This window comes from Mesorhizobium sp. M0862, assembly GCF_040319795.1.
Lineage (GTDB): Bacteria > Pseudomonadota > Alphaproteobacteria > Rhizobiales > Rhizobiaceae > Mesorhizobium.
The window spans coordinates 1-110,929 of sequence record NZ_JAMYOJ010000007.1 but is presented as its reverse complement, the minus strand read 5'-3'; the positions used below and the strand labels follow the sequence as shown (position 1 = coordinate 110,929).

Genomic DNA, 110,929 nt, shown 5'->3' with positions numbered 1-110,929 from the left:
AGACGGAGGCGTCCGACGCCACTGCCGACGATCTTTCCGACGATGACGATGCGGACGCCGAAACGCCGGGCGAGGCGCGCCGTAACGACAACCCCTTCGCCAACCTGCCGAAAGAGATCGACTACAAGGTTTTCACCACCGCCTTCGACGAGACGGTCGGTGCGGAAGAGCTGTGCGAGGAAGAAGAACTCGACCGGCTGCGCGCCTTCCTCGACAAGCAGTTGGCCAATCTCTCCGGCGTCGTCGGCCGGCTCGCCAACCGGCTGCAGCGCCGCCTGATGGCGCAGCAGAACCGTTCCTGGGATTTCGACCTCGAAGAGGGTTATCTCGATCCGGCACGCCTGGTTCGTGTCGTCATCGACCCGATGCAGCCGTTGTCGTTCAAGCAGGAGCGCGACACCAAATTCCGCGACACGGTGGTGACGCTGGTGCTCGACAATTCGGGGTCGATGCGCGGTCGGCCGATCACGGTTGCCGCCACCTGTGCCGACATTCTGGCGCGCACGCTGGAGCGCTGCGGCGTCTCGGTCGAGATCCTCGGCTTCACCACGCGGGCGTGGAAGGGCGGACAGGCTCGCGAGAAGTGGCTGAAGGACGGCAAGCCGCCGAACCCCGGCCGGCTCAACGATCTGCGCCACATCATCTACAAATCCGCCGATCATCCGTGGCGTCGCGCCCGGCGCAATCTCGGCCTGATGATGCGCGAGGGCCTGCTCAAGGAAAACATCGACGGCGAGGCGTTGTTATGGGCGCACAACCGGCTGATCGCCCGGCCCGAACAGCGCAAGATCCTGATGATGATCTCGGACGGCGCGCCGGTGGACGATTCGACGCTGTCGGTCAATCCTGGCAACTATCTCGAGCGGCATCTGCGCGCCGTCATCGAACTGATCGAGACGCGCTCGCCGGTCGAGCTGCTGGCCATCGGCATCGGCCACGACGTTACCCGCTATTACAGGCGCGCCGTCACCATCGTCGATGCCGAGGAACTGGCCGGCGCCATGACCGAGCAGCTGGCCTCGCTGTTTGCCGAGGAAAACGTGCGCGATACACGCCGCGGCGGCTACCGGCGCGCCGGATGATTTTTTTGCGCGGCGGGTTTCGGCAGATGCTCTTCGCGGTCACTGCCTTGTTCGGCATGGCGTTTGCGCCGGCCATCGCCGCCGGCCCAAGCGCGGTCGAGCCGGTCGAAGTCTCGGCGCGGCCGATCACCACCTTCCGTATCGGCAGCGCCGACAAGCAGTTTGGGCTGCTGGAATTGGTCGGCGGTCTTGAGATGAACTCGACGACGCGCGATTTCGGCGCGCTGTCGGCATTTCGGTTCGTCAAACCCGGCAGCGATTTCATCGGCGTCGCCGATACGGGCTTCTGGTTCTTCGGCTCGATCACCCATGATGCCGACAAGCGGCCGTCCGGCATCCAGAATTTCCGCATGCAGCAGATGGTCGATGAGAAGGGCCGGCCGATCGACAAGAAATGGGAAGTCGATGCCGAGGGCCTTGCAGTCAACGACGGCATTGCAACCGTCGGCTTCGAGCGCGATCACCGCGTCGCCCAGTTCAAGATCGACCCCAGCAACATGACTGCGCCGTTCAAGCAACTGAACTTCCTGGTTCCAGCCCGGGAACTGCGGCAGAACCGCGGTTTCGAGACCGTCACCCACGCCAATCCCAACGGCCAGCACGCGGGCGGCCTCGTCGTGGTCTCGGAAAAGAGCTTGGACAAGGCTGGCAACATCTATGCCGCCATCATCGAAGGGCCGCACAAGGGCGTCTTCACGGTCAAGCGCAACGGTGATTTCGACATCACTGACGGCGCCTTCCTGCCGGATGGCGACCTGCTGCTTTTGGAGCGCAGTTTCTCGATGGCCGGCGGTGTCAGGATGCGGCTAAGGCGCATCTATGGCGAAAGCGTCGAGAAGGGCGCGGTTGCCGACGGGCCGGTGCTGATGGAAGCCGACATGGGCTACCAGATCGACAATATGGAAGGACTCGACGTCTGGACCCGCGATGACGGAGCGCTGATGGTGTCGCTGATCTCGGACGACAACCATTCGATCCTGCAGCGCAACCTCTATCTGGAATTCATCCTGCACCAGGATTGAGAGAGCCCTAAGGCTTGGTGGCGATCCAGATGACGTGGCGCGCGCCGCGCTTGCCATTGGCGCGCGTCTTCACCTCGTCCACGACAAAGCCCGCCTGCTTGAGCCTAAGTGTGAAGCCGGCATCGGGGCCTTGCGACCAAACAGCCAGCACGCCCCCGGGCCTGAGCGCTGCACGCGCCGCGCCGAGGCCGGCAGCGCCATAGAGGGCGTCGTTGCCCCTGTAGACGATACCTTTGGGGCCATTGTCGACATCGAGCAGGATGGCGTCCCAGGCTGCCTTGTCGGATCTTATGATGTGCCCGACGTCGGCTTCGCGAACCGTCACACGGGGATCGTCGAGACAGCCGGCGAAGACCGCCTCCATGGGGCCGCGCGCCCAGGCGATGACGGCGGGGACAAGCTCGGCAACCGTGATGCCTGCGTCGGCGCCCAATTGGGCAAGCGCAGCGCGCAGCGTAAAACCCATGCCGAGGCCGCCGATCAGGATTTTCGGTTGGGCGCGGCCGCCGATCTTTTCACAGGAGAGCTTGGCCAGCGCTTCTTCGGAGCCGCTGAGGCGGCTGTTCATCAGCTCATTGGTGCCGAGCATGATCGAGAATTCGCTGCCGCGCTGCTTGAGGCGCAGTTCCTGTCCGCCGTCAGGCGTTTTGGCCGAGCCGAGCTGGACCCAAGGGATCACGGCCTAGACAGCCACGGTCGGCTGGCTCCAGTGGGCGGCGAGCAGCCGGTAGGGGATCAGGGCCACAACAGCGATGATCAGCTTCACCGAGAGGTCGCCCAGCGCCCAGGAGACCCAGCGCATGGTCTCGACCGGCAGCACGCCCATCAGCGGCGCCGTCTCCAGCGCAAAGCTGTCGTTCGGGCCGGCAAAAGCGAAGGCGGCCGAAAAGGCGATGCTGAAGAATACCAGGGTGTCGAACACCGAGCCGACCAGCGTGCCGACGATCGGCGCGCGCCACCAGCTCTGCCGGCGCAACCGGTTGAACACGGTGACGTCGAGCAATTGCGCGCAAAGGAAAGCCGCGCCGGAAGCTGCGGCGATGCGCACCAGCCGGTCGGCTGATGTCTCGAACTCGATCAGGCCGTGGCGAAACAGGAAGGGCGGGACGAGGATCGAGCAGACCACAGCGGTCATGAAGCCGACAAGGACGATGCGGCGCGCCACGGTCGGCCCGTAGCGGCGGTTGGCAAGGTCGGTGACCAGGAAGGAGAAGGGATAGGTGAAGGCGCCCCAGGTCAGGATGTCGCCCAGCGACAGACCGCCGGCCTGGCCCTGCATCGGGAACTGCACGAGGATGTTCGATGCCACGACGACAAGCGCCATGGCGGCCACAAAGGGCAGATATCGCGAGAAGGAAGTCATTTTTTTATCCTGGGTAATGGAACCAGCCAGGCGCTAGCCGAAGTTCGGGTCGCGCTGCCTTGCAAGTTTTGAGCATCGGATTGCTCCGATGCTGCTGCCTTAGAAGTTTTGAGCATCGGATTGCTCCGATGCTCAGGGCGGTCGTCCCCCGCCTTGATATCGTTAAGCGGCGGGCTGGTCGGCCAGCTTCTTGGCGATCTGCTTCTTCAACAGGCGCGCGCGCTGCGACAATTCCTTGGCGTCGGCCTTGGCCAGGAAGGCGTCGAGGCCGCCGCGATGCTCGACCGAACGCAGCGCGTTTGCCGAAATGCGCAGGCGCACATTCTGGTTCAGCGCTTCCGAAATCAGCGTCACATTGACGAGGTTCGGCAGGAAGCGGCGCTTGGTCTTGTTGTTGGCGTGGCTCACATTGTTGCCGGTCTGGACTGCCTTGGCAGTGAGTTCGCAGGTGCGGGACATGGTTCTAACCTTCAGTTCTGTCTAAGCCTGCCAAACCTTGTTCGCCCGCGCCGGGTGGCGCGCGGTTTCAGTCAGGCGGCCTTATGGAAAAGTTGGCGTTCCATAGTTGCATTTCGCCAATGCGTCAAGCTCCGGCTTACCCACGACTGTGACGAGCGTTTCACATAAAGGCCGGAATTCAGCCTATAAGCGGTCGGACAGGGACATCTCAAGCCGGAGTCGCCCGCCTCCAGTTAAAAAAAAATCAAGGACCGAGCCCGCCATGCTTCGCCCGTCACATGCCGTTGTCGCCATATTTGTCGCCGCCTTGCCAACATCAACCATTGACGCCGCGCCCGCAGCCACCGCACAGTCCTTCAAGGGCGAATACACGGTGTCGTTCCTCGGTCTTTCCGTGGCCAAGGCGACATTTTCCAGCCACTACGAAGGCGATAGCTATTCCATAGACGGCACCGTCTCCAGCGCGGGTCTCGCCACCTTGTTCGACCACACGAGCGGCACGATCTCGTCAAAGGGCAAGATCCTGGGCAAGCAGATGCAGCCGCAGGTATTTCGCGCCGATTATAAGTCCGGCAAGAAGGCTTCCATGGTCGATATCCGCTTTGCCAATGGCGCGGTGACCGCCACCCAGGTCATTCCCGAGCCGAAAAAGCGCAATCCCAAAAACTGGATACCGCTGGGCAGCAACGATCTGGCATCGGTGCTCGATCCGATGGCGGCTACCGTCATCCATGCTGACAGCCTCGACCAGGTCTGTGGGCGCAAGGTGAAATTCTATGACGGCGAGATGCGCGCCGACCTGACGCTGACCTACGCCTCGAAAGGATCGATCTCGGTCAAGGGCTACAAGGGCGACACCGTTACCTGCAAGATGAGCTTCGAGCCGGTGGCAGGCTACCGCAAGGGCCGCAAGGCGCTGAATTACCTGAAGAAGAAGAGCCAGATGATGGTGACGTTTGCACCGCTCGGCCAAACCGGCATATATGCGCCGATCCACGCCACGGTCGGGACGCAGATCGGCACCTTGACTGTCAGCGCGGGGCGGTTCGAAGCAACTGAATAGATGCGCCCACCCGAATAGAAATGGGGCGCGTCGCCGGAGACGGGCATGGAGCGCGCAACACTGATCGGTTTCTCGGCGGTCGCCATGTGGGCGCTGCTGGCGTTGCTCACCGATGCGTCGGGCGCCGTGCCGCCATTCTTGCTCTCGGCCATCACCTTCACCATCGGCACCGCGGTCGGGCTGGTTGCCCGGCTGTTCATGCCGGCGGCCGATAAAAGCCTGAAGATCCCACGCCAGGTCTGGGTGATCGGCATTGCCGGACTGTTCGGCTACCATTTCTTCTATTTCACCGCGCTGCGCAACGCGCCGGCGGTGGAGGCAAGCCTGATCGCCTATCTGTGGCCGCTGCTGATCGTGCTGGGATCAGCGCTGATGCCGGGCGAGAAGCTGGCCTGGAACCACGTCGTCGGCGCGCTGCTCGGGCTCGCCGGGACCGTGCTGATCGTCACCAAGGGTGGCGGCCTCGCCTTCGATGCCCGCTACACCTTCGGCTATGCGATGGCGGCCGTCTGTGCGCTACTGTGGTCGTCCTATTCGCTGCTGTCGCGGCGCTTTCCGGCGGTGCCGACCTCGATCGTCACCTGGTTCTGCGCCGCCACGGCAGCCCTGTCCCTCATCTGCCATCTTCTGCTGGAAAAGACGGTGCTGCCCGATCGCCCCGGCCAGTGGCTGGCGGTGGTTGGTTTGGGGTTGATGCCGGTGGGTGCCGCCTTCTACGCCTGGGATATCGGCGTCAAACGAGGCAACATCCAGGTGCTCGGCGCGGCAAGCTATGCGGCGCCACTGCTGTCGACATTGGTGCTGATCGCGGCGGGCGTTGCCGAGCCGTCGCTGCGTATCCTGGCGGCCTGCGTACTGATCACCGGCGGCGCGGCGCTGGCGGCGAAATCGCTGTTCGTGCGGAAGCCGGCGACGGGTAGAGCAAGCGCATGACGATGCCGTTTGCCGGCGGCATCGACGCCAATGCCAACGCCACATTGATTTTTTCGCTGGTGGCAGCGGTGATCTACACCTTCACCCTGGATATGCGGCCGACGCTGGCCCGCTCGGCGGCAAAGACGCTGGCCGTGGCCATGCTTGCGGCGCTGGCCTTCATGCAAGGTGGGCAGCTGTTGCTCGTCGCGGCGCTGGCGCTCAGCGCCGTCGGCGACGCCTTCCTGTCGCGTGACGGCGAAAAGGCCTTCCTCGGCGGGCTGGCCAGCTTCCTTGCGGCGCATGTCCTCTATGTGCCGCTCTTCCTGCGCGGCGGCGGCGGGCTGGATGTGCTCAGCACCGAGACATGGCGCGGCGCCATCGCGCTTGCCATGGCGGCCTTCGCAGTCGTCATGCTGGCGGCGCTCTGGCGCCGTGTCAGTCCCGGCCTGCGGGTGCCGATCGCCGTCTATATCGCGGCCATTCTGGCGATGGGCATCTCGGCGTTGACGCTCGACAATCCGTGGGTCATCGGCGGCGCTGTTATGTTCATGGCATCGGACGGGCTGCTTGCCGCGGAGAAATTCCTGGTTCCGGCAATAGCACCCTATCGCGCCGGCATCCGTTATGCGGTCTGGGTGCTGTACTATGCCGCCCAGCTCTGCATAACTCTTGGTTTTCTTCTGGCCTAAGGCTGCCAGCCCGGCTCGGCCATTTCAAACGCGGCGAAGTCGAAGCCCGGCGCCACGGTGCAGCCGACCAACGTCCATTCGCCGAGGCTGCGCGCTGATTGCCACCAGCCGGCCGGCACTACGATCTGCGGCCGCTCGCCCGCCGCAAGTTCAATGCCGAGCACCTGCTCGATCACCTGGTTAACCTTTGGACTGCCTTCCTCGCACATCGACAGCGCCAGCGGCGCCCCGGCATGGAAATGCCAGACCTCGGCCGCGTCCTTGACCCGGTGCCAGGCCGAATTCTGGTCCTGTTCAAGGAGGAAATAGATCGCCGTCGAATGGCCACGCGCGCCACCGGCGCCGTCGCGAAAGGTCTCGGCATACCAGCCGCCTTCCGGATGCGGCTTGAGGCCAAGCATGGCGATGATTTCAGCGGCGCTGGTCATGGCTGATCCCGGAACGATGCTCAGAAATTGTCCTTGCGCTTGCGGATTTCCGCGAACACTTCGGCGTCGGAGGCCTCCTCCATACCGAGATGCTTGCGGATCGCCGGGTCGTGCCAGCGCAGGAACGGATTGGTCGACAATTCCTCGCCGATCGTGGTCGGCAGCGTCGCCTTGTTGTCGGCGCGCAGGGTCTCGATCTTGGCGGCGCGTTCCCTGAGCGCCGAATTGGTCGGGTCGACGGTCAACGCAAAGCGGGCGTTCGAAAGCGTATACTCATGGCCGCAATAGATGACTGTGTCCGCCGGGAGTGCGGCGAGCTTCTTCAGCGACTCATACATCACCGGCGGCTTGCATTCGAACAGCCGGCCGCAGCCGAGCGCGAACAAAGTGTCGGCGGTGAACGCCACTTTCGAGGCCGGAAAATGATAGGAGACATGGCCCGCAGTGTGGCCGGGCGTGGCGATGACATCGATCCGCTCGCCGCCGAGATGGACGACCGAGCCTTGCCCGACGGTCTCGTCGATGCCGGGGATCTTTTCCCTTTCAGCCTCCGGTCCGACGATGCGCAGCTTGAAGCGCTCCTTCAGTGCCAGATTGGCCTCGACATGGTCGACATGGTGGTGGGTGGTCAGGATCATCGTCGGCTTCCAGCCGGTACGCTCGATAGCGGCAATGATCGGCGCTTCTTCGGGAGCGTCGATAATGGCGGTCTCGCCGCTTTTCGGGTCATGCACCAGCACACCGAAATTGTCGCTGCGGCACATGAACTGTTCGATTTCGACGGGCATTGGCATCTCTCCATCTGTTGGCGCAGACATAGGGCGCTTGGCCGCCGATGTCACTCTAGCTTTGCAGAACGTGGCGGCTTTGTTGAACTTGGGCGGCATCGCAGCTACCGTCCCGCGCATGCATTCCGATATCGTCGATCTCCGCTCCTTCTATTCGACCACGCTCGGCCGCCTGGCAGAACGCTCGATCACCATGGCGCTGTCGTCGATATGGGCAACAGTGCCCAACGAGCGGCTGGTCGGGCTCGGCTACACTCTGCCGTGGCTGGAGCGGTTTGGCACCGATGCCGAGCGGGTGTTTGCCTTCATGCCTGCCACGCAAGGGGCCGTCGTCTGGCCGGCGAACGGACCGACGGCGACGGCGCTGGTCTTCGACGAGGAACTGCCGCTGGTCGATTCCTGCATCGACCGCATGCTGCTCGTGCATTCGCTCGAACATGTCGAAAACCCGCGCGAGACGCTGAACGAGATCTGGCGGGTGCTGTCGCCGGCAGGGCGCGTCGTCATCGTCGTGCCCAACCGGCGCGGTGTCTGGGCAAGGTTCGAGCACACGCCGTTCGGCAGCGGCCGGCCGTTCTCGCGCGGCCAGCTGACAGAATTGCTGCGCGAGGCGAATTTCACACCGGCTGCCTGGTCCGACGCGCTGTTCTTCCCGCCATCGCCGCGGCGCTTCATGATGCGGTTCCACAATGTGCTGGAGCGCGCCGGCCGGCGGTTCTGGCCGATCTTTTCCGGCGTCATCGTGGTCGAGGCGCAGAAGCGGCTCTATCAGGGCGTGCCGGTCGCGCAGCGCGCTTCGCGCCGTGTCTTCGTGCCGGTGCTGTCGCCGCACGGCGCCACCCGGCTTGGCCGCCGGGCGGAAGGGGTGACATCGACGACGCGTCAGGTGACACCTTCGTGATCATCATGAAAACTGGTGTTGCCTGGGTTTTTCCCACCTATCTGTCGCAGATGCATTCGCGGTCCGTTTGAGCGGCGGATGCCTTCAAGTCTCTCCATCTGGTTTCAGCAACGCTTCTGAACGCAAGGACCTCGTGCATGGCTGATCAACCGGACAAGTCCGCCACCGCTCAGCCGGTAACCGTCGAAGCCAGCAGCCTGCGCGATCAGGTGGCGACGATAAAACGGGCGCTGATAGGCTCACCGGTGCGCAAGTGGCTGGTCTGGACGTCGGTCGGCATTATGGCGGTCATCGTCGCGACGTCGATCGGCCAGGTTCTGCTCAACCGCTGGAACCAGCCTTTCTACGATGCGCTGGCGCGTCGCGACATGGCGGCCTTCCTGCATCAGCTGATGATCTTTGCCGTGATTGCCGGCACGCTGCTCCTGCTCAACATCGCTCAGACCTGGCTCAACCAGATGATCCGGCTGAAGCTGCGCGAGGCGCTGACGCTCGACCTGATCGACCAATGGATGCGGCCGGCGCGGGCCTTCCGGCTCGCCAATGCCGGCGCCATCGGCGTCAATCCCGACCAGCGCATGCAGCAGGATGCCGCGCATCTGTCCGATCTGTCGACGGACCTCGGCGTCGGCCTGCTGCAATCCTTCATCCTGCTGGTGTCGTTCGTCGGCGTGCTTTGGCAACTCTCGTCGGGCTTCGTCTTCCACATCAACGGCTGGTCGCTGGCGATACCGGGCTACATGGTCTGGGCCGCGTTCCTCTATGCCGGCATCGCCTCCTGGCTGAGCTGGCTGGTCGGGCGGCCGCTGATCCGCCTCAACAGCGACCGCTACACCCGCGAGGCCGAACTGCGTTCCGGGATGGTGCGCGTCAACGAGAATGTCGACGCCATCGCGCTCTATCACGGCGAAGCCGATGCCAAGAGACGGCTCGAAATCGACCTTGGCACGGTGCTGGGCGCGATGCGAAACATCTACAAAGCGCAGATCAACCTTTCCTGGGTGACCGATACCTATGGCTGGATCACCGTGGTGGCGCCGATCCTTGTGGCATCGCCGGTCTATTTTTCAGGCGATATCAGCTTTGGCGGGTTGATGATGGCGGTCGGCGCCTTCAACCAGGTGCACTCGTCGCTGCGCTGGTTCATCAACAATATCGGCGGCATCGCCGACTGGCGCGCCACGCTGATGCGCGTTGCCGACTTCCGCATTGCGCTCGATGAAACCGATGTGCTGCACGACAAGGAAAAGCGCATCGAGTTCGGCGATAACGCCAATGGCAGCCTGACCTTCGAGAAGCTCCAAGTGGCCTCGCCGGAGGGCTGCACCAAACTTTCAGACAGCCATGTCGAGATCCATCCCGGTGAGCGCGTCATGATCACCGGCGACCCAGGCGCCGGCAAGACATTGTTCTTCCGCGCCATTGCCGGCCTTTGGCCCTGGGGCAGCGGGCGGATCGGCTTGCCGGCCGGAGAAACGCCGATTTTCGTGCCGCGTGTTCCGTATTTTCCTGCCGGCACGTTACGCGAAGTGCTGCATCCGAATGGCTCGGCGCCGGCTGGCGATGCTGATTTTGGGGCGGTGCTGGCCGAGGTCGGCCTCGAGCGGCTGTCATCCTCGCTCGACCGTTCCGCACGCTGGGAGCGTGAACTCAACGATGACGAACAGCGGTCGCTGGCCTTCGCCAGGCTGGCCTTGCGGCAGCCGAAATGGGTGATCATCGACGAAGCGATGGACGCGTTCGATGGTCCTTCGCTGCGAAGGGTACTGTCCATGCTGGAGAAACGCCTGCCGGAAACCGCGATCCTCAACATCGGGCGCGGACTGCACAATGGTCATTTCTTTCCACGCGCATTGAACATCGTGAAGGATACGGGTGCTGCGCCACTGAAACCCGCCCGAGTCAGGACCGGCGCCATCGACCCGCCGCCGAAAGCGGCCGTGCGGCGAAAGAAGTAGAAGGGGCTTTATTTCGCCGCGATCGCGGCGAAGATTCACGGGTCGAAACATCCGTGGTGCGGCCATGCTCGATGCGCTCAGCCTGCTTGCCTGCCTTGCCTGCACCACGCCCGTGGCTGCCCCGGCCGTTGCCGTGGATGTCGAACTGGTGCTGGCCGTCGACATCTCACAGTCGATGGACGAGAGGGAGTTCGCGCTGCAGCGCGCTGGCTATGTCGAGGCGCTCAGGCATCCCGATTTCATCAAGGCCGTGCGCTCGGGAACCACCGGGCGCATCGCGCTTGCCTATTTCGAATGGGCGGGCGTCGTGCGCGAGGATGGCGTCATCGCCTGGCAGGTGATCGACAGCGCAGAGAGCGCCAGCGCCTTCGCCGACAGAATAGAAGCGCGGCCGTTCCGCAGCTTTCGCGGCACCTCGATTTCCGGTGCGCTTGCCTTCGGCGCCGGGCTGTTCGAGGGCACGGGGTTCGATGCGCCACGCAGCGTCATCGACATTTCCGGCGACGGTCCCAACAACACCGGGCTGCCCGTCGCCACGACACGCGATGCCGCTGTAGCCAAGGGTATTGTCATCAACGGCCTGCCGATCCTGATCAGCCCGTCGCCGACCTTCAGCCATCTCGACCAGTATTATGACGACTGCGTCACCGGTGGGCCCGGCTCCTTCGTGTTGCCGATCTATGCGGCCTCGGAATTCGCCACCGCCATACGCCGCAAGTTGATCCTGGAGGTGAGCGGCATCGCCGATGCGACTGTGGTCCCGATCGATGCCGCCGCACCCATGGACTGCCTGCAGGGCGAACGCGACCGGCGGCTATATTCCGACCCATATCTGCCGGAACTCGACAAATGAGGTTTGAGGCAGTTCGGAGGGGAAAGCCGCTGCGCGGCTTGTCGGCAAACTTCAGGCCGGCCGTGCACCGTATTTGTCGCGAAATTCGGCATAGAGATCGCGGCGCCAGCGCCGGCCGCCGACATAGCCACGCAACAGCTGCGGCAGCGAATAGCCAAGCGCCTTCGACGACCGGTTGGCCATATAGCCGGAGAACGCCTGCGAAACCCTGCCCTTGAGTGCATCGGCGATGAGCTGCCGGGCGATCATGTAAGGCGGAATGTAGGGGTAGCGGTCGGCAATATAGGGGTGCTTGTCGATCAAGCTCGCATAGGCTTCGACATAGCCGTCCCGGCGACCGGAGATCGAATTCTCCGAGTTGTACTTTTTCCAGTCGATCACTTCGGACAGCTGCGCGCCGCTGCGACGGGCAAAGCGCAGCAACAATTCGCGATCCTGCATGCGCGTGACGTCACTGTCGTAGCCGCCGATGGCCAGCAGCGACTCGCGCCGGGCGGTGATTGCCGACCCGGCAATGAAGATGGTCTGCGCGACAAGGGCCCGCTCCAGCGAGTCGCGGCTCAGCAGCGCCTCGCGGTTGACGCAGTTGGTGCGGCGATTGCCCTTCAGCGACACGAAGGAACTGATCAGCACTTCGAGCGAGGGATTGTTGTCGAACTGCTCCAGCGTCCGCGCTAGGCGATCCGGCAAATAGACGTCATCTGAATCGAGGAATGTCACCACCGGCGCCTGCGCCCGCTCGATGCCGGCATTGCGGGCGGCATTGGCGCCGCGCCATTTCGAGCCAACATAGATCAGCCGTGGATCGCGGATTTCGGCAAGTGCGGCTGCCGTACCGTCGGTCGAGCCGTCATCGACGACAATGTGTTCGAACCGGGGAAAATTCTGCGCCAGCACGCTCTCCACGGCGCGCACCACCTTGCTGCGGCGATTGTGCGTCGGTGTGATCACCGAGATCAGCGGAGCGAGGTCGGTTGCCTTGGACATGTTGCTTCGATTGTGCCCCGAAATGCCTGGAGGCCGGAGGTTTTGATGGTCGCCGTCCAAGCCTTACCCCGGGATGGCATTCGATTCGACGCTACAAAAAACCAGCGGCAATGTCATCACAAACTGTTGAGCCAGGACGCCGGTAAGCCGGCCGATTACCCCAGACGTAATCGACCGATGGCCATCATGTCTGCAGATTGCGCCAACGAAGCCGGTCGTCGGGCTTCGATCTCACAGGGAGTTCAGCCATGGCCGCCTACGCCGTCGCCCATATGCGTCAAGTCACAATGGGCCCGCAGATTGTCGAGTATCTGCAGAGGATCGACGCCACATTGGAGCCGTTCGGCGGCCGCTTCCTTGTCCACGGCGGCGACATGGACGTGGTCGAAAACGAATGGCCCGGGCATCTGATCGTCATCGAGTTTCCGGACAGGGCGCATGCGTGGGGCTGGTACGATTCATCAGCCTATCGGGAGATTCTGGCCTTGCGCACCGACAACTCCCACGCCGATGTGATCATCGCCGATGGCGTTCAGCACCCGCACAAGGCGACGGACGTGCTGGAATAGGGGCAAACTACCGCTTCAGCAAGAACACCGCTTGCTGGCCGAAGAAATTCCAGAACCACCATGGCATCGACAGGCCGATCTTCTGGCCGTTGCCGTCGAGCGCGGTGGCTTTCTCGACCGAAGCGCCGAGTTCCTCGACCAGATTGACGAAGTCGCGGATGGTGCAGAAATGGATGTTGGGCGTGTCGTACCAGGAATAGGGCAGGTCCGCGGTCACCGGCATCCGGCCCTTGACGAACAGCGACAGCCGCACCCGCCAGTGGCCGAAATTGGGGAAGGAGACGATGGCGCGGTTGCCGATTCGCAGCAGCTCGTCGAGCACCAGCTTCGGGTTGCGGGTCGCCTGCAGCGTCTGAGACAGGACGACGAAGTCAAAACCCTTGTCCGGATAGAATTCGAGGTCGGTATCGGCATCGCCCTGGATGACCGAGAGACCGCGCGCCACGCATTCATTGACGCCGCGCTGTGACAGCTCCAGCCCGCGGCCGTCGACCTGCTTGGTCTCCTGCAGGAGTTCGAGCAGCAGGCCGTCGCCGGAGCCGACATCGAGCACCCGCGACTGCGGCGGTATCAGGTTGGCCACGACTTCGAGGTCGACGCGCTGGCTGCCATTGACGCTCATGAGGCGAGCCCCCTTGCGCGGGCCGCCGAGCCGATGAAGCCCTTGATGGCGGCAAACAGTTCGGGTTCATCGAGCAGGAAGGCATCATGGCCGCGGTCGGTGTCGATCTCGACGAAGGAGACGGAGGCGCCGGCGGCGTTGAGCGCATGCACGATCGAGCGGCTCTCCTCGGTCGGGAACAGCCAGTCCGAGGTGAAGGACACCAGGCAGAAGCGGGTCTTGGTCCCGGCAAAGGCATCTGCCAACCGGCCGCCATGGTCGGCGGCGAGGTCGAAATAATCCATCGAACGGGTCATGTAGAGGTAGGAGTTGGCGTCGAAGCGGTCGACGAATGTCATGCCCTGGTGGCGCAGATAGCTTTCGATCTGGAAATCTGCGTCGAAACCGAAGGTCAGCGCTTCGCGGTCCTGCAGATTGCGGCCGAATTTCCGATGCAGGGCGGCTTCCGACAGATAGGTGATGTGGGCGGCCATGCGCGCCACGGCGAGCCCCTTTTCCGGGCGCTTGCCGTGCTCGAAATATTTGCCGCCATGCCAGTCCGGATCAGCCATGACAGCCTGGCGGCCGACCTCGTGGAAGGCGATGTTCTGCGAGGAATGGCGTGCGCCTGTGGCGATCGGCAGGGCCGAGAAGACGCGCTCGGAATAGCATGACGCCCATTCCAGCACCTGCATGCCGCCCATCGAGCCGCCGAGCACGCAAAACAGCTTTTCGATGCCGAAATGGTCGACCAGCATCAGTTGCGCCCGCACCATGTCGCGGATGGTGATGATTGGCAGGTCGAGGCCGTAGGGCTTGCCGGTGGCGGGATTGGTCGAGGCCGGACCGGTGGAGCCGAGGCAGCCGCCGATGACGTTGGAGCAAATGACGAAGAAGCGGTTGGTGTCGATGATCTTGCCGGGACCGATCAGCACTTCCCACCAGCCGGGCTTGCCGGTCACCGGATTGGTGCTGGCGACATGCTGGTCGCCGGTCAGCGCGTGGCAGACCAGGATGGCGTTGGTGCGGGCATCGTTGAGGGCGCCATATGTCTGGTAGGCGATCTGGAACGGCGACAAAAGCGTGCCGGCGTCGAGCTTCAGCGGCTTGTCAGGGCCAAAACGCAACACAGGGCTCGACGGGTTGTCGGCCTCGTTGTTGGTTTTTGTAGCGCGGAGCGCGGCCATGTGACTCTCCTTGCCCGCCGTCAGGCAATAAAAAACCGGCAATGCGATCGCAAAGCCGGTTACGTCACGCAAACGGCCCTTTAGCGAGTTGTTTAACGTGGCTGCAAGCCGACCGGCCAAATCACCACGGAACTGTTGCGTTCTTCTAGAACTCGTGCGGCCCGGCGTCAACGGCCAGCTATTGCCCGCCTCTCGACATTCGCGGCTACGGCTTGTATTTCCGCTGCGGCCTCCGGACGGAGGCATTCTCGATGGATTTGCGACATGGACAAGACAGCGGACAAGGCACGGCCGACGCCCCGCGCGGGCATTATGGACATCGACGCCTATGTGCCGGGCAAGAGCACGGCACCGGCCGGCGTCGCCAAGGTCCATAAATTGTCGTCGAACGAGAACCCGCTCGGCCCGTCGCCGAAGGCGATCGAGGCCGCGCGCGAAGTGGCCAGCAAGCTCGATGTCTATCCCGACGGCACCGCCCGCCGGCTGCGCGAGGCGATCGCCGAGGTGCATGGCCTCAACCCGGCAAACATCATCTGCTCCAACGGTTCCGACGAGATACTTGGCCTGCTGGCGCAGACCTATCTTGCGCCAGGCGATGAGGCGATTTTTACCGAACATGCCTTCATGGTCTACAAGATCTACATTCAGTCGGCGGGGGCCAAGCCGGTTGCTGTGAAGGAAACTGAGGAGCGCGCCGACGTCGACGCGATCCTGGCCGCGGTGACGCCGCGGACCAAAATCATCTTCCTCGCCAATCCCAACAACCCGACCGGCACCTATCTGCCGTTCCAGGAGGTCCGCCGCCTGCATTCCGCGCTCCCGGGCAACGTGCTTCTGGTGTTGGACGCGGCCTATGCCGAATATGTCAGGCGCAATGACTATGAGGCCGGCATCGAGCTGGCGGGCAGCGCACAGAATGTGGTCATGACCCGCACCTTGTCCAAGCTCGGCCTTGGCGGCGCGCGCATCGGCTGGATGTATGGCCCACTGCACATCGTCGATGCCATCAACCGTGTCCGCGGCCCTTTCAACGTCAACGCAACAGCGATCGAGGCCGGCATTGCCGCCATCCGCGACCGCGCCCATGTCGAGCGCAGTTCGTTGCACAACGAGACCTGGCTTACCTGGTTGAATGAAGAACTGACGAAGCTTGGGCTGCGCGTGACGCCCAGCGTCGGCAATTTCGTCCTCATCCACTTTCCCGACGACAAGAAGCATTCGGCTGAGGCGGCGGACGACTACCTCACCCAGCGCGGCTATATATTGCGGCGCGTTACCGGCTATGGCTTTCCCAATGCGCTGCGCATGAGCGTCGGCACCGAAGAAGCCAATCGCGGCGTCATCGATGCCCTCACGACATTCCTGAAAAGCTGAAACAATGACATCACCGATGTTTGAAAAGATCGCGCTGGTCGGCATCGGCCTGATCGGCTCGTCGCTGGCCCGAATCATCCGCCGCGAGGGCCTGGCCCGCCATGTCGCCATCGCGACGCGCAGCCCGGCCACGTTGGCACGGGCGAAGGAGCTCGGTCTTGGCGAGAGCTACACCACCGACGCCAGGGAAGCGGTCCGCGACGCCGACCTGATCATCGTCTCGGTGCCGGTGGGATCGTCGGGCGAGGTGGCGCAAGAGATCGCAGCGGCGCTGAAAAAAGGCGCCATCCTCACCGATGTCGGTTCGACCAAGGCCTCCGTCATTGCGCAAATGCAGCCCTATGTGCCGGACGGCGTGCACTTCATTCCGGGACACCCGCTGGCGGGTACGGAGAAATCGGGCCCGGATGCGGGTTTCGCCGAGCTGTTCGAAAACCGCTGGTGCATCTTCACGCCGCTGCCGGGAACCGATCCGGCCGCGCTGGAAAAGCTGTCGGAATTCTGGCGGCGCTGCGGCTCCAACATCGACACGATGGACCCGCAGCATCATGACATGACGCTGGCCATCGTCTCGCATCTGCCGCACATCATCGCCTACAACATCGTCGGCACCGCTGACGATCTGGAATCGGTGACCAAGTCGGAAGTGATCAAATATTCGGCTTCCGGTTTCCGCGACTTCACCCGTCTGGCCGCCTCCGACCCGACCATGTGGCGCGACGTGTGCCTGCACAACAAGGATGCCATCCTGGAAATGCTGGCGCGCTTTTCGGAGGACCTCGCCTCGCTGCAGCGGGCGATCCGCTGGGGCGACGGCGACAAGCTGTTCGACCTGTTCACCCGCACCCGGGCCGTTCGCCGTTCGATCATCGAGGCCGGCCAGGATATCGACGTGCCGGATTTCGGCCGGCAGGCGGTCGAGCACCCGGTGAAAAGTTAAATCTGTTTCAGACGGGCCAGGTCGCCGCGACCATGGCCATTGTCTCGGCCCGGTCCGGCGCGCCCAGCCGGCCGCCGAAGCGCTGGCATTTGAGCGCGGCCGCCGCGCTGGCAAAGCGCAACGCGTGCTCGACCGACATGGCCTCAGCAAGTCCAACGGCAAAGGCGCCGTGGAAAACGTCGCCGGCGGCCAGCGTGTCGACCGCCTTGACCTTCGGCGCCGCGATGTGGCGCACGCATCCGGCGGACCGGTCATGCCACCAGCTTCCCGAGGCGCCGCCGGTCACTGCCACGAAGGCGTCTGTGCGGCTGGCGAGGTCGGCGCAGGCGGTTTCGGGATCCAGCGCGTGGCCGCAGACAATGCGTGCAGCCGTCTCCGAAGCGACGATGTGCGACGCCAGCGGCAACAGATGCTCCAGCACCTCCAGCGGCGCCGTGTCGGCGTCGAGGATTGCCGGGCAACCGGCGTCGCGCGCGGCGGTCAAGGCAAGAGCGGCGGCGCCCGGCCAGCGCACATCGACCAGCACGGCATCGAAGCCGGAAAGATCGGCGACAGGCACCGCCTCGGGGTCGGCCTGCGCCTTTGGGTCGTAGAAGGGCACGATGATGCGCTCGCCATGAGCGTCGACCAGGATCGCGGCCAGCGCCGAGCGGGCGCCTTCGACGCGGCGGACAAAGCCGCAATCGACGCCCTCGGCCTCGATGCCGGCCAGCAATTGGTCGCCGACGGCATCGTCACCTGCACTTGCCCACAGGAACACCTCGGCGCCGAGACGGCGGGCGGCGCAGGCAGCACTTGTCGCCATGCCCGAGGCGATCTGGATGCCGTCCGAGGCGATGAACTTGCCCTGATGCGTGGGCAGGGTTTCGACGCGCAGGATGGTATCCAGCGTCAGCGCGCCAACGCTCAGCAGTTTCACCGGTCGGTTCATGCGTCGGCTTGCTCGAGCATGATCTCTCCCCAAAAGCCGTTCCCGCTCTTTGCGATCATGCTCTATCTCTTTGTTTTAACGGAATTCCGGACGGAAAACCGCTCACACTTTTCTTGGAATTGCTCTAATCGAGCGGCTTGATCTTGCCCAGCGGAATGAAGCCGAGCGAGACCTTGCCCTTCACCACCTTGAGCGGCATCGACGGTTCGTTGCCGAGCAGCGCCAGACCGGCAAAGCCTTGCTCGATCTGGCTCTTCTGCTCGGGGATTGCGGTGGCGAGGATTGCCGCCACGGCTTTGGGATCCTGCAGCTTGATCGTCAGGTCGGCATTGACCAGGCCGTTGGCGTCGACCGACACCGGGCCGGAGACGGTGATGCGCGCGGTTCCCGACGACAGATCGAGCTTGTGGATGTCGGCCGCCTGGCCGCGCAGGCTCCTGGCCTGCGTCTTCATCAGCGCGACGCCGTTCTTCAGCGTCGCGTCGCCGCTGCCGTCGAGCGGCGGCAGCACGCGCCCGCCGATCGCGTCGGCGTCGATCTCAAGATCGGTGAAGCTGCCGACGTAGCCGATGTCCTGGCCGTCGGGCCGCAACTCGCCCGCCGCGGTTCCGGCGCTGAACAGTGAAACCGGATCAGTGTCGTCGGCCGGATCCGTCTGGCCGGACAAGCTCTCCGCCTGCAGCGAAATGCTCCGGGGCAGGGGCCAGAAGAGCTTGGCATTGGCCTGCAGATTGTCCCAGTCGATCCATAGCGGCGCCATCCCCGGCACCGAGGTGCGCAGCGGCCCACGCAACTCGGCGGCAGGCGACAAAGGCCGGATGAGCTCTGCAACGAAGTTGAAGCTGCCTGCCGAGGCGGCAACGTTCCTGGCGTCGTCCTCGTAAGCCAGATTGTCACAGGAGATGGCAAAACTCAGGGGGTAGCCGCTGACGGTGAGGTTGGCGCAGCCGGCCTCGATGCCTTTGTCCTTGAGCGAGGCCACCGCCTTGTCGGCTTCGCTGCTGACGCGACCGGCGACATAGAACCAGACTGCGCTGTAGACGCCGAACAGCATAACGAGCAAGGCAGCGAGCCACATCAGCCGGCGGCGAAACTTCGACGGACGCTCGTCACTTGACGTCATGCTGCGGCTTTCATTAACGCGGGCGTGTTGCGGGTGGACTGTGGCTTACGCAAAAGCAAAAAGAACAGAAGAGCACCGATTCCGATGCGGCGGCGTCACTCTCGTACAATCAGGCTTGGCGATATGGGCGATTTTTGGGTTTTTGGCTACGGCTCGCTGATCTGGCGACCGGGATTCGCCCATGTCGAGACACGGCGCGCGCGGCTTTACGGCTACCGCCGGTCGCTCTGCGTCTATTCCTTCGTGCATCGCGGCACGCGCCAGCGGCCGGGCCTGGTGCTAGGCCTCGACCGTGGCGGCTCCTGCATCGGGCTGGCCTTTCGCGTGCCCGGCGAGCTGCGCGATGAGGTGCTGACCTATCTGCGCGAGCGCGAATTGGTGACCAGCGTCTACCTCGAGCGTGTGCTCGATATCAGCCTCGACGGGAATGGGGCGGCCGCGGGAGAGAGAGTGAAAGCGGTTGCCTATATCGTCGACCGCCAGCATGAGCAGTATGCCGGCGGGCTCGACCCCGCGCATGCGGCAGGTGTTATCCGTGGCGCCGTCGGCCAGTCCGGAAACAACGAGGACTATGTGCTCAACACGCTGCAGCATCTCGCGGCGCTGGGTATCAGCGACCACTGGCTGGAAGAGGTGGCGAAGCGGATCGCCTCGTGAGCCAGTGGACCACGGCGAGCCTGCAGGCGAAGCGCTCGCGCCTTTGTGAAGCGCTGGCCCGCTGGAAAATTGGCTGAGGCCTTTGACCTCGGCGCGGCGAGACCTAGCTTAGCTGCGGCCCGAAGCATTCGGGTCGCCCGCCGCCAGCCCACGGAGCCCCGTCTTGCAAAAACGCCGTCTCGGTCAAACCGACCTTTCCATCGCGCCGCTGGTCCTGGGCGGCAATGTCTTCGGCTGGACCGCGGACGAGAAGACCTCCTTCGACCTGCTCGACCGGTTCGGCGGCGCCGGCCTCAACGCTATCGATACGGCCGATGCCTATTCGCGCTGGGTGCCCGGCCACGCGGGCGGCGAGTCCGAGACCATCATCGGCAAATGGATGAAAAGCCGCGGCAACCGTGACAAGATCATCGTCATCACCAAAGTCGGCTCGGATATGGGACAAGGCAAGAAGGATCTGTCCGCTGCCCATATCGAAAGGGCAGTCGAGGCGTCGCTCAAGCGACTGCAGACCGATGTCATCGACCTCTATTTGTCGCACTGGCCGGACCCGACCACGCCTTATGAAGAGACGCTCGGCGCCTACCAGAAGCTGCTCGCTGCCGGCAAGGTCCGCCATATCGGCGCCTCGAATCTCGACGCCGGCCAGCTGCGCGCCGCGCTCGATGTTGCCAGCCTGCGCGGGCTGCCGCGCTACAGCGTGCTGCAGCCGGAATACAATCTCTACGATCGCTCATCCTTCGACGGGCCGCTGCATGATGTGTGCGTGGCCGAGGATATCGGCGTCATCACCTATTTCAGTCTCGCCAAGGGGTTTTTGAGCGGCAAATACCGTAGCGAGGCCGATCTCGGCAAAAGTGAACGCGGCGGCGGCGTGAAGGCTTATCTCAATGCGCGCGGCATGCGCATTCTGGCCGCACTCGACACTGTGGCGGCGCGCCATTCGGCCAAGCAGGCGGAAGTAGCACTCGCATGGGTGATGGCGCAGCCCGGCATCACTGCGCCGATCGCCAGCGCCACGACGCTGGACCAGGTCGACAGCCTGGTGCGCGCCGCATCGCTGAAGCTCAGCGCGGAGGATCTCGTGGCGCTGGACAAGGCCAGCGCCTAGCCGCGCAGGTTCGGCACGATCGTTCAAGACGACGGCTGTCCGCCTTGCCACACTGTTCTCCATTATTGTGGAGAAGAGGCAGCATGGCCGCAGACATTCTTTCGCAGGCGCAGCCCTGGCAGCAATTGCTGGCGCTGGTGCTGGCGGCAACCGTCGTCATGGGCAGTCCTGGCCCGGCGACGATCAGCGTCACGGCGATAGGGGCCGCCTTCGGCCTGCGCAATTCGCTTCACTACACATCGGGGATCATTTTAGGCACGGTCGCGGTGCTGCTGGTCGTGGCCACCGGCATCAAGGCTATCCTCACCTCGATGCCGGGCGTAGCGCCAGTGCTGGCGGTCGCTTCAGCCGCCTATATTCTCTACCTCGCCTACAGAATAGCGACAGCGCCGCCGCTGGCCGCGCGTGACAGCAGCGCGGTTCTGCCGACCTTCCTCGGCGGCTTCCTGCTCGCCGTTGCCAACCCGAAAGCCTATCTGGCGATTGCTGCGGTCCTTGCTGGCTCCGCGACCGCAGCTCTCGGCATCCCGGCCAGGCTGGCGGTTCTCACCCTGATGATCGTAGCCATCCATGTGCTGTGGCTGCTGGCCGGCGCGGCCTTCGCCCGCACCCTGCGCCAGCCGCTGACGTCGCGGATCATCAATCTGGCCTTCGCGGCGACGCTGGTGCTGACCACGGCGCTGGCGGCGTGGCCTTGAGCCGGCCCGCAGAAGAGATCAAGCTTTGGTCTTTTTTGTTTTGGCGCGATTCAGGACGGAAAAAACCGCTCACACTTTTCCTGGAATTGCTTTGGCGGCCGCGGCGAGTTCGGCCAGCCGCTTGACCGCCGTCGGCGGCATTTGCGGCGGGTTAGGAGCCTGCGATGCCTCGATCAGCAGCTGGTCGCAGGCGGCTTCCGTATCGCCGATCAGCCGGTCCATGAATTCGTCCTTGCCGAGCCCGGGCGGGATCGGCGGCAGGAAGCGGGCCTTGATGGTGCCGGGAAAGCGCAAAAATTTGCGGCGAGGCCAATAGAGGCCGGCGACATGGGCGACCGGTACCACCGGGACGCCAAGCTGCGTATAGAGCTCGACAATGCCGTATTTGTAAGCCGGCTCGTCGCCTGGCGCTCGGCGCGTGCCTTCGGGGTAGATAATCAGCTGGCGCGGATTGCGCCCCATCTCCTGCTTTGTCGATGCAACGACCTGCTTCAACGCCTTGGAGCGGCTGCCGCGGTGAACCGGGATCATCCGCATCTTCAGGATGTACCAGCCGAAGAAGGGGATCCAGGTCAGCTCGCGCTTCAGGATATAAAGCGGATCGTGGAGGAAGGGAAAGAAAGCGATCGCGTCCCAAAACGACTGGTGTTTCGGCGCCAGGATGAAAGAGCCCTCCGGCAGGTTCTCGACGCCGGTGATGTCGCTCCTGGTGCCGGCGATCTTGTCGTAGAGCCACAGGCTGGTGCGCGACCAGAATTTCGGCACGAACCAGGCGCGATGGCGTGGCGAGAGGAAGTAGTAAGGGGTCCAGAGGACCATCTGGACGATCAGATTGACATAGAAGACGAAGTTGAACGCCAGCGAGCGGATATAGAGCATGCGGGGAAGGGCCCGTTGAGGAGGTGTGCGTTGGTTACACCAAGCGCGGGCAAAAAGGAAACGCCGCAATGGCCTGACATAGGCCGGCTCGCCACTGACTCAAGCCAGTCTCAACTCACCACGTCGCCTGCAACAGCCGCTGCTTCAGCCGCGGAGCGGCGAAATCGAGGAACGCCCTTAGTTTCACCGCCAGCAGGCCTTGGCCGGCATGGACGAGGCTCACCGGCCACGGCTGCGGCTCGAAGGGTCGCAAGACCGGGACGAGCACGCCGGAACGTACTGCGTCCGCGATCTGGTAGGAGAGCACCCGCGTCATCCCGGCGCCTGCAATCGCGGCATCGATTGCAGCTTCCGCCGTGTTGACGCGCAGCCGTGAGTGGATCGGCACGATCAGTTCGCCCTTGTCGCCGGCAAAGCTCCAGCTGGCGAGCGCTGCAGGCCCTTCGAAACTGATGCATTCATGCGCGGCCAGATCGTCCGGCGTCCGCGGCATGCCATGCGCGGCGATATAGGCGGGGCTGGCGCACACGACGCGACGGATCGCGCCGACGCGGATGGCAATGAGGCTCGAAGGCGCAAGCTCGCCGATGCGGATGGCAAGGTCGAGATGTTCCTCCGCCAGTTGGGTTATCCGGTCAGCCAGCGTCAGGCGAATGTTGACTTGAGGATAAGCCGCCAGGAATTCGGTGACGACAGGCAGCACGTGCAGGCGACCAAAAACGACCGGCGCGGTGATGAACAGGTCGCCGGTCGGCGTGCTGTATTCGCCGGCAGCGGTGCGTTCGGCTTCGCCGACCTCGCCGAGGATGCGGCGGCAGGCGGCGAGATAGGCCTGGCCGGCATCGGTCAGCGTGAGCTGCCGGGTCGAACGGTTCAGCAGGCGCGCCTGAAGGTGCTTTTCGAGGTCGGAAACCTTGCGGCTGACCGTTGCCAGTGGAATGCCGAAATGGCGGCCGGCAGCGGAAAGGCTGCCCGCTTCCACCGCGGCGACGAACAGCGACATGGCTTCGAGACGATCCATACTTTCTTCCGGAAATTGGAAGGATAGCTTGCAACTATGCCATCTACATCCAAAACATGGAAGGATCTACCTCTTCGCGTACAATGGCCGTGTTTCGGCCTCGCGGAGGCTTCCATGAATGCTCACACTTTCACCAGCGATGTCGCCTTCACGCCGACGGTCAAGGCGATCCAGACCCGCAAAGGTTCGCGCAAGGGCTATGCCAGCGCCGAGGAGCGCGGCGGATGGCGCGCCCATATGACGCCCGACCTCGCCGACTTCATCGCGGCGCAGACCAGCGTCTTCCTGTCGACGGCAAATGGCGAGGGTCAGCCCTACATCCAGCATCGCGGCGGGCCAGCCGGCTTCCTCAAGGTGCTGGACGAGAAGACCATCGGCTTTGCCGATTTCTCCGGGAACAGGCAGTTCATCACGCAGGGGAATCTCGCCGACAACAACCAGGCATTCCTGTTCCTGATCGACTATGCGCATCGCCAGCGCGTCAAGATCTGGGGCACGGCGCGCGTCGTCGAGGACGATGCCGAGCTTCTGGCAAGGCTGATGCCGCAGGACTACAAGGCGCGCCCCGAGCAGGTCATCTTGTTCACCGTCTCGGCCTGGGATGCCAATTGCCCGCAACACATTCCGCAGCGATTCGAGGCCGCCGATGTCGCGGCCGCACTCGCCGAACGCGACAAGCGGATTGAAAGCCTCGAACAGGAGATTGCGCGGCTGCGTGGCGCGGAAGACGGCACGGCCAAGGGGTAATCGAGCGCCGTCAGAGTCGTCTGTCTGGACGCAATTCCCAAGGGAAAGCGTACGTGCTTTTCCCGGGGAAACCGCTACACACTTTTCCTGGAATTGCTTTAGTCCTTGGCGGTCGAAACCTCGGCCAGTGCGACGCTGTCGGCAGTCTGGCGGACCGGGACGACGCCGCGCGCAAGCGCCAGCAGGTATTTGCTGTATTCGGTCAGAAGCACGCGTAGCGCTTCCGGCTTGGTCAGCCAGTCGCCATTGTCCAGATTGGTGTTGACCACCGGATAGGGTTCAAGCCTGGCGCCATGCAGCAGGCGGCCCATCTCGAGCAGGCTGCGCGGCATGTGGTAATTGTTGGTGACGAGGATGACGCTGCCATAGGCGTGGCTCTCCACCCATTTAGCGCTTTCCTCGGCATTGCCGATCGTGTCGAGCGCGGCGCGGTCGATGTCGACACAGCAGGAAAACAGCGCCTTGTCGCCGCCGGTAGCAGCCTGCAATTGGCGGCGGCTGGCAGAGGGATGCACGCCTGAGATCAGCAGCCGCTCGCCCTTGCCGGAGGCAAGCAGATCGAGTGCTGCGTCGAGGCGGGCCTGACCGCCGGTCAAGACGATGATCGCATCGGCCTTGGCTGGGTTGGTCGGGGTCGTCATGTGGCTGACCTTGCTGGCGAACCAGCCGAAGCCACCGGCAAACAGGGCCACCAGCAGCAGTAGACAGAGGGAGGCGAGACGCAGGGCGGTGCGCAAACGGCCCAGCCCGGTACGCACACGCAAACGCACCACTGGCATCTGTCCAGCCGTTCCGGTCGACTCCCGCGCGTTCATCATCCTATGGTTAATCCTGAAATGCCTTTTTGGTAAGGAAAAAAGCGCACATTGCGTTACGTCGGTTTTCGATCCGTGATCGTCCCTTCCATTCCTGTCCTTGCCCCCGAACTGTTTTCGCTTCTGCCCTCACGGTTCACCCCGCATCCGGCTGGCGGACATCGATGTCGCTGAGATAGGCGACGACGGTGGCGTGCGAGGTCGCCGCCGTCAGTCCGCCGATCACCAGCACCATCAGGCCGACGCCGAGATAGCCTGCCGATCCGATGGCGAAATTGCCGAACAAAGCGGTGGCCTGGTCGGCCTGCGGCGTTGCCATGTTGCGCGACGACCACCAGGAAAAGACGATGAAAACCAGGATCGCGGCTGCGCCGCCGGTGGCCGCGCCCTTCATGCCGGTGACCAGGAAATGCCAGCGGAATTCGCGCGCGATGAAGCGCGCCTCGGCGCCGACGAAATGCAGCACTTCGATGATATGGCCGTTACCCGCCATAGCGCCGCGCGTCGCAAACACTACGGTCAGCACCGTCGCCGACAGCATCAGGACCAGCACGGCGATGCCGATGGTGACCGTGGTGCGGGCCATGGCGACCAGCCGGTCGACCCATGTACGGTGATCGTCGAGCGAAGCACTCGGCAGCTTGGGCGTGAGTGCCGCACGGATGGCGCTAAAGTCGGGCGGACTGGTCTCGTCGATGGTGACGATGATCAGGCGCGGCACCGGCAATTCGTCGATATTCAGGCCCGAGCCCAGCCATGGCTCCAACAGACGCGCGGTGGCGTCGCGATCGATGATCCGGGTTTCCTTCACGCCGGGGAATTCGCCGACGATCTGCGAGGCCTGGGCAAGGGCTGCCTCCATGTCGAGGCCGTCGACCGGTTTGATCTGAATCGTCGCCTCGCGCGAGATCTGGTTTTCCCAGACCGAGGCAGTGTCGCGCACCAGCGTGACGGCGCCGAAAGTCAGGCAGGACAGGAAGGTCATGATGGCGATGACCAGCACCAAGGCGCGGCCGGCAATATTCTGCGCCGGCACGATCGGCGCCATGCGGCGGTGGACGCGCTGCGTCGTCGTCGCGGGCTCGGCGGCGTCTTCATGCAGCTGTTCGGCCGATAGCTCAGTCATAAATATCCAGCCTTCCGCCGGCCAGGATCATGCGGCGCGCGTCGACCTGCTCCATCAGGCCGAGATCGTGAGTGGCGATCACCACCGCGGTGCCGAGCCGGTTGAGCTCAATGAACAGCCTGAGCAACCGGCGCGCCAGCGGCGGGTCGACATTGCCGGTCGGCTCGTCGGCAAGCAGGATTTCGGGCTGTTCGATCAAGGCCCGGGCGATTGCCGCGCGCTGCTTTTCGCCACCCGAAAGGACCGGCGGCAGCACATGCATGCGCTCGCCCAGGCCAACCCATTTCAAAAGTTCGGTGACGTCGGTGCGGTAGCTCGCTTCCTCGCGGCCGCGCACGCGCAGCGGCAGAGCGACATTCTCATAGGTGGTCATGTGGTCGAGCAGGCGGAAATCCTGGAACACCACGCCGATGCGGCGCCTGAGATGCGGCAGTTCAGCGCGCGAGATGCGCGAGCGGTCCTTGCCGAAGATGGTGATCAGCCCGCGTGTCGGCTTCAGCGACATGAACAGAAGGCGCAGCAGCGTCGTCTTGCCGGCGCCGGAGGGCCCGCTCAGGAACTGGAAGGAGCTCTCCGGAATGTGCAGGGAGATGTCGCGGAGGATTTCCGGACCCATGCCATAGCGGAGGCCGACATTTTCGAAGCGGATCACGTGCGACGACCTGAGGTGTGTGGCGGCGGCGTGCCAGCCCTTTCTGTCCAACGACCATCGGCCGCCATGGTTAACCGTCGGTTAATTTTCGCTGTTTTTGAGTGCGTCACAAGGGTTCCGGTGGGGAAGCGTTAACCATTTCCATTTACGCAAAAGAAACGAAGAGGCAACAGCGGGGCCATGATGGCTGAGCAACGAACCGCGCGCCCGGTTTCCGGCGAAATCATGACCGGGACAAGTGTCGCACCGGAATCGCGGCCTGTGGCGACCGACATCGTCGATGCGGATTATGAGGTGCTGCCGCAGCTGATCCCACTGATAGAAGCCATGCCGACGCCGGCGCGCGACATCGCGACGCCGTCGATGGAAGGCATGGAGATGCTGCGCAAATCAGATGCGTCAGCCGGGCGGCCGGCATCGCGTGGCGGGCCGATCTTCTGGATTGCCGGCATCGGTGCGGCGCTTGCCGCCTTCTGGGTCTCGGGTGGCCACGCGCTGGTGCGCCAGACGCCGTTCTGGTCAGTCGAACAGCCGGAGGGCGCCGTACTCAGCATTGCCGGCGTCACGTCGCGTGTCGACGCCTCAGGACCCGCCCCGGTGCTGTTCGTGGATGGCGAGGCCGTCAATGACGGTTTGAAGGCGGGACAATTGCCGCCGCTGGAGATACGTGTCACCGGCAATGACAGCCGCATCACCCGTTATACTCTGGGGACATCCAACCGTTCTCTGGCGCCCGGCGAAAGATTCGGCTTTTCCAGCCGCCTCGATGTGCCTAGAAACGGCGTCAAGGCCGTGGCGGTCACCTTCGCCGGCTAGTCGGTTCTCTGGAAAGGTTGTTGATGCCAGTTGTGCGCGGCAAGGACATCGAGGTCCTGTTTTCGGCGTCCGCGATCGCGCGGCGCAATCTCGAACTCGCCAAGGAGATCGCCGAGCACGACTATCACGACCTGCTGGTGATTTCGGTGCTGAAGGGCTCGTTCATCTTCGCCGCCGATCTGATCCGCGCCATGCACGATGTCGGGCTGTCGCCGGAGGTCGAGTTCATCTTCATTTCCAGCTATGGCGCCGGCACCACCAGCGGCGAGGTGAGGGTGCTGCGCGACATCGACAATGAGGTCGCCGGCCGCGACGTGCTGCTGATCGACGATATCCTGGAGTCGGGCAAGACGCTCTCCTTCACCCGCAACCTGATGCTGTCGCGCGGCGCCAAAAGCTGCGCCATCGCGGTGCTGTTGGACAAGCGCATGCGCCGCCAGACGGAGCTGAACGCCGACTATGTCGGCTTCGACTGTCCCGATTACTTCGTCGTCGGCTACGGCATGGACGTCGCTCACGCTTTTCGCGAACTGCCGTTTGTCGGTGTGGTCAAAGGCGATGCCTGAGAAAAGGGCCCGACGCTTCAAATTTTCAGAAAAAGTCAACTTTTGCCCGCCAAATTCCGGCCCATGGCAAAGCTTCTGATCGTCGAGGACGATGAGTCCGTCCGCACCCTCGCCGCCCGCGCGCTCGAACGCGCCGGGCACTCGATCGATATCGCCGCCGACGGCGCGCAGGGGCTGGCGATGGTCAGTGCTGCAGGCGGCGGTTACGACCTCGTCGTCTCCGATATCCGCATGCCGGAAATGGATGGCATCGAGATGGCGATCGCCGCAGCCAGGCTTTTCCCTGACATGAAGATCCTGCTGATGACCGGCTATGCCGACCAGCGCGAGCGCGCCGAGGAATTGAACGGCATCATTATCGACGTCGTGCAAAAGCCTTTCACGCTGGCCGAAATCCGCTCGCGGGTCGACCAGGCGCTCGCCTGCTTCGCCTGACACGCTTCAGGCGGCATCCTGAGACGCGGCGAGGACAGGCGCAGCGCTCCGGCGCCGTTCGGTGTTGAGCGCCAGCAGACCGGCGCCGATGATCAGCGCCGCACCGATGGCGGTGGTCGAGCGCGGCACCTCGTCGAAGAACAGGAAGCCCCACAGCGGCGACCAGATAATCCCGGTGTATTCGAAGGTGGCGACGCGGTTGGCGGGCGCCAGCCTGTAGGCCTGCGACAGCAGAATCATGCCGGCCGAAGCGACGAAGCCGCAGGCCGCCATCTTGAGGAAATCCGGGGTCGTCGGCCAGACCCACGGCCGCACCAGGAATTCGAGGCTGGGGTGGACAGCATGGGTTATGCCGGCAAGCCAGAATGTGCCGGCAACCGCAGCGGCGCCGACCAGATAGGCGCCGTTCTGGTAGAAGGCCATGACGGTGGAGGATTCGGTGTCGCCGATCTTGCGCGCCATCAGCTGTGAAAAGCCGTAGAGCAAAGCCGAGCCCAACGAAAGCAGCGCCGCCCAGTCGAACAGGCCGGCGCCCGGGCGCAGCATCACGACCACGCCCAGCATGCCGATCAGCACGGTGGCGAGAGCCTGCCAGGATACCCGCTCGCCGAGATAGGGCCCGGCTATCGCCATGATGAACAGGGGCGCCATGAAATAGAGCGCCACCGCGTCGGCGAGCGGCAAGGCAGCGATCGCCAGATAGTAGACCGTATAGGAGGAGAACTGGATGAAGGCGCGTATCGTCAGCAGGCCGAACCGCTTCGAGGCGATGGCCCGCAGGCCGACATCGGCGCGAACGAGAACGACCAGGATCGGCAAAGCGACGATCGAGCGGATCCACATCACCTCGGTCACGGGATAGCCGGCTGACACCGCCTTGACCAGCGGGTCCTGGAGCGAGAACACCAGCACGCCAAGGCACAGGCTGATGATGCCGAGAACGATCCGGTTGCGCATATTGTTCTGCCGGCCCTTGCCTTAACTGCCCGCAGCCGCCCGGCCATGGGGTAAAAAGAACCCGCCACCGTTTTGGGCAGCGGGTATGAGTGAGGACTCTTTGATTGGTCCGCAGCCGGTTTCGCGGCGGCATATCCAATGGGTGAGCGGACTATGCTGCGGCGTTTGACATGTTGCAAACGAATTGGAATGATACCAGAGATCAAATTTGCTTATGACGGATTCGATGCGGCCGACTCTCGACAGCGATCTCCTGCGCACCTTCGTCGCCATTGCCGAAGCGGGCAATTTCACCCGGGCGGCGGAGCAGGCCGGGCGCACCCAGTCGGCGGTGTCGATGCAGATGAAGAAGCTCGAGGAGCTGGTCGGCGACAGCCTGTTCGAACGCGGCTCGCGCGGCGTGGCGCTGACGCGCCGTGGCGGCGAGCTGATCGTCAATGCCCGCCGCATCGTCTCGCTGCTCGACGAGACGGCGGCATCGATGGCGGCGGCACCGCTTGGCGGGCCGGTGCGCATCGGCATTCCCGAGGAATATGGTCACGCCATCCTGTCGCGCGCGCTCGGCGCCTTCTCGAAGCGTCACACCAAGGTCGAGGTCACCGTGCGCTATGCACATTCCGGCGCCCAGCTGGCGGCGCTAGCCGCCGGTGAACTCGACCTCGCCGTGGTGTTCGAATGGCAGGATCCTTCCGGCGGCGAGGTGCTGATGCACGATCCGACAGTGTGGGTGACATCGAGCCTGCATCACATGCATGAGGAGCGGCCGGTGCCGATCGCGCTCTACAACAGAGCCGGCTGGTGCAAGGACTTCGCCATCAAATCGCTGGAGCAGCGTGGGCTGGCCTACCGTGTCGCCTATACCAGCGACACCACCGGCGGCCTGAAGCTCGCCGTCACCTCTGGCCTGGCGATCGCGCCGATCTCGCACAGCAATATTCCGGATGGCTGTCGTGAACTCACCGCCGCTGACGGGTTCGGCCATATCGATTCCTCGAATGTGGTGATGCACCGCAGCCCAAATGCCTCAGGCGAAGCTATCGACGGCATGCAGGAGGCGATCCGCGAGGCGTTCGTCAACCGGCCGGCTTAGTCTGTTGCATCCTCGTAGAAATGCAGGCGATTGCCGAAGGGGTCGCCGACCGACACTTCACGGGTCTGCCACGACGTGGTTTCGAGGCCCGGCCGGGCGTAGCGGTATCTCTTGCCGATCAGTTCGCGGTGCAATGCCGCGATGTCCTCGACCTTGATGCGCATGGCTATACCCGGCGCGCCGTCGCCATGATGTTCGCTCAGATGCAGGACACAGCCGTCGCGGATTACACCCATGTAGAGCGGCGCATTGTGGTCGAAGCGGTGCTCGAACTCGACCTTGAAGCCGAGAAAGTCGACATAGAATTCGCGTGCCTTGGCGATGTCGAAGATGCGCAGGATGGGCGTGACGGCACCGAGTTTCGGCATGGCGCTGATACCATTCAGTTCGACGGATGTTGCCTTGGAGGCTACTTCAGCTCCAGCAGCCGCTCGAGGTAGCTGCGCTCGATGTCGGGGCTGAGCGCGTTGCCGAGCCGCTTGCGAATCGCCTCGAGAATCTGGCGGGCGCGCTGCACGTCGATCTCGTCGGGCACCTTCACCGAATCGCCGAAATCGGGTCCGCGGCTGGCGCGCGGTCGGCCCAGCGGATCGCGGCCGGCGTCCTGTTGGCGGCCGCCTTCCTGGCTGCCGCCCTGGTCGCCCTGCATCGCCTGCAGCTGCTTCATCATCTCCTTGGCGCCCTTGCGCAGCGCTTCCAGCGCGCGACCCTGGTGGCCGACTGCCTGGTCGCCTTCGCCTTCGCCAAGCGACTTTTCGGCATTGCCCATGGATTTGCCAGCGTCGCCAAACCCCTCATTGGGTTGCATGCCCATGCCTTCCAGGCCCTTCTTCAGCTTGTCGAGTTCGCTCTGCAACTGGCCCTGGCCTTCCTGCAACTGCTTCATCGCATCGGCGAATTCCTGCGGTGTCATCGACTTCGGCCGGGCGAGAGGATCGCGATCCTTGCCGACGCCCGGCTGGTCCGGGTCGTCGCCATTGCCTTCGCCGGGCTGCTGATTATCTCCGCGCTGCATCTGGTCCATGCGGTAGGTGTCGTTCATCATCTCCTGCTGGCGGCGCATGATCTCGCCCAGCTTGTCCATCTGCTGGCGCATCTCGCTGTCCTGCTCGCCGCCCTGCTGCTGACGGCCGGCCTGCAGGTTGTTCATCATGTTTTCCAGCTGCGACAGCAGCTCCTGCGCCTTGTCGCGGTCGCCCGACTTCGCCAGGTTCTCGATCTGGTCCATCATGCGGTCGATATCACTCTGACGCAGCTCGCGACCATTCTGCTGCATCTGCGGCGCGTTCGGGTTCTGCTTGGCGCGCTCGGCGAATTCCTGCAGGAATTCGTTCATCGCCTCGCGCAGTTCCTTCATCGCCTTTTCGATCTCTTCGTCGCTGGCGCCGCGCTTGATGGCGTCCTGCAGCGCCTGCTGGGCCTGGTGGAGCCGCTTTTCGGCGGACGAGAGATTGCCTTCCTCGATGCCGAGCGCGATTTCCCAGAGATAGGCAACCTCGTTGCGCAACTGATCGTCGCTGTCCGACATCTTCAGCCGGCTGCGGGCGCTCATGATGGCGAGGTAATGCGACATGTTGTCGAACGTGTCCTCGGGCCGCAACGTGATGGCGTCCATCAGGTCGAGCACGCGCGGCTTGGCATTGGCGTCGAGCGCCAGCAGGCGGCGCTGCTCGACCACCGCCCGCGCCAGCGGGTTGGCGAAGGGCCGCTCCGGCATCACAATAGTCTTGGTTTCGCTGGTCGCGGTGTGTCCGGCATCGTCGGTGGCGACAAGCGACAGCTTGATGCTGGCGCCGGCCCAGACGTGCTCGGTGAGGTCCTTGGTGGTCTTGGCGGCGTTCGCCTTGCCGCCGCGGCGCGGCAGCGCCAGCGGCAGGTCAGGCGGACCGTAGAGCGGATGCGCATCGGGCGCCGCCGGATCGGCCAGCGCGAAAACCGCCTTGGCGGTGGCCGCGCCATAGTCGTCGTCGATCTGGTAGTTGAGCTCGAAGGCGCCGTTGACGGCGCGCTTGGGCTCGCCGACGAAGCGGATCGTCGGCGGCTTGTCGGGGATCACCGCGAAGGCCCAGCGACCGAGATCGGCTTCGCCCGACTTCAGCGTCAGCGTCCCGTCGGCGGTCAGCTTGCCGGTGAACTGGCGCAGCTTGGGGGTCGCGGGGTTGACCGCCGCTGCCTTGACGGCCGCCACCTGTGGTCCCGACGGGTCGATGGCGCGAGCATTGCCGCCCTTGTCGGCAAAGCTTAGCGTTTCCTCGCCGGAGCCGCCGGTCACGCGCAGCGAGACGTCGCTGCCTTGCGGCACGGTGAAGGTGGCAACCGCCTGCTTGGCGTTGCCATCGATGACTGGCGCGGTCAAGAAGATGGGCGGCTTGCCGGTATAGGCCGGCGGGGTCACCCAGGCATCGATGCGCGGCGGTACGATGTCGCGCGCCGCATGGGCACTGAAACCATCGGACAGCCTGCCGCCGGACGGTCCGAAGGAGAAGGCAAAAGCGGTGACCAACAGCAGCGCCGCCACGGCACGCAATGCCCACGGATCGCGCTCCGGCACGCGGGTACGCGGCAGGTCGGCGCCAAGGCTGCCGAGCTTGTCGGCCATGCGCTTTTGGTGTTCGCGCCACAACGCCTGGGAAAAGATGCTTTCCTTGCCGCTGGGACGGTCGGTCTGCACCAGCACCGGGCTGTGCTGCAGCTGGTTGGCGGCCTCGATACGGCGGTCGATTTCAGCGGCGGATGGAAGCTTGAAGAAACGCAGCGGATAGAGCGCCGCCAGCGTGGCAATACCGAACGCCGTGACCAGGATAATACGCGCAATGTCAGGCAGCCGGGGGAAAAGGCCGAGCCAGGAGAGGCTGAGAAACAGGCTGGCGACAATGAGCAGCGGCAGAAGCAGCGGCCAGCCGCGCTCGACGGTCATCGAGACCCGTGTCGCCAGCCGGCTCAGGGCAAGCCGCCCAGCCAGGCTGCGATCGCCACTGGAAATGGGGCGTTCCGTCATTGGCCCTTCCTGCCCGGGCGGGATAGCCCGGACTCAACAAGCAGAAGTTTACCAGCAAACACGGCAAAGGCGAGGCGGTTCCGGAAAACTTGAAAAGCTTTGGCGGGTTTGCGTCCCACTCAGTCGAAGCAAGGTTTAGAATTTCGCCGGATCGGTATTCGAGCCGCAGACAAGGACGGCGATCCGCTCGCCCGGCGCCGGTGTGTAGCGGCCGGACAAGAGAGCCGCAAAGGCCGCTGCGCCGCCCGGCTCGGCGATGATCCGCACCCGCTCCCACAGGGCCTTTTGCGCGGCGATGATGGCGTCGTCGGTGACCAGGATGGAGCGCTCGACGAAGGCCTCGGCGATCGGGAACATCATCTCGCCGACGCGTTTGGGCGCCAGCGAATCGGCGGCAACGCCTTCGGCCGGCGCATCGACGGGGTGGCCGGCCTCGAAGGCGCGATGCAGCGTCGGCGCGCCTTCGGGCTCGATGGCGATGATCCTGATGCGGCCGGCAAACCAGGCGGCGATGCCGCCGATCAGGCCGCCGCCGCCGACAGCGACCAGCAGCGTGTCGATGTCGGGCAGAGCGTTTTCGATTTCGAGGCCGAGCGTGCCTTGGCCGACCAATGTTTCCTCCTGGTTGAAGGCATGGATCTGCAGCGCGCCGGTTTTTTCGGCAAAAGCCTCGCTGGCGGCCAGCGCCTCGGCATAGCGGGCGCCGCCGACGATCAGTTCGGCGCCGTAGCCGCGGATGCGCTGCAGCTTGGCCGGTGGGCTGACTTCGGGAACGAAGATCGTCGCCTTGTGGCCAAGCCGCATGGCGGCATAGGCTACCGCAGCACCATGATTGCCGCCCGAAGCCGCAACCACGCCGGCCGCAGGCACCGGCCGTTCGAGCAGATTGGTGAAGGCGCCGCGCGCCTTGAACGAGCCGGAATGCTGCAGGCATTCGAGCTTGAGGTCGACCGCCTGCGGCGGCCGGTCGAAATCGGCCATGTCGACGCGCAGCACCGGCGTGTGCCTGATATAGGGGCGGATGCGCGGTTCCATCGCGGCGATGCGTTCGCGCGTGACGGTGTTGCCGTTCGTCATGACCATCTCCTTGGGATTGACAGCAATTAGTAACTTGGCAAAATGGCTAAATGCAAGAGGTTGAAGTCTTCAAGGCAATCGCCAACGAACGCAGGCTGCAGATCCTCGACTGGCTGAAGGATCCGCAGGCGCATTTCCCGGCCCAGGCAGATGGCGATCTGGTCGAGGACGGCGTTTGCGCGCTGCTGATCGCGGAGAAGCTCGGCATTACACAGGCGACGCTCTCCGAACATATGCGCGTGCTTACCCAGGCCGGCCTGCTGCGTCCCAAGCGCATCAAGCAATGGACGTTCTACCGCCGCGACGAGGACAGGATCGCCGACACAAGGATGCTCGTCCAGAACCGGCTGTAGCGCAGCCGGCGTGGCAGCTCCTATGCAAGCCAGTCGGGCACCGAATCCAGGCCGATCAGCTCGTCATAGGTCTGGCGCCGGCGTACGACATGGAAACGGTCGCCGTCGACCAGAACCTCGGACACCAGAAGGCGGGTGTTGTAGGTGCCGGATTGCACCGCGCCATAGGCGCCGGCGGTGGTGACGGCAATGAGGTCGCCAGACTTGAGCCGGGGCAGGTCACGGTCGAGGCCGAGATAGTCGCCGGTCTCGCAGACCGGGCCGACGACGTCGACCGCCATGCGCGGCGTGTCGGCCGGTGGCTGCACCACCGGCTTGATGTCGTGGAAGGCATCGTAGAGCGTCGGCCGGATCAGATCGTTCATGGCGGCGTCGACGACGAGGAAGTTCTTGGCGTCGCCTTCCTTCACGAAGATCACTTCCGAGACCAGGATGCCGGCATTGCCGACGATCAGCCGGCCCGGCTCGAACATCACCTTCACTCCAAGCTTTGTCAGATGCTTCCTGACGATCTCGGCATAGGCATCGGGCAAAGGCGGCGGGCTGTTGTCGGTGCGGTAGGGGATGCCGAGGCCGCCGCCGAGATCGACATGCTCGACGGCGTGGCCATCGGCGCGCAGCGCGCCGACCAGTTCCGCCAGAAGCGCGAAAGCATCGTCAAAGGGCTGCAACTCGGTGATCTGGCTGCCGATATGGGTATCGATGCCGATGGGCTTGGTGCCCGGCAGCCCGGCCGCGCGGGCATAGACCTGGCGCGCCCGTTGCCATGGAATGCCGAACTTGTTCTCGGCCTTGCCGGTGGAGATCTTCCTGTGCGTCCTGGCGTCGACATCCGGGTTGATGCGCAGCGAGACCGGCGCCACCTTGCCGAGCGCGGTGGCGCGGGCCGACAGCAACTCCAGCTCCGGCTCGGATTCGACATTGAAGCAGAGAATGCCGGCCTCGAGCGCAAAATCCATTTCGCGCGCGGTCTTGCCGACGCCCGAGAATACGATCTTGCTGGCCGGGATTCCGGCGGCGAGCGCGCGGCGCATTTCGCCTTCCGAGACGGTATCGGCGCCGGCGCCGAGCTTTGCCAGCGTCCGCAGCACCGCCTGGTTGGAATTCGCCTTCAAGGCGTAACAGACCAGCGTGTCGAGACCGGCAAAAGCCCCGGCGAACACCCGGTAGTGCCTCGTCAAGGTTGCCGTCGAATAACAATAGAACGGCGTGCCGACGCTTGCGGCGATGTCTGGTATCGCCACGTCCTCGGCATGGAGCACGCCGTCGCGGTAGTCGAAATGGTTCACGAGAGTGTTTCCGGAAGTTGGAGCACGAGACCTGGCCAGAAAGACCAAGCCGGTCTCATCGGCTCTAGATCAGCGGGTCCAGGATGAACTTCTTGTCCACGACCGGTTTTTCCGGCTCCGGCGGCACCGGCTGTTTGGCGCGCTCGGCGTCCTTGCGGGCCTGGACGGCCGCTTCATAGGGCGTGTCGAGACCGGCCTTACGGCCGCAAGCGGTCACGGCAGCCATCGCCGTCAGCAGCGTCAGCGTCACCAAAATCCTGCTTGCGGTCATCGATCCATCCGTCCGAAACTTTATGTGCTGCGCTTTTAACCGAGTTTTAGGCGCATTGCACCCCGGCATCATGCCTTGGCGATGCGCTTTTTCCAGCTGCGGATCTGCTTCCTGACCTCCGACGGCGCCGTGCCGCCGAAACTGGTGCGGCTCTTCACCGAATTCTGCACCGCCAGAACCGAGAAGATGTCTGCCGTGATGCCGGGGTTGATCGACTGCAGATCTTCCAGCGACAGCTTTTCAAGGCTCACCTTCTTCTCTTCGGCCACCGACACCGCGCGGCCGGTGACATGGTGTGCCTCACGGAAGGGCAGGCCCAGCGTGCGCACCAGCCAGTCGGCGAGGTCGGTCGCGGTCGCGTGGCCCGAGCCGGCGGCCTTCTTCATGGCGGCGGCATTGACCGTCATGTCGCGCACCATGCCGGTCATCGCCGCCAGCATCAGATCGAGCGTCTCGGCGGCGTCGAAGACCGATTCCTTGTCTTCCTGCATGTCCTTGCCGTAGGTCAGCGGCATGCCCTTCATCACCGTCAGCAGCCCGACCAGATGGCCGGTGACGCGGCCGGTCTTGCCGCGCACCAGTTCGGCGGCGTCCGGGTTCTTCTTCTGCGGCATGATCGAGGAGCCGGTGGAGAAGGAATCCGACAGCCTGACAAAGCCGAATTGCGGCGTCGACCAGATGATGATTTCTTCGGCGAGCCGTGACAGATGCGTGGCGCAGATCGCGGCCAGGCTCAAGAACTCCAGCGCGAAATCGCGGTCGGAGACGCTGTCGAGCGAATTGCGCATCGGCTCGCGAAAGCCGAGCGCCTTCGCGGTCTTGTGGCGGTCGATCGGAAAACTGGTGCCGGCAAGCGCTGCCGCGCCGAGCGGGCTTTCATCCATCCGCTCGATGGCATCGCGGGTCCGCGACAGGTCGCGCGAAAACATCTCGACATAGGCCATGCAATGATGGCCGAAGGTCACCGGCTGCGCCGCCTGCATGTGGGTGAAGCCGGGCATCACGGTCGCCGCATGCTCCTCGGCGCGGTCGAGCAAGGCTGAGATCAGCCCCTTCAGCGCCTCGGCGACGCGAAAGCACTCGTCCTTGACCCAAAGCCGGAGATCCACCGCCACCTGGTCGTTGCGTGACCGCGCCGTGTGCAGGCGGCCGGCGGCCGGGCCGATCAGGTCGGCAAGGCGGGCCTCGACGTTCATGTGAATGTCTTCCAGCCGGGTCGAGAACTCGAACGTGCCGGCCTCGATCTCTTTCAGGATCGTGTTCAGCCCGTGAGCGATTTTTTCTTGATCGGCCGCCGAAATAATGCCCGTTTCAGCCAACATCTCGCTGTGGGCGACCGAACCTCTTATGTCTTGGGCATAGAGTTTGCGGTCGAACGAAATCGATGCGTTGATCGCTTCCATGATCGCGGCCGGACCCGAGGCAAAACGTCCGCCCCACATCTGGTTGCTGGCCTTCTTGTCGCTCATCGCTATAACCCGTGCTCCGGAGCAGTCTTAGAAAAATGGCAGACGGTAACAGATACTTCCCGGCCCCGCGCCTGATCCTCGCCGCTTTGCTGGCGGGCGTGCTGGCCGGCGCGGTCGCGGTATATGTCAGCGAGAGCGGGTCTGGCAACAACGCAGCCACCGGCAGCGCACCTGCGGCCGGCGCGGGCAACAGCAAGGACGACATCGCCTGCGCCGCCAAGAGCGACCGCGCCAAAAAAGTTGCCGCCGCGGCCACCGGCCAGGTTGCGGCATTGCTGCCCGCCGATCCGCCGCAATCGCTGGAAAGTCTCGCCTTCAACGGTCCCGACGGCAAGCCGATGACGCTCGCCGATCATGCCGGCAAGACCGTGCTGCTCAATCTGTGGGCAACGTGGTGCGCGCCCTGCCGCGCCGAAATGCCGGCGCTCGACGCCTTGCAGAAGGAAAAGGGCAGCGATGCCTTCGAAGTGGTCGCGGTCAATGTCGATGCCGGCGACGATGTGAAGCCCAAGAAGTTCCTCGCCGATATCGGCATCGGGTCGCTCGGCTACTACCGCGATTCGACGCTGGCGCTGTTCAACGACGTCAAGACGCGTGGCTTGGCGCTAGGCCTCCCCGTCACCATGCTGATCGATGGCGAAGGCTGCCTGATCGCGCATATGAACGGACCGGCCGAATGGTCAGGACCGGATGCCAAGCGCCTGGTCGAGGCCGCACTCGCCCCTTAGAGCGGTTCACCGTTTCGTCGAAACGGCCCGCGCTAACTTTTTTGTTTCGACGCAATTTCGGACGGAAAACCGTTTCACACTTTTCCTGAAATTGCTCTAGGCTGAGCGCAGGGCCGCCGCCGGCGGCAGCATCAAGATGCTGCCGCCGCGTTGTTTGACGCCGGCGTCGTCTTGTGCCGCCGGTGCCGCTACGCCGGTCAATTCGCTGAACGCCTCGATCGGGCTGGGCCGGCCTAGATAGTAGCCCTGGCCGATCTCGCAGGCCTCGGCGTCGAGGAATTTCAGCTCGCCCAGCGTCTCGACGCCCTCGGCCAGAACCGGCAGGCCGAGACCGCGGCCAAGCCCCAGAACGGCGCGCACGATGGCTGCCACCTGGCCGTTGCTGTCGACTGATTTGATGAATGAGCCGTCGATCTTGATCTTGTCGAAGGGGAAGGCGCGGAGATTGGACAGCGAGGAGTAGCCGGTGCCGAAATCGTCCATCGCCACACGCACGCCAAGCGCCTTCACCTGGCGCAAGGTCGCCAGCGCGCGCGGCATGTCCTTGACCAGCGCCGTTTCGGTGATCTCGAGTTCGAGCCTGCCGGGCGTCAGGCCGGAGCCGAGCAGGACTTCATGCACCTTGCGGCTGAAATTCGGATTGTGGAGCTGCACCGCCGAGACATTGACCGCGACGGTGAGAGGGTTCTTCCAGCGCGCAGCCTCGGCGCAGGCCGTCGCCAGCACCCATTCGCCGATCTGGATGATGACGCCGCTGTCTTCGGCCACCGGGATGAAGGTCGCCGGCGACACGTCGCCGCGCTGCGGATGGCGCCAGCGGATCAGCGCTTCGAACCCTACCATCCGCCCGCTGCTGATCTCCTTTTGTGGCTGGTAGACGAGGCGAAACTCATCGCGCGCCATCGCCTGGCGCAGTTCGTGCTCCATCACGCGCCGGTCTCGCGCCTCGGCGCCCATCGAGGCCTCGAAGTAACGGTAGGTGTCCTTGCCCTCGGCCTTGGCGCGGTAGAGCGCGGTGTCGGCGTGGCTGACCAGGAGTGTCGGCTCATCGGCGTCGAGCGGATAAAGTGCAATGCCGATGCTGGCCGACACCAGCCCGCCACCGACCGACAGCCGGTTTTCCTCGCGCATGGCCGCCAGCACCGCCTCGGCGATGCGGCCGGCCGCCTGCGGATCGGGAAGGTTCGGAGCGATGATGGCGAACTCGTCGCCGCCGAGACGCGCCAGCATCTGTCCGTGGCGGAGCACGGCGGAGGCGCATAGCGCCACCTTCTGCAGCATGGCATCGCCGGCGCCGTGCCCGAACAGGTCGTTCACTTCCTTGAAGCGGTCGAGGTCTAGCAGCAGCAGCGCAAGATGCCCGCCCTTGCCGCCGCGGTCCATTGCGGCAATTTCGGCCTCGAGCCGGCCGGAGAAACTGCGGCGGTTGGGGAGCCCGGTCAGCGGGTCGAAATGGGCGAGGCGCAGGATCTCCTGCTCGGCCTTCCTGCGTTCGCGGATGTCGCGCACGGCGACAACGCTGTGCCGCTTGCCGCAATAGTCGATGCTCCTGGCGATAAGTTCGACGGGGATGGTGGCGCCGTCATGGGCTCTGAGTTCGGCTTCCTGTGCCAGTCCGCTGCAGTCGGACATGCCGGCCGCCGTGCGTTCGCCGAAGAGGTCGCCAAGCAGCATCGCGTTCAGCACTTCCGGCGCAATGCCGGTGAGTGCCGCGATGCTGTCATTGGCGCTGACGATGCGGGCGCCGTCGCAGACGATCAGCCCCTCGACGGCGGCGTTGGCGAGGCCGTGCATGCGCTCGGCCTCGAGCTTGTGACGCCGGAAGCGAAGGTCGATCCACAATGCTGCGGCTGAAAGCACCAGGATAGCCATGCTGACTGCAGCGGCGGCGAAGGCCTGCGACACCGGTTCGACCGTGAACTGCGATATCTCGATGGAGGAGTCCGGGAAGATCGACACCGCGCCCATGGCGATGAAGTGCAGGCTGCAGATCGCCAGCGTCAACAGGATGGCGGCGGCGATTGTGGCCTGCATGGACGGCCGTCGCAACACGACCAGCAGCGCCAGCGCGGCGAGGGTGACGCCTGTCAGCACCGAGACGCCGACCAGCAGCGGGTTCCAGACGATGCGCCCTTCGACCTCGAAGGCGGCCATGCCGATATAGTGCATGGCGGCGATACCAGCGCCGAGGACCGCGCCGCCGACCAGAGGGTAGTCGATGCCCCGGCGCAAGGTGGCGATCCACATGCCCGCAGCGGTCAGGGCGACGGAACCGGCGAGCGAAAGCGCCGACATTTCCGTATTGTAGGCGTTGGGGATTCCGGGAGAAAAGGCAAGCATTGCGATGAAGTGCGTCGCCCAGATACCGAAGCCGGTGGAAGTGGCTGCTATCATCAGCCAGGTATAGCGGTTGCGCTCGCTCGAGCGGTCGACATGGCGAAGCAGGTTGACCGCCGAGAAGGAAGAAATACCGCAAATGAGCGCTGCCAGTGCGACCAGTCTCAGATCGTGCTCATGCACGATACAATTATAGACCGTCAGCATCTCGCCCCACCTGCTCTCCCACAGCAATCAAGCCGTCCACTTGATTAGTATGCCGCGCTTGACGAAGAATCGGTTATGCGAACTACAACTACAGCGGGTTTTTCGGGTTGTACCTTGCGGCGATCCTGTCTCATTCCAGACGCACGGTTACAGCAGCGCCTGGCGCGATGCCGCTCGGCCGATCTCGATCTGGCCGAGCGCCGGTATGGCGGCCGCACGGTGCAGGTGCGTGGCGCTGTCACGCGGGCCCTTCACGCATCGCTGGGCGGTCGGCGATCCTTGCAGGCCCACCGCGCCCATGTATCGCTGAGCCGGCTTGGCATTTGTCTCTGTCCTCGTTGCAGAGCGAGGGGGCGCGAAGTTAGCCGGGTATGAAATTCACGAAACAGCAACAAATCCGTTGTCCGATTGTCATCAGCGACACATATTGCCTTTGCGGGAGTGCCCCTTTCGCCAATGACAAACGGGAGATGAAACATGAAGTTGTTCGGCTTTGCGGCCGGTGTTGCCGCCACCTTGACCCTGCTTTCCACCACCTCCGCCTTCGCCGCCACCCAGATCAGTTGGTGGCATGCCATGACCGGCGCGAATGCCGAGGTGGTCGACAAGATCGCCAAGGATTTCAATGCCAGCCAGAGCGACTATGAAATTCTCCCTGTTTTCAAGGGCACCTATCCCGAAACGCTGAATGCCGGCATCGCTGCCTATCGTGCGGGGCAAGCGCCCGACATCATCCAGGTGTTCGACGTGGGTACCGGCGTCATGATGGCAGCCGAAGGTGCGATCAAACCGGTGGCCGATGTGCTAACCAGCGCCGGCGTGACCTTCGACAAGAGCCAGTATTTGCCCGGCATCGTCGGTTACTATTCGAAGCCGGACGGGACCATGCTGTCCTTCCCCTATAATTCCTCGTCGCCCATCCTCTACTACAACAAGGATATTTTCCAGAAGGCCGGGCTTGATGTGAACAACCCGCCAAAGACCTGGAACGAGGTGTGGGAAGCCGCCAAGAAGATCAACGCGAGCGGCGCCGCTTCCTGCGGCTATACCTCGACCTGGTTGACCTGGATCCACCTTGAGGCCTTCGCGGCCTGGAACGACGTTTCCTATGGCACCAACCAGAACGGACTTGCCGGAACCGACGTCGAGCTCAAGATCAATGCGCCGATCTTCGTCAATCATTTCCAGGCGCTCGCCGATCTGGCCAAGGACGGCACCTTCAAATATGGCGGCCGTACATCCGAAGCCAAGCAGATCTTTCTTGCCGGAGAATGCGGCATCTTCACCGAATCGTCGGGGGGGCTCGGTGACATCGTCAAATCGGGCATGAACTACGGCATCGGCCAGCTTCCCTATGATAGTGACGCCAAGGGCGCGCCCCAGAACACCACGCCGGGCGGCGCCAGCCTGTGGGTGTTCGGCAACAAATCGGACGAGGAATACAAGGGCGTCGCGGCGTTCTTCTCCTATCTCTCCAAGACCGAAGTGCAGGAGTATCTGCACCAGAAGTCGGGTTATCTGCCGGTGACGCTCGCTGCCTATGAGGCGACCAAGAAGTCCGGCTTCTATGACAAGAACCCGGGCCGTGAGACGCCGATCCTGCAGATGCTGGGCAAGGCGCCGACCGAGAACTCGAAGGGCGTGCGCCTCGTCAACCTGCCGCAGGTGCGCGACATCGAGAATGAGGAGTTCGAGAAGATGCTGGCCGGCCAGCAGACTGCGCAGCAGGCGCTCGACAATGCGGTCGCACGCGGCAACAAGGCGATTCAGGAAGCGATCGGAAACTGAAGCGGTTTGTCAGTCGAACCTCGTCCACGCGGACCCGCGTGGACGACTTCCTGAACAGCGAGGGAACCACACTGTCTCCACGCGTCGTCTTTCCCAACAAGACCCTGCCCTATCTGCTGGTGGCGCCGCAAGTCGCCATTACGCTGATCTTTTTCTACTGGCCGACGGGGCAGGCGCTCTACCAGTCGATGCTTAGGGAAGACCCGTTCGGGCTGAAGAGCAAGTTCGTCGGGCTCGCCAATTTTCGCAAGGTGCTGGCCGACCCGGCCTACCTCAACTCGATCAAAGTTACGCTGGTGTTCTCTCTGGCGACCGCGATCGTCGCCATGGGTGTGGCCCTGTTGCTTGCCGTCATGGCCGAGAAGGTGGTGCGCGGCAAAGGCCTTTATCGCACGCTGCTGATCTGGCCGTATGCGGTGGCGCCGGCGATTGCCGGCATGTTGTGGCTGTTTCTGTTCAATCCCTCGATCGGTTCGCTGGCCTACGCCTTGAGAGGTCTCGGCATTGCCTGGGATCCCTTGCTTAACGGCAACCAAGCCATGATCCTGCTGGTGTCTGCGGCTGCCTGGAAGCAGATCAGCTACAATTTCCTGTTCTTCGTCGCCGGGCTGCAGGCGGTGCCGAAGACGTTGATAGAGGCGGCGGCCATGGACGGCGCGGGGGAGAGGAAGCGCTTCTGGACCATCGTCTTCCCGCTGCTCGCGCCGACGACCTTCTTCCTGCTGGTCGTCAACACTGTCTATGCGCTGTTCGACACTTTCGGTATCGTCCATGCGGTCACCGGCGGCGGGCCGGGCAAGGCCACCGAGACGCTGGTCTACAAGGTCTACAATGACGGTTTCGTCAATTTGATCCTTGGCGATTCGGCCGCGCAGTCGGTCATCCTGATGGTCATCGTCATCTCACTCACGGCCATCCAGTTCCGCTATGTGGAACGCAAAGTCCACTACGGTTGAGCGCGAGCGATGATTGGTCAGTCCCCGCTTCGCGCCCTCATCGCCCACGCCGTGCTCATCCTGGGCATCCTGATCGTCGCTTTCCCGATCTACTACACCTTCGTTGCCTCCACGCAGACGCTGCAGACCATCCTCAAGCCGCCATTGCCTCTTTTGCCCGGCGACCAGGTCTGGAACAATTACAGCGAGGCGCTGTTCGGCGGTGTCGGCCGCATCGGCGGCGTCAGTGTCGGCCGATTGCTGCTCAACACCACAATCATGGCGCTCGGCATCGCGGTGGGGAAGATTTTCATCTCGATCCTTTCGGCCTATGCGATCGTGTTCTTCCGTTTTCCGCTTCGGATGGTCTTCTTCTGGCTGATCTTCATCACGCTGATGCTTCCCGTCGAGGTGCGCATCCTGCCGACCTACAAGGTGATGGTCGATCTCGGCATGATCGACACCTATGCCGGCCTGATCATTCCGCTGATCGCCTCGGCCACCGCCACGCTTCTGTTTCGCCAGTTCTTCATGACCATCCCAGGTGAGTTGGTGGAAGCGGCGCGTGTCGACGGCGCCGGACCATGGCGCTTCTTTTTCGACATCCTGCTGCCGCTGTCGCGCACCAACATCGCGGCGCTGTTCGTCATCCTCTTCATTTATGGCTGGACGCAGTACCTGTGGCCGCTGCTCGTCACCAACAGCAATGACATGAACACCATCGTCATCGCACTTAGAAAGATGGTCTCCTTCGCCGATGCCGATACCCAATGGCATCTGGTCATGGTCACCGCGATGCTGGCCATACTGCCGCCGATCCTGATCGTGGTGCTGATGCAACGCTGGTTCGTGCGCGGACTGGTCGATACCGAAAAGTGAGAAGCTGATGGCGACCATCGATCTGAAGGATGTGAAGAAAGTCTATCCCGGCGGCGTCGAGGCGGTGAGGGGTGTCTCGATCGCCATTCCCGACAAGGAGCTTTGCGTGCTGGTTGGGCCGTCCGGCTGCGGCAAGTCCACGCTGCTGCGGATGATCGCCGGGCTTGAGACCATTTCTTCCGGCACCGTCGCCATCGACGGCAAGATCGTCAACACGATCGGTCCGACCGAGCGCGACATCGCCATGGTGTTCCAGAACTATGCGCTCTATCCACATATGAAGGTCTACGACAACATGGCCTACGGGTTGCGCAACCGGGGTACTCCCAAGGACGAGATCGACAGCAGGGTTCGCTCGACCGCCAAGGTGCTGGAGCTCACGGCGCTGCTCGACCGGCGCCCGCGCGAGCTTTCCGGCGGCCAGCGCCAGCGCGTGGCCATGGGTCGCGCAATCGTGCGCAATCCGAAAGTCTTCCTGTTCGACGAACCGCTTTCCAACCTCGACGCCAAACTGCGCGGCCAGATGCGGGTCGAAATCAAGAATTTGCAGCGCTCGCTCGGTGTCACCTCGGTCTACGTCACCCACGACCAGCTTGAGGCGATGACGCTGGCCGATATTCTCGTCGTCATGAATGGTGGGTTGGTCGAGCAGACGGGCGCGCCGCTCGACATCTACGAGAAGCCGGCATCGACCTTCGTCGCCTGCTTCATCGGAGCGCCGCCGATGAACCTTCTGCCTCTTTCGCAAGGACCGGCTGGTCCGGCGCTGACCGACGGCAAGACGGTTGACTTCGCGCCTACGAACGCCGCCACGCTTGGCTTCCGCCCTGAGGATGCCGACGTCACCTTCAGTGCCGAGGCATCATCCGGCGCGCTTATTCTGCCTGCGGCGGTCGAGGCGGTCGAACCTGTGGGAGCCGAAAGCTTTCTTCACTGTGCCGCCGGCGGCAACCGCATCGTCGTGCGTGTGGCCGGCCGCGCCACGGCCAAACCCGGCGATCAACTGCGCGTCGTGGCCAGGGCCGAGAAGCTGCATTGGTTCGACAATGCTGGGAAACGAGTCGATTGACGCAGCCGCTCGCGCCAATCCGACGCATCGGCAGTTCAGGCGAAGACATGCGCCTTGCCGGAAACTGTCAGACGCACGATCTCGCCGACGGCAGGTGCGTCGATTCCCGGCTTGCGTAAGGTCAGCGGTGTGCTGCCGATCGCCGCGGCGTCCGGCGGATCGGGGTTGTTCAACAGCCGCACGGCAATGGTGCACATCGAGCCTGCGAATTCCGAGTCCGTCACCTCGGCGAATATCGTGCCCGCAGGACCCGACATGCCTTCGCGCGACGTGCGCTTTACCTGCACCTGCTCCGGTCGCAGCATGATGCGGGCGATGTCGCGCCGCTCCTTCGAGTCGACGGCTATGCGACCAAGCGAGGAGGTGGCGAAGCCGCCTGAAATCTTTGCCGGCAAGATGATGGCGTCGCCAAGAAACTCGGCAACCATGCGGTTTTTCGGCTGCAGATAGAGTTCTCGCGGTGTGCCGATCTGAGAGAACTTTCCGTCGCGCATGACCGCCACCTGGCTGGCGAAGGACAGCGCCTCGGCCTGGTCGTGGGTGACCAGGATGGTGGTGATGCCGGCGGCTTCGAGTAGTTCGGCGACCGCCTTGCGCATCGAGGCGCGCAGACCGGTGTCGAGCGCCGAGAACGGTTCGTCGAGAAGCATCAGCCTGGGCTTCATCGCCATGGCGCGGGCCAGCGCCACGCGCTGCTGCTGGCCGCCGGAGAGCTGGTGCGGGCGGCGCTTGAGGATCGCCTTGTCCAGCCCGACGGTATAGGCGAGCTCGGCGATGCGCTCGGCGCGCTGGTCCTCGCCGCGGGCCATGCCAAAGCCGATATTGTCGCCGATGCTGAGATGCGGGAACAGGGCGCCATCCTGCGCCACCAGGCCGATGCCGCGGCGGTGCGCCGGCACCGCATGGCCGCCATTGGCCAGCACCTCGCCGTCGAGCACGACGCGGCCCTGGTCGGGCGCCTCGAAGCCGGCGATCAGCCGCAGCAACGTCGTCTTGCCGCAGCCGGACGGGCCGACGATCGCGGTGCGACTGCCGCTTGCGGCGCTGAGCTCGATGCCGGCAAGGGCTGCGACCGGGCCGTAGTGCTTGGTGAGGCCACTGATTTCGAGAAAGCTCATCGCCCGGCCATCCGTTTCGACTGGACATAGAGCAGCCAGGTCAGCGGCAGCGACATCGCCACCATGATGAAGGCGTAAGGGGCGGCGGAGGCATAGTCGATCTCGCCGCTATAGGACCAGAACGCCATGGCCAGCGTGCGCGTGCCGTTGGGCGCCAGCATCTGGGTGGCGGTCAGCTCGTTCATGATGCCGAGCGCGACCAGCGCCATGCCGGCCGCAGCCCCCGGCGCCGACAGGCGAATCGTTGTCGACCAAAGCGCCTTCAGCGGCGGCCGGCCAAGGCTGGCGGCGGCGCGTTCGAGCTCGACCGGCGCCTGTGCGATCGAGGCTCTGAGGCTGATCAAGGCGCGCGGCAGGAACATCAGGGCATAGGCGACCAGGATTGTGAACAGCGTCTGGTAGAGCGGCATGGCGATGCGCACGGTAATGGTGACCAAGGCCAGCGCGATGACCACGCCGGGCAGCGAACCGACAATGTAGTTGCAGCCTTCGAGCAGCCGCTGCAGCGGTCCCGGCGCGCGGATCGAGATCCAGGCCATCGGCATGGCGGCGATGGTCGCAAGCAAGGCGCCGGCCAGCGCCAGGAACAGTGTCTGGCCAAGCGCCAGGCCGATCTCGTCCAAACGCCAGACATCGGCGCCGCCGGCGACCAGCCAGCGGCCGATGGTGACGAAGGGCACGCCGATGGCGAGCAGCGTGGTGACGGCAGGCAGAGCCAGGCAAGCCAGCGTGGCGCGCCCGAGCCTCGAGCGCTGCCGGTGGCGCGCCGCGCCTGAGCCGACGCGGGCATAGCGCTCTTCGCCGCGCACCAGCACCTCCAGAGCGAGCAGCACGAAGCAGCATGTCACCAGGACGCCGGCCAGCATGTTGGCGGCGGGGCCGTTGAAGGTCGACTGGAACTGGTCGACGATCGCGGTGGTGAAAGTGTCGAAGCGGATGAAGACATAGAGGCCATATTCGGCAAGCAGATGAAGTCCAACCAGCAGCGCACCGCCGCAAATGGCGAGCCTGAGCTGCGGCAGCACGACGCGCCAAAACACGCGCCATGGTCCGAGGCCAAGCGCTGCGGCCGCATCTTCCAGGGCGGGATCCAGCCGGCGCAATGCGGCCGCTAGTGGCAAATAGAGGAATGGGAAATAGGCAAGGACCGACACCAGCACGCCGGCCCACAGGCCATGCAGTCCCGGCACCAGGGTAATCCAGGCATAGGAGTGCACGAAGGCGGGGATGGCAAGCGGCGCTACCGACAGCCAGGCCCAGAGGCGGGCGCCTGGCAGGTCGCTGCGCTCGGTCAGCCATGCCAGCGTCACAGACAGCACGGTGGCGATCGGCACGGTGAGCGCCACCAGAAGCACGGTGTTGACCAGAAGTTCGCCGACGCGCGGCCGGAAGACCAGGGCCGAAGCAGTGTCCCAGCCGATCTGCACGCCGATCCAGATGATGAACGCCAGCGGCAGCAGCGACAGCAGCGAGACAATTATGGCGACAAGCGCGATCCAGGACATGGGCTTCCGGCGGGACCGCCCGACTGTCTGGCCTGAACGTGCGAGATCGACCGCAGTTTGCATCAGCTCGACCGCGCCACTGCCGCCGGGGCGGGGGCGCCGCAGGCGCGGCCGGAAACGCAATGTGTCGTCATGGACAATGCCATCTCGAAAACAGAGCGCTCCTGCGGAAAGTCCGGCAGGAGCGCAATCGTTGCCCTTTTAGGACGAACCCAGCCTAAAGCAAGCCGGCTGCCGTCATCAGGTCCGTCACCTTTTTGGAGTTCAGTGTCGCCGGATCGACCTTCGGCGCCTGCAGGTCGGCCAGCGGCACCAGCTTGGGATTGGACTGCGCGTCCTTGCCGATAGCGTATTCGAAGGACGTGCCGGTCTTCAGCACGTCCTGGCCGCCTTTCCCGGTCACCCATTTGAGGAACGCCTGGGCTTCCTTCGGGTGCTTGCTCGAGGCGAGCACGCCGCCGCCGGAGATCGAGACGAAAGCGCCGGGATCCTGGTTCTTGAAATAATGCAGTTCGACGTTCTTGCTGTTTTCGCCGGTCTTTGCCTGATCGCCGAAATAGTAATAGTGGTAGATGATTCCGCCTTCGATCTCGCCGGCATTGACCGCCTTCATCACCGTGCCGTTGCCCTTGTAGGCGGTGAAATTCTCCTTCATGGCCTTCAGCCAGTCGGCGGTTGCGGCTTCGCCCTTGAGCTCGAGCAGCGCGCTGACGATGGCCTGAAAATCGGCGCCGGAAGGCGAGGCTGCCCAGCGGCCTTTCCAGGCGGGATCGGCGAGATCGAGCATCGATTTGGGCAGCTTTTCGGCCGTGAGCTTGGTCTTGTTGTAGGCAAAGACGGTGCTGCGCGCCGCGACACCCACCCATCTGCCGCTGCTCGGCTGGAATTCGGCCGGGACTTGCGCCAGCGTGTCGGCGTCGACCGGCGCGAAAAGGCCCGCCGCTTCGACCAGGGTCATCGCCGGCGAGTTTTCGGTCAGGAATACGTCGGCCGGCGAAGAAGCGCCCTCGGCGACGATCTGGTTGGAGAAATCGCTGTCGCCGCCATTGCGCAGCGTGACCTTGATGCCGGTTTCCTTGGTGAAACCTTCGACCCATTCCTTGGCCAGGCTCTCATGCTGGGCGTTGTAGACGATGATGCCGGCATCCGCGGCCATCGCCGGCCCGGCGATCATGCTCACGGCCAGCGCTGTGGCCCCCGCTAGGGTGGAGAGCGTGTATCTCATGGCGTCATCCTCAATCTCGGTGGTTCTGGTTTCGCAGGCTGCACCTATCGATACCTGACAGCAGTAGTCAACATTGCTCGGCTGCTTCAATCGGTCGCCGCTCCCGCAAACTTTCGTGATTTTGCGGCACTTTGGCTTGGACATCATTTCGCCGGACACGTAACAAATCGGTGCCGAGGCGCGAAGATCGGGGAGTGAACTCTTGTGAGCGGCAAGGATGAGGCCGAGCTTTCCCGGCTGATGCGGGCCGCGATCGCGGGAGATGAAAGGGCCTACGCCGACTTTTTGCACCGGATCGCCGCGCTGGTTCGCGGCTTTGCGAGGCGCAAGATCGTACAGGGCGGGGTCGATCCCGAGGATGTCGTGCAGGAAACCTTGCTGGCCATTCATGTGAAACGGCATACCTGGCGCCAGGACGCGCCGGTGTTGCCATGGATCTATGCGATAGCCCGCTTCAAGCTGATCGATGCTTTCCGGCGGCGCGGACGGCGCATCGAAATCGAGATCGACGAGATCGCCGAGACCTTTGCCGAGCCGGAAACCGAGACCGTCAGCGAACGCGACATCAACCGGGCGCTGGACGGACTGCCGGCTGCGCAGCGTTCCGTCGTTTCTTCGATCTCGGTCGACGGCCGCTCCATCGGCGAGACGGCGGCCAGGCTCGGCGTCAGCGAGACGGCGGTGCGGGTGTCGCTGCATCGCGGGCTTGCCGCGATCGCCAAGCGATTTGGGCAGGGGCGCTTCGGGCGGCAGTGACATGAGGACGGAGGATCTCATCAAGGCACTCGACGCCGACACAAGCAGCAAGGCGATGCCGCTGCGCTCGGCCTGGTTGATGGCGGCGGCAGCCGCGGCGGTGATCGCGGCTCTGGTCTTCTTTCTCACCATCGGCCCGCGTCCCGACATCATGACCGCCATGCACACGATGCGGTTCCTGGCGAAGTTCGTGTTCACCATCGTGCTCGCCGTCACCGCCTTTGGCCTGGTCCGGGCGTTGTCGACGCCGGGCGCTTCGACGGCAAGAGCCGCGGCCTGGATGCTGGCGGCGCCGCTGCTGGTGGCCGTGGCGGTGGCTCTCGAACTGTTCATGGTGCCGGAGCCGATGTGGAGCACGCGCATGGTCGGCTCCAACATGATGATCTGCATGGGCTTCATCCCGCTGATCGGAATCGGCCCGCTTGCCGTCTTCCTGCGGATGCTGCGCTATGGAGCGCCGACGCGGCCGGTGTTGGCCGGGGCGGTCGCGGGACTGCTCGCCGGCGGCCTGGCGGCGACCTTCTACGCCGCGCACTGCTTCGACGATTCGCCGCTTTTCGTCGCCACCTGGTATACGCTCGCTATCGCCGTCCTCGCCGGTCTGGGCGCGCTCGGGGGACGGTCCTTCGTGCGCTGGTGACCGGGCCGTTCAAGATCGCCCAATAATCACCGATCCTTAATCATGCCGGCAATTGTTTGCGGGTTCACCGTGTTGCCGGTGGCTCCGGCGCAACCTTTCCTTAAAATCGATCATCCAGTGTTTTTTGCAGAAATGTGTTGCGCATGGGGTGGCATGCACAGTGATGCGACGAGAGCGAAAAAGCCTGCGGGCTGACAGTCACGTGGCTTTGGTGCTTGCGGCCGGAGGGCTTTGCGCTGCCGTGGTCGCGCTCCTGCTGTCGCGGCTCGATGTCAGCGCCGAAGTGCTGAAACTCTGCCTGCAGATATCGGTGCCGGTCGCCGCCGTTGCGCTGATTCTCGCCGCCCTGTTCATTTACCGGATACTGGACGACCGCCGGCAGATCGCCGAAAGCGAGCAGCGTTTCCGCCGCGCCATGGAGGATTCGGCGATCGGCATCGCCATTGTCGGCCTCGACGGCCGCATCCATGAAACCAACCCGGCCTTCGCCGCCATGCTCGGCTATAGCAAGCAGGAGATCGAGGCGCTGACCTTCTTCCAGATCACCCATCCCGACGATGTGCAGATCGGCCGTGAGACGATGGACGGCATGCGGGCGGGCACCGTCAACGCCTTCCACTTCGAAAAGCGCTACCTCAGGAAGGACGGCACGCCGGTATGGGCCCATCTTGCCGGTTCCGTCATTCGCGACGAGAAGAGCGGGAGCCCGCTCTACCTGGTCTCCCAGATCGAGGATATCGATGCGCGCAAGCAATCCGAGGCTCGCATAGCCGAGGCCGAAACGCGCTGGAATTTTGCCCTGGCCAGCGCCGGACAAGGCGTCTGGGATCTTGATATGCGGAAGGGCGGCACCACCTACTCCGCCACCTGGGTGAAGATGCTGGGCTATGCCGATGGCGAACTGGACGGCGACCCCGACCGCTGGCTGGCGATGATCCACCCCGACGATCGCGAAAACGTCGCCGAAGCCGATCGTGCCCATCTGGAGGGCAGGACACCGTTCTTCGAAGCCGAGTTCCGGATGCGCCACAAGGATGGCCACTGGGTCTGGATCCTCGACCGCGGCAAGACGCTCGAACGCGACAAGGACGGACGGCTGGTCAGGGCCATCGGCAGCCTGACCGACATCACCCAGCGCAAGCAAACCGAGGAAAGCCTCATCGTATCGGCGGCAATGCTGGCCGACGAGAAGGAGCGGCTGAGGGTGACGCTGCAGTCGATCGGCGACGCCGTCATCTGCACCGATGCCGCCAACCGCATCACCTTCATGAACCCGGTCGCCGAAAAGCTCACCGGCGTTGTTGGCGCGGAGGCGCTCGGCAAGACGCTTGGCCATGTCTACTGGGCGGTGGACGAAGAAACCGGGCGAAGGATCGGCATGACGCGGCCGGCGCTCGGCAGCGCCAGCCCTGTCGACCAGAACAGTCGCGCCGTCCTCATCCGTCGCGACGACACACGCTGCAGCATCCGCCAGGTGGTGTCGCCGATCATGAACGACCGCCAGGAGTTCTGCGGTCTTGTCATTGTCTTCCAGGACTTCACCGATGCGCGCGCCTTGCAGCGCCAGCTCGCCTATGCCGCGGCGCATGATGCGCTGACTGGCCTTGCCAACCGTTCGAGCTTTATCCGCACCATGGAGGAACTGGTCGACCGGAGCCGCAAGGCCGGCACAGCCAGGCCGGCGGGCGAACATCATTTCATGTTCATCGATCTAGACCATTTCAAGCTGGTCAACGACACTGGCGGGCACGCCGCCGGCGACGCCTTGCTGAAGCGGGTTGCCGAGGCCATTCGCGGTGCGCTTGGGCCGGAGGATATCGTGGCCCGCCTCGGCGGCGACGAATTCGCGGTCATCCTGAAAGCCGGGCCGAGCGCCGGCGCCAGGATTGCCGCACGCTCGGTCATCGACGCCATCCGCGGCCTGCAGTTCAGCTGGGACGGCCGGCCGCATGCGATCGATGCCAGCATTGGGCTGGCGCCAATCCACAGCAACAGCGGTGAAGTCGACGAGATCATCGCCCGGGCCGATGCTGCCTGCTATGCGGCCAAGGCCGCCGGCCGCGGCTGTGTTTCCGTGGCGCCTGACGATACCGGGTCAAGAGGCCAAGCAGAGCCGCCGCTTGCAGCGGCGTCCTGAGGGAGCACGGAACTTTCGTTCTGGTGGTTAGCGCGTCGGAACCGGATGCTCGCCGCGATAGTCGTAGAAGCCGCGCCCGGTCTTGCGGCCGAGCCAGCCGGCCTCGACATATTTCACCAGCAGCGGGCAGGGGCGATATTTCGAATCCGACAGGCCGTCATGCAGCACCTGCATGATCGACAGGCAGGTGTCGAGGCCGATGAAATCGGCGAGCTGCAGCGGTCCCATCGGATGGTTGGCGCCGAGCCGCATGGCGGTGTCGATGGCATCGACCGAGCCGACCCCCTCATAGAGCGTGTAGATCGCCTCGTTGATCATCGGCAACAGAATGCGGTTGACGATGAAGGCCGGAAAATCTTCAGAGACGGTGATCGTCTTGTCGAGCTGTTTCACATAGGCCTTGGCCGCCTCGAAGGTCTGATCCTCGGTAGCGATGCCGCGCACCAGTTCGACCAGCTTCATTAGCGGCACGGGGTTCATGAAATGTATGCCGATAAAACGCTCGGGACGGTCGGTCTGCGCCGCAAGCCGGGTGATCGAAATCGACGAGGTGTTGGTCGCCAGAATGGCTTCCGGGTTGAGCTGGGGACAGAGCTGCGCGTAAATCTTGCGCTTGACCGTCTCGTCCTCGGTCGCCGCCTCGATCACCAGATCGGCACCGGCGAGATCAGCCATGGTGGGGGCTGCGGAAATGCGCGCCATCGCTTCGTTACGCAGCTTTTCCTCAAGCTTGCCGGAGCCGACCTGGCGGGCCATGTTGCCGCTGACCGTGGCAATACCCTTCTCGATACGGTCGGGCGAGACGTCGTAGATCAGCACCTTGAAACCCGAAAGTGCTGATACATGCGCGATGCCGCCGCCCATCTGGCCGGCGCCGATGATGCCGATCGTCTCGATCTTGGCCATTTGCAGCGATCCCGTCGAAAAGGCCTTTGCGGCCTGCTTTTTGTGCAGTGCAAACTAAAAGGGTGGGGCAGCTTCGTCTACCCCACCCTTTCACAATTTAATACGCTTTGGCAGAAAGCGTCAAAGCGCCTTTTGCAGTTCCGGCAGGATGACGAACAGGTCGCCGACCAGGCCATAATCGGCAACCTGGAAGATCGGCGCCTCTTCGTCCTTGTTGATGGCGACGATGACCTTCGAATCCTTCATGCCGGCAAGGTGCTGGATGGCGCCGGAAATGCCGACGGCAATATAGAGGTCAGGCGCCACGACCTTGCCGGTCTGGCCGACCTGCCAGTCATTCGGGGCGTAGCCGGCGTCGACGGCAGCGCGCGAGGCGCCGACGGCTGCACCGAGCTTGTCGGCGACCGGCAGGATGACTTCCTGGAACTTTTCCGAGGAACCGAGCGCGCGGCCGCCCGAAATGATGATCTTGGCCGAGGTCAGCTCCGGACGGTCGGTTTCCGAGAGTTTGTTCTCGACGAAAGTGGAGAGGCCGGGATTGGCCGCGGCCTTGACCGTCTCGACAGCTGCCGAGCCGCCCTCCGGGGCAGCCTGGAAGGAGGCGGTGCGCACAGTGATGACCTTCTTGGCGTCGCTCGACTGCACCGTCTGGATGGCGTTGCCGGCATAGATCGGCCGTTTGAACGTGTCTGGTGAAACCACTTCGATGATTTCGGAGACTTGCGCGACATCGAGCAGGGCCGCCACGCGCGGCGCGACATTCTTGCCCGACGAGGTCGCCGGCGCGATTATGGTGTCGTAGGCGCCGGCCAGCGAGACAACGAGTGCGGCGAGCGGTTCGGCGAGGCGCTCGGCCAGTTCGTCGGCCTCGGCCAGCAGCACCTTGCTCACGCCCTCGAGCTTGGCAGCGGCGTCGGCCGCGCCCTTGGCGCCTTTGCCGGCGACCAGCACATGCACGTCCGAACCGATCTGCAGCGCCGCCGAGAGCGCCTTCGCGGTCTGGTCGGAAAGGCTGGCGTTGTCGTGTTCTGCGATGAGGAGAATGGTCATTTTATCTGTTCCTTCCAGTCTCAGAGCACGCCGGCTTCGTTCTTGAGCTTGTCGACCAGTTCGGCGACACTGTTGACCTTCACGCCTGCCTTGCGGCCGCTGGGCTCCTCGGTCTTGAGCACCTTCAGGCGCGGCCTGACGTCGGCGCCGTAATCGGCCGGGCTCTTTTCGTCGAGCGGCTTCTTCTTGGCCTTCATGATGTTGGGCAGCGAGGCATAGCGCGGCTGGTTGAGGCGAAGATCGGCGGTGATGATCGCCGGCATCTTCAGTTCCACCGTCTGCAGGCCGCCGTCGACTTCGCGCGTCACCTTGGCCTTGTCGCCGTCGAGCACGACCTTGGAGGCGAAAGTGCCCTGTGCCCAGCCGAGCAGGGCGGCCAGCATCTGGCCGGTCTGGTTCGAGTCATCATCGATCGCCTGCTTGCCGAGGATCACGAGACCGGGCTGTTCGGCGTCAACGACGCCCTTCAGCACCTTGGCGACGCCGAGCGGCTCGGTCTGCTCGTCGGTCTTGACCAGGATGGCGCGGTCGGCGCCCATGGCGAGCGCGGTGCGGAGCGTTTCCTGCGCCTGCTGCGGGCCGACCGAAACGACGATGATCTCTTCGGCCTTGCCGGCTTCCTTCAGCCGGAGCGCCTCTTCCACCGCGATCTCGTCGAACGGGTTCATCGCCATCTTGACGTTGGCGAGTTCCACCGCCGAACCATCGGCCTTGACGCGAACCTTGACGTTCGCATCCACAACCCGCTTCACGGGCACAAGGATCTTCATTGTCTGTCACCTCTCCTGAGATATCCGGGCGCGCTATAGCAGCGTGCGCCTCCGCAGAGTTGTCGAAAGCCGACATTCCTGACTGAATTCCGGCCAAACGGAATCCTGGCCGGACGAATTCTGGTCTTCTGCCGCCTAGCGGTGGCGCTCTCCGTAGTTGTGGCGACGCAACACGTCAATATGCCACGGCAGCGGCCAAACTTCTCAAATCGGTTCAGTTGTGGCCGGAAGCGCCACCCCGGCCCCAACGCGTCTCAGGTTGCACGGGAGCGGGACCGGCTGGCGCCGGCCCAGTAGAAGCGGCTGGCTGATCGGCGGGTCCCGGCTCGCCGTCGTCACCGGCGAGCAGCGGCACGCCGCGGCTGCGCATGATGAGCACCAGCACGCCACCGGCAATGATGCCGCCAATATGGCAGGCCCAGGATATCTGGTTTTCGCCGCCGGCGGCAAACATCACCACTTGGAAGCCGATCCACAGGATCAGCGGGATGAAGGCCGGGATACGCAGCGGAATGCGGGCAAAGACCAGCACCCACACTTTCACCCGGGGGTAGAGGACCAGATAGGCGGCGACGACGCCGGCAATGGCGCCGGAGGCGCCGATCAGCGGCACCTCTGAACTCCAGGCGACGAGCCCCTGGAAGAAGGCGCCGGCGATGGCGCAAAGCAGGTAGAAGATGAGGTAGCGGATGTGGCCGAGTGCGTCCTCGACATTATCGCCGAACACCCACAGGAACAGCATGTTGCCGCCGAGATGAAAGATATCGGCATGTAGGAAGGCATAGGTGAGGTAACTCAGGCTCTCCGGAATGACGACGAATTGGGGCGAGAGTTCTGCCGTGTCGTGGACAACCGAAGGGATGAAGCCCAGGCCGAGCACGGCGGCGTTGTTGAAATTTTCGCCGCCGATCGTGGTGATGAGAAAGACCAACGCGTTGGCCGCGATCAGGCCGATCGTCACATATTGCAGCCGGATGTGGCGCAACCTGTTGGAGTCGTAAAGCGGGATGAACATGCCCCAAGCCCTTTCCCGCCTTCGAAAATTCAGCGGTTCCTGCCGGGCACCCATAACACGTCGGCATTTCCGTTGTCATTGACCGCACGAGCGGCGACGAACAGAAAGTCCGAGACGCGGTTTATGTATTTCAGCCCCTCGCGATTGACATGTTCGGCCGGGTCCTGCGCCAGTGCCACCATGATCCGCTCGGCCCGTCGCGCCACGGTGCGGGCAAGATGAAGTGCTGCCGCCGCCGGCGTGCCGCCATTGAGCACGAAGGATTTGAGCGGCTGCAGATCCTTGTTGAGAAGGTCGATATCCTTTTCGACGCGCTCGGTCTGCGAGGCGATGATGCGCAGCGGCTCGTAGCCGAGCGGCTTGCCGTCGTCGGGCACGGCGAGATCGGCGCCGAGGTCGAACAAATCGTTCTGGATGCGGGACAGCATGGCGTCGATGGCGGGATAACTTGCCGCTGTGTGCAGGCGGGCGATGCCGATGCAGGCATTGGCTTCATCGACGGTGCCGTAGGCATCGACGCGCAGGTCGGATTTCAGCCTGCGTTCACCGGTGCCGAGGCCAGTGGTGCCGTCATCGCCCGTGCGGGTGTAGATCTTGTTGAGCTTGACCACGTCGCCTCCCGAACGGCCGTCACTTGCGGGTGAAATACACCACCAGCAGGATCAGTGCCAACGCCAGCGCCTGCAGCAGCACGCGTGCCTGCATCAGCTTGTTCGAGCTCACACCGGAGCCGCCGCGCATCATGTTGATGAGGCCGCGGACAAGCACGATCACCACGGCGACCATGACGAGGACGAGGAGGACTTTGATGACGGTTGCCATGATCTGTTCCCAGTTCTGTTGCGATCAGGCGCGTCCGGCCAGAACGCGGTAGAGCATCGATGCCGGCAGGATGCGCTTGAGCATCACGCCAATCCTGGCCGGCACTGTTACCACATAGTGCGGGCGCGGGCGCCGCGACAGAAGTGCATGGCGCAAGGCCGCATAGACCACCTCCGGCCCCTTTTTCAGCCGTGATGAGCTGCCGCCGGCCCGAAGCCGCGCCAGCTGCGTGGCATAGGCGACGTGGTGGACGGAATTCTCGTGGTCGATGTTTTTCAGGAACCAGAACAGCCCGTTGCTGGCGATTTTCGAGGTCACCGGCCCCGGTTCGATCAGCGAGACATGGATGCCGCTGCCCCTGAGTTCCTGCTGCATGCACAGCATCAGGCCTTCGAGCGCGTGCTTGGAGGCCGAGTAGGCGCCGCGAAAAGGCACCGGCGCGAGCCCAAGGATGGAGGAACAATGAACGAGGCGGCCATGTCCCTGGCGACGCATTACCGGTACGATGCGTCGGGTGAGGTCGTGCCAGCCGAAGAAATTGGCCTCGAACTGCTCGCGCAATGCCGCAACCGGCAGGTCTTCCACGGCGCCGGGCTGTGCATGGGCGCCGTTGTTGAACAGGGCGTCGAGGCGTCCGCCTGTCCGCTCCAGCACCGAGCCCACAAGGGCTTCGATAGAGTCCGGCTCACGGTAATCGAGGTAAAACGCTTCGATGCCATCGGCTTCGAGTGCGGCTATGTCTTCAGGCTTGCGCGCCGTTGCAAGCACCCGCCAGCCATCCGCCTTCAGCGCACGGGCGCAGTGGGCGCCTATCCCGGACGAGGCGCCGGTGACGATGATGGTGCGCAACTCTTTGGCAGGCGGCGTCGTGGTTTGAGCAAGGGTTGCCATTTGCCACAATCCCTTCCCATATTCGCGGCGTCGAGACAATCGAAGGGAACGCGGCTCTTGATGCGGAATATCGTCGTGCTGCGCCGCGTGCTCTATGACGCGCTTGGCCATTTCAACACCGATGACGGCTGGGCCATGGCCAGCCATCTGGCGATCACTTCGCTGATGGCGCTGTTCCCGTTCCTGATCTTCGCCACCACGCTGGCGAGCTTCCTCGGCGCGCAGGCGTTCGCCGATACTGCCGTGCACCTGGTCTTCGACACCTGGCCCGAACAGATCGCCAAGCCTATCGCGCGCGAAGTGCTCAACGTGCTGACCGTGCGGCGCACCGATCTTTTGACCTACGGCGTGCTGCTGGCGGCCTATTTCGCCTCCAACGGCATCGAGGCACTGCGCACCTCGCTCAACCGCGCCTACCGCGTCGCCGAAACGCGCGGCATCATCTACCGCCGGGTGCAGAGCATTTTCTTCGTGCTGATCGCGACGGCCGGTTTCCTGGCGATCAGCGTGCTCCTGGTCTTTGCGCCTTTGCTGGCGCGGCTGGCGGAAGCTCATTTCGAGTGGATCAAACCCTATACGGGCACGATCACGCTGTGGCGCTACGTCATCGCCTCAACCGTCATCATTGGTGGCTTGTTTGCCGTCCACTACTGGCTGCCGGCGGGCAAGCGCCGCTTTGTCTCGCTGGTGCCTGGCATCATTTTCACTCTGGCTGCGTGGCTTGTCGGCTCGACGATGTTCGCGACCTACCTCGACCATTTCTCGTCCTATGTGACGACCTATGCCGGCCTCGCCTCGATCATGATCGCCGTGGTTTTCCTCTATATGCTGTCGGCGATCTTCATCCTCGGCGGCGAACTCAATGCGGCGATCAGCCGCTTTCTCGAAGCGCGCGCACGTGTCGGCAGCTAGGTTTTGGCTGGCCGAGCCGTGGCCAGCCCGACGCCGAGCGTCGCGATTGCCATGCCGACGATCTGCACGAGGCTGAGCCGTTCGCCGAACAGCGCCCAGGCGATGACAGCGGTGACGGCCGGCACCAGGTAGAACAGCGACGCGACCTTCGACATCTCGCCGTCGCGGATCATCACCATCAGCAGGAAGATGGCGCCGATCGACAGCACCAGGACCAGCCAGGCCATGGCGAAGATCAGTTCGCCGTTGATGATCACCGTGTGGGTCTCCAGTGCCAGCGAAGCCAGGATCATCAGCGAGCCGCCGCCAATATATTGCCACATCGTCGCCGCCACCAGGTCGCCACCCGAGGCATAGCGCTTCTGCCAGATGGTCCCGGCGCTCATCCCCAGCACCGAGACCAGCGACGCCGCCAGGGTTTCGGGCGTAACGCCGCCGCCTAGAGCGCCGAGCTTTGGCCACAGCACGATGATCACCCCCACAAGGCCGACGGCAAGGCCGGCCCAGTGGCGCGGCAGGATGGCCTCTCCGAGGAACCGGCCGGCAAGCACGGCCGTGATCAGTGGCTGCAGGCCGACGATCAGCGCCGAAAGCCCGGCGGGCATGCCCCTGTGGATCGCCCAGAACACCGCGCCGAGATAGATGCCATGCATGAGGATGCCAGAGACCGTGGCGTGAAGCGCTTCTGCCCTTGTGGCTCGCTTCGAGCCAAGCACGAGCATCAGGCCGGCGAGCAGCAAGGCGGCGATGACAAAGCGGGCTGCCAGAAAGGTGAAGGGCTCCGCCCAGGGCATGGCGTAGCGCGCGCCGATGAAACCTGTCGCCCACAGGACGACAAACGAGGCGGGGATGAACCGCTTGAGACTGTGCATTTTCGGGGAAGCCGTTTCCGGTGGAGAGGTCCGATTCGGTGAAGAGACAAATACGGCAATTGCTCTAATGCGGTTCAATCCGGCAAGCAAAGTGAAACAATTGGTACATAAGCTCATCCTGATTTAGGGGGTGGCCGAGTTCAAAGGGCGGCGTCAGGGCAATCGACTTCTGTCGATCGATCCGGCGACATGGCGTTTCGGCTTCGACAGGGAGCGCGCATGCTGTTGCATCTCGACACAAGCTGGCTGTTGATGACGGTGGCGAGTGTGGCCGTCTTCGGCTTCTTCTTCGGTTCAGCGCTCGACGCCATCATGCAGGAGGACGGTTTTGGGTCGACCGGCAACACATTGCTGTTCACGCTCGGCTTTTTCGTCGCGGTCATGGCCGCGAACGAACATGGCATCGTCCTGAGAGATCTGAAGCTCGCGGTTGCCTGGGGACTGGGCGGCGCCTTCGTGTTTATCGGCGCGTTGGCGCTGCTCAAGGCGGGGCTGGCCCGGCTTTAGTCATAGCCCGACCAGCCGCCTGACATCGTCCGGCGACATGCCTGCCTGCCTCAGCGCGGCAAGGCCGGTATCAGCAAAACTCTTCGACAGTTTGCGCCCATCCGGTCCGAGTATGAGACGGTGGTGGAAATACTGCGGCTGGCCGAGGCCGAGCAGTTCCTGCAGCAGGCGCTGGATGCCGGTCGCGGAATAAAGGTCGCGGCCACGCACGACATGGCTCACACCTTGCAGGGCGTCGTCAACGACGACGGCCAAGTGATAGCTGGTCGGGATGTCGCGGCGCGCCAGAATGACGTCGCCCCAGTCCTGCGGACGCGCCTCGACTCGCTGCGTCGCCGAAAGCGTCTCGTTGGTGAATTCGCGCCAGGACAAATCCGTGCCGACGCGCGCCAGCGCTGCATCAATGTCGAGGCGCCAGGCGAAGGGCGCATTTTCGGCGATGCGGCGGTTGCGTTCGCTGACCGGCAGCGCCTTGTCGGCGGCGGGATAAAGCGGCACGCCGTCCGGGTCGCGCGGCCAGCCGCGGCCGCGCTTTTCGCTGTCGGCGATGAAGGCCCTGATCTCGCCACGGCTCATAAAGGCAGGGTAGACGAGTTCTTCGCGGACCAGCCGGTCGAGCACGGCCCGGTAGTCGGAGAAATGCTCGGCCTGGCGCCGCACCGGCTGTTCCCATTCGAGACCTAACCATTCGAGGTCCCGAAAGATGCCGGCCTCGAATTCAGGCGTGCAGCGGATCGTGTCGATGTCCTCGATGCGCAGCAGCAGGCGGCCGCCGGCCGCACGCGCCAGTTGCTGGTTGAGCAGTGCCGAATAGGCATGGCCGAGATGCAGTTCGCCATTCGGGCTCGGCGCGAAGCGGAATGTCAGGAGCGTCATCTCACAAGCGGCAATCGGGTTGTGCAGCGGTTTTGCCAATTGCTACCGTGCGGCCGGTTCAGGAACAAGAAAACATGCAACGCATCGCGACACTGGACGATATTGCGCGCGGGTTGGATGCGCTTTGCGCAATCGATCCGCGCCTGGAAAAGGTGCGCGGCATGGCCGGCGAGGTGCCGCTGCGGCTGTCGGAACCCGGTTTTCGAAGCCTGGCCTCCATTATCGTTTCGCAACAAGTATCCCGTGCGAGCGCCGATGCGATTTTCGGCCGGCTGGTGAAACTGGTCGATCCGCTAACGCCGCAGGCGATCCTTGCCGCCGGCGAGGACATGTTTCGCGAGGCCGGGCTGTCGCGGCCGAAGCAGCGCGGTCTGATCGCGGTTGCGCAGGCCGTGGTTGAGGGGCTCGACCTGCATCACCTCTGTTCGCTCGACGCCGAAGAGGCGATCGCGGCTATGATCGCGGTGCCGGGCATCGGCCCGTGGACGGCGCAAGTCTATCTCCTGTTTGCCGCCGGCCACCCCGATATTTTCCCCGCGCGCGACGTCGCGCTGCAGAGCGCGGTCGGCCACGCGCTCGGTATCGAGCCGCGTCCGCCGGAGAAAACGCTGATCGCTCTGGCCGAATCATGGAGCCCGTGGCGAGGTGTCGCATCGCGGCTTTTCTGGTCCTATTATCGCGAAACCAGGGGCCGGGACGCGGCACCTCCGGCCTGAAACCGCAAAAAAGCATGAAAACCCTGCATTTTTGCCGCGTTTGGCTGATGACAATCCGCTTCACATCCCTGTCATGTCGGGCTTACAGTATCCGCGCCGATCGGTTCTAGAACGAGGAGGTCAACAAGGTGACGGTTGCCGTATCTCCGGATGGGCTTCCTGCGCTGGTGCTGAATGCGGATTACCGTCCGCTCAGCTATTACCCGTTGTCGCTCTGGTCCTGGCAGGATGCCATCAAGGCGGTGTTCCTCGATCGGGTCAACATCGTCGCCGAATACGAGCATGCGGTGTCTTCGCCGACCTTTTCGATGAAGCTGCCCAGCGTCGTCAGCCTGAAGGCCTATGTGAAGCCGTCGAGGCACCCGGCATTCACCCGCTTCAACGTGTTCCTGCGCGACCGCTTCCAGTGCCAGTATTGCGGCACGCCCGAGGATCTGACCTTCGACCACGTCATCCCGCGCCATCGCGGCGGGGCGACGACGTGGGAGAATGTCGTGGCCGCCTGTTCACCCTGCAATCTGAGGAAGGGCGGCATGATGCCGGCGCACGCCAAGATGTGGCCGCTGCAGAAGCCCTACCAGCCGACCGTGCACGACCTGCACAACAATGGCCGGCTGTTCCCGCCTAACCATCTGCATGAAAGCTGGATGGATTATCTCTACTGGGATGTGGAGTTGGAGCCGTAGGGATTGGCGCGATCGGCCTTGCCAGGGCAATCGCCGATGTCAGGTGCTGCCCCTCATCCGGCTGCCGCCACCTTCTCCCCGTATAGTGACGGGGAGAAGGGAATTGGCTGCAAATTTGGCGCCCTTCTTTCAGCGTTCGGGATTGGCGAAACCATTGATGACTGCGTCTTTTTCCCCGTCACTATACGGGGAGAAATGCCCGGCAGGGCAATGAGGGGCGGTGCCAACATTTAGAGACTGGCCGTATGGCGCGACCTCGCACTTGATTAATCGCGGGCCAGCGCGCCGCGAAAGGCGATGGCGGCGAGGATGAAGCTGGCGATGGCGTTCCAGCCGGCCAGCGACAGGCCGAGGATACGAAGGGCTGCCTTGTCGCAGGATGGCGGCACGAATTTGTCGAGCGCGTCGAGCACGCCCTTGCCGCCGGTGTCGACCGGGCCGGCGCCGGCCGTGCAATCGGCCGGGCCCTGCCACCAGGCCCATTCGACGCCCGAATGATAGACGCCGAGATAGAGGCCATAGAGCATCAGCAGGCCGCCGACGGCAAGCAGGCCGCGCGTCAGCCATGCGGGCGCGCTAAGCATCGAGGCGATCACCGCCAGCAGCATCAGCGGGGCGCCGATATAATAGGGCGTGCGCTGCTCCAGGCACAGATGGCAGGGGATGTAGCCGCCTATGTGCTGGAAGGCGAGCGCGGAGCCGACCGTGGCGGCCATGGCGACGGCGAGAAACAAAGCGGTGCGCGTCCGCTGGCGTCCGGTATCGGCTGTCATCGTGGCTGTCATGTTTCGTCCGTTGAATTCGCCGTCCGCCGGCATAGTCCTGACCCACCGCCCGCCTTGGGCGGTCAGAAGGCGTATTTGACGACGATATAGAGCAAAATCAGGGCAGCGGCGCCGGCGCCGACGATCAATCCCAAACGCTTCTCGATGAATTCCTTGATCTCTTCGCCATAGCGGCGCAGCAGCCAGGCAAGAAGCAGGAAACGAGCGCCACGCGCCAGGATGGCGGAGACGATGAAGACGAAAAGATTGACGTGGAGGGCGCCTGCCAGAATGGTGACCACCTTGATCGGCGGCAGGTGGGCGGCACCCGATGTGACAAGCAGCACCAGCATCAGCCCGGTGCCGGCCGACTGCCACCTCTCGAACGCGTCAAGGCCGCCAAAGTGCTCCAGCATCGGCCGTGCTATCGTGTCGTAGGCATAGTAACCGATCAGCCAGCCGGCAATGCCGCCCAGCACCGACGCGACAGTGGCGGTCAGCGCGTAGCGATAGGCGCGTTCGGGCCGCGCCAAAGCCATGGGCAGGTACAAGACGTCGGCAGGTATGAAAAACACCGAGCTTTCGACGAAAGCGATGAAGGCCAGCCACCATTCGGCGGATTTGCGGGCCGCCAGCGACAAGGTCCAGTCGTAAAGTCCGCGAAGCATCGGCTCTCCTGGATGCAGGTTGCCACACGCAACGCGCTTTGATGCGCGTCTGTCTAGAAAGATTTTCCGCGCCGCACAATGGCAGGAGCGTCACGAAACAGAAAGGCGGGCTTTTGCCGCAAGCAGGGCACGGCGGCGCATTTGGCCAGTTGACGAACAGGCCTCCAACCGTATAGTCCGCGCCCATCCAGGCCTTTGGGCCTGAGCCCCTATGGCGGAATTGGTAGACGCGCTCGACTCAAAATCGAGTTCCGCAAGGAGTGCTGGTTCGATTCCGGCTAGGGGCACCATTTTTGATCTCACGCCAGTTCGCTTCGCTCATGGGCTCCGATGGGGCGGCCTGACCGGCCGACGGGCGGTCGCCCTTGCGAAACCTCCGGGTTCGAACAGTGCCTCGAACACAGAGCCAACCGCGGCTGCTGAGGATGACAGCGATAGCGCCAATCAGCGGCGGCCGGTAGCCCCGCTCTACGTGCTCTCAGGCCGCCGCACGGTGTTCTTCACGGGCAGCTTCCCACACTTCGCGGGCCGCGTCGGCGTTCATGACCGCGATCCCCAATCCCACCGCCAAATCGGGCCACGCGGAATGCCAGAGCAAGGCCGTGACCAACCCTGCGGCAATAATGGCGATGTTGGCCAAGGCGTCGTTGCGGGCCGACAGGAAGGCCGCCTTTGTGAGGCTGCCGCCACGATGCCGGTGCGCGGCCAGCATGTAGGCACAGGACAGGTTGACGGCGAGAGCGCCAAGTCCCGCCAAGGTCAAGGCGATGGGCTGCGGCGGCACCGGCACGTTGAACTTCTCCCAAGCCGTCCAGAGCGTTGCCAGACCCGGCATGAGAAGGATGAGCGCCAATGCCATCCCCACCCGCGCACGGGAGCGCACAGACCACCCAAGTGCGAGCAGGATAAGGAGGTTCACGGAAGCATCTTCAAGAAAGTCGATGCTGTCGGCGAACAGGGACACTGATCCAATGGCGAGCGCCACAGCGAACTCGATCCCGAAATAGGCAAGATTGAGAAGCGCGACGATGAGGACGATGCGGCGAAGGTTCATCTTCTGGCAGTATCCGAAACCAGTGTGTGGAGCTACAGCTTCGCGGTTTCCAAGGAAAGCCCCTGCTCGTTCCGGGTCCCGGCCGATGGGCGGTTGCCCTTGCGACCTTTTGCGTTCGAGCCGCGCCTCGAACACGGACTTAGCGCATATTCCCCGTATGCCCTTGCGAATACCGCCCCGGCTGTGGCCACACCGTCAGGCCGTGCGGCTCTGAGCCAACCCGAAACTTGGTCACCGCGCCTGATGTCGTGTCGATCATGTAGGCGGCACTGTCGAAGCGGCCGGACAGCCATAGTTGTTTGCCGTCGGCGCTGACGTTGCCCATGTCGGGGCTGCCGCCGCCGGGGATCGGCCATTGCGTGACGACCGCGCGGGTAGCGAAGTCGATCACCGTCACGCTGCCCGGTCCCTTTGCCTGGCCCTGCTCCATCTTGTGCGAGCCCCGGTTCGAGACATAGAGCCGCTTGCCGTCGCGGCTGACGACGAAGCCATGGGCGCCGATGCCGGCCGGGATGAAGCCGATTTCCTTGAAACTGTCGCCATCGACGAGGAACACGCCGTCATTCATCATGTCGGCGACGTAAAAAACCTTGCCGTCGGGCGAGAGGCGGATGTCCTGCGGCATGCCCATTTTCGAGAAGTCGAGATGGCCAAGCACCTTCTGGTTCTTCAGGTCGATCTTTGCCAATCCGCCATTGCCGTATTCGCAGGTGAAGATCGCGTAGGCCCCGTCGACCGAGAATTCGGCGTGGTTGATGCCGGGGCAAGTGGGCGTCGGCAGGCTCGACATTAGCGCCATGGTGTGAGGATCGCGGAAATCGAGCCGCTCCAGGGCTTCGTCGACGACGATGGCCGCGCCCGGCATGAAATACAAATTGTAGGGATCGTCCACGGCGATCTGCGGGCCGGGCTTGCCGGTCATCGGGTCGATCGGCGTCAGGCTGCCGTTCTTGCCGGTGCCATTGTTGGCGACCCAGAGCGTCTTCAGGTCCCAGGACGGCACGACGTGCTGCGGTTTGCTGCCGACCGGGAACCTGTCGACTTCCTTGAGTGTCATGGTGTCGATCACCGTGACGCTGTTGGAGGAGCGGTTCGGCACATAGACGCGCGGCAGTGCACCCAGCGTGGCCGGGCTGAGATGGCTGGCGGCGGTGTGGCTGTAGATGTTGATGGACGGCGCGGGCTCGCTGCAATCCTCGGGACAGCTATCGGCCCAGGCGCGGACAGGCAGCAGCGCAAGCAGCAAAAAGGCCGCACGGGGACCGGCGTGACGCAAAAAGGTTCTGATCATCAGGATGGCTTGTCGTGAAGGCCGGCCGAAATTGCCGCCGGAGCCATAGCTGGTGTCTTGCCGTTGATCCAGTGGCTATCGCCGTCCCAGCAAACTCTTCACGCGGTTGCGCAGCAGACGGGCCATGTTGCGGGTCTCGCGGTAGAGATGCAGCTGCGAGGCGGCCTGGCGGGCGAGGCGGTCGGCATCCGGCGTCAGTCCGATCACCAGCGAGCCCATCGGCTTGCGCTCGCTCCACAGCCGGCTCATCACCGGGTGGTCGGGCACGGCGCAGGAATCCGTCATCATGATGTTGGGGTCGTCGAGATGCTGCCTGGTCACCTCGATCATCAGCAGCGTGCCCGGCGAATAGGTCGCCAGCGTCTCGTCATAGGCGGTCTTCCAGGTGTAGGCGACGCCGGCTTCGACGAAGACGACCAGGCAGGCGATCGTGCGGCCGTCCAGCGTCAGCGAATGGATGCGGCACATGTCGTGCTCGGCCAGCCGGTGCACGGCTTCGCGGGCAAAGGCGGCGCGGTAGCGGTCGATGGCCATGGCGGTGCGCTCGCGGCCCTTCCAGCCGGCCGCCTCCAGCGTCAGGAAACTTTCGATGGCGTGGCGGATTTCGTCCGGTCCCCGCGCCACGATATGTTCCAGCCTGCCGAGATCCCCCAGGCGCCGTTTCAGGCGGCGGAATTCGCGGTAGTGGTGCGCGCGCAGCGATGCTTTCAAATAGGCCTCGCCGTCGAGGGTGCTTTCGAGCACCGGCCGGTCCGCCTTGCCGGTGGTGACCATTGTCAGGCCGCGCGTCTCGGCAACGGTGGCCAGCACGCTGGCCAACGGGCCGTCGAGGCGCATGTCGGGCAGCACGAAGACCTTCGGCAGCTTCAGATGCGGCCGCGACAGCATGCCGAAGAAATCCTCGACGACGCCGATCGGGTCGTCATGGTCGACCAGCGGCGTGCCGATCGGGCCGAACGGGCTCGACCAGGTGCGCATCACCGGAACGCCGAGCGGCACGGCCGGCCGTTCGACCGAGAACGGCACCAGCAGGCGCAGCCGGTTGCGGTATTCGTCGCCGTCGCGGATCACCGCCAGCTTGACCTCGCGATCTTCCAGCCTGGGCATGGCCGGCGCCAGAAAGCGCGGGTTGAAGAAAACGTTGGGCTCGATCGTGCGGGTGCACAGATAGTCGAGTTCCTCGACCAGTTCGAAGCCGGCCGAAGCCGGATAGATCGCCAGCTTGCGCAGCGGCCGGTTGTTGGCGAGGATCTCAAGGTGCGCCGGATCGGCGTCGCGCGCCAGGCCGGCAAGGCCGGACACCATGGCGCCGGCCGGACCGCCGCTGGTTTCCTCGATCAGCGGGATGGCGGCCATCAGGCGGCTTCCTCGGCAGCGGGCACGAAGATCAGCATGACGATGCCGAGCTTGCGCCAGACGGTGAAGGACAGGGCGCTGGCCTCGAAGACCATGGCGAGGCTGGTGGCGATCGCCGCCCCCCACAGGCCAAAGAGCGGGATCAGCACCACGTTGAGACCGATGTTGAAGGCCAGCGTCGTGGCATAGACGGCGGCGCAGATGTTCTGGTTGCCGCTCATCGTCAGAAGGCTTTCGCAAGGGCCGACGGCGGCGCGCGCCACGACGCCGAAGACCAGCAGGAACAGCAGCGGATAGCCGGCGGTGAATTCGGGACCGAACAGCACCAGCATCGGCTCGCCGAGCGCCAGCACCAGCAGCGCCATCAGCAGCGACGGCCAGAAGGTCCACGACACGGTCTCGCGGGCGAAGGCGGCGAGCCTTTCCGGCTCGCCGTGGGTGAACTGCGCAAAGCGCTGGGCAACACCGGCCTTGACGGAGAAATAGACGAAATGCACCAGCGCCAGCGTCTTGACGGTGGCGAAATAGACGGCGACGTCATTGGGCTGGAGATAGGCGCCGACCATCAGCACGTCGGCGTTGGTGAGCAGGAAGAAGAAGCTCTCGACCAGGAAGATCGGCAGCGAGACGATGAACCACTCGGCGAAATGCACCTTCATCGGCCCGGCCGGGATATTCCTGCCCATGCGTGTGGTCACGCCGATGATCTGGCCGAGCGTGGTGGCGTAGGTGGCGGCGATCGAGGCGAAGATCGCGGTCCTGGCGTCGGGCGCATAGCCCATTGCCAGCATCAGCGCCATCAGCGCCAGGATCAGCACCGGCCGCACCAGATAGGTCGGCGACAAGGCAAACAGCGCCCAGGAATTGGCCCGTGACTGGCCTTGCAGCAGGTCGCCCATGGCAATCATCGGCAGGCAGAACAGGCCGAGGATAAAGGGCATGACATAGTAGCTCTCGATCCAGTTCGCGCACAGCCAGACGCCCAGTGCGCCAAGTCCGGCGATCGCGGTCGAGGCAATCAGCACGAACAGGCGGCTGGCGACTACGATGCCGCGCAGTTCGGCGAGCATGTTGCGTTCGCGGTATTCGGGGATGAAGCGGATGACCGAAGTGTGGAAGCCGAGGCAGGCAAGGTTGCCGACGATGACCATCGTCACCCAGACGAGGACGAAGATGCCGTATTCGAACGAGCCCATCCAGCGCGCCATCAGCACCTGGCTGATGAAGGCGATGACGGCGCTGACGATGCGGATGGCAAAGGCGATCAGCGACATGCGCCCGGCTTCGCCGCGCTCGTCGGCGGTGAACAGCACCGCATCGATGCGGCCAAGCAACGGCCCTATGCGCAGCGCCAAGCGCTGCGGCAAGAACCGCCCGGCCGTCGTCGCCGCGGAAAAGCGCACCCCGATGTCTCTCCGTTTTCCGCCTGTTTCCAAGGTTTCGGTGTAGCGGAGACACATTAAGAAAGGGTGGGCAGGTGCGGGTGCGCTTCCCCTTCTCACAGTACCGCAAGATCGTGCCACAGACGGTGCTTTGGCGTAGTAGAAACGGATGCGCCGGAACGGAGCGGCATGTCGGCCGTCCAGTTTTCGCGATCTGGACGTGCAGTACGAGACTGCTTTTGTGCTTCACACGAGCTACGCGAAGCCCTGTCGGCTGAAGCCAAGAACGAAACCCTTGAAGGCGAGGTCGAGATTGACGCCGCTTACTTCGGCGGCGTGTGCGCCCAGCGACCGCGTGGAGGACCGCAAGGGCGTCGCGTGAAAGCGAACCAGTCAGGCCGCCGCCGCGTTGTCATCGCAGTGCGCGAGCGCACTGGCGCACGTTGACGTTCATAGGCCACCGCGAAGCCGAAGGCGTGGACGTTGCCCGCGCGCATGTTGGCTGGCACCAAGCTGTTTGCCGCGAGGCGAGCCGTTGGGGCGTGCTGGAAGGCGAATTTGCGTCGACCCGCATTAACCATTCGGAAAGCTACAGCGGCTGCCACGGCAAACATACGAACATGGTGGAAAGCTATTTCAGTCGCCTGCGTCGCATGGGCGCTGGCCAGCACCACCACGTTTCGCACCGCTACCTCCACCAGTACGCCAATCAGGCCGCATGGCTTGAGGATCACCGTCGCGGGTCAAATGGCGGAAATGCCAATGCCCTGCCTGGCGTCGCGCTCAATCATGCAGTGAGCCGCGTTTGGGCTGGGTACTGGCAACGCTAGGTTCGCGTCGAATCAGGTTGTAGTTTGTGCAGTGCACAATCTAGACGAGTCGACCAGAATCAGGTTATAGGAGAGAAAAATATGCAAAGATCGCAAAAATAGGCGCGGTGGGAGGAACCAACCAAGCCTCTGAATATACAGATCTTTTTCGCCCTTACAATATATTGTGGCAGGGTATGCTTGGCGCTGCCTTGACTCCAGCCCGACCCGAGACTCTTATCCATTCCGTGAGGGGATACATCCTCTCGCCTGATACGACAAAGCCGGGGCTCGCAACCCCGGCTCCGTATCGGTAACCGCAGTGCTTTGAACGGCTTGCGGCTAGTCGGTATGTACAGGCGGGACCCTACTCGCAATCGACTCGCTGTCAAGTCGTCCAAGCGTCCTAAAAGGAGTTTAGGATAATGACGACAGACAACAAACCACCATACCAGCTTACATATGATGATGCAGTCGACGTTTGGCTACGTCATTGGGCTGGGCAATATCAGCATCACATTGCCGCCGTCTACGCCGTCAATCCGGGCCGCGTGAATGACGTTCTCAAAGGACGAAAACACGAAGGTGCCGAACATGTTGCCGCATTGAAGCGGAGGGCTGCTTAAATGGCGAACTTCGTTCTCACATACGACTTGAATGGGCCTCGTCCGTCTCACAAGGAGATGGACGACTTCCTGAAGGCGCTGGTGGTAAACCGGGGCCGAATCCTCGAAACAGTATGGTGGGTTGATTATCCGGGTACGGCTGCGCAGCTCCGTGATCGGGTGAAAACCATTCTCGGTCCAGAGGACCTTCTATTGGTGATCGAAGCCAAGAGTGCGGCATGGACAAAGCTCCTTGTCACGAACGCTGTGTTCAAGACAGCATTTGAGAAAGCGGCCTAACGGACCGTTAATGAGCGGCGGGCGGCTTAGGTTGCCCGCTGCTTTTGTTTTTGCGACGCCGCCGGACCGTGGCGTTATTGACGCACTGCTTTACCCGTTCGACAAGCGACGGTTCCGAGCCTTTCATTGCGACAATGCGCCGGGCCGTTCCTTGTTGGTCTTGCTGCCTTCCGCCTCGCACTTCAGGATCAACCGGTAAAGCTCGCCCTGGCGGAAGCGGCTGGGCTGGCGTCGCAACCGCGTGATCTGCGACGGGTCGCCCCTGTAGCCAAGGATCAATAGCACCGCGTCTATGTGCTGTAGCTGGTCAGCCATGTTCGCCCCGTTGAACCGGATTGCGCCGGATATTTCCGCGCCACCAGCGTGTTGATGGCGTGTTCCTATCGGGTGGAGCGGACGAGGCCGAAATGGTGCGGCTGAAGGCGGCGTAGAACGGATGCGCCAAGCCGAAGCGTCGTTAAGCAAACAGCAGAGAATCACCTAGGAAAACGAAAAACCCGCCTCGGCGGCGGGTTATCGGCGCAAATCAGCACCATGGCGATAAGCATAGCATAGTTGCGGTCACAACGCCACAAGGGAGATGGAAACGCCTTCCGTGGCCACCGGCCCGTACATCACAGCGTTGGGTTTGGCGACGAGGGCGGCATAAAAGGCGAGCGAACGCCGGGGAAGACTGGGGAGCCGGTCGGCGTTTCGCTCGCCCCTCCCCGCCAAGGGGGATGGCCAGGCACCGGGTGTCCGATGCCAGAGGTGTCACATGGGGAAGATCACATCCCCTTCATCGCGTCGCAGGACACGTTCGGGTTCATGTCGGCGAAAGCGCCGGTCGGGTTCTGTTTCCAGGCCCAGACATGCAATTCGTAGAACGGGCCGAGGCCGTAGCGATTGGGGGCGCTGTTGAAGTTGAACAGCTGGCCTTCGAGCGAGGCCGGGCCCTTCGAGGTGATGTATTCGACCGCTATCAGCTTCAGGCTGCCGTCGGCCGTCGGCTCGTACATCACCGCTTCGGGCTTGGCGACATCGACGGCATCGTCCTTGAGATAGGCGCCGTTGACATAGTGGATGCCCATGGCGCCGCCGGTGATGCCGCTGGCGCAAGGGATGGGGGCATAGCCTTCGGCAGTGGCGGCTGCCACATTTTCGAAGCGGCTGTTGGCGGCGCGCACCTTTTCGGCCAGCGGGTTGGCGTCGTGCGCCTGGGCGGCCGCACCCGCCGTGATCGAGATGGCGGCGAAAGCCGCGAAGCGTGTCGTCCAAAGAGTTATGGTCATGGTCTTCCGTCCGTTTGTTGACGCTCGAGGCGACGGCGGCCGATCAGGCTGCCCGAAGCTGCGGCGTTGGTTTAGGATTTGGTTTGTCCGTCCCGGTTCATGCGATGCGGCTTCCGTTGTCGGGCTTTGGCCGCAGCCCTTAAAAACCGTGAAAAATCAACGATCCCAAAAGTAATATTGCCAATATTCCTGCGGGACGTCCCGCTCCGATAGCCCGATGTCGCGCCTCAGATAGTCGCCTTCCGGGGGCAAGCGCCGCCTTTCAGACAGATACGCAGGCAGCTTCGACGCGAACCGCCATAGACGGCCGAGCACGGAGGTTGGCCGGCCGGTCTTTCCCAGGACAGGCCCGATTCCACCGAGCGGCAGGCCATCAGGCAGTTCGCCATGGCCGCGAAGGACAGTTTGATGCTCATCACCGTGGCGACCGAACGCAGGATCAGAGGTAAAAGTAAGGGTCAAGAACCCGCACCTCCGTGATCTTGTCGACCGGCAGCGAGTTTTTCTGAGCGGTGCTGCGGATAGCTTCGGGCGTCGGCGCGTCGTAGATGCAGAAGCTGTGCTTCTTGTCGGGCGTGACGAAGGACTGGATCCAGGTGACGCCCTTTTCGGCATTGCGCATGACGACGCCGCCCACCGCGCTGGCGCCGATGTCGGTCATCGGTATGTTGAGGCCGTCCGGAAATGTGCGTTCAATCAGGTAGCGAGGCATGGAAGGTTTCCTTTTCCATTGGTTCACGCTCGATCGGAGCGCGGCTGGACGTTGACCACGCCGGCCCGGCCCGCGCATCGGAACGATTCCCCATATTTGGCGGGACGATTCCCTATATTGGCGTCGTTCTTTGTGGAAAGAGGCACGGCAATGTGTGCAAAGTCACATTGCGTCGCTTTCTTCACGGGCTAATCGTGAGCGGCCCGCCATGGTGGGAAAACTCCGATCGTATGAGACGATGATAATGATGCTTCTGGAACGGCAGACGCAGCTGCAGCAGTTGGAGAGCCTGCTTGGCGATGCAATAGGCGGCCATGGCCGCGTCGCCGTGCTGGCCGGGGAGGCCGGCGCCGGCAAGACGGCGCTTGTCGAGGCATTCGCGGCCCGTGTCGGAGAGAGCGCGGCGACGTTGCGCAGCGCTTGCGAGGATCTGTCGATCCCCGATCCGCTGGGGCCGCTTTACGATCTGGCCCGTGAGGCGCAATGGGCGCTGCCGCGCGCAATCGACGCCCGGCATGGGCAGAGACTGCCGCTGTTTTCCGATGCGCTCGACGCTTTTGCGGCCAAGGGGCCGTGCCTGCTGATCATCGAAGACCTGCACTGGGCCGATGATGCGACGCTCGATTTCGTGCGCTTCCTCGGCCGGCGTATCGTCAACACCCACATCCTGCTGTTGCTGACGGCGCGCACCGACCGCAGCGAGGGACAGATGCGGGTACGCCGCGCCCTGGGCGAAATCCCGGCCGGCAGCGTGGCGCGCATCGACGTGCCGCTGCTCAGCCAGGCGGCCGTGCTGTCGCTCGCCGATGCGGCCGGCCGCGATGGCGACGCCATCTACCGGGCGACCGCAGGCAATGCCTTCTTTGTCACCGAATTGCTGTCGGCCGAAAACGAAACGGCGCTGCCGGCAAGCGTGCGCGACGCCGTGCTGGCAAGGGCCGAGCGGCTGTCGGTTGGCGCCCGGGCCATGCTCGACGCGGTGTCGGTGTTTCCGCGCCGCGCCGACGCCTGGGCCCTGCAGGGCCTGTGCGGCGTCGCCAGCGCCGGCCAGTTGGCCGAGTGTGTCGCCAACGGCCTGCTTGACGATCTGGGCGACGGCTACGCCTTCCGCCACGACATCGCGCGACGCGCCATCGAAATGATGCTGACGACGTCGCACAGGCGGCAGTTCAACCAGCGTGCGCTGGCGGCACTGCTCGAAAATGGCGACGTCTCCACAGGCCGCCTGGTGCATCATGCGGTCGAGGCGCACAATCTGGCGGCGGTGCGCGAATTTGCGCCAATCGCCGCGCGCGAGGCGTCGCGCGTCGGCGCCCATCGCGATGCCGCCGGCTATTACGAGATCGCCTTGCAGCAGGCCGACAGCCTGCCGGCCACGGAACGTGCGGTACTCTACGAAAGCCATGCGTTCGAGTGTCATCTCATCGGCAAGATCGACGACGCGCTTGCGGCGCAGGGCGAGGCGCGCCGACTGCATCAGGCAGACGGCAACAGGCTGAAGGAGGGCGACAGCCTGAGATGGCTCTCCCGGCTGAGCGAAATGGGCGATGACCGCGAGGCGGCGGCCGCCTTCGGCGCCGAGGCTGTGGCTATGTTGGAAGCGGCTCCCGCCGGTCCCGAACTCGCCATGGCCTATTCGAACCTTTCGCATCTGGCGATGCTTTCGGAGAGGGTGGAAGACACGCTGTTCTATGGCGAGAAGGCAGCGGCGCTGGCTGCGCGCATGAACCGTCCCGACATCGCGTCGCATGCCCTCAACAATGTCGGCTGCGTCGAGCAGTGGCTCAATCCGGATGCCGGACGCCTGCGCCTCGACGAAAGCCTTGAAATTGCGCTCCAAGGCAATTTCCAGGAACATGCCGCGCGCGCCTTCACCAACCGCGCCTGTTTCGAGATCACCCAGATGAGCTACGACGCGGCACGTCCGGTGCTCGAGAGCGGCATCCACTATTGCACCGAGAACGACCTCGGCACCTGGCGCGACTATCTCAGGGGCATGCTGGCCGATGTGCAACTGCGTCAGGGCCAATGGGATGAGGCCGCCGCGACGGCAAGCGATGTCATCGACAATGAGCGGACAACCACCGTGGGCCGGTTTCCGGCGCTGCTGGCACTGGCGAAACTGCGCCTGAGGCGCGGTGATCCCTCGGCCGAGCCGCTGTTCGCCGAAATGGCGCGTCTGGTCGGAAGCGGCGGCGACCTGCAGATGCTGAGCTCTTACGCGGCGCTGATGGCGGAGCAGGCATGGCTGGGCCTGGCCGACAGGCAAGAGGCGCTGGCGCTGATCACCCGCGCCGAAACGCCGGTGCGCTCGCGTGCCCATGTCGGTGAGCTGGCTCTGTGGCGAACATTGCTCTCTCCCGATATGCCGGCCGGCGACACCGCCGACATGGCGACACCATACCGGCTGCTTCTGACCGGCGACTGGCGTTCGGCTTCGGCACTCTGGGCCGAATTGAATGCGCCATACGAGCGCGGACTGGCGCTCATCCTCGGCGACGACGAGGGGCAGCGGCTGGCATTGGATATTTTCGACGGCCTGGGGGCAAGGCCGGCAGCCCAGCGCCTGCGCGATATCATGCGCAAGAACGGCGTTGGCGGCATCGCCCGCGGCCCGCGCCGCTCGACGCGCGCCAACCTCGCCGGCCTCACCTTGCGCCAGATGCAGGTGCTGCAGCTGATCGAACGCGGCCTGTCAAACAAGCGGATCGCCGAGCAATTGACGATTTCGCCAAAGACGGTCGATCACCATGTCTCGGCGGTGCTGGGCAAGCTGGATGCGGTGTCGCGCGGCGAGGCGACAGCGACCGCGCGCGATTCGGGGTTGTTGTGAGGTTTTGACGAGGGTTGGACCGAGAGGTCGCGATCCTTCGCGCCCCCCTCTGTCCTGCCGGACATCTCCCCCTCAAGGGGGGAGATTGGCTGTGATCAAGGCTTTCGCCAATTGTCGAAGTTGAAAAGGAAGTGGGGCCCGCAACTGCGTGATCTCCCCCCTTGAGGGGGAGATGGCCGGCAGGCCAGAGGGGGGTGCTGTCCCGCCGACCTAATGATCAAGCAAACGCGCCGTGGCAGTGCTTGTATTTCTTGCCGGAGCCGCAGGGGCAGGCTTCGTTGCGGCCGATCTTGCCCCAGGTCGCCTGGTTGTTCGGATCGCGGTCTTCGGGAGCGACGATGGCGTTGCTCTCCTGGCGGACCAGAAGTGCGGTCTCGCCACCCTCGAAATCGTCCTCGCCCGTGGTGCCGTCAATGTGGCTGCCGAACATTTCAGGCGCTTCGGGCGGCGGCGCTTCGGCGGCCTGGCGGACCAGTTCGACGCGCATCAATTGGGCGGTGACGGCCTGGCGCAGATTGCCGAGCAGCGCCTGGAACAGCTCGAACGCCTCGCTCTTGTATTCCTGCAGCGGGTCGCGCTGGGCGTAGCCGCGGAAGCCGACGACCGAACGCAGATGGTCGAGGTTGACGATGTGCTCGCGCCACAGATGATCGAGCGTCTGCAACACCACCGAGCGTTCGACATAGCTCATCACGTCTGGGCCGAAGCGCTCGGCGCGCTCCTTGGCGGCGGCGTCGGCGGCCTTGGTCAGGCGCTCGCGGATGTCGTCCTCGGCAATGCCTTCTTCCTTGACCCAGTCCTCGACCGGCAGGTCGAGATTGAGGAATTCGGCGACCTCGGCCTTGAGGCCGGCGACGTTCCACTGCTCGGCATAGGCGTTTTCGGGGATGTTCTTGGTGACGATCTCCTCGATGACGCCTTCGCGCATCTCGGCGATCGTCTCGGACAGGCCTTCGCCGTCCATCAATTCGATGCGCTGCTCGAACACCACCTTGCGCTGGTCGTTCGAGACGTCGTCGTATTTCAACAGGTTCTTGCGGATGTCGAAGTTGCGCGCTTCGACCTTCTTCTGCGCCTTTTCCAGCGCCTTGTTGATCCACGGATGGATGATGGCCTCGTCTTCCTTGAGGCCAAGCTTCTGCAGCATGCCGTCCATGCGCTCGGAGCCGAAGATGCGCATCAGATCGTCCTGCAGCGACAGGAAGAATTTCGAACGGCCGGGGTCGCCCTGGCGGCCGGAGCGGCCGCGGAGCTGGTTGTCGATGCGGCGCGATTCATGGCGCTCGGTGGCGAGCACGTAGAGGCCGCCGGCGGCTAGCGCCTTTTCCTTCAGGCGCTCGACATCGGCAATGATTTCCTTTTCGCGCGCCTCTCGCTCGGGACCAGCAGGCATGTCGCCCAGTTCGTCCTCGATGCGCATCTCGGCGTTGCCGCCGAGCTTGATGTCGGTGCCGCGTCCCGCCATGTTGGTGGCGATGGTGATGGCGCCGGGTTTGCCGGCCTGGGCGACGATGGCGGCCTCGCGCTCGTGGTGGCGGGCGTTCAACACCTCGAAATCCTTGAACCCTTCCTTGCGCAGGCGCTCGGCCAGCTGCTCGGATTTTTCAATGGAGGTGGTGCCGACCAGCGTCGGCTGGCCCTTGGCGCGCGCTTCCTTGATCTCCTTGACGATCGCCTTGTACTTCTCCTCGACCGTCCGGTAGACCTCGTCGTCCTCGTCCTTGCGGATGACCGGCAGATTGGTCGGGATCTCGGTGACTTCGAGGCCGTAAATGTTGCCGAACTCCTCGGCCTCGGTCAGCGCCGTGCCGGTCATGCCGGAAAGCTTCTTGTAGAGGCGGAAGTAGTTCTGGAAGGTGACGGAGGCCAGCGTCTGGTTTTCCGGCTGGATCGCCACATGCTCCTTGGCTTCGAGCGCCTGGTGCAGGCCTTCCGAATAGCGGCGGCCCGGCATCATGCGGCCGGTGAATTCGTCGATGATGACGATCTCGTCGTTGCGGACGATGTAGTCCTTGTCCTTCTGGAACAGCCGGTGCGCCTTCAGCGCGTTGTTGACGTGGTGGACGATGGCGACGTTCTCGACGTCATAGAGCGACTCGCCCTTGAGCAGGCCGGCCGCGCGCAGCAGGTTTTCCAGCTTCTCGGTGCCTTCCTCGGTGAAGATCGAGGTCTTCTGCTTCTCGTCGATCTCGTAGTCGGCTGGGCCGAGCTGCAGCATGAAGGCATCGATGGTGTTGTACATTTCCGAACGGTCCTCGAGCGGACCGGAAATGATCAGCGGCGTGCGCGCCTCGTCGACCAGGATGGAATCGACTTCGTCGACGATCGCGTAATTGTGGCCGCGCTGCACCATCTGCGCGCGCTCATACTTCATGTTGTCGCGCAAATAGTCGAAGCCGAGCTCGTTGTTGGTGGCATAGGTAACGTCGGACGCGTAGGCGACGCGGCGTTCCTCGTCGGACAGGCCATGGACGATGACGCCGACCGAGAGGCCGAGGAATTTGTAGACGCGGCCCATCCATTCGGAGTCGCGGGTGGCAAGGTAGTCGTTGACGGTGACGACATGGACGCCCTTGCCGGCAAGCGCGTTGAGATAAACGGGCAGGGTGGCGACCAGGGTCTTGCCCTCGCCGGTACGCATTTCGGCGATGCCGCCATTGTGCAGCACCATGCCGCCGATCAGCTGCACGTCGAACGGGCGCATGCCGAGCACGCGGCGGGATGCCTCGCGGACGGTGGCGAAGGCCGGCACCAGCAGGTCATCGAGCGTAGCGCCGTTGGCGATATCCTGGCGGAATTTTTCCGTGCGGGCCTGAAGCTCGGCGTCGGACAGCGCCCGCATCTCGTTTTCCATGGCGTTGATCGCCTCGACACGCGGCCGGGTCGATTTTACGCGACGATCGTTGGAGGAACCGAAAACCTTACGGGCGAGACCGCCGAGACTGACCATCCGATGGTCCTTTCGATAGAATTCTCAATTTTGAGATGAGCGCCGGCCGGCCCCATCAATTCCGCGTGAAACGCGGACAAACACAAAAAGCGCCCGGAAAACGGTTCTGGACGCAAAGTCGTTGGACAGATAAGAGGGGGCTCAACTGATGTCAACGCCGCGTTAGCCCTATGGGCAGCGCCAAATTCCGCCACAATCCGGCTGATCTGCAAGCCCTACCAATCCCCCCTTGGAGTTAATCTTGATGTCCTTACTGTTTCGCCGTGCGTCGCTCGCCAGCCTTGGCTTGGCTTTCGGCCTGTCGGCCCTGTCGCTGTCTCCGCTGATGGCCCAGGAAGCCGCTCCCGCCCCGGCCGATGCCGCAGCAGCGCCGGCGGCAGCCCCCGTCGATCCGAACGCCGTTATCGCTACCGTCAATGGCCAGAAGCTGACCGAGGCGGACCTTGGGCTTGCCGAGGGCGAGCTGTCGCAGCAGTTCTCGCAGTTGCCACCCGAGCAGCGCCGCGCCGCCGCCCTTTCGGCGGCCATCGAAATCCGCGTCATGGCCGCCCAGGCGGTCGCTACTGGGCTCGACAAGGATCCCGAATTCCAGCGCCGCATGGCGTTCCTGCAGCAGCGCGCGCTGCATGGCGAGATGGTCGAGAAGGGCGTCGTCGACAAGGTTACCGATGCCGAGGTGCGCGCCCGCTACGATCAGGAAATCGCCAGCACGCCGCCGGTCAATGAGATTCATGCCCGTCACATCCTCGTGAAGACGAAGGAAGAGGCCGAGGCGATTATCAAGCAGCTCGATGGCGGTGCCGACTTCCAGAAGCTCGCCAACGAGCATACCAGCGATCCCTCGGGCAAAACCAATGGCGGCGATCTCGGCTGGTTCGGCCCGGGGCAGATGGTGCCGGAATTCGACAAGGCGGCAGTTGCGCTCGAAATCGGCAAATACACCAAGGAGCCGGTGCAAACGCAATTCGGCTGGCATGTCATCAAGCTCGAGGACAAGCGCACCAAACAGCCGCCGGCCTTCGACGACGTCAAGGACCAGGCCAAGCAGGCGGTGATCCGCGACAAGTATTTCGCACTGGTCAAGCAGCTGCGCGGCGCCGCCAAGGTCGAAATCCCCGACGCCAATCTGAAGAAGGCCGTCGACACGATGGAAGCCGGCAAGTAAGGCCGGCACCGAAAAAACATGCAAAGGGCGCCGTTCGGCGCCCTTTTCAATTGCGGGAGATGCCTGACATCACATAGCGGACAGTGGCACGGATTGTCGCCTCATCTTCGTCCAGCCGGTTGGTCAAAAGGTGTTTCCAGGCATAGGAAGCGATGAGGTCGGCGACCAGCGCTGCGTCGACATCGGCCGCAACCTCGCCGCGCGCCTTGGCGCGCTCGATGATCCGAGCGGTGTGGGACACGCGCCCATCGGCATAGCCAGTCAGGGCCGCGGCCGCCGCTTCGTCCGACTGGGCCTCGGCGATCAGCGAGCGGAATACGCTGCCCGAGGATGTGTCGCGCCAATGCGCGAAGAGGTTCCTCAGGAAACCGACGAGGTCGTCTTCGAGACTGCCGGTATCGGGGACGTCGACACGCTTTTGCCGCTTGTAGACCTCTAACAGCAGGGCCGCCTTGCTCGGCCACCAGCGATAGATCGTGGGTTTGCCGGCGCGCGCCCGCCGCGCCACGGCCTCTATGGAGAAGCCGGCATAGCCGGCCTCGACCAGCACCGCCTCCGCGGCCTCGAGAATGGCCTCGGCGCTGTCTGGGTTGCGCCGCGCCCCGATCGATCTGCGCGCCGGATCCTCGCCCATGTCTGTCCTCGCCAACAATCTCGCCGGCAATCCTGGCCAACAATCTCGCCGACAATATAGGTGAGCTGGCAGGCAAACGAAACGGCCCGTTTCCAGCGCTTGTAGAAGCGGGTCTCACATTCGCCCTTCGCGGGGATTTTCAGTTCATCACTTGCGAGGTTTCCGAGTCGATCCGCCACTGGCCGTCGCTCTTCACCAGCCCAAGCGCGACTCGTGCCTTGCCGGTCATGCGCGCCGCCGATTTGTCTTTCGACATATAGTCGTAGCTCATCGCGAACACGGCTTCGGCGCGGTTCTCGCCCTGCCGCGTCACATTGAGGCTGCCGGGCTCGAGACTGAACGACCAGGATGCAAATTGCGCGAACCAGTCCGTCTTGAGCTTGACGACGGCGTCGCTGTCATAGCGCGTGCCGAAGATGGTGGCGGAAGGCGCATAGAGCCGCTTGACGGTCTCGCCGATCGCCGCGGCATCGGGCGCAAGATAGTCGTCGCGCAGGAATTTCTCGATTGCGGTCTTGTCGTCGCCTACAGACCGTTCGAGTGCCGCAACCTTTGTTTCGGGCGCCGGGGGGACGGCGGGCTTCGGCTGTGCAACCGTTTCGCCGCCGGGCACAAACTCAAACCGTTCGAGCAGCGAACCCTGTTCCCATGGGCGCTGTCCCTCGCGGGTTTCGGAGACCACGTCGCGGCGCACCGCGATCATCATGTCGTTGATGCTCTGGCCGGGCTCGGCCATGTGTCGCAGCAGGGCGGCGGCGAACGGCGAATTGCGCCCGGTGCCGTCCATGGCGACAGCGCCTGGCGCCGTCGAGAAGGCGATGAAGGAGCCGCGCGTCGAATCGAACTGCGCCAGACCGGCAAGCGCCGTTGCCGAGCGCGTGGTGGCGGTGCGGCTCAGGCTGCGGGCAAAGGGATTGTTGCGGCAGGCGTCAAGGAAAACCAGGCTGACCTTGGTCTGCTGCTCCATGATGTCGAGGACTTCGTCGATCGGCACGGCTTCGAGCTGCAGCTTGACCGGCATGTCGAGCCGGGCGTCGACCGGCACGATGTAGTTGCGCCCTTCCACCTGCAAGCCGTGGCCGGCGTAATAGAAAAGCCCGACGCCCGCACCTTCCAGCGCATCGGAAAATTCGCCGATCTTGCGCTCGAGTTCGCGCTTGCCGAGATCGTTGCCCTCGATGACGTCGAAGCCGATCGAGCGCAGCTTGCCGGCAATATCGAGCGCATCGTTGACCGGATTGGTGAGCGTGCCGGCTTCGGCATAGGTGCCATTGCCGATGACCAGCGCCACGCGCCGTTCCGGCTGCGCATCGGCGCTCAGGAGCAAAAGCCCCATAAACGCCACCGCCAAGATCACCAGCCTGCCCATGGCCGATATCATAACGCCAGAGGCCCCGCCGACGCCAACGGATTTGAAATGCAAGCTTAATCCCTGGTGGCTTGCCCACAGCGGCGGCCAAGAAAACGCCCTTGCGCCGGGCCGTGCTATCGGGCAAACCGGCCTTCGCCTAGCGTTTTTCCGTCGCCCGAGGTCCCCAATGTACGCAACGATTTCGCCGCTCGCGCCGAAGAAATATCCCAAAATGCCTGCCATTGAGGGCGTGCGCATCGCCACCGCAGAGGCCGGGATCAAGTACAAGAACCGTACCGACCTCTTGGCCATAGTCTTCGATGCCGGCACAGCGGTTGCCGGCGTGTTCACGAAGTCGAAATGCCCCTCGGCGCCGGTCGACTTCTGCCGCGAGAACCTTGGCGCCGGCAAGGCGCGGGTGCTTGTGGTCAATTCCGGCAACGCCAACGCCTTCACCGGCAAGAAGGGCCGCGCCTCCACCCAACTGACCGGCGAGGCCGCGGCCAAGGCCGCAGGCTGCACGCCAGGCGAAGTGTTCCTCGCTTCTACCGGGGTAATCGGCGAGCCGCTCGACACCACCAAATTCAGCCATTTGCTGGCCGGACTGGTCAAGGACGGCAAGCCGGATCTGTGGACCGAGGCGGCAAAGGCCATCATGACCACCGACACCTATCCGAAAGTGGCGACAGCGACGGTCAAGCTCGGCGACACCGACGTCATCATCAATGGCATCTCCAAGGGCGCCGGCATGATCGCGCCCGATATGGCGACTATGCTGTCCTTCATCGCCACCGATGCGCCGATCGCCGCCCCCGTGCTGCAGGACTTGTTGTCGCGCGGCACGGCCAAGACCTTCAACGCCGTCACCGTCGACAGCGACACCTCGACCAGCGACACGCTGCTGTTGTTCGCCACCGGAGCCGCTGCCAAGCGCGGCGCGCCCGCCATCAGCGATCCCAAGGATGCCCGTCTCGGCGCCTTCCGCCGGGCGCTGGGCAAGGTGCTCAAATCGCTGGCGCTGCAAGTGGTGCGCGACGGCGAGGGCGCCCGCAAGCAGGTCGAAGTCACCGTTACCGGCGCCAAATCGGCGCGCTCGGCCAAGCGCATCGCGCTGTCCATCGCCAATTCGCCGCTGGTCAAGACGGCGGTTGCCGGCGAGGACGCCAATTGGGGCCGCGTCGTCATGGCCGTCGGCAAGGCCGGCGAGCCGGCCGATCGCGACCGGCTGTCGATCTGGTTCGGCGACAACCGTCTGGCGCATGAGGGCGAACGCGACCCGGGCTACTCCGAGGAAGCGACCTCGGCCTATATGAAGCGCGACGACATTCGCATCCGCGCCGATATCGGTATCGGCCGCGGCAAGGCGACGGTGTGGACCTGCGACCTCACCAAGGAATATGTCGCCATCAATGGCGATTACCGGAGCTGATGGAGTTGGCTTCCAGGCATCCGGCAAGCATGCTCGCCATCGTGCGCCGCTACGAGGCTGCGGGGTTTCGCGCCTGGCCGGCGGCGGCCGTGCATTATGACGGCACCTGGGTGGTGCGGCTGACAGCCGGCCATCCGGCCAAGCGGCTGAACTCGGTCAACCCGCTCGATCCCGGCGACACCCAGCACATTGCCGAGCGCATCGGCCGCGCCCGCCGGCGCTTCGACGCCTATGGCAGGCCGCTGACCTTCCGCATCTCGCCGCTGTCGGGGCCGGACCTAGCCAAGCATCTCGACAATGAGGGCTGGAGCACATTCGACGAATCCCTGGTGATGCGGCTGCCGCTGGCGGACGCGCAACTGGCGCCGGCCATGGACCAGATTCCGCTGAAGGATATCAGCCGCTTTCTCGGCGCGTCGCTCAAGGTCAGCGGCTCGGATGCATCGCTGCGGCCCGGTCTTTCGGAAATCATCGGCGCTATCCAACCCGAAGTCGGGCTGTTTGCGCTGGAGGAAGGGGCCGACCCTCTGGCGGTGCTGATCTGCGTCCATGACGGCGATCTTGCCGGTCTGTTCGAGATCGCCACCGCCAAGTCGGCGCGCAATCAGGGCCATGGCCGCAACCTGATCCTGTCGGCGCTGAAGTGGGCGAGGCTGCGTGGCGCTCGCGAAGCCTGGCTGCAGGTCGAGGCCGGCAATGCGCCGGCGCTGGCGCTCTATCGCTCGCTGGGCTTCGACGAAGTCTATCGCTACCACTATCGCCGGCCGCCGGGCGCATGAGCGAGATCACCGGCAAACGCCTGCTGCTGGTCGCCGCGTGCGCGCTGGTCGATACCGATGGGCGGGTGCTTCTGGCGCAGCGGCCCGAGGGCAAACAGCTTGCCGGCCTGTGGGAATTTCCCGGCGGCAAGGTAGAGCCAGGCGAGACGCCGGAACAATGCCTGATCCGCGAACTGCAGGAAGAAATCGGCATCGAGACTGACATTCCTTGCCTGGCGCCGCTCACCTTCGCCAGCCATTCCTATGATGATTTCCATCTCCTGATGCCCCTGTTCGTCTGCCGCCGCTTCCGCGGCATCGCGCAGCCCAGGGAAGGGCAGGCGTTGAAATGGGTGCGGCCAAAGCAGATGCGCGACTATCCCATGCCGCCGGCCGACGCGCCGCTAATCCAGTTCCTCATCGACCTGTTGTGATACAAAGCCATTTCGCGGTCTGATCTAGCCAGCGTTAATGGAAGATTTATCTCGTCGTGAAAAATTGCGGCAAAGCGGGTTCGCGGGGAGCGATTGCATGAGCCTCGACAGGGAATGGGACTCGATCCGGCCAGATCGCAGCTTTCGCGCCGCCGGCGTCGGCTTATTGCGCGTCACGCTGTTGTTCGGCTCGGCCGCAGTGGCGCTGGCGCTGATCGCGGTCCCCGTGCTGGACAACCAGACGCGATCGTCCAGCCGCGATGCTCTTGCAGGCGGTCTCGACCCGATGAGCACGGGTTCGATCGGCTCGCGGGCCACCTATACGCTGCGCAGAAGCGTGCTGCAGCCCTCACCGAACTCAGTCTGCATCATCCGCGCCGACGGCCAACGCAGCGGCGACTGCTGACCAACAAGGTCGACACCAGCTTGAGAACTTCCTCAACGCAGGCCCATTTCACAGCCTGTTAAGCTTGTGCCGTTAACCTTTCTTAACAGGTCGGCGATATGGTCGGGGATGAGAGGGATCGACGATCATGAAGCCATTGCTGCGCCGATTTTTGCAGGACGAAACAGGCGCCACGGCCATTGAATATGGCCTGATCGTTGCGGTGCTGTCGCTTGCCATCGTCGGGGGTGTCGGCAAGGCCAGCAATGCGATCCAGTTTCTGTTCAGCGACAACAACAGCAGGCTCGCAAACGCCTTCGCCGAGCACTGATCCGGAGCGCCGTCACCGCCCGCCGGGGTTTTCCAGTATCGTCTTCAGCGAGACCTTCGCCGAACCCGGTTTCAAGGGCTTTTGCTGCGAGGCATCGGGCGCCCAGCCCGACATCCAGACGATGGAAAAGCTTGCCCTGATGCGGCCATCAGCGTCCGAAAAGCGTTCGGCATAGATTTCGGCGGCACGGGTAAAAAGCTTTCGCGCTCCCGGTCGCCGGCTGCGATCGGTCAGCGCGCTGGTTTCGCCCATCGCCCTGAGATCTGCAATGAGGTCGAAGAGGGTATCGTAGCGGACGGTCACCGTTTCGACGTCGGCCACCGGCAGCGCCAGTCCGGCGCGCTGCAGCAGTGCGCCGGCGTCGCGAACATCGGTGAAGGGGATGACACGCGGGCTGGCGCCGCCATAGAGTTCGGTCTCGGCGGCGAGCAGGCTTTCGCGCAATTCGGAAAGCGTGCCGGCGCCGGCAAAGGCGCCGAGGAAAAGCCCGTCGGGCCGCAGAGCGCGGCGGATCTGCACCAGCATGCCGGGAATGTCGTTCATCGCCTGCAACGACAGAAGTGAAACGACGAGGTCGAGGCTTTCCGGCTGGAACGGCACTGTTTCCAGCGGTGCTATCAGCCCTGGCCGGCCGTCCAGAAACGCTGGATCTGCCTCGACGCGCACGATCTCCGCTGCCTTGCCGCTTGCAGCGACCACGTCCGTTGCGTCCGGCGTCTGGCAAAACAGCACCGCGGCCTTGCCGAATTTCCGCTCGACCGCGCCGAGCCGGTCGGCAAGGTCTTCCGCCGCCCGCCGCATCAGAAAATCCGCGCCGGCTACGGGGTGGGCCAGCGCCCTGCGCTTGCGCGCCAGCCAAAGTTCAGTATCGATGATCGGCTGCAACGGTAGACATCCCTGTTTGTCTGTCTAGTGATATCCTGGCGCGGACGACAAAACCACGTGGCCGATCCGGTGATGGAGATCAAGAGCCTCGCTCAAACCATGTTGAAACTGGCCATGTTGGACTGGCCGGCGCGGATGCTGTTCCCGCCGGTCTGTGCCGGCTGTCGCAGGCACGTCTCGCAACCCGGCGTTTTGTGTGGTGCCTGCTGGCCGAAACTCAGGCTGCTGGAGCGGCCATGGTGCGCGGTGATGGGCACGCCATTCACGCACGATATGGGCGAGGGATTCCTGTCGGCCGAGGCGATCGCCGATCCGCCGCCGTTCGAGCGGGCGCGGGCGGCCGTGGCCTATTCAGGTGTCGCCCGCCAGATGGTGCAAGGTCTGAAATACCAGGATCGCACCGATCTGGCGCCGTGGATGGCGCGCTGGATGCTGCGCGCCGGCGCTGAGCTAATTGCAGACGCCGATGTCGTCGTACCGGTGCCGCTGCACTGGCGGCGCTTCTTTCGCCGGCAGTTCAACCAGTCGGCGGAGTTGGCAAGGGCGGTTGCGCAGCTTAGCGGGCTGCCTTTCTCGCCCTCGGCGGTCCGGCGCGTCAAGCTCACGCGCCAGCAGGTCGGGCTGGAGCGGCAGGAGCGCGAGGCCAATGTCCGCGCCGCCTTCCGTGTGCCTGCGGAAGCCGAAATCGAGATCACTGGGCGCCGCGTGCTTCTGGTCGACGATGTCTACACCACCGGCGCCACCGTGCGCTCGGTCGCCAGGGCGCTGAAGAAGGGCGGCGCCGGAGCGGTCGATGTGCTGACCTTCGCGCGTGTCCTGCCGGGGGACTTTCGGGCCGACGAGTCCGCGACTATATAAGGTCGAGGAAAGGCACGGACCGATGCTCGATGTGACGATTTACACCCGTATGATGTGCGGCTATTGCGCGGCGGCCAAGCGGCTGCTCGACCGCAAGGGCGTCGCTTACACCGAGCATGACGCTTCGTTTTCGCCGGAATTGCGCCAGGAAATGATTTCGCGGGCGCATGGCCGCTCGACGTTTCCGCAGATTTTCATCGGCGACACGCATGTCGGCGGCTCCGACGACCTCCACGAGTTGGAGGCACGGGGGCAGCTGGATAGGCTGCTTGCCAACGGCTCGACGACAAAGAGCGGTTCGTAGCGCCGCTCTATGTCTTTGTTTTTACGCAATTCCGGACGGAAAACCGTTACACACTTTTCCTGGAATTGCTCAAAGAGGACGTGACGATGGGTATTTTCAAGGCGGCGGCGATCCAGATGCGTTCGGGCGAGAGCCCCGAGCGCAATGCGGTCGATCTCGAACGGCTGGTGCGCGAAGCGGCAGGCCTCGGTGCAACCTACATCCAGACCCCGGAAATGACCGGTGCGCTGATCCGCGACAAGGAAGCCAGGGCTGCTTCCTTCACCTTGGAAGACAAGGACATCGTCGTGGCGGCCGCGCGCAAGCTCGCCAGCGAACTCGGCGTCTTCCTGCACATCGGCTCGACCGCCATCCTGCGCACCGACGGCAAGCTCGCCAACCGGGCGCTGCTGTTTGGGCCGGACGGCGCCACCGTTGCCACCTACGACAAGATCCACATGTTCGATGTCGACCTCGACAATGGCGAGAGCTGGCGCGAATCCGCCGCCTATGAGCCGGGCACCGAGGCCGTCGTCACCGAGATCGACGGCGCTAGGCTCGGCTTTGCCGTCTGCTACGATCTACGCTTTCCACAGCTGTTCCGCGCCGAGGCGATGGCCGGCGCCGACCTCTTGTCGGTGCCTGCCGCCTTCACCCGCCAGACCGGCGAGGCGCACTGGCATGTGCTGCTGCGAGCCCGTGCCATCGAGAACGGCGCCTACGTGGTTGCTGCAGCACAAGGTGGCCTGCATGAGGATGGCCGCGAAACCTATGGCCATTCGCTGATCGTCGACCCATGGGGTCGAATTCTCGCCGAGGCCGACCATGACGATCCGGAGGTGATCATCGCCGAGATCGACACGGCGCAGTCGTGGGCCGCGCGTAAGAAAATCCCCAACCTTAGGAATGCGCGCGATTTTGCCGTCAATGCCGGCGCAGTGGAAGCGCCGCGGCTCAGGGGCGCGGCTTCGTGATCCGCTTTGCCCTGATCTGCGAGCACGAGCACGAATTCGAGGGCTGGTTTCGCAGCAATGACGATTTCGACACGCAGAAGAAGCGCGGCTTCGTCGATTGCCCGAGCTGCGGCTCGCACAAGGTGCAAAAGGCGCTGATGGCGCCAGCCGTCTCCACCGCGCGGAAGCAGGAAACAATTGCGCTGGCCATGGGCGAAACCCAGAAGCAGGCTTTGGCGCAACTGAAGGCGATGGCCGAGAAGGTGCGCGAGAATGCCGACTATGTCGGCGACAAGTTTGCCGAAGAAGCGCGCAAGATCCATTTCGGCGAGAGCGATGCGCGCGGCATCTATGGCGAGGCGACGTTGGACGAAGCCAAGAGCTTGGCCGAGGATGGCATCGATTTCATGCCGATCCCGAGTTTTCCCGAGGAGCGCAATTGAGCGATCAGCTGGCGCTATCGATCAATTTGCCAAGCAACTGAGCCAGTGCCCCCCGCTCCGTGCCGGTGAGCCCGGCGAGGATTTCATGCTCGTTGGCGACGTGGGCGGTCAGGGCTTCGTCGATCAAGGCCAGACCTTTTTCGGTCAGTTGCACGACAATGCCACGCCGGTCGTTGGGGTGCGGGCCGCGCAGGATCAGTCCGGCCTTCTCAAGCCGGTCGAGCCGGTTGGTCATGGCGCCGGAGGTCACCATCGTCGCCTCGTATAGAGCGGTCGGTGTCAGCGCGTAGGGCTGGCCGGAGCGGCGCAGCGTCGCCAGCACATCGAATTCGCCGGCCTGCAGTCCGAAACGGGCAAACAGCGGGGCGAGGCGCTCGCGGGCGATTAGCGACGAGGCTTCGTTCAGCCGCCCAAGCACCAGCATTGGCGACACCTCCAGGTCCGGCCGTTCCCGCTTCCATTGCTCCACCGCCTTTGCCGCGCGATCCATCTGTCTCACCGCTAAGTATCTTGACGTTAAGAATCTTTGTGGTATGCTACCTCAAGATACAGTTTCGACCCAGTGCCGCAAGTGAGTGACGGGACCATCCGATGAAATTTCTCTGGGAATCGGCGCTTGGCCTGCTGGTCGTCACCGGCGGCCTGCTCGGCCTGACCCTGCCGCTCGGCAAGCTGGCGACGGCTGCCGGCGTTCCGGCCATGGTCTGGGCCTTCGTCATCTCGTTCGGCGCCGGGGGCGTGCTGCTGTGCGCGTTGCTCGCGAACGGCGAGCGCATGCGGCTCACCTCGCACAGACTGCGCTATTTCTTCATCACCGCCGCCGTGTCCTACGCCGTGCCCAATCTGCTGATGTTTTCGGCTATCCCGCATCTCGGCGCCGGCTATACCGGCATCATGTTCACGCTGTCGCCGGTCATCACACTGGTGTTTTCGATCCTGCTCGGCGTTCGACGGCCAAATACGCTCGGCAGTATCGGTATCGCCGTCGGCTTCATCGGCGCCGTCATGGTGGCGGTGACGCGCGGCGAGGCCGGCCAGCCGGCCGATGTCTACTGGGTGCTGGCCGGACTTTTGATCCCGGTCAGCCTTGCCGCCGGCAATATCTATCGCACCGTCGACTGGCCCGAAGGCACCGGTCCGATCGAACTGGCCGTCGGCAGCCACCTGGCCTCGGCGACGCTGCTGCTGATCGGCATTCTCACGCTGTTCGGCCTCGGCGCCTTCGCCCCGCTTGGCGCCGTGCCGCTGGTCGTCGTGGCGCAGGTCGCCTCGGCCTCGGCGATGTTTGCCTTCTTCTTCCGGCTGCAGGCCGTGGGCGGTCCGGTCTATCTCAGCCAGATCGGCTATGTGGCGGCGGCCGTCGGCCTGTTTGCCGGAACCATCTTCCTCGGCGAGCACTACCAGTTGCTGACCTGGGCCGGCGCGGTGATCATCACCATCGGCGTGATCATCACCACCAAGGCGCAGAGCCAGAAGGCATAGGGTCTTTGTTTACGCAATTCCCTAGGCAAAGCGCTATGCGCTTTCCCGGGAAACCGCTTCACACTTTTCCTCGAACTGCTCAAGCTTAAATTTGGCTCGCGTCGAGGCGCTTCCGTAGCGCCGGCGGGGCGACGTTTCGCCAGGCCGTCCGAACGGCGCTGCGGAATGTCTGTTCGTCGCAGGTTTCGAGCATGATCGACGTCCATCCCTTTTGGCCCCAGCCGCCTGTCACGGGCCTGAAAACCGATGGCTCAGCCGCGGCCATCATCTCTTGCTGGTCGCGGTCGAGCTTGACGACAGCACGGTCGGCTTCGGGCAGCGAGACGAAGATACGGTTGCGGACGCGGAAGTCAGCCTTGCCGAAATGCGATTGCTCGACCGTTTCGGGAAGATCGAGCGCCAGCTCTCGGGCCCTCATAGTGTCCACGGCCGCCCCCTTTCGTTCAGACCGATCGTTTTTCCGCCAGCACCATATAGTTGACGTCCATGTCCTTGGAGCGTGCCCAGCGGTCGGCGAGAGGATTGTAGGTCACGCCGGTGCGGTCGATGATGGTCATGGCGGCGCTGCCGAGCGCCTTTTCAAGCTCTTCGGGCCGCACCAGCTTGCCGAACTGGTGGGTGCCGCGCGGCAGCCAGCGCAGCACATATTCGGCGCCGATGATGGCCAGGCCCAGTGCCTTCAGCGTGCGGTTGATGGTGGCCACGAACATGATGCCGCCGGGCTTGACCATCTCGCCGCACTTGCCGATGAACAGGTCGACATCGGCAACATGCTCGACGACTTCCATGTTGAGGACGACGTCGAATTTCTCGCCGGAATCGGCCAAATCCTCAGCGGTCGTAGCGCGATAATCCACCGTCACGCCGCCTTCGGCCGCGTGCAGCTTCGCCACCTCGATGTTGGTTGCCGAGGCGTCGGCGCCGACCACTTCGGCGCCAAGCCTTGCCATCGGCTCGCACAACAACCCACCGCCGCAGCCGATATCGAGGAAACGCAGGCCTTCGAACGGCCGCGCCGCCCGCGGATCGCGGCCGAAGCGCGCCGCCACCTGGTCCCGGATATAGGCCAGCCGGACCGGGTTGAATTTGTGCAGCGGACGGAATTTGCCGTTCGGGTTCCACCATTCGGCGGCAAGCGCGGAAAAGCGTTCCACTTCTCCGGCATCGATTGTCGATCGTCGGGCCTCTGGCATGGGGCGGGTCTCCTCGGACGCTAGGAAGTCGGGTGCCGGGGCAAGAAAGTCAAGGCCGGTTTTTGCGACTGCTGGCTAGTCGACCTATGGCCTCGAGATCACAATCGCCGCATGTTCCATCGCAACACTTGCGGGATCGATGGCCCGCATCGCTTCGCAATCGCCGATCTCGGCCATGATCCGGCCTGCGGCGGCGAGAGCCTGCTCGCGACTTCGCCAGCGCACCACATCGACCCATCCGCCATCGTCCCGCCGCGCCAGACAGCGGTTTACGAAACCAGGTTGCCGCGCCAGCCAGTCGGCGACCAGGTTGTTGGCGGCGGCAAAGCCCGCTTCCGCTCCAGGTTTGAGGCGAAAGGTGACGATTTCCAGGGCCTCGGTCATCTTGCGTCCAGCACGTCGCGCAATTTCGCCGCCAGCTGCTCGATGGTGAAGGGCTTGGCCAGGAAATGCACGTCATGGTCGAGCACGCCATTGTGGACGACGGCGTTCCTGGTGAAGCCGGTGGTGAAGATCACCTTCAGCTTCGGCATGCGCGCCAGCGCCTCTTCGGCGAGCTTGCGGCCATTCATCACCGGCATGACGATATCGGTGAACATGAGCGCCACACCAGGGTTGTCGCCCAGCTTTTCCAGCGCTTCCTGGCCGCTTGCGGCATGAATGACGGTGTAGCCGAGTTCGCGCATGGCATCCGTGGTGGAAGCCCGCACGCGTGGATCGTCCTCCACGACAAGGATGGTTTCGGTGACCGGCACGGCAGGATTTCCGGCTCGTTCCGAAGATATGGCGGCCTCTTCCGGGCCGAAGAAGCGCGGCAGGTAGATCCTGATCGTGGTGCCTTGGCCGGGTTCCGAGCAGATCTTGACGTGTCCGCCGGACTGTTTGACGAAGCCGAACACTTGGCTCAGCCCGAGGCCGGTGCCCTTGTCGACCGGCTTGGTGGTGAAAAATGGCTCGAAAGCCCGCTCCATGACGTCCGCCGGCATGCCGGCGCCGGTGTCGCTGACCGCGATCATCACATACTGGCCGGCTTTGACCTCGGCATGGGTGGCGGCGTAGCCCTCGTCGAGGTGGCTGTTGGCGGTCTCGATGGTCATCTTGCCGTCCTCGCCCATGGCGTCGCGCGCATTGACCGCCAGGTTGAGAATGGCATTTTCGAGCTGGCTCGGATCGGCATGGGTCTTCCACAGGCCGCCAGCCAGCACGGTTTCTATGCGGATGGTTTCGCCGAGCGCCCGCCGAAGCAGGTCCGACATGCCGGTGACCAGACGATTGGCGTCTACAACCTGAGGCGCGAGCGGCTGCTGGCGCGAGAAGGCAAGCAGCCGTGACGTCAAGTTTGCGGCCCGGGTCGCCGCATCGGTCGCCGCTTCGATGAATTTCATGATGTCGTGCTCGCCCCGCGCCAGCTTGCGCTGGGCAAGGTTCATGGCGCTGATGATCACCGCCAGCATGTTGTTGAAATCGTGGGCGATACCGCCGGTCAGCTGGCCCACAGCCTCCATCTTCTGCATCTGGCGGATCTGCGATTCGGCCTTTTCACGCGTCTGGATTTCGTTGCCGAGCTCGATGTTCTTGCGCATCAGCTCTTCCTGGGCGATCGCCACTGCGCGGAACCGGCGGCGCGAAAGGCGAACCGTGTAGGCGCCAAGCAGGAAGATCGCCAGCAGCGCCGCTATCGAGCCGATGCGCAGCCAGTTTTCGACCCGGTCGGTGTGGGCGTCGCGCGCCGCGATGGCTGCGCCGCCAATGCGCCGGATCGTGTCCATGCTGGCCCGGATCTGGTCCATGGCGGCCTTGCCCTGGCCGCTGCGGACCAGTTCCAGAGCTTTTGCCGCATCGCCGCGATCGTAGAGTGCAATCGTCTCAGCCAATTCGGCCTGGTTTAGTGAAAGCGCGTCCTTGACGTGGTTGATCTGCTGTACGAGTTCGTCGTCCGGGGCGGTCATGCCGTCGATGCGGGCAAGCTGGCCCGGAATGGCGTCGACCGCCTGCCGATAAGGCTGGAGGTAGGATTTCTCGCCGGTCAGGAGATAGCCGCGCTGGCTGGTCTCGGCCTCCTGAGCCATGGCAAGCAAACCGGAAAGCAATTCCTGATACTCGACCGCCTCGCGCGCGGCCTCACGATTGGCTCTCTGGGTCTCGACCAGCACGGCGCGTGTGCCGACGATCAACGCCAGCACGGCGAAGCCGATGAACAGCGGCAGCGATTGCCACCGCATGGCGCGTCGAAGGCGAACAATCATTCGATATGCCGGACCAAAAGGAGTTTCCCGCGGGCAGCATTTGGTAAGCGGCGGCGGGGCCGAACGCAATATGCCGCGATCCTGAAGCCGGCATCCGCCGCCAGCCTTGCGAAACCGTGATCATTTGGCTAAGGAGGCGCGCATTCAGCGGCCGGCTTCTGTCGAGCGCTTACTTCCCCTTTCGGTCCTGGGCCGGCTTCAGTCAAAGGCATTTCGCTTCCATGGCGCGCATCGTGATGAAATTCGGCGGAACCTCCGTCGCCGACATCGCCCGCATCCGCAATGTGGCGCGTCACGTCAAACGCGAGGTCGATGCCGGCCATGAGGTCGCTGTCGTGGTTTCGGCGATGGCGGGCAAGACCAACGAACTGGTTGGCTGGACGCGCGAAGCCTCGCCCATGCACGACGCGCGCGAGTATGACGCCGTGGTCGCCTCGGGCGAGCAGGTGACTGCCGGCCTGCTGGCGATCACACTGCAGAATATGGGCGTCCATGCCCGCTCCTGGCAGGGCTGGCAGATCCCGATCAAGACCGACAACGCGCATGGCGCGGCGCGCATCCTCGACATTGACGGCGCGTTCCTGATCAAGCGCTTCGGCGAGGGCCAGGTGGCTGTCGTCGCCGGCTTCCAGGGCATCGGCCCGGACAACCGCATCGCCACGCTCGGCCGCGGCGGCTCCGACACAAGCGCGGTGGCCATTGCCGCGGCGGTCAAGGCCGACCGCTGCGACATCTACACCGATGTCGACGGCGTCTACACCACCGATCCGCGCATCGAGCCGAAGGCGCGGCGGCTCAACAAGATTTCGTTCGAGGAAATGCTCGAAATGGCCTCGCTCGGCGCCAAGGTCTTGCAGGTGCGCTCGGTCGAGCTTGCCATGGTGCACAGGGTGCGTACGTTCGTGCGGTCGTCCTTCGACGATCCCGATGCGCCCGGAATGGGGGATTTGCTCAATCCTCCGGGAACGCTCATTTGCGACGAGGAAGAGATCGTGGAACAGCAGGTCGTCACCGGAATTGCCTACGCCAAGGACGAAGCGCAGATTTCTCTGCGTCGCGTCGGCGACCGCCCGGGCGTTGCCGCCGGCATTTTCGGCCCGCTGGCCGAGGCCAACATCAATGTCGACATGATCGTCCAGAACATCTCAGAGGACGGCAAGTTCACCGACATGACCTTCACCGTGCCGTCCGGCGACGTGGACAAGGCGTTGGCCGTGCTGGAGCGTCTGAAGGCTTCGATCGGCTATGACGTGGTGCAGTCGGAAGCCGGCATGTCGAAGGTTTCGGTCATCGGCATCGGCATGCGCAGCCATGCCGGTGTGGCCGCCACCGCTTTCAAGGCGCTGGCCGACAAGGCGATCAACATCCGCGCCATCACCACCTCCGAGATCAAGATTTCGATACTGATCGACGGTCCCTACACGGAACTCGCGGTTCGTACTTTGCATTCCGTGTACGGTCTGGATAAGCAGTAGCGAGAGCGATTTGAGTTGTTGCGTGTGCGCCGGTCGCAGTGGAAACTGCGGCGGGCAAAATGCCCATTGGAGAAGAAGCCGCGATGCGTGATACGGCCAGTGGCCCGCGCGTTCTGCTGAAACGGCTCCGCGAGCTCATGCAGGAGCCGCTGGAGCCGCAGGAGCGGCTCGACCGGATCGTGCGCGACATCGCCTCCAACATGGTCGCCGAGGTCTGCTCGCTCTATGTGCTGCGCGCCGATTCGGTGCTCGAACTCTATGCCACCGAAGGTCTGAACCCGAACGCCGTCCATTTGGCGCAACTGCGGCTGGGGCAGGGCCTCGTCGGCACCATTGCTGCGAGCGCGCGGCCGCTCAACCTCTCCAATGCGCAGGAACATCCGGCTTTCGCCTACCTGCCGGAGACGGGCGAAGAGATCTACAATTCCTTCCTCGGCGTGCCCGTACTCAGGGCAGGGCGCACGCTGGGCGTGCTGGTGGTGCAGAACAAGACCATGCGCCACTACCGCGACGACGAGGTCGAGGCGTTGGAAACGACCGCCATGGTGATCGCCGAGATGATCGCCACCGGGGATCTCGCGCGCCTGACCCGGCCCGGCCTCGAACTCGACCTGCGCCGTCCCGTCAGCTTTACCGGCCTGTCCTTCAACGAGGGCGTCGGCCTCGGCCATGTCGTGCTGCATGAGCCACGCATCGTCGTCACCAATCTGTTCAACGAGGACAGTGAGGAAGAGGTGCGCCGGCTGGAGACGTCGCTCGGTTCGCTCAGGCTTTCCATCGACGACATGCTGGAGCGGCGCGATGTCGCCTTCGAGGGCGAACATCGCGAGGTGCTCGAAGCGTATCGCATGTTTGCCAACGACCGCGGCTGGGTGCGTCGGCTGGAAGAGGCGATCCGCAACGGCCTGACAGCGGAAGCGGCGGTGGAAAAGGTCCAAAGCGACATGCGCGCCCGCATGCTGCACATGACCGATCCTTATTTGCGCGAGAGGATGAGCGACTTCGACGATCTCGCCAACCGGCTGCTGCGCCAACTGATGGGGCGCGGGCCTGACGACGTAGCGGCGTCACTGCCGAAGGATGCCATCCTGGTCGCGCGCTCGATGGGCGCGGCCGAACTGCTTGATTATCCCAGGGACAAGCTGCGCGGCGTGGTGCTGGAAGACGGCGCTGCCACCAGCCATGTCGTCATCGTCGCGCGCGCCATGGGCATTCCGGTCGCCGGCCAGATGAAGGGCGCCGTTTCCATGGCGGAAAACGGCGATGCCATCATCGTCGACGGCGAGGAAGGCACCATCCATCTGCGGCCGCAGCCGGACCTCGAAGCCGCCTATGCCGAAAAAGTGCGCTTCCGGGCGCGCCGGCAGGAAGTCTACCGGGAACTGCGCAAGAAGCCGTCGGTGACCAAGGACGGCGTCCAGGTCGACCTGCTGATGAATGCGGGCCTGGCGGTCGACCTGCCGCAGCTGGCCGAGGCGGGTGCCGCCGGCATCGGCCTGTTCCGTACCGAATTGCAGTTCATGGTTGCCTCGACCTTCCCTCGCGCCGAGGCGCAGGAGCGGCTCTACCGCGACGTGCTGGACGCGGCGCGCGGCAAGCCGGTCACCTTCCGCACCATCGACATCGGCGGCGACAAGGTGCTGCCCTACTTCAAGGGCGCCATCCAGGAAGAAAACCCTGCGCTCGGCTGGCGCGCGATCCGGCTGACGCTCGACCGGCCGGGTCTGCTCAGGACCCAGATCCGCGCTCTGCTGAAGGCCTGCGGCGGGCGCGAACTGAAGCTGATGCTGCCGATGGTGACCGAGCTCGGCGAAATCGCCCAGGCGCGCGAGATTATCGACCGCGAAGTGCGGCATCTCTCCCGCTTTGCCCACCATCTGCCGACCAGCCTCAAGGTGGGCGCCATGCTGGAAGTGCCGTCGCTGCTGTTCCAGCTCGACGAGTTGATGAAGGCGGTCGATTTCGTCTCGGTCGGCTCCAACGACCTGTTCCAGTTCGTCATGGCGGTCGATCGGGGGAACACGCAGCTCTCCGACCGCTTCGACACGCTGTCGACGCCGTTCCTGCGGGTTCTGAAGCAGATCGCCGACGCCGGGGTTCGCAACCACACGCCGGTGACGCTGTGCGGCGAGCTGGCGGGAAAACCCATTTCCGCCATGGCGCTGATCGGCCTCGGCTACCGCTCGATCTCGATGTCTCCAGCCTCGATCGGCCCGGTCAAGGCGATGTTGACCGAACTGCCACTGGAGGAATTGGAGGCTTTCTTTGCCGACAATCTGATGGCGCCAGCTCAAGGGCTGCCGATGCGGGCGCTGCTGCAGGCCTTCGCCGACGACCGCTCCATCCCGCTATAGCATTAGCCATGGTCAATTTTCCCCGCGAGCGTATGGATCAGGTCGTCAAGCGTTTCGAGATGCTCGAAGCGCAGATGTCGGCCGGCCCGGCGGCCGATGCCTATGTGAAGATGGCCTCGGAATATGCCGAGCTGCAGGACATGGTGGCCAAGGTCAGGGAACTGCGCTCAGTAGAGCGCGAGCAAGCCGACCTCGAGGCGATGCTTGCCGACAAGGGCACCGACGCAGAGATGCGGGCCCTGGCGGAGGCAGATTTGCCGGGCGTCGAAGCGCGAATCGAAGAGCTGCAGAAGGACATCCAGATCCTGCTGTTGCCCAAGGACGCGGCCGACGACAAGAACGCCATCCTTGAAATCCGCGCCGGCACCGGCGGCGATGAGGCGGCATTGTTCGCCGGCGACCTGTTTCGCATGTATGAGCGCTATGCCGCCGAACGCGGCTGGCGCTTCGAGACGGTGTCGGCCAGCGACGGCGATGCCGGCGGCTTCAAGGAAATCATCGCCACCATTTCCGGTAGGGGCGTCTTTGCCCATCTGAAATTCGAATCCGGCGTGCACCGCGTGCAGCGCGTGCCGGCGACCGAGGCCAGCGGGCGCATCCACACCTCGGCGGCGACGGTGGCCGTTCTGCCGGAAGCCGAAGAGGTCGACATCGACGTCCGCGCCGAAGACATCCGCATCGACACGATGCGCGCCTCGGGTTCGGGTGGCCAGCACGTCAACACCACCGATTCGGCCGTGCGCATCACCCATTTGCCGACCGGTATCATGGTGGTGCAGGCGGAGAAGTCGCAGCATCAGAACCGGGCGAAAGCCATGCAGATTCTGCGTGCGCGGCTTTACGACCTCGAGCGCAGCAAGGCGGACGAGGAGCGCTCGGAGTCACGCAAATCGCAGGTTGGTTCGGGCGACCGTTCGGAGCGCATCCGCACCTACAATTTCCCGCAGGGCCGCCTTACCGACCATCGTATCAACCTGACGCTCTACAAGCTCGACCGGGTGATGATGGGCGAGCTCGATGAGGTCATCAATGCGCTGATTGCCGACCATCAGTCGAAGCTGCTCGCCGATATTGGCCTCGATGGCTGACATGTTGCCCGGCGCGCTCGGGCCGTTGTTGCGGGTGGCGCGGGAGCGGCTTGCCGCGGCCGGCCTTTCCGACTCGGCGCTGGATGCCAGGCTGATCGTCGAACATTTTTCCGGCACGGACCGGACGCAGGCGATCGCCGACCCGCAACGGACGGTCGATGCGGGTGCGGTTGCCGCAATCGGCGCTGCTCTGCAGCGCCGCATGGCCGGCGAACCGGTGCACCGCATCCTCGGGTTTCGCGAGTTTTACGGCCTGCGGCTGTCGCTGTCGCCGGAAACGCTGGAGCCGCGGCCGGACACCGAAACGCTGGTCGAGGCGATCCTGCCTTTTGCCGGCGCGACGGCCGAAAGGCTGGGGGAATGCCGTATCCTCGATCTCGGCACCGGTACCGGCGCGATAGCGCTGGCGCTGCTCAGCGCGGTTCCGGCCGCGACCGCCACCGGGGTCGATATTTCGCACGACGCGCTGGCAACCGCGATACGCAATGCCGAGCAACTTGGACTCGCCGGCCGGTTCGTGGGGCTGCAGTCCGACTGGTTCGAAAAAGTTTCGGGCCGATACCATGTAATTGCCGCAAACCCTCCCTATATACCGTCTGGAGACATTGGAAATCTGCAGGACGAGGTCCGCGATTTCGATCCGCACAGAGCCCTTGATGGCGGTGTGGACGGTCTTGACCCCTACAGGATCATCGCCGCCGAGGCGGCAAAGTTTCTGGAAGCACAAGGCAAGATAGCGGTCGAGATCGGCCACACGCAGCGCAATGAGGTCAAAGACATATTCGCGGCAGCCGGCTACAGGCTGGCCGGGGCATTTGTCGACCTTGGCGGAAACGACAGGGTTCTTATGTTTGAACAGGGAAAGCCTTGACGCAGTGCAAAAAAGCGCTTGGCAATGCCGGGGAATGCGGCTAGGGTCCGCCCTGACCGGATGAGACGAAGCAGGCAGTGCTCTTAGCGATTCGGTTTTCCTCGGAAATAGCTGCCTTCTTGCGCAAACGACGCCCAAGCTTCGTGCGGGAATCGTCCGGCAAGTGATGTAACCGGAACAGGATGACACGTGGCGCCAACGCAATTGATGCGGGCGAACGCCGGTGAAGGAACGAAACGGCTGGCTGCATGAGCGCCTCCGTTCGTGAAACGTTTTTCGAAAATTTCAAAATGAAGAGAGTCTTATGAGGCCACAACAGCAGAACAGGCGCATGCGCGGTCGCAACAACAATGGCGGCGGCGGTGGCAACAACAATAACAACAACAACAACCGCAAGGGCCCAAATCCCCTGACGCGCAATTACGAGAGCAACGGCCCGGACGTGAAAATCCGTGGATCGGCTCAGCAGATCGCCGAAAAATACGCCACTCTGGCCCGTGATGCGCAAAGCTCCGGCGACCGGGTTATGGCGGAAAATTACCTCCAGCACGCCGAGCACTACAACCGCATCATTGCCGCCGCACAGGCGCAGATGCCGATCCAGAATGCCCCGCAGAACCGCGACGAATTCGACGACGATGAAGATCGCGACGATTTTGACAATGCCGGCAGCGGCAATGGCGGCGAGACGCAAGCGCCGATGGCGAACCACGGCAACGGTCCGCAGCCGACGATTGAGGGCACGCCGGCCGAACTCGCATACGGCCAGGAAAACGGCCGCGAGAACAACAGTGGCCGTGACAATAATGGCCGTGACAATAATGGCCGCAACAACAACGGCCGCGACAACAATGGCCGCAACCGTGACCGCCGCCCCAATGGCGGCTATGGCCAGAACGACCAGCGTGGCGACTTTGCCCAGCGTGGCGAGCAGAACGGCCAGCGCGGCGACCAGCAGCGCTTCACCGAAACCCCGGCACAGGCGGAAACCGTTTCCGCGGTTGAGCCCGAAGCCGAGAGCGGTTTCTCCGAGTCGGCGCCGCTGTACGAAAACCTGTCGCCGGCGGCTCTTGCCGCCCGGGCCGAACTCAATGAGGCAGCCGCCGAGAGCGGCGCTGCCCGTCGCCCGCGGCGTCCGCGCCGCCCGCGCAACAATGCCGATCAGGTCGGTGACGGACAGTCTGGTGGTGGCCAGGTGGTGGATGGCGCCGGCGAGAGCGCTGCCGCTGTTGACGTGGTTGATGCGGCGCCGGCCGAAAGCCCTGCCGGCGACCCGTTCGCCGTCGACGCCAACAACTGACCCACAAGACATAAGTCGATGAAACGGCGGAGAGAAATCTCCGCCGTTTTCGTTTGCTCGGCCATGCAATATCATCAGCCGGACGTCTTGAGCGGCAATGGCTTGCGCCCCATATCTGGCGTGAACTGGACCCGGCTCGGATGAGCGGGTCCGTCACCGCAATCTGATCCGGTGCCGCAAAGCGGGCCGGTGATGGAAGGAGACAGATATGAACCTCGAGAAATACTCCGAGCGCGTCCGCGGATTCATTCAGTCCGCCCAGACCATGGCGCTCTCGCGCAATCACCAGCAATTCACTCCCGAACATATGCTGAAGGTCCTCGTCGATGACGATGAGGGGCTGGCCGCCTCGCTGATCGAGCGCGCCGGCGGCAACGTGCGCGACGTCAAGCTTGGCGTCGAGACCGCCCTTGAGGCCATGCCGAAGGTGGAAGGCGGCAACGGCCAGCTTTATCTGGCGCAGCCGCTGGCCAAGGTGTTTTCGACCGCCGAGGAATTGGCCAAGAAAGCCGGCGACAGTTTTGTCACGGTCGAGCGGCTGCTGCAGGCGCTGGCGATGGAGAAGTCGGCCAAGACGGCCGATATCCTGTCCAAGGCCGGCGTCACAGCGCAGGCGCTGAACCAGGTGATCAACGACGTCCGCAAGGGCCGTACCGCCGATTCGGCGAGCGCCGAGCAGGGCTATGACGCGCTGAAGAAATACGCGCGCGACCTCACCGCCGATGCCCGCGCCGGCAAGCTCGACCCTGTGATTGGCCGTGACGACGAGATCCGCCGCACCATCCAGGTGCTGTCGCGGCGTACCAAGAACAACCCGGTGCTGATCGGCGAGCCGGGCGTCGGCAAAACGGCGATCGCCGAAGGTCTGGCGCTGCGCATCGTCAATGGCGACGTGCCCGAATCGCTGAAGGACAAGCAGTTGATGGCGCTCGACATGGGCGCGCTGATTGCCGGCGCCAAATATCGCGGCGAGTTCGAGGAGCGGCTGAAGGCCGTGCTCAACGAAGTCACCTCGGCGGCCGGCGGCATCATCCTGTTCATCGACGAGATGCACACGCTGGTCGGCGCCGGCAAGGCCGATGGCGCCATGGACGCTTCGAACCTGTTGAAGCCGGCGCTGGCGCGCGGCGAACTGCACTGCGTCGGCGCGACCACGCTCGATGAATACAGGAAGCATGTCGAGAAGGACGCGGCCCTTGCCCGCCGGTTCCAGCCGGTCTTCGTCAACGAGCCGTCGGTGGAAGATACCGTGTCGATCCTGCGTGGCCTGAAGGAGAAGTACGAGCAGCACCACAAGGTGCGCATCTCGGATTCGGCGCTGGTCGCGGCGGCGACCTTGTCCAACCGCTACATCGCCGACCGTTTCCTGCCGGACAAGGCGATCGACCTTGTCGACGAAGCCGCGTCGCGGCTGAGGATGCAGGTCGATTCCAAGCCCGAGGCGCTGGACGAAATCGATCGCCGCATCATGCAGCTCAAGATCGAGCGCGAGGCACTGAAGGTCGAGAAGGACGAGGCGTCAAAGGACCGGCTCGCGCGTCTCGAAAAGGAACTCGTCGGCCTCGAGGAGGAATCGACCGAGATCACCGCCAAATGGCAGTCGGAGAAGCAGAAGCTTGGCCTCGCCGCTGACCTCAAGAAGCAGCTCGACGCGGCCCGCAACGACCTCGCCATTGCCCAGCGCAAGGGTGAATTCCAGCGCGCCGGCGAGCTTGCCTATGGCAAGATCCCGGAACTGGAAAAGAAGCTGAAGGAAGCCGAAGCCCAGGACGGCAAGGCCGGCATGGTCGAAGAGGTGGTCACGCCCGACCACGTCGCCCATATCGTGTCGCGTTGGACCGGCATTCCGGTCGACAAGATGCTGCAGGGCGAGCGCGACAAGCTGCTGCGCATGGAAGACGAGATCGGCAAGCGAGTCGTCGGCCAGGGCGAAGCGGTACAGGCGGTGTCCAAGGCCGTGCGTCGTGCCCGGGCCGGGCTGCAGGATCCGAACCGGCCGATCGGCTCGTTCATGTTCCTCGGACCGACCGGCGTCGGCAAGACCGAACTGACCAAGGCGCTGGCCAATTTCCTGTTCGACGACGAGAGCGCTATGGTGCGCATCGACATGTCGGAATACATGGAGAAGCACTCGGTCGCCCGGCTGATCGGAGCGCCTCCCGGTTATGTCGGCTATGAGGAAGGCGGTGCGCTGACCGAAGCGGTGCGGCGCCGGCCCTATCAGGTTGTGCTGTTCGACGAGATCGAGAAGGCGCATCCGGATGTCTTCAACGTGCTGTTGCAGGTGCTCGACGACGGGCGGCTGACCGACGGGCAGGGCCGCACGGTCGACTTCCGCAACACGCTGATCGTCATGACGTCGAACCTCGGCGCCGAATATCTGGTCAATCTCGGCGAAGAGCAGGACGTCGATGCCGTGCGCGACGAGGTTATGAGCGTGGTGAGAGCCTCGTTCAGGCCGGAGTTCCTCAACCGCGTCGACGAGGTGATCCTGTTCCACCGGCTGCGCCGGCAGGATATGGGCCGCATCGTCGAGATCCAGCTCAAGCGGCTGGAAAGCCTGCTCGCCGACCGCAAGATCACACTGTCGCTCGACCAGGATTCGATCGACTGGCTGGCGGCGAAGGGCTACGACCCGGCCTATGGCGCGCGGCCGCTGAAGCGGGTGATGCAGAAGGACCTGCAAGATCCGCTGGCGGAAAAAATCCTGCTTGGCGAGATACTCGACGGCTCGACCGTCAAGGTCACCGCCGGCTCCGACCGGTTGAATTTCCGGTCCAGGCCCACTGTGGTGCCGACCGACGCGGCAGCCTGATCCAACGCCGCGCGTCCGACCGGACGCGCGGCATTTTCTTATGAAACAACAATCCTTTGACGGGGGTGCAGATGACGCTGGACGACTACAACAGCTTCTGCGCCTCGCTGCCGCAGACGACGCATGTCGTGCAGTGGGGCGGGGCCGATGTCTGGAAAGTCGGTGGCAAGGTCTTCACCATCGCCGGCCATGACCGGGAGGGTGGCGTCTTCGTCACCTTCAAATGCTCTGAAATGGCTTATGACGTGCTGAAGGATCAGCCCGGCTGCCGGCCGGCGCCCTATCTCGCCTCGCGCGGCATGAAATGGATCCAGCGTCAGACAAGCCAGAGCATGGATGATGATGCGCTGAAGGACTATCTCGGCGAAAGCCACCGCCTCGTCGTCCTCAAGCTGACGAAGCAGACGCGCAAGGAATTGGGCCTGTAGCAACCAGTAATCCGCCATCTTCATGCCCGGTTCATGTTGGAAAGCTTATGTTGTGGTTTGCTGGCGAAGGGGTTTGCCTGCAGGCTTTTGGCGATCAGGGCGTTCCTTGCGCATCCAAACGGTGGCGAGAACGTTCTGGTGGGAACACTGCCGGGCGGCGGCAATTACGCATGACCCCGAAAATCGAAATTCGATTTTCGGAAAGGATCATGCGCAGACATGAAGTGTTACAGCGTCCTTTGCGCGTCCAAACGGACGCGCGGCGCTGTAAGTACCGGAGAGTTTGACCACCATGTTCCGCACGATCCTTGCCTTTTCGGTGCTCGCCGCCGGGCTGCTCACGTCCAGCGCCATGGCATCGCCGACTGTGGACAACGCACTGCCGGCCGTCCGCGCCGCCGATAGCGGCGGCATTGTGCTTGCCCAGGACGGCAATCTCGACATCTATTACGACGCCAGGGGCAACCGCGTCATCGTCGATGCCGAGACCGGCAAGGTCATCGCCATCCAGCCGCCGCAGACCAGGCTCGACCGCCGCGCGCTGCGCCGGGAAATGCGGGCACGTGAGCTTGGACGCGCACCGGTCGAAGACGACGACCGCTACTATCTCGACGATCCCGAAGACATGGCGCGTTTCCGCCGCAGGCAACTGGACGATCAGGGACGAATCCCCGGCCCGCCGGTTGATGAATACGATCCTGAAAGCGACAGATTCCTGGGGGCCGCTCCGCAGGATGATGCCAATGACAGCGACACCTATCCGGAAGCGCCGAAATCCGCTGAACCGCGGCCCGTCAAGCGCCAGCCGCTGAACGAAGCCTCTATCGATCCCGCCGAACCGGCGGCGCCCGCCGACCAGGCCGCGCTGCCGCCGAAAGCCGGTGGCAAGACCGTGGTCGATCCCTCGCTTTCACTCGGCGCACGCCAGGATGTAGCCGCCTTGCAGGTGCTGCTCGACCGCGCCGGCGCTTCACCCGGCGTCGTCGACGGGCGCTTCGGCTCCAATGTCGACAAGGCGCTTGCCGCCTATAACCAGATCACCGGCAGCAATCTGCGCTCGACCGACGCGGTCGGCATCCAGGCTGCGCTGGCGCAAACCGGTGGCGATGCTTTCGCCAATTATACGATCACGCCCGAGGACGCGGCCGGGCCTTATGTCGCCTCGATACCGGAGGATTACAGCCAGAAGGCGCAGCTCGACCGCATGGCTTACACCTCCGTCACCGAAGCCTTGGCCGAACGGTTCCACATGGACGAGAACTACCTGAAGGGGCTCAATCCCGAGGCCGACTTCAGCCGTCCCGGCACCATCATCAAGGTCGCCAATTTCGGCAGGCTGGTGGCGACGCCGGTTGCCCGCATCGTCGCCGACAAGGACAAGAAGCAGGTGTTCGCCTACGATGCCGGTGGCAAGCTGGTCGCGGCCTATCCGGCCACCATCGGTTCAGCCGACACGCCCTCGCCGACCGGCACCCATACGGTGTCGCGCGTCGCGCTCGATCCGAACTACACCTACAACCCCAGCATCAATTTCAAGCAGGGCCAGAACGACAAGATCCTGACCATCCCCCCGGGTCCGAACGGCCCGGTCGGCTCGGTGTGGATCGCGCTGGACAAGCCGACCTATGGCATTCACGGCACGCCCGATCCCTCCAAGATAGGCAAGACCGAAAGCCATGGCTGCGTGCGCCTGACAAATTGGGATGCGCGCGAGCTGGCCAAGCTGGTGTCGCCGGGCGTCACCGTCGAGTTCGTCGGCGGTCCCTCGGCCGATGATGTTGCGGAGCAAGCGAGCGCTCCAGCGCAGTGATGTCGGCCTGCCCACAAGGCAGACCGATATCCAAAGCTGGATTCATGAGCGCAGGGCGCTGGCCGGTTGTTGCCGGCCCGCAACAAGTCTAAGCAGACGCTCATGAAGTCTCCGAGCGAAGCCGCAGCCGTTCCCCTGACCAGGTCGCTTTCCAACGGTACATTTTGCCCGCAGTCGCAGCGCAAGTTCGTGCTGGTAGCGGCGATCCTGGCGTCAGCGCTCGGCTTCATCGACGGGTCGATCCTGGCCATTGCCATGCCGGCAATGCGCGTCGACCTCGGCGCCAGCCTGGCCGAGGTCCAGTGGATTTCCAACGCCTATGCGCTGACGCTGTCGGCGCTGATTCTGGCCGGCGGCGCCGCCGGCGACCGGTTTGGCCTCAGGCGCGCCTTCGTTGCCGGCATTGCGCTGTTCATCGTCGCTTCGCTGGCCTGCGCGGTGGCGCCGAATGCGCTGGTGCTCATCGCCTTTCGCGCCATTCAGGGCATTGGTGCGGCGATCATGGTGCCGGGCAGCCTCGCCATCATCGCCAAGGCCTATCCGAAGAAGGAGCGCGGCCGGGCGATCGGCATCTGGGCCGCCGCCTCGGCGCTGACGACTGCGCTCGGTCCGGTGCTCGGCGGCTTCGTTCTGTCGGCCTTTGGCGGCGGTATCTGGCGGGCGATCTTCGCCGTCAACCTGCCGCTCGGGCTGATCTCGATCTATCTCCTGCTGGCCAAGATTCCCGCCGACGCGCCGACGGAGAAGCGAAGCCTCGATCTCGGCGGCGCCGCTCTCGCCACGCTTGCCTTCGGGGCGCTTGCCTACGGACTGACCTCGATGAGCGCCGAAGGCAGCGGGCTGATGTCGCGGCCGAGCATCGCCGCAGGCGCCGTGCTGCTTATCATCTTCATCGTCTTCGAGCTTCGGCAGCGCGAGCCGATGATCGATCTCAAGCTGTTTCGGATCGGCGCCTTTGCCGGCGCCAACCTCGCCACCTTCTTCCTGTATTTCGCCCTGTCGGCCAATCTGTTCTACCTGCCGATGCTGTTGATCGCCGGATGGGGGCTGAGCACCAAAGAGGTCGGTTTCATCTTCCTGCCGCTGTCGGCGTCGATCGCGCTGCTGTCGGGTCTCGTCGGCCAGTGGTCGGATCGCATCGGTCCGCGTTTTCCGATCGCCAGCGGCTGCCTGGTAGTTGCCATCGCCTTTGCCGGGCTGGCTTTGCTCACTCATGCCGGCATGCACAATTTCTGGACCGGTATCTTTCCGCTGATGGCCGTGATGGGGCTCGGCATGGCGCTGGTGGTGTCGCCGCTGTCGACGGCGGTCATGACCGCGGTCGAGGACAAGGATACCGGCGCCGCTTCCGGCATCAACAATGCGGTTTCGCGCATTGGCGGGCTGATTGCTGTGGCGGCGATGGGCTCGCTCGCGGCCTGGGTCTATTCGACGATGCTCGATACCAGCGCTAGGCCGGGCATTCCGGGATTCGGCGAACCGGCATTGGCCGGCCTGGCGCCAGACCTTGATGCAACACGGCTCGCCGCCAGCGATGCGGCGTTCGCGGCCGTGTCGACAGTGACGGCCGTGCTTTGCCTGCTTGCCGCTATTATCGCCTGGGCCACCGTTTCGGGGCAAAAGCTGCCTTGGTCACGAGCCGAAGAGGAGCAGTCGACCTGATTCGGAGCCGACCCGATTCGGAATGCTCTGATGGGGCGATTATGATTCGCCAGCGTCGAGTGTGACGGCTTAAAGCGCGTCGCGCTGAAACGGATTCATACGACGCGCTTTAAGTGTTTGTTTTGAGGCATGTCCTTGTCCAGAGCCGCGGCACACTTCTGGGCGACATGCATTAGCCTTCGATCTTGGCGCTCGCGACCTTCAGCGGATTGCTGTCTTCCTGCTTGAGCAGTTCATCGATGCGCTCGCGCTCGCGCTTGAAAGCGACCAGGTCGTCGCCCTTCAGCACCTTGCCGACCGGCAGGCGCACGCGCATCGGGTCGACCTTGGTGCCGTTGACGATCAGCTCGTAGTGAAGATGCGGACCGGTGGAGAGGCCGGTCTGACCGAGGAAGCCGATGGTCTGGCCCTGGCGGACATGAACGCCCGGTTCGATGCCTTTGGCAAAGGCGCTCTGGTGATTATAGGAGGTCTCGTAGCCATTGGCATGGCGGATGATGATCTGCTTGCCGTAGCCGCCGGCCCAACCGGCCTTTTCGATGGTGCCGTTGCCGGCGGCGATGATCGGCGTTCCGATCGGCGCCGCCCAGTCGACGCCGGTATGCATGCGGACATAACCGAGGATCGGATGCCGGCGGGCGCCGAAGCCGGAGCGGAATTTCCCGGCCGGCAGGGGATTGCGCAGCAGGAACTGCTCGGCGCTCGATCCGTCCTCGTCGAAATAGTCGGTCGAGCCGTCCTGCATCTGGAAGCGGTAGAAATTGCGTGTCTGGCCGCCGAAGGTCGACGAGACATAGAGCAGTTCCGATTCGTCGGAGGCCTGGTCGTCGCCGTCCGGCTGCGAGAACAGCACGTCGATGCGGTCCGATGGATTGAGCCTGGACTGGAAGTCGACGCCGGAGGCCAGGAGCTTGACCAATTGCTGGGTCAGCTTCTTCGACATGCCGTAGGAATAGGCGGCGCGGTAGATGCCGTCATAAACGTTCGGCAGATTGCCGCGCACCACCACCGGTGCCGACGAATCGTCGAACGCGGTCAGCAATTCGGGGTTCGGCTCAGGTTCCTGCGCCGGCACATACTGGCCGCGGTCGTCGAGCGCGATGGTGACGATGTGCGTTGTCTTGTCATAGACGCTGGTGCGAACGACCTTGGCGGCGTCGCCATGTACCTCGAGCCCGACCCGCAGCACGGTTCCGGCCTTCAGCGCCGGTGCGTTGAGCAGCTTACCGATCGCCTCCGCCATGCCGGTGGCGTCATCGCCCGTATAGCCCGAATCGGCGAAGGCCTCGGCAATGTCGCGGTCCCTGGTGAAGGGAATGATTTCCTCGGCGAAAGCCGGGGTCTGGTCGTCGAGCGCGACGCGCGGCGCCACCGAGACGTTTTCCGGCACGATCTTGACGTCGTAGGAGCCGGCCATCGATTCGGCGAAGGCATCGCCGAATCGCTGCGGGTCGACATAATGCAGGGAGGCGACCTGCACGGCGCCGTCGCTGAGGTCGGTGCCGGCCTCGCGCACCACTTTTTCCACCTCGTCGGCGGACAGGTCGCTTTTTTCGTCGAAGGAGGCCGTCTCGACCGGGAAATCGACCGTCTTGAGGCTCATCTCGCTTTCGACCTTGGCGCCGTAGATCTGGCCGCCAACCGCGGAGGCCGTCGCCGGCTGCGCCGGGGTCGAGTCGCCATCGTCGCCGAACACCTGCATCGGGTCGAAAGGCGGATAGGCGCGGTTGGTGGTGTGGCCGGCGGCCAGCGCCATCTTGATCTGCACGAACGGCATGGTGTGGATAACGTCGCGGTCACCGACCTTGGTCACCATCGACACTTCCATGCGCCTGCGGTCCTTGGCCTTGGCGATCTGGCGCGGCGCCACCAGCCTGGTGGTCTTGGCGACCTCGCCGGAATCGCCGCCGCTTTCGAGCTGGGCCAGTTCGGCGATTTCGGGCGGGGTTGCCAGCTGCTGGCGGCCGTCAAGGGCGGCAAACAACGCCACGCCCATCAGCACACTCGAGGTCACGCCGGTAAGAAAGGTGCCCGACAGCCAGCGCGCTGAAACCTCGCGCCGGTCGGGCGGGCCGCTGCGGCCATCCGCGATCAGCGGCGGCTCATTGCCGAGTTCGGCTATGACATCTTCCGTGTCTGGCATCCAGAAAGGCTGCTTCTTCCCCGGGCGGAACGGCTTTTCGCTTCTGTTGGGCCATGACATTTGCCTGTCACGGCGGGTGAAGTCAACGAAGCGGCGAAATCCCCGCTCACACGCTCTGTTTTACAGCCCCTTGTAGAGAGGCGTCTTTATCCTCTTACAGGAGGCTCCGAACCGTGATGCGCAGACCCCGCTTTGGCTCTTATAGGAAGGCACCTCGCGGGCCGCGCCGAGCCCTTCTTTGTTGGCCTCGGTGTCGAACGGCAATGCGGCGGCAATAGGGCTCCTTTTTGGCAACGCCAATGTTCCCCTGGGGCAGTCCGCCGGCGCCAGAACTTCTGTCGCAAAAAGTTCAAAAACATCGTCGATGACTGTTGACAGTTCTGGTTGGTGGCGACTATATACGCCTCACGAACGAGGGCGGTGCGCCGCTGGCGGCGAAGCAGTTTGCTTCTGAGAAAGCCCTTGTGAGAATTCAAGAGAGCCGCGTAAGCGACACTCGGACGGCCCCGAAGCCAGAGGTGGAACGGGCCACGACATTGCGTGAAGTGATG

General features: G+C 63.8%; 110 protein-coding genes, 1 tRNA gene, 2 pseudogenes and 1 riboswitch (1 of these 114 cut by a window edge). Of the genes and pseudogenes, 58 read left to right on the top strand and 55 right to left on the bottom strand.

Annotation, left to right across the window (positions count from 1 at the left end):
* Positions 1-1,082, top strand: the 3' portion of a protein-coding gene (gene cobT, locus NKI15_RS13040) for a cobaltochelatase subunit CobT (protein WP_023706318.1). 817 nt of this gene lie to the left of the window's left edge; 1,082 of the gene's 1,899 nt are visible here — the last part of the coding sequence; the start codon falls outside the window, past its left edge; the stop codon is at positions 1,080-1,082.
* Positions 1,079-2,104, top strand: coding sequence for an esterase-like activity of phytase family protein (locus NKI15_RS13035; RefSeq protein ID WP_352514779.1), 1,026 nt, complete (start codon positions 1,079-1,081; stop codon positions 2,102-2,104). Before cobT ends, NKI15_RS13035 begins: the two co-directional genes overlap by 4 nt.
* Before the next feature lie 7 nt (positions 2,105-2,111).
* On the opposite strand, the gene NKI15_RS13030 is transcribed toward NKI15_RS13035, so the two are convergent.
* The 3 genes from NKI15_RS13030 to rpmB form a co-directional block, all read right to left on the bottom strand.
* Positions 2,112-2,783 carry a polyamine aminopropyltransferase gene (locus NKI15_RS13030; protein ID WP_352886194.1) on the bottom strand — a complete coding sequence of 224 codons (672 nt, stop codon included), beginning with the start codon at positions 2,781-2,783 and terminating at the stop codon, positions 2,112-2,114.
* A gap of 3 nt (positions 2,784-2,786) precedes the next feature.
* Positions 2,787-3,467 carry a queuosine precursor transporter gene (locus NKI15_RS13025; protein ID WP_023714982.1) on the bottom strand — a complete coding sequence of 227 codons (681 nt, stop codon included), beginning with the start codon at positions 3,465-3,467 and terminating at the stop codon, positions 2,787-2,789.
* Positions 3,468-3,629: 162 nt separating this feature from the next.
* The gene (gene rpmB / locus NKI15_RS13020) at positions 3,630-3,926 is read right to left on the bottom strand and encodes a 50S ribosomal protein L28 (protein ID WP_023670682.1); all 297 of its coding nucleotides are present in this window, start codon (positions 3,924-3,926) and stop codon (positions 3,630-3,632) included.
* A 262-nt stretch (positions 3,927-4,188) separates the two neighbouring features.
* Here rpmB and NKI15_RS13015 point away from each other — a divergent pair, with 262 nt between their 5' ends.
* Genes NKI15_RS13015 through NKI15_RS13005 form a run of 3 tightly spaced genes read left to right on the top strand, consistent with a single transcriptional unit; the run spans position 4,189 to position 6,593 of the window.
* Positions 4,189-4,989 carry a DUF3108 domain-containing protein gene (locus tag NKI15_RS13015; RefSeq protein ID WP_352514777.1) on the top strand — a complete coding sequence of 267 codons (801 nt, stop codon included), beginning with the start codon at positions 4,189-4,191 and terminating at the stop codon, positions 4,987-4,989.
* Positions 4,990-5,034: 45 nt separating this feature from the next.
* Positions 5,035-5,922, top strand: a complete 888-nt coding sequence (yddG, locus tag NKI15_RS13010) for an aromatic amino acid exporter YddG (RefSeq protein ID WP_352514776.1) — start codon at positions 5,035-5,037, stop codon at positions 5,920-5,922.
* Entirely contained in the window at positions 5,919-6,593 is a 675-nt protein-coding gene (locus tag NKI15_RS13005; RefSeq protein WP_352514775.1) for a lysoplasmalogenase family protein, read from the top strand. The genes yddG and NKI15_RS13005 overlap by 4 nt, the downstream gene beginning before the upstream one ends.
* Here NKI15_RS13005 and NKI15_RS13000 read toward each other — a convergent pair.
* Both NKI15_RS13000 and gloB read right to left on the bottom strand, forming a co-directional pair.
* A complete protein-coding gene (locus NKI15_RS13000; protein WP_352514774.1) occupies positions 6,590-7,021 on the bottom strand; it encodes a cupin domain-containing protein in 432 nt (143 codons plus the stop codon). The two genes, NKI15_RS13005 and NKI15_RS13000, sit on opposite strands and share 4 nt — an antisense overlap.
* Positions 7,022-7,041: 20 nt before the next feature.
* A complete protein-coding gene (gloB, locus tag NKI15_RS12995) occupies positions 7,042-7,809 on the bottom strand; it encodes a hydroxyacylglutathione hydrolase (RefSeq protein ID WP_352514773.1) in 768 nt (255 codons plus the stop codon).
* Between the two features lie 118 nt (positions 7,810-7,927).
* Here gloB and NKI15_RS12990 point away from each other — a divergent pair, with 118 nt between their 5' ends.
* The 3 genes from NKI15_RS12990 (at position 7,928) to NKI15_RS12980 (ending at position 11,521) form a co-directional block, all read left to right on the top strand.
* Entirely contained in the window at positions 7,928-8,710 is a 783-nt protein-coding gene (locus NKI15_RS12990) for a class I SAM-dependent methyltransferase (RefSeq protein ID WP_023818473.1), read from the top strand.
* A gap of 137 nt (positions 8,711-8,847) precedes the next feature.
* Complete coding sequence (locus tag NKI15_RS12985; RefSeq protein ID WP_023737439.1) at positions 8,848-10,668, top strand: ABC transporter ATP-binding protein/permease; 1,821 nt, start codon at positions 8,848-8,850, stop codon at positions 10,666-10,668.
* Between the two features lie 64 nt (positions 10,669-10,732).
* Entirely contained in the window at positions 10,733-11,521 is a 789-nt protein-coding gene (locus NKI15_RS12980; RefSeq protein ID WP_352514772.1) for a DUF1194 domain-containing protein, read from the top strand.
* A gap of 51 nt (positions 11,522-11,572) precedes the next feature.
* Here NKI15_RS12980 and NKI15_RS12975 read toward each other — a convergent pair whose 3' ends face one another.
* Entirely contained in the window at positions 11,573-12,508 is a 936-nt protein-coding gene (locus NKI15_RS12975) for a glycosyltransferase family 2 protein (protein ID WP_023673297.1), read from the bottom strand.
* A gap of 248 nt (positions 12,509-12,756) precedes the next feature.
* Here NKI15_RS12975 and NKI15_RS12970 point away from each other — a divergent pair, with 248 nt between their 5' ends.
* Positions 12,757-13,077 carry a DUF1330 domain-containing protein gene (locus NKI15_RS12970; RefSeq protein ID WP_023694041.1) on the top strand — a complete coding sequence of 107 codons (321 nt, stop codon included), beginning with the start codon at positions 12,757-12,759 and terminating at the stop codon, positions 13,075-13,077.
* Positions 13,078-13,084: 7 nt separating this feature from the next.
* Here NKI15_RS12970 and metW read toward each other — a convergent pair whose 3' ends face one another.
* Positions 13,085-13,699, bottom strand: coding sequence for a methionine biosynthesis protein MetW (gene metW / locus NKI15_RS12965; RefSeq protein WP_023685353.1), 615 nt, complete (start codon positions 13,697-13,699; stop codon positions 13,085-13,087).
* Positions 13,696-14,865 (bottom strand): homoserine O-acetyltransferase MetX, encoded by a 1,170-nt coding sequence (gene metX / locus NKI15_RS12960; protein ID WP_023685352.1) that lies wholly within the window; start codon positions 14,863-14,865, stop codon positions 13,696-13,698. The genes metW and metX overlap by 4 nt, the downstream gene beginning before the upstream one ends.
* Before the next feature lie 60 nt (positions 14,866-14,925).
* Positions 14,926-15,003: riboswitch (SAM riboswitch) on the bottom strand.
* A gap of 126 nt (positions 15,004-15,129) precedes the next feature.
* Between metX and hisC the strand changes: the two genes are divergently transcribed.
* Positions 15,130-16,239 (top strand): histidinol-phosphate transaminase, encoded by a 1,110-nt coding sequence (gene hisC / locus NKI15_RS12955; RefSeq protein ID WP_352514771.1) that lies wholly within the window; start codon positions 15,130-15,132, stop codon positions 16,237-16,239.
* Between the two features lie 4 nt (positions 16,240-16,243).
* Complete coding sequence (locus tag NKI15_RS12950) at positions 16,244-17,179, top strand: prephenate/arogenate dehydrogenase family protein (RefSeq protein WP_352886192.1); 936 nt, start codon at positions 16,244-16,246, stop codon at positions 17,177-17,179.
* Between the two features lie 7 nt (positions 17,180-17,186).
* On the opposite strand, the gene NKI15_RS12945 is transcribed toward NKI15_RS12950, so the two are convergent.
* Both NKI15_RS12945 and NKI15_RS12940 read right to left on the bottom strand, forming a co-directional pair.
* Positions 17,187-18,110, bottom strand: coding sequence for a sugar kinase (locus tag NKI15_RS12945; RefSeq protein WP_023685349.1), 924 nt, complete (start codon positions 18,108-18,110; stop codon positions 17,187-17,189).
* A gap of 124 nt (positions 18,111-18,234) precedes the next feature.
* A complete protein-coding gene (locus NKI15_RS12940; RefSeq protein WP_023685348.1) occupies positions 18,235-19,233 on the bottom strand; it encodes a DUF2125 domain-containing protein in 999 nt (332 codons plus the stop codon).
* 123 nt (positions 19,234-19,356) lie between these two features.
* Here NKI15_RS12940 and NKI15_RS12935 point away from each other — a divergent pair, with 123 nt between their 5' ends.
* The 3 genes from NKI15_RS12935 to NKI15_RS12925 all read left to right on the top strand — a co-directional run bounded on the left by NKI15_RS12935 (position 19,357) and on the right by NKI15_RS12925 (position 21,699).
* On the top strand, positions 19,357-19,890 hold the full coding sequence (locus NKI15_RS12935; RefSeq protein ID WP_023673305.1) for a gamma-glutamylcyclotransferase: 534 nt from the start codon (positions 19,357-19,359) through the stop codon (positions 19,888-19,890).
* Between the two features lie 163 nt (positions 19,891-20,053).
* Positions 20,054-21,001, top strand: coding sequence for an aldo/keto reductase (locus NKI15_RS12930; RefSeq protein WP_023685347.1), 948 nt, complete (start codon positions 20,054-20,056; stop codon positions 20,999-21,001).
* An 83-nt stretch (positions 21,002-21,084) separates the two neighbouring features.
* Positions 21,085-21,699, top strand: coding sequence for a LysE family translocator (locus NKI15_RS12925; RefSeq protein ID WP_023685346.1), 615 nt, complete (start codon positions 21,085-21,087; stop codon positions 21,697-21,699).
* A gap of 69 nt (positions 21,700-21,768) precedes the next feature.
* On the opposite strand, the gene NKI15_RS12920 is transcribed toward NKI15_RS12925, so the two are convergent.
* Both NKI15_RS12920 and NKI15_RS12915 read right to left on the bottom strand, forming a co-directional pair.
* Entirely contained in the window at positions 21,769-22,578 is an 810-nt protein-coding gene (locus NKI15_RS12920) for a lysophospholipid acyltransferase family protein (RefSeq protein WP_023673308.1), read from the bottom strand.
* 115 nt (positions 22,579-22,693) lie between these two features.
* Complete coding sequence (locus NKI15_RS12915) at positions 22,694-23,599, bottom strand: LysR family transcriptional regulator (protein WP_023685345.1); 906 nt, start codon at positions 23,597-23,599, stop codon at positions 22,694-22,696.
* A gap of 114 nt (positions 23,600-23,713) precedes the next feature.
* On the opposite strand from NKI15_RS12915, the gene NKI15_RS12910 reads away from it, so the two are divergent.
* Positions 23,714-24,346: a pyridoxamine 5'-phosphate oxidase family protein gene (locus NKI15_RS12910; protein ID WP_023673310.1), complete on the top strand. Its 633-nt coding sequence runs from the start codon at positions 23,714-23,716 to the stop codon at positions 24,344-24,346.
* A gap of 98 nt (positions 24,347-24,444) precedes the next feature.
* Here the strand turns inward: NKI15_RS12910 and NKI15_RS12905 are convergent, their stop codons facing one another.
* The 3 genes from NKI15_RS12905 to ftsE all read right to left on the bottom strand — a co-directional run bounded on the left by NKI15_RS12905 (position 24,445) and on the right by ftsE (position 26,939).
* Complete coding sequence (locus NKI15_RS12905; RefSeq protein ID WP_023673311.1) at positions 24,445-25,164, bottom strand: YdcF family protein; 720 nt, start codon at positions 25,162-25,164, stop codon at positions 24,445-24,447.
* 133 nt (positions 25,165-25,297) lie between these two features.
* Positions 25,298-26,287 (bottom strand): cell division protein FtsX, encoded by a 990-nt coding sequence (locus NKI15_RS12900; RefSeq protein ID WP_352886191.1) that lies wholly within the window; start codon positions 26,285-26,287, stop codon positions 25,298-25,300.
* Positions 26,280-26,939 carry a cell division ATP-binding protein FtsE gene (gene ftsE / locus NKI15_RS12895; protein WP_023685344.1) on the bottom strand — a complete coding sequence of 220 codons (660 nt, stop codon included), beginning with the start codon at positions 26,937-26,939 and terminating at the stop codon, positions 26,280-26,282. Before ftsE ends, NKI15_RS12900 begins: the two co-directional genes overlap by 8 nt.
* A 180-nt stretch (positions 26,940-27,119) precedes the next feature.
* Here ftsE and NKI15_RS12890 point away from each other — a divergent pair, with 180 nt between their 5' ends.
* From NKI15_RS12890 to NKI15_RS12880, 3 genes are all read left to right on the top strand, one after another.
* Complete coding sequence (locus NKI15_RS12890; protein WP_023685343.1) at positions 27,120-27,755, top strand: hypothetical protein; 636 nt, start codon at positions 27,120-27,122, stop codon at positions 27,753-27,755.
* A 23-nt stretch (positions 27,756-27,778) separates the two neighbouring features.
* The gene (hpt, locus tag NKI15_RS12885; RefSeq protein WP_023673315.1) at positions 27,779-28,321 is read left to right on the top strand and encodes a hypoxanthine phosphoribosyltransferase; all 543 of its coding nucleotides are present in this window, start codon (positions 27,779-27,781) and stop codon (positions 28,319-28,321) included.
* A 63-nt stretch (positions 28,322-28,384) separates the two neighbouring features.
* Complete coding sequence (locus NKI15_RS12880; protein WP_023673316.1) at positions 28,385-28,756, top strand: response regulator; 372 nt, start codon at positions 28,385-28,387, stop codon at positions 28,754-28,756.
* Between the two features lie 6 nt (positions 28,757-28,762).
* On the opposite strand, the gene NKI15_RS12875 is transcribed toward NKI15_RS12880, so the two are convergent.
* Entirely contained in the window at positions 28,763-29,713 is a 951-nt protein-coding gene (locus NKI15_RS12875) for a DMT family transporter (RefSeq protein ID WP_023686707.1), read from the bottom strand.
* Between the two features lie 226 nt (positions 29,714-29,939).
* On the opposite strand from NKI15_RS12875, the gene NKI15_RS12870 reads away from it, so the two are divergent.
* Positions 29,940-30,803 (top strand): LysR family transcriptional regulator, encoded by an 864-nt coding sequence (locus NKI15_RS12870; protein WP_023701399.1) that lies wholly within the window; start codon positions 29,940-29,942, stop codon positions 30,801-30,803.
* Here the strand turns inward: NKI15_RS12870 and NKI15_RS12865 are convergent.
* From NKI15_RS12865 to NKI15_RS12855, 3 genes are all read right to left on the bottom strand, one after another.
* Positions 30,800-31,171, bottom strand: a complete 372-nt coding sequence (locus tag NKI15_RS12865; protein WP_352514766.1) for a glyoxalase superfamily protein — start codon at positions 31,169-31,171, stop codon at positions 30,800-30,802. The two genes, NKI15_RS12870 and NKI15_RS12865, sit on opposite strands and share 4 nt — an antisense overlap.
* Positions 31,172-31,212: 41 nt before the next feature.
* Positions 31,213-33,801, bottom strand: coding sequence for a TIGR02302 family protein (locus NKI15_RS12860; RefSeq protein WP_352886190.1), 2,589 nt, complete (start codon positions 33,799-33,801; stop codon positions 31,213-31,215).
* A 135-nt stretch (positions 33,802-33,936) separates the two neighbouring features.
* Complete coding sequence (locus tag NKI15_RS12855; protein WP_352514765.1) at positions 33,937-34,878, bottom strand: threonine/serine dehydratase; 942 nt, start codon at positions 34,876-34,878, stop codon at positions 33,937-33,939.
* A 50-nt stretch (positions 34,879-34,928) separates the two neighbouring features.
* Here NKI15_RS12855 and NKI15_RS12850 point away from each other — a divergent pair, with 50 nt between their 5' ends.
* Positions 34,929-35,231: an ArsR/SmtB family transcription factor gene (locus tag NKI15_RS12850; protein WP_352514764.1), complete on the top strand. Its 303-nt coding sequence runs from the start codon at positions 34,929-34,931 to the stop codon at positions 35,229-35,231.
* A 20-nt stretch (positions 35,232-35,251) separates the two neighbouring features.
* On the opposite strand, the gene lysA is transcribed toward NKI15_RS12850, so the two are convergent.
* The 3 genes from lysA to argH all read right to left on the bottom strand — a co-directional run bounded on the left by lysA (position 35,252) and on the right by argH (position 38,260).
* Positions 35,252-36,520, bottom strand: coding sequence for a diaminopimelate decarboxylase (gene lysA, locus NKI15_RS12845; protein WP_023832510.1), 1,269 nt, complete (start codon positions 36,518-36,520; stop codon positions 35,252-35,254).
* 64 nt (positions 36,521-36,584) lie between these two features.
* A complete protein-coding gene (locus NKI15_RS12840; protein ID WP_023673325.1) occupies positions 36,585-36,791 on the bottom strand; it encodes a hypothetical protein in 207 nt (68 codons plus the stop codon).
* A gap of 68 nt (positions 36,792-36,859) precedes the next feature.
* Entirely contained in the window at positions 36,860-38,260 is a 1,401-nt protein-coding gene (gene argH / locus NKI15_RS12835; RefSeq protein WP_352886189.1) for an argininosuccinate lyase, read from the bottom strand.
* A gap of 35 nt (positions 38,261-38,295) precedes the next feature.
* Between argH and tlpA the strand changes: the two genes are divergently transcribed.
* A complete protein-coding gene (gene tlpA, locus NKI15_RS12830; RefSeq protein WP_352514762.1) occupies positions 38,296-38,988 on the top strand; it encodes a thiol:disulfide interchange protein TlpA in 693 nt (230 codons plus the stop codon).
* 96 nt (positions 38,989-39,084) lie between these two features.
* Here the strand turns inward: tlpA and NKI15_RS12825 are convergent, their stop codons facing one another.
* Positions 39,085-41,532 carry a bifunctional diguanylate cyclase/phosphodiesterase gene (locus NKI15_RS12825; protein ID WP_352514761.1) on the bottom strand — a complete coding sequence of 816 codons (2,448 nt, stop codon included), beginning with the start codon at positions 41,530-41,532 and terminating at the stop codon, positions 39,085-39,087.
* Positions 41,533-42,009: 477 nt separating this feature from the next.
* Here NKI15_RS12825 and ugpB point away from each other — a divergent pair, with 477 nt between their 5' ends.
* The 4 genes from ugpB to NKI15_RS12805 all read left to right on the top strand — a co-directional run bounded on the left by ugpB (position 42,010) and on the right by NKI15_RS12805 (position 46,203).
* Positions 42,010-43,320: a sn-glycerol-3-phosphate ABC transporter substrate-binding protein UgpB gene (gene ugpB / locus NKI15_RS12820; RefSeq protein ID WP_023750544.1), complete on the top strand. Its 1,311-nt coding sequence runs from the start codon at positions 42,010-42,012 to the stop codon at positions 43,318-43,320.
* A gap of 71 nt (positions 43,321-43,391) precedes the next feature.
* Positions 43,392-44,276, top strand: a complete 885-nt coding sequence (gene ugpA / locus NKI15_RS12815) for a sn-glycerol-3-phosphate ABC transporter permease UgpA (RefSeq protein WP_023750545.1) — start codon at positions 43,392-43,394, stop codon at positions 44,274-44,276.
* Positions 44,277-44,285: 9 nt separating this feature from the next.
* Positions 44,286-45,134, top strand: coding sequence for a sn-glycerol-3-phosphate ABC transporter permease UgpE (gene ugpE / locus NKI15_RS12810; protein WP_023694018.1), 849 nt, complete (start codon positions 44,286-44,288; stop codon positions 45,132-45,134).
* Between the two features lie 7 nt (positions 45,135-45,141).
* Positions 45,142-46,203: a sn-glycerol-3-phosphate import ATP-binding protein UgpC gene (locus tag NKI15_RS12805; protein ID WP_352514760.1), complete on the top strand. Its 1,062-nt coding sequence runs from the start codon at positions 45,142-45,144 to the stop codon at positions 46,201-46,203.
* A gap of 35 nt (positions 46,204-46,238) precedes the next feature.
* On the opposite strand, the gene NKI15_RS12800 is transcribed toward NKI15_RS12805, so the two are convergent.
* The 3 genes from NKI15_RS12800 to NKI15_RS12790 all read right to left on the bottom strand — a co-directional run bounded on the left by NKI15_RS12800 (position 46,239) and on the right by NKI15_RS12790 (position 50,051).
* Positions 46,239-47,321: an ABC transporter ATP-binding protein gene (locus tag NKI15_RS12800; RefSeq protein ID WP_023750546.1), complete on the bottom strand. Its 1,083-nt coding sequence runs from the start codon at positions 47,319-47,321 to the stop codon at positions 46,239-46,241.
* On the bottom strand, positions 47,318-48,889 hold the full coding sequence (locus tag NKI15_RS12795; protein WP_023685328.1) for an ABC transporter permease: 1,572 nt from the start codon (positions 48,887-48,889) through the stop codon (positions 47,318-47,320). Before NKI15_RS12795 ends, NKI15_RS12800 begins: the two co-directional genes overlap by 4 nt.
* 154 nt (positions 48,890-49,043) lie before the next feature.
* Positions 49,044-50,051 (bottom strand): iron ABC transporter substrate-binding protein, encoded by a 1,008-nt coding sequence (locus tag NKI15_RS12790; RefSeq protein ID WP_023750547.1) that lies wholly within the window; start codon positions 50,049-50,051, stop codon positions 49,044-49,046.
* A 204-nt stretch (positions 50,052-50,255) separates the two neighbouring features.
* Here NKI15_RS12790 and NKI15_RS12785 point away from each other — a divergent pair, with 204 nt between their 5' ends.
* The 3 genes from NKI15_RS12785 (at position 50,256) to NKI15_RS12775 (ending at position 53,584) form a co-directional block, all read left to right on the top strand.
* Positions 50,256-50,807 (top strand): sigma-70 family RNA polymerase sigma factor, encoded by a 552-nt coding sequence (locus NKI15_RS12785; RefSeq protein WP_023671665.1) that lies wholly within the window; start codon positions 50,256-50,258, stop codon positions 50,805-50,807.
* A 1-nt stretch (position 50,808) separates the two neighbouring features.
* Positions 50,809-51,447, top strand: coding sequence for an NrsF family protein (locus tag NKI15_RS12780; RefSeq protein ID WP_023750548.1), 639 nt, complete (start codon positions 50,809-50,811; stop codon positions 51,445-51,447).
* A gap of 202 nt (positions 51,448-51,649) precedes the next feature.
* Complete coding sequence (locus tag NKI15_RS12775; RefSeq protein WP_050596069.1) at positions 51,650-53,584, top strand: PAS domain S-box protein; 1,935 nt, start codon at positions 51,650-51,652, stop codon at positions 53,582-53,584.
* Between the two features lie 27 nt (positions 53,585-53,611).
* On the opposite strand, the gene NKI15_RS12770 is transcribed toward NKI15_RS12775, so the two are convergent.
* The 7 genes from NKI15_RS12770 to NKI15_RS12740 form a co-directional block, all read right to left on the bottom strand.
* Positions 53,612-54,490 (bottom strand): 3-hydroxybutyryl-CoA dehydrogenase, encoded by an 879-nt coding sequence (locus tag NKI15_RS12770; protein WP_023671668.1) that lies wholly within the window; start codon positions 54,488-54,490, stop codon positions 53,612-53,614.
* Between the two features lie 120 nt (positions 54,491-54,610).
* On the bottom strand, positions 54,611-55,540 hold the full coding sequence (locus NKI15_RS12765; protein ID WP_023685323.1) for an electron transfer flavoprotein subunit alpha/FixB family protein: 930 nt from the start codon (positions 55,538-55,540) through the stop codon (positions 54,611-54,613).
* A 20-nt stretch (positions 55,541-55,560) separates the two neighbouring features.
* Positions 55,561-56,310, bottom strand: a complete 750-nt coding sequence (locus tag NKI15_RS12760) for an electron transfer flavoprotein subunit beta/FixA family protein (protein ID WP_023694013.1) — start codon at positions 56,308-56,310, stop codon at positions 55,561-55,563.
* A 214-nt stretch (positions 56,311-56,524) separates the two neighbouring features.
* The gene (locus NKI15_RS12755) at positions 56,525-57,325 is read right to left on the bottom strand and encodes a rhomboid family intramembrane serine protease (protein ID WP_023750551.1); all 801 of its coding nucleotides are present in this window, start codon (positions 57,323-57,325) and stop codon (positions 56,525-56,527) included.
* 29 nt (positions 57,326-57,354) lie between these two features.
* Positions 57,355-57,936, bottom strand: coding sequence for a cob(I)yrinic acid a,c-diamide adenosyltransferase (locus NKI15_RS12750; protein ID WP_023750552.1), 582 nt, complete (start codon positions 57,934-57,936; stop codon positions 57,355-57,357).
* Between the two features lie 19 nt (positions 57,937-57,955).
* The gene (locus NKI15_RS12745) at positions 57,956-58,147 is read right to left on the bottom strand and encodes a twin transmembrane helix small protein (RefSeq protein WP_023671673.1); all 192 of its coding nucleotides are present in this window, start codon (positions 58,145-58,147) and stop codon (positions 57,956-57,958) included.
* Between the two features lie 24 nt (positions 58,148-58,171).
* A complete protein-coding gene (locus tag NKI15_RS12740; RefSeq protein ID WP_084013621.1) occupies positions 58,172-59,038 on the bottom strand; it encodes an SDR family oxidoreductase in 867 nt (288 codons plus the stop codon).
* A gap of 60 nt (positions 59,039-59,098) precedes the next feature.
* Here NKI15_RS12740 and NKI15_RS12735 point away from each other — a divergent pair, with 60 nt between their 5' ends.
* Positions 59,099-59,950 carry a YihY/virulence factor BrkB family protein gene (locus NKI15_RS12735; RefSeq protein WP_023671675.1) on the top strand — a complete coding sequence of 284 codons (852 nt, stop codon included), beginning with the start codon at positions 59,099-59,101 and terminating at the stop codon, positions 59,948-59,950.
* Here the strand turns inward: NKI15_RS12735 and NKI15_RS12730 are convergent.
* Positions 59,947-60,822, bottom strand: coding sequence for a DMT family transporter (locus tag NKI15_RS12730; RefSeq protein WP_023671676.1), 876 nt, complete (start codon positions 60,820-60,822; stop codon positions 59,947-59,949). The two genes, NKI15_RS12735 and NKI15_RS12730, sit on opposite strands and share 4 nt — an antisense overlap.
* 219 nt (positions 60,823-61,041) lie before the next feature.
* On the opposite strand from NKI15_RS12730, the gene NKI15_RS12725 reads away from it, so the two are divergent.
* Entirely contained in the window at positions 61,042-61,329 is a 288-nt protein-coding gene (locus NKI15_RS12725) for a hypothetical protein (RefSeq protein WP_352886185.1), read from the top strand.
* On the opposite strand, the gene gluQRS is transcribed toward NKI15_RS12725, so the two are convergent.
* On the bottom strand, positions 61,330-62,205 hold the full coding sequence (gene gluQRS / locus NKI15_RS12720) for a tRNA glutamyl-Q(34) synthetase GluQRS (protein WP_352886183.1): 876 nt from the start codon (positions 62,203-62,205) through the stop codon (positions 61,330-61,332).
* Between the two features lie 74 nt (positions 62,206-62,279).
* On the opposite strand from gluQRS, the gene NKI15_RS12715 reads away from it, so the two are divergent.
* Together NKI15_RS12715 and NKI15_RS12710 are read left to right on the top strand one after the other, a co-directional pair.
* Positions 62,280-62,921 carry a DNA-3-methyladenine glycosylase family protein gene (locus tag NKI15_RS12715; protein WP_352886182.1) on the top strand — a complete coding sequence of 214 codons (642 nt, stop codon included), beginning with the start codon at positions 62,280-62,282 and terminating at the stop codon, positions 62,919-62,921.
* 128 nt (positions 62,922-63,049) lie between these two features.
* Complete coding sequence (locus NKI15_RS12710; RefSeq protein WP_008874122.1) at positions 63,050-63,607, top strand: HNH endonuclease; 558 nt, start codon at positions 63,050-63,052, stop codon at positions 63,605-63,607.
* Positions 63,608-63,873: 266 nt separating this feature from the next.
* Here the strand turns inward: NKI15_RS12710 and NKI15_RS12705 are convergent, their stop codons facing one another.
* Together NKI15_RS12705 and NKI15_RS12700 are read right to left on the bottom strand one after the other, a co-directional pair.
* Complete coding sequence (locus NKI15_RS12705) at positions 63,874-64,392, bottom strand: disulfide bond formation protein B (protein ID WP_023731053.1); 519 nt, start codon at positions 64,390-64,392, stop codon at positions 63,874-63,876.
* 62 nt (positions 64,393-64,454) lie between these two features.
* A complete protein-coding gene (locus NKI15_RS12700; protein WP_023673756.1) occupies positions 64,455-65,039 on the bottom strand; it encodes a YqaA family protein in 585 nt (194 codons plus the stop codon).
* Between the two features lie 205 nt (positions 65,040-65,244).
* On the opposite strand from NKI15_RS12700, the gene NKI15_RS12695 reads away from it, so the two are divergent.
* A tRNA-Leu gene (locus NKI15_RS12695) sits at positions 65,245-65,329 on the top strand.
* A 188-nt stretch (positions 65,330-65,517) separates the two neighbouring features.
* Here the strand turns inward: NKI15_RS12695 and NKI15_RS12690 are convergent.
* The 4 genes from NKI15_RS12690 to NKI15_RS12675 all read right to left on the bottom strand — a co-directional run bounded on the left by NKI15_RS12690 (position 65,518) and on the right by NKI15_RS12675 (position 70,143).
* Positions 65,518-66,093, bottom strand: coding sequence for a cation efflux transmembrane domain-containing protein (locus tag NKI15_RS12690; RefSeq protein WP_023673757.1), 576 nt, complete (start codon positions 66,091-66,093; stop codon positions 65,518-65,520).
* A gap of 139 nt (positions 66,094-66,232) precedes the next feature.
* Positions 66,233-67,384: a YncE family protein gene (locus tag NKI15_RS12685; protein ID WP_352543171.1), complete on the bottom strand. Its 1,152-nt coding sequence runs from the start codon at positions 67,382-67,384 to the stop codon at positions 66,233-66,235.
* 75 nt (positions 67,385-67,459) lie between these two features.
* Entirely contained in the window at positions 67,460-68,740 is a 1,281-nt protein-coding gene (locus NKI15_RS12680; RefSeq protein ID WP_023673759.1) for a GNAT family N-acetyltransferase, read from the bottom strand.
* The gene (locus NKI15_RS12675) at positions 68,740-70,143 is read right to left on the bottom strand and encodes a lipopolysaccharide biosynthesis protein (protein ID WP_352886180.1); all 1,404 of its coding nucleotides are present in this window, start codon (positions 70,141-70,143) and stop codon (positions 68,740-68,742) included. Before NKI15_RS12675 ends, NKI15_RS12680 begins: the two co-directional genes overlap by 1 nt.
* Positions 70,144-70,330: 187 nt before the next feature.
* On the opposite strand from NKI15_RS12675, the pseudogene NKI15_RS12670 reads away from it, so the two are divergent.
* From NKI15_RS12670 to NKI15_RS12660, 3 genes and pseudogenes are all read left to right on the top strand, one after another.
* Positions 70,331-70,952, top strand: a pseudogene (locus NKI15_RS12670) (IS1595 family transposase); the annotation flags it as partial.
* Between the two features lie 404 nt (positions 70,953-71,356).
* Positions 71,357-71,557, top strand: coding sequence for a hypothetical protein (locus NKI15_RS12665; RefSeq protein ID WP_352738044.1), 201 nt, complete (start codon positions 71,357-71,359; stop codon positions 71,555-71,557).
* Entirely contained in the window at positions 71,558-71,836 is a 279-nt protein-coding gene (locus NKI15_RS12660) for a hypothetical protein (protein ID WP_352738047.1), read from the top strand.
* Positions 71,837-71,959: 123 nt separating this feature from the next.
* Here NKI15_RS12660 and NKI15_RS12655 read toward each other — a convergent pair whose 3' ends face one another.
* From NKI15_RS12655 to NKI15_RS12640, 4 genes are all read right to left on the bottom strand, one after another.
* The gene (locus NKI15_RS12655; protein WP_352738049.1) at positions 71,960-72,151 is read right to left on the bottom strand and encodes a hypothetical protein; all 192 of its coding nucleotides are present in this window, start codon (positions 72,149-72,151) and stop codon (positions 71,960-71,962) included.
* A gap of 452 nt (positions 72,152-72,603) precedes the next feature.
* Positions 72,604-73,107, bottom strand: coding sequence for a hypothetical protein (locus NKI15_RS12650; protein ID WP_023673764.1), 504 nt, complete (start codon positions 73,105-73,107; stop codon positions 72,604-72,606).
* 156 nt (positions 73,108-73,263) lie between these two features.
* Positions 73,264-73,569: a hypothetical protein gene (locus tag NKI15_RS12645; RefSeq protein ID WP_081731383.1), complete on the bottom strand. Its 306-nt coding sequence runs from the start codon at positions 73,567-73,569 to the stop codon at positions 73,264-73,266.
* A complete protein-coding gene (locus NKI15_RS12640; RefSeq protein WP_023673765.1) occupies positions 73,547-73,819 on the bottom strand; it encodes a DUF4242 domain-containing protein in 273 nt (90 codons plus the stop codon). The genes NKI15_RS12645 and NKI15_RS12640 overlap by 23 nt, the downstream gene beginning before the upstream one ends.
* A 244-nt stretch (positions 73,820-74,063) precedes the next feature.
* Between NKI15_RS12640 and NKI15_RS12635 the strand changes: the two genes are divergently transcribed.
* Positions 74,064-76,652, top strand: coding sequence for a helix-turn-helix transcriptional regulator (locus tag NKI15_RS12635; protein ID WP_352886177.1), 2,589 nt, complete (start codon positions 74,064-74,066; stop codon positions 76,650-76,652).
* A gap of 217 nt (positions 76,653-76,869) precedes the next feature.
* Here NKI15_RS12635 and secA read toward each other — a convergent pair whose 3' ends face one another.
* Positions 76,870-79,602 (bottom strand): preprotein translocase subunit SecA, encoded by a 2,733-nt coding sequence (secA, locus tag NKI15_RS12630; RefSeq protein ID WP_023672992.1) that lies wholly within the window; start codon positions 79,600-79,602, stop codon positions 76,870-76,872.
* A gap of 244 nt (positions 79,603-79,846) precedes the next feature.
* Between secA and NKI15_RS12625 the strand changes: the two genes are divergently transcribed.
* Complete coding sequence (locus NKI15_RS12625) at positions 79,847-80,767, top strand: peptidylprolyl isomerase (protein ID WP_023686683.1); 921 nt, start codon at positions 79,847-79,849, stop codon at positions 80,765-80,767.
* Positions 80,768-80,813: 46 nt separating this feature from the next.
* On the opposite strand, the gene NKI15_RS12620 is transcribed toward NKI15_RS12625, so the two are convergent.
* Together NKI15_RS12620 and NKI15_RS12615 are read right to left on the bottom strand one after the other, a co-directional pair.
* On the bottom strand, positions 80,814-81,401 hold the full coding sequence (locus NKI15_RS12620) for a TetR/AcrR family transcriptional regulator (protein WP_023704295.1): 588 nt from the start codon (positions 81,399-81,401) through the stop codon (positions 80,814-80,816).
* A gap of 139 nt (positions 81,402-81,540) precedes the next feature.
* The gene (locus tag NKI15_RS12615) at positions 81,541-82,770 is read right to left on the bottom strand and encodes a caspase family protein (protein ID WP_023704294.1); all 1,230 of its coding nucleotides are present in this window, start codon (positions 82,768-82,770) and stop codon (positions 81,541-81,543) included.
* 169 nt (positions 82,771-82,939) lie between these two features.
* On the opposite strand from NKI15_RS12615, the gene argJ reads away from it, so the two are divergent.
* The 5 genes from argJ (at position 82,940) to NKI15_RS12590 (ending at position 86,089) form a co-directional block, all read left to right on the top strand.
* Positions 82,940-84,181 (top strand): bifunctional glutamate N-acetyltransferase/amino-acid acetyltransferase ArgJ, encoded by a 1,242-nt coding sequence (argJ, locus tag NKI15_RS12610; protein WP_023704293.1) that lies wholly within the window; start codon positions 82,940-82,942, stop codon positions 84,179-84,181.
* A 29-nt stretch (positions 84,182-84,210) separates the two neighbouring features.
* The gene (locus NKI15_RS12605; RefSeq protein WP_352514792.1) at positions 84,211-84,960 is read left to right on the top strand and encodes a GNAT family N-acetyltransferase; all 750 of its coding nucleotides are present in this window, start codon (positions 84,211-84,213) and stop codon (positions 84,958-84,960) included.
* Complete coding sequence (gene mutT / locus NKI15_RS12600) at positions 84,957-85,373, top strand: 8-oxo-dGTP diphosphatase MutT (RefSeq protein WP_023685791.1); 417 nt, start codon at positions 84,957-84,959, stop codon at positions 85,371-85,373. The genes NKI15_RS12605 and mutT overlap by 4 nt, the downstream gene beginning before the upstream one ends.
* 97 nt (positions 85,374-85,470) lie before the next feature.
* The gene (locus NKI15_RS12595; protein WP_023686679.1) at positions 85,471-85,779 is read left to right on the top strand and encodes a hypothetical protein; all 309 of its coding nucleotides are present in this window, start codon (positions 85,471-85,473) and stop codon (positions 85,777-85,779) included.
* A 127-nt stretch (positions 85,780-85,906) separates the two neighbouring features.
* Entirely contained in the window at positions 85,907-86,089 is a 183-nt protein-coding gene (locus tag NKI15_RS12590; RefSeq protein WP_023672984.1) for a Flp family type IVb pilin, read from the top strand.
* Between the two features lie 12 nt (positions 86,090-86,101).
* Here NKI15_RS12590 and NKI15_RS12585 read toward each other — a convergent pair whose 3' ends face one another.
* The gene (locus NKI15_RS12585; RefSeq protein WP_352514745.1) at positions 86,102-86,974 is read right to left on the bottom strand and encodes a methyltransferase domain-containing protein; all 873 of its coding nucleotides are present in this window, start codon (positions 86,972-86,974) and stop codon (positions 86,102-86,104) included.
* A gap of 72 nt (positions 86,975-87,046) precedes the next feature.
* On the opposite strand from NKI15_RS12585, the gene NKI15_RS12580 reads away from it, so the two are divergent.
* The 4 genes from NKI15_RS12580 to NKI15_RS12565 all read left to right on the top strand — a co-directional run bounded on the left by NKI15_RS12580 (position 87,047) and on the right by NKI15_RS12565 (position 89,511).
* Positions 87,047-87,832, top strand: coding sequence for a ComF family protein (locus NKI15_RS12580; RefSeq protein ID WP_196814971.1), 786 nt, complete (start codon positions 87,047-87,049; stop codon positions 87,830-87,832).
* 22 nt (positions 87,833-87,854) lie between these two features.
* Positions 87,855-88,136: a glutaredoxin 3 gene (gene grxC / locus NKI15_RS12575; RefSeq protein WP_023672982.1), complete on the top strand. Its 282-nt coding sequence runs from the start codon at positions 87,855-87,857 to the stop codon at positions 88,134-88,136.
* An 86-nt stretch (positions 88,137-88,222) separates the two neighbouring features.
* Entirely contained in the window at positions 88,223-89,089 is an 867-nt protein-coding gene (locus NKI15_RS12570) for a carbon-nitrogen hydrolase family protein (RefSeq protein ID WP_352514744.1), read from the top strand.
* Positions 89,086-89,511, top strand: a complete 426-nt coding sequence (locus NKI15_RS12565; protein ID WP_023672980.1) for a DUF1178 family protein — start codon at positions 89,086-89,088, stop codon at positions 89,509-89,511. Before NKI15_RS12570 ends, NKI15_RS12565 begins: the two co-directional genes overlap by 4 nt.
* A 4-nt stretch (positions 89,512-89,515) precedes the next feature.
* Here the strand turns inward: NKI15_RS12565 and NKI15_RS12560 are convergent, their stop codons facing one another.
* A complete protein-coding gene (locus NKI15_RS12560) occupies positions 89,516-90,001 on the bottom strand; it encodes a MarR family winged helix-turn-helix transcriptional regulator (RefSeq protein ID WP_023672979.1) in 486 nt (161 codons plus the stop codon).
* Positions 90,002-90,102: 101 nt separating this feature from the next.
* Here NKI15_RS12560 and NKI15_RS12555 point away from each other — a divergent pair, with 101 nt between their 5' ends.
* Positions 90,103-90,993, top strand: a complete 891-nt coding sequence (locus NKI15_RS12555) for a DMT family transporter (protein ID WP_352514743.1) — start codon at positions 90,103-90,105, stop codon at positions 90,991-90,993.
* 85 nt (positions 90,994-91,078) lie between these two features.
* Here the strand turns inward: NKI15_RS12555 and NKI15_RS12550 are convergent, their stop codons facing one another.
* The 4 genes from NKI15_RS12550 to NKI15_RS12535 form a co-directional block, all read right to left on the bottom strand.
* On the bottom strand, positions 91,079-91,411 hold the full coding sequence (locus tag NKI15_RS12550; RefSeq protein WP_352514791.1) for an MmcQ/YjbR family DNA-binding protein: 333 nt from the start codon (positions 91,409-91,411) through the stop codon (positions 91,079-91,081).
* A gap of 25 nt (positions 91,412-91,436) precedes the next feature.
* The gene (ubiG, locus tag NKI15_RS12545; RefSeq protein WP_023672976.1) at positions 91,437-92,186 is read right to left on the bottom strand and encodes a bifunctional 2-polyprenyl-6-hydroxyphenol methylase/3-demethylubiquinol 3-O-methyltransferase UbiG; all 750 of its coding nucleotides are present in this window, start codon (positions 92,184-92,186) and stop codon (positions 91,437-91,439) included.
* A gap of 84 nt (positions 92,187-92,270) precedes the next feature.
* Positions 92,271-92,570, bottom strand: coding sequence for an antibiotic biosynthesis monooxygenase family protein (locus NKI15_RS12540; protein ID WP_352443928.1), 300 nt, complete (start codon positions 92,568-92,570; stop codon positions 92,271-92,273).
* Positions 92,567-94,408 (bottom strand): CHASE3 domain-containing protein, encoded by a 1,842-nt coding sequence (locus NKI15_RS12535; RefSeq protein ID WP_352886176.1) that lies wholly within the window; start codon positions 94,406-94,408, stop codon positions 92,567-92,569. Before NKI15_RS12535 ends, NKI15_RS12540 begins: the two co-directional genes overlap by 4 nt.
* A 245-nt stretch (positions 94,409-94,653) precedes the next feature.
* Here NKI15_RS12535 and NKI15_RS12530 point away from each other — a divergent pair, with 245 nt between their 5' ends.
* The 9 genes from NKI15_RS12530 to NKI15_RS12490 all read left to right on the top strand — a co-directional run bounded on the left by NKI15_RS12530 (position 94,654) and on the right by NKI15_RS12490 (position 108,235).
* Positions 94,654-95,907 (top strand): aspartate kinase, encoded by a 1,254-nt coding sequence (locus NKI15_RS12530; protein ID WP_023685777.1) that lies wholly within the window; start codon positions 94,654-94,656, stop codon positions 95,905-95,907.
* A gap of 83 nt (positions 95,908-95,990) precedes the next feature.
* Positions 95,991-98,261, top strand: coding sequence for a phosphoenolpyruvate--protein phosphotransferase (gene ptsP, locus NKI15_RS12525; protein WP_023693992.1), 2,271 nt, complete (start codon positions 95,991-95,993; stop codon positions 98,259-98,261).
* Positions 98,262-98,269: 8 nt separating this feature from the next.
* Positions 98,270-99,349 (top strand): peptide chain release factor 1, encoded by a 1,080-nt coding sequence (gene prfA, locus NKI15_RS12520; protein ID WP_352886174.1) that lies wholly within the window; start codon positions 98,270-98,272, stop codon positions 99,347-99,349.
* The gene (prmC, locus tag NKI15_RS12515) at positions 99,342-100,220 is read left to right on the top strand and encodes a peptide chain release factor N(5)-glutamine methyltransferase (RefSeq protein WP_352518486.1); all 879 of its coding nucleotides are present in this window, start codon (positions 99,342-99,344) and stop codon (positions 100,218-100,220) included. Before prfA ends, prmC begins: the two co-directional genes overlap by 8 nt.
* A 304-nt stretch (positions 100,221-100,524) precedes the next feature.
* Positions 100,525-101,520 (top strand): DUF4167 domain-containing protein, encoded by a 996-nt coding sequence (locus NKI15_RS12510; protein ID WP_352886172.1) that lies wholly within the window; start codon positions 100,525-100,527, stop codon positions 101,518-101,520.
* Positions 101,521-101,728: 208 nt separating this feature from the next.
* Positions 101,729-104,335 carry an ATP-dependent chaperone ClpB gene (clpB, locus tag NKI15_RS12505; protein WP_023672968.1) on the top strand — a complete coding sequence of 869 codons (2,607 nt, stop codon included), beginning with the start codon at positions 101,729-101,731 and terminating at the stop codon, positions 104,333-104,335.
* Positions 104,336-104,406: 71 nt separating this feature from the next.
* Entirely contained in the window at positions 104,407-104,763 is a 357-nt protein-coding gene (locus tag NKI15_RS12500) for an MmcQ/YjbR family DNA-binding protein (protein WP_023685771.1), read from the top strand.
* 292 nt (positions 104,764-105,055) lie between these two features.
* Positions 105,056-106,573 carry a L,D-transpeptidase family protein gene (locus NKI15_RS12495; protein WP_023824675.1) on the top strand — a complete coding sequence of 506 codons (1,518 nt, stop codon included), beginning with the start codon at positions 105,056-105,058 and terminating at the stop codon, positions 106,571-106,573.
* Between the two features lie 102 nt (positions 106,574-106,675).
* Entirely contained in the window at positions 106,676-108,235 is a 1,560-nt protein-coding gene (locus NKI15_RS12490; RefSeq protein WP_352886171.1) for an MFS transporter, read from the top strand.
* A 172-nt stretch (positions 108,236-108,407) separates the two neighbouring features.
* Here NKI15_RS12490 and NKI15_RS12485 read toward each other — a convergent pair whose 3' ends face one another.
* Positions 108,408-110,378, bottom strand: a complete 1,971-nt coding sequence (locus tag NKI15_RS12485; RefSeq protein ID WP_023686664.1) for a M23 family metallopeptidase — start codon at positions 110,376-110,378, stop codon at positions 108,408-108,410.
* 371 nt (positions 110,379-110,749) lie between these two features.
* Here NKI15_RS12485 and NKI15_RS12480 point away from each other — a divergent pair.
* Positions 110,750-110,929, top strand: a pseudogene (locus NKI15_RS12480) (hypothetical protein); the annotation flags it as partial.

Coding starts and splice junctions, on each gene's coding strand:
- NKI15_RS13035 (WP_352514779.1), top strand. CDS start 1,079: ATGATTTTTTTGCGCGGCGGGTTTCGGCAGATGCTCTTCGCGGTCACT.
- NKI15_RS13025 (WP_023714982.1), bottom strand. CDS start 3,467: ATGACTTCCTTCTCGCGATATCTGCCCTTTGTGGCCGCCATGGCGCTT.
- rpmB (WP_023670682.1), bottom strand. CDS start 3,926: ATGTCCCGCACCTGCGAACTCACTGCCAAGGCAGTCCAGACCGGCAAC.
- NKI15_RS13015 (WP_352514777.1), top strand. CDS start 4,189: ATGCTTCGCCCGTCACATGCCGTTGTCGCCATATTTGTCGCCGCCTTG.
- yddG (WP_352514776.1), top strand. CDS start 5,035: ATGGAGCGCGCAACACTGATCGGTTTCTCGGCGGTCGCCATGTGGGCG.
- NKI15_RS13005 (WP_352514775.1), top strand. CDS start 5,919: ATGACGATGCCGTTTGCCGGCGGCATCGACGCCAATGCCAACGCCACA.
- NKI15_RS13000 (WP_352514774.1), bottom strand. CDS start 7,021: ATGACCAGCGCCGCTGAAATCATCGCCATGCTTGGCCTCAAGCCGCAT.
- gloB (WP_352514773.1), bottom strand. CDS start 7,809: ATGCCCGTCGAAATCGAACAGTTCATGTGCCGCAGCGACAATTTCGGT.
- NKI15_RS12990 (WP_023818473.1), top strand. CDS start 7,928: ATGCATTCCGATATCGTCGATCTCCGCTCCTTCTATTCGACCACGCTC.
- NKI15_RS12985 (WP_023737439.1), top strand. CDS start 8,848: ATGGCTGATCAACCGGACAAGTCCGCCACCGCTCAGCCGGTAACCGTC.
- NKI15_RS12980 (WP_352514772.1), top strand. CDS start 10,733: ATGCTCGATGCGCTCAGCCTGCTTGCCTGCCTTGCCTGCACCACGCCC.
- NKI15_RS12975 (WP_023673297.1), bottom strand. CDS start 12,508: ATGTCCAAGGCAACCGACCTCGCTCCGCTGATCTCGGTGATCACACCG.
- NKI15_RS12970 (WP_023694041.1), top strand. CDS start 12,757: ATGGCCGCCTACGCCGTCGCCCATATGCGTCAAGTCACAATGGGCCCG.
- metW (WP_023685353.1), bottom strand. CDS start 13,699: ATGAGCGTCAATGGCAGCCAGCGCGTCGACCTCGAAGTCGTGGCCAAC.
- metX (WP_023685352.1), bottom strand. CDS start 14,865: ATGGCCGCGCTCCGCGCTACAAAAACCAACAACGAGGCCGACAACCCG.
- hisC (WP_352514771.1), top strand. CDS start 15,130: ATGGACAAGACAGCGGACAAGGCACGGCCGACGCCCCGCGCGGGCATT.
- NKI15_RS12950 (WP_352886192.1), top strand. CDS start 16,244: ATGACATCACCGATGTTTGAAAAGATCGCGCTGGTCGGCATCGGCCTG.
- NKI15_RS12945 (WP_023685349.1), bottom strand. CDS start 18,110: ATGAACCGACCGGTGAAACTGCTGAGCGTTGGCGCGCTGACGCTGGAT.
- NKI15_RS12940 (WP_023685348.1), bottom strand. CDS start 19,233: ATGACGTCAAGTGACGAGCGTCCGTCGAAGTTTCGCCGCCGGCTGATG.
- NKI15_RS12935 (WP_023673305.1), top strand. CDS start 19,357: ATGGGCGATTTTTGGGTTTTTGGCTACGGCTCGCTGATCTGGCGACCG.
- NKI15_RS12925 (WP_023685346.1), top strand. CDS start 21,085: ATGGCCGCAGACATTCTTTCGCAGGCGCAGCCCTGGCAGCAATTGCTG.
- NKI15_RS12920 (WP_023673308.1), bottom strand. CDS start 22,578: ATGCTCTATATCCGCTCGCTGGCGTTCAACTTCGTCTTCTATGTCAAT.
- NKI15_RS12915 (WP_023685345.1), bottom strand. CDS start 23,599: ATGGATCGTCTCGAAGCCATGTCGCTGTTCGTCGCCGCGGTGGAAGCG.
- NKI15_RS12910 (WP_023673310.1), top strand. CDS start 23,714: ATGAATGCTCACACTTTCACCAGCGATGTCGCCTTCACGCCGACGGTC.
- NKI15_RS12905 (WP_023673311.1), bottom strand. CDS start 25,164: ATGATGAACGCGCGGGAGTCGACCGGAACGGCTGGACAGATGCCAGTG.
- NKI15_RS12900 (WP_352886191.1), bottom strand. CDS start 26,287: ATGACTGAGCTATCGGCCGAACAGCTGCATGAAGACGCCGCCGAGCCC.
- NKI15_RS12890 (WP_023685343.1), top strand. CDS start 27,120: ATGATGGCTGAGCAACGAACCGCGCGCCCGGTTTCCGGCGAAATCATG.
- hpt (WP_023673315.1), top strand. CDS start 27,779: ATGCCAGTTGTGCGCGGCAAGGACATCGAGGTCCTGTTTTCGGCGTCC.
- NKI15_RS12880 (WP_023673316.1), top strand. CDS start 28,385: ATGGCAAAGCTTCTGATCGTCGAGGACGATGAGTCCGTCCGCACCCTC.
- NKI15_RS12875 (WP_023686707.1), bottom strand. CDS start 29,713: ATGCGCAACCGGATCGTTCTCGGCATCATCAGCCTGTGCCTTGGCGTG.
- NKI15_RS12870 (WP_023701399.1), top strand. CDS start 29,940: ATGCGGCCGACTCTCGACAGCGATCTCCTGCGCACCTTCGTCGCCATT.
- NKI15_RS12865 (WP_352514766.1), bottom strand. CDS start 31,171: ATGCCGAAACTCGGTGCCGTCACGCCCATCCTGCGCATCTTCGACATC.
- NKI15_RS12860 (WP_352886190.1), bottom strand. CDS start 33,801: ATGACGGAACGCCCCATTTCCAGTGGCGATCGCAGCCTGGCTGGGCGG.
- NKI15_RS12855 (WP_352514765.1), bottom strand. CDS start 34,878: ATGACGAACGGCAACACCGTCACGCGCGAACGCATCGCCGCGATGGAA.
- NKI15_RS12850 (WP_352514764.1), top strand. CDS start 34,929: ATGCAAGAGGTTGAAGTCTTCAAGGCAATCGCCAACGAACGCAGGCTG.
- NKI15_RS12840 (WP_023673325.1), bottom strand. CDS start 36,791: ATGACCGCAAGCAGGATTTTGGTGACGCTGACGCTGCTGACGGCGATG.
- argH (WP_352886189.1), bottom strand. CDS start 38,260: ATGAGCGACAAGAAGGCCAGCAACCAGATGTGGGGCGGACGTTTTGCC.
- tlpA (WP_352514762.1), top strand. CDS start 38,296: ATGGCAGACGGTAACAGATACTTCCCGGCCCCGCGCCTGATCCTCGCC.
- NKI15_RS12825 (WP_352514761.1), bottom strand. CDS start 41,532: ATGCTGACGGTCTATAATTGTATCGTGCATGAGCACGATCTGAGACTG.
- ugpB (WP_023750544.1), top strand. CDS start 42,010: ATGAAGTTGTTCGGCTTTGCGGCCGGTGTTGCCGCCACCTTGACCCTG.
- ugpE (WP_023694018.1), top strand. CDS start 44,286: ATGATTGGTCAGTCCCCGCTTCGCGCCCTCATCGCCCACGCCGTGCTC.
- NKI15_RS12805 (WP_352514760.1), top strand. CDS start 45,142: ATGGCGACCATCGATCTGAAGGATGTGAAGAAAGTCTATCCCGGCGGC.
- NKI15_RS12800 (WP_023750546.1), bottom strand. CDS start 47,321: ATGAGCTTTCTCGAAATCAGTGGCCTCACCAAGCACTACGGCCCGGTC.
- NKI15_RS12795 (WP_023685328.1), bottom strand. CDS start 48,889: ATGCAAACTGCGGTCGATCTCGCACGTTCAGGCCAGACAGTCGGGCGG.
- NKI15_RS12790 (WP_023750547.1), bottom strand. CDS start 50,051: ATGAGATACACGCTCTCCACCCTAGCGGGGGCCACAGCGCTGGCCGTG.
- NKI15_RS12780 (WP_023750548.1), top strand. CDS start 50,809: ATGAGGACGGAGGATCTCATCAAGGCACTCGACGCCGACACAAGCAGC.
- NKI15_RS12770 (WP_023671668.1), bottom strand. CDS start 54,490: ATGGCCAAGATCGAGACGATCGGCATCATCGGCGCCGGCCAGATGGGC.
- NKI15_RS12765 (WP_023685323.1), bottom strand. CDS start 55,540: ATGACCATTCTCCTCATCGCAGAACACGACAACGCCAGCCTTTCCGAC.
- NKI15_RS12760 (WP_023694013.1), bottom strand. CDS start 56,310: ATGAAGATCCTTGTGCCCGTGAAGCGGGTTGTGGATGCGAACGTCAAG.
- NKI15_RS12755 (WP_023750551.1), bottom strand. CDS start 57,325: ATGTTCATCCCGCTTTACGACTCCAACAGGTTGCGCCACATCCGGCTG.
- NKI15_RS12745 (WP_023671673.1), bottom strand. CDS start 58,147: ATGGCAACCGTCATCAAAGTCCTCCTCGTCCTCGTCATGGTCGCCGTG.
- NKI15_RS12740 (WP_084013621.1), bottom strand. CDS start 59,038: ATGGCAACCCTTGCTCAAACCACGACGCCGCCTGCCAAAGAGTTGCGC.
- NKI15_RS12735 (WP_023671675.1), top strand. CDS start 59,099: ATGCGGAATATCGTCGTGCTGCGCCGCGTGCTCTATGACGCGCTTGGC.
- NKI15_RS12730 (WP_023671676.1), bottom strand. CDS start 60,822: ATGCACAGTCTCAAGCGGTTCATCCCCGCCTCGTTTGTCGTCCTGTGG.
- NKI15_RS12725 (WP_352886185.1), top strand. CDS start 61,042: ATGCTGTTGCATCTCGACACAAGCTGGCTGTTGATGACGGTGGCGAGT.
- gluQRS (WP_352886183.1), bottom strand. CDS start 62,205: ATGACGCTCCTGACATTCCGCTTCGCGCCGAGCCCGAATGGCGAACTG.
- NKI15_RS12715 (WP_352886182.1), top strand. CDS start 62,280: ATGCAACGCATCGCGACACTGGACGATATTGCGCGCGGGTTGGATGCG.
- NKI15_RS12705 (WP_023731053.1), bottom strand. CDS start 64,392: ATGACAGCCACGATGACAGCCGATACCGGACGCCAGCGGACGCGCACC.
- NKI15_RS12700 (WP_023673756.1), bottom strand. CDS start 65,039: ATGCTTCGCGGACTTTACGACTGGACCTTGTCGCTGGCGGCCCGCAAA.
- NKI15_RS12690 (WP_023673757.1), bottom strand. CDS start 66,093: ATGAACCTTCGCCGCATCGTCCTCATCGTCGCGCTTCTCAATCTTGCC.
- NKI15_RS12685 (WP_352543171.1), bottom strand. CDS start 67,384: ATGATCAGAACCTTTTTGCGTCACGCCGGTCCCCGTGCGGCCTTTTTG.
- NKI15_RS12680 (WP_023673759.1), bottom strand. CDS start 68,740: ATGGCCGCCATCCCGCTGATCGAGGAAACCAGCGGCGGTCCGGCCGGC.
- NKI15_RS12665 (WP_352738044.1), top strand. CDS start 71,357: ATGACGACAGACAACAAACCACCATACCAGCTTACATATGATGATGCA.
- NKI15_RS12660 (WP_352738047.1), top strand. CDS start 71,558: ATGGCGAACTTCGTTCTCACATACGACTTGAATGGGCCTCGTCCGTCT.
- NKI15_RS12655 (WP_352738049.1), bottom strand. CDS start 72,151: ATGGCTGACCAGCTACAGCACATAGACGCGGTGCTATTGATCCTTGGC.
- NKI15_RS12650 (WP_023673764.1), bottom strand. CDS start 73,107: ATGACCATAACTCTTTGGACGACACGCTTCGCGGCTTTCGCCGCCATC.
- NKI15_RS12640 (WP_023673765.1), bottom strand. CDS start 73,819: ATGCCTCGCTACCTGATTGAACGCACATTTCCGGACGGCCTCAACATA.
- NKI15_RS12635 (WP_352886177.1), top strand. CDS start 74,064: ATGATGCTTCTGGAACGGCAGACGCAGCTGCAGCAGTTGGAGAGCCTG.
- secA (WP_023672992.1), bottom strand. CDS start 79,602: ATGGTCAGTCTCGGCGGTCTCGCCCGTAAGGTTTTCGGTTCCTCCAAC.
- NKI15_RS12625 (WP_023686683.1), top strand. CDS start 79,847: ATGTCCTTACTGTTTCGCCGTGCGTCGCTCGCCAGCCTTGGCTTGGCT.
- NKI15_RS12620 (WP_023704295.1), bottom strand. CDS start 81,401: ATGGGCGAGGATCCGGCGCGCAGATCGATCGGGGCGCGGCGCAACCCA.
- NKI15_RS12615 (WP_023704294.1), bottom strand. CDS start 82,770: ATGGGCAGGCTGGTGATCTTGGCGGTGGCGTTTATGGGGCTTTTGCTC.
- argJ (WP_023704293.1), top strand. CDS start 82,940: ATGTACGCAACGATTTCGCCGCTCGCGCCGAAGAAATATCCCAAAATG.
- NKI15_RS12605 (WP_352514792.1), top strand. CDS start 84,211: ATGCTCGCCATCGTGCGCCGCTACGAGGCTGCGGGGTTTCGCGCCTGG.
- mutT (WP_023685791.1), top strand. CDS start 84,957: ATGAGCGAGATCACCGGCAAACGCCTGCTGCTGGTCGCCGCGTGCGCG.
- NKI15_RS12595 (WP_023686679.1), top strand. CDS start 85,471: ATGAGCCTCGACAGGGAATGGGACTCGATCCGGCCAGATCGCAGCTTT.
- NKI15_RS12590 (WP_023672984.1), top strand. CDS start 85,907: ATGAAGCCATTGCTGCGCCGATTTTTGCAGGACGAAACAGGCGCCACG.
- NKI15_RS12580 (WP_196814971.1), top strand. CDS start 87,047: ATGGAGATCAAGAGCCTCGCTCAAACCATGTTGAAACTGGCCATGTTG.
- grxC (WP_023672982.1), top strand. CDS start 87,855: ATGCTCGATGTGACGATTTACACCCGTATGATGTGCGGCTATTGCGCG.
- NKI15_RS12570 (WP_352514744.1), top strand. CDS start 88,223: ATGGGTATTTTCAAGGCGGCGGCGATCCAGATGCGTTCGGGCGAGAGC.
- NKI15_RS12560 (WP_023672979.1), bottom strand. CDS start 90,001: ATGGATCGCGCGGCAAAGGCGGTGGAGCAATGGAAGCGGGAACGGCCG.
- NKI15_RS12555 (WP_352514743.1), top strand. CDS start 90,103: ATGAAATTTCTCTGGGAATCGGCGCTTGGCCTGCTGGTCGTCACCGGC.
- NKI15_RS12550 (WP_352514791.1), bottom strand. CDS start 91,411: ATGAGGGCCCGAGAGCTGGCGCTCGATCTTCCCGAAACGGTCGAGCAA.
- ubiG (WP_023672976.1), bottom strand. CDS start 92,186: ATGCCAGAGGCCCGACGATCGACAATCGATGCCGGAGAAGTGGAACGC.
- NKI15_RS12540 (WP_352443928.1), bottom strand. CDS start 92,570: ATGACCGAGGCCCTGGAAATCGTCACCTTTCGCCTCAAACCTGGAGCG.
- NKI15_RS12535 (WP_352886176.1), bottom strand. CDS start 94,408: ATGCGGTGGCAATCGCTGCCGCTGTTCATCGGCTTCGCCGTGCTGGCG.
- NKI15_RS12530 (WP_023685777.1), top strand. CDS start 94,654: ATGGCGCGCATCGTGATGAAATTCGGCGGAACCTCCGTCGCCGACATC.
- ptsP (WP_023693992.1), top strand. CDS start 95,991: ATGCGTGATACGGCCAGTGGCCCGCGCGTTCTGCTGAAACGGCTCCGC.
- prfA (WP_352886174.1), top strand. CDS start 98,270: ATGGTCAATTTTCCCCGCGAGCGTATGGATCAGGTCGTCAAGCGTTTC.
- prmC (WP_352518486.1), top strand. CDS start 99,342: ATGGCTGACATGTTGCCCGGCGCGCTCGGGCCGTTGTTGCGGGTGGCG.
- NKI15_RS12510 (WP_352886172.1), top strand. CDS start 100,525: ATGAGGCCACAACAGCAGAACAGGCGCATGCGCGGTCGCAACAACAAT.
- clpB (WP_023672968.1), top strand. CDS start 101,729: ATGAACCTCGAGAAATACTCCGAGCGCGTCCGCGGATTCATTCAGTCC.
- NKI15_RS12500 (WP_023685771.1), top strand. CDS start 104,407: ATGACGCTGGACGACTACAACAGCTTCTGCGCCTCGCTGCCGCAGACG.
- NKI15_RS12495 (WP_023824675.1), top strand. CDS start 105,056: ATGTTCCGCACGATCCTTGCCTTTTCGGTGCTCGCCGCCGGGCTGCTC.
- NKI15_RS12490 (WP_352886171.1), top strand. CDS start 106,676: ATGAAGTCTCCGAGCGAAGCCGCAGCCGTTCCCCTGACCAGGTCGCTT.
- NKI15_RS12485 (WP_023686664.1), bottom strand. CDS start 110,378: ATGCCAGACACGGAAGATGTCATAGCCGAACTCGGCAATGAGCCGCCG.